We start from the raw sequence: 110,377 nt of genomic DNA on the forward strand, positions 1-110,377 counted from the left end.
CGGGCGGCCTGAAGGGCGCCGACACCATCGGCGAGGGCTGGACCACCATCGCCACGTTCGACACCGGCGCCAAGGGCGACAAGTCCGCTCAGCAGGGCGGCGCGATGGGCGGCTTCCTCGGCTCGCTCGGCGACCAGGTCTCCGGCGACTTCGGCAAGGGCACCGTCTTCTCCACCCGCCTGGTCAACGCCCTGATCACCGACGACGGCAAGGTCTACGCGGGCGCGGTCACCAAGGACGCCCTGGTCAAGGCGGCCGACGCGGACAAGTAGCCCGCCCGACACGCGAGGGGAACCGATGGAGCCGGCGTCCGCCACCGGGGAAGAGCCCGCGCCCGTCATCGCCACGCGCGGCCTCACCAAGCGGTACCGGGGCGGACAGCTCGCCGTGGACGGTCTGGACCTGACCGTCCCGGCGGGCAGCGTCTTCGGCTTCCTCGGCCCCAACGGCTCCGGCAAGACCACCACCATCCGCATGCTGATGGGCCTGATCGACCCGACCTCGGGCACCGCGCACGTCCTGGGCCGCCCCATGCCGGGCGCCACCCGTGCCGTACTCCCCGAGGTCGGCGCCCTCATCGAGGGCCCCGCGCTCTACGGCTTCCTCTCCGGCCGGGACAACCTGCTGCGCTACGACTCCGCCGACCCGGCCGCCGACCCCCGCACCCGGCGCGCCCGCACCGCCGCCGCGCTGGAACGGGTGGGGCTCGCCGCGGCCGGGGGCAAGAAGGCGCGGGCGTACTCGCTCGGCATGAAGCAGCGCCTCGGCCTGGCCGCCGCCCTGCTCCGCCCGCGCCGCCTGCTCGTGCTGGACGAGCCCACCAACGGGCTCGACCCGCAGGGCATGCGCGAGATCCGCGGCCTGATCCGGGAACTGGCCGCCGACGGCACCACCGTCTTCCTCTCCTCCCACCTCCTCGACGAGATCGAGCAGGTCTGCACCCACGCGGCGGTGATGACCCGCGGCCGGCTGGTGATCCAGGGCGCGGTGGCCGACCTGTCCGCCGGTGCGCGTGGCCGGCTCGCCGTGACCACCCCGGACCCGGCCGACGCGGCCCGCGTGCTGGGGGAGCAGGGCGTCACCGACCTCACCGTGGCCGGGGAGACGGTCACCGGGGAACCGCCCGACCGCGACCTCGCCGAGGTGAACGCCGCCCTGGTCGCGGCGGGCGTGCGGGTACGGGGGTTCACCCTGGAACGGGCCTCGCTGGAGGACGCGTTCGTGGCACTGACCGGAGAGGGCTTCGATGTCGCGGGCTGAGACCACGTACCCCACGGCGCCCCGGCCGCTGTGGACCTTCGGGCTGCTGCGCAGCGAGCTGGTCACCACCCTGCGCCGCTGGCGGACCCTGGTGCTGCTCGCGGTGCTGGCCGCGGTGCCGGTGCTGATCGGGATCGCGGTACGGGTCGAGACGGGCGGCGGCGGGGACCCGGACCGGGGCGGCGGGGGTCCCGCCTTCATCGCGCAGGTCACCAACAACGGGCTGTTCCTGGTCTTCACCGCGCTCGCGGCGACCCTGCCGTTCTTCCTGCCGATGGCGGTCGGGGTGATCGCCGGGGACGCGGTGGCGGGGGAGGCGGGCGCGGGCACGCTGCGCTATCTGCTGGTCGCCCCTGCGGGCCGTACCCGGCTGCTGCTGACCAAGTACGCGACCGTGCTGGCCTTCTGCCTGCTGGCCACCCTGGTCGTCGCGGTATCCGCGCTGGCCGTGGGCGCGCTGCTGTTCCCGCTGGGGGAGGTCACGACGATCTCCGGTACCCGGATCGGGTTCGGCGACGGGCTGCTCCGGGCGCTGCTGATCGCCTTGGCGGTGGCGGCCTCGCTGGTCGGGGTGGCGGCGCTCGGGCTGTTCGTCTCCACGCTGACCAACAGCGGGATCGCGGCGATGGCGACCACGGTGGGGCTGCTGATCACCGTCCAGATCCTCGACCAGATTCCGCAGCTCCACGCGATCCAGCCGTACCTGTTCTCCCACTACTGGCTGTCCTTCGCCGACCTCCTGCGCGACCCGGTCCTCTGGGACGACCTCCGCCGCAACCTGGTCCTCCAGGGGATCTACGCGGCGGTGTTCGGCACGGCGGCGTGGGCGCGGTTCACGGCGAAGGACATCACGGCCTAGCGGTTCGGGAACTGGGCCGGCGGGGTCTCGCCCGCGAAGAAGGTCTTCGCGCGGGCCAGTGCCTCGGTGTCGTTGCGTACGTCGCCGGGGCCGCTGCCGTTGCCCAGCAGCACTCCGCCGAAGCGCATCTTCAGGTACGCGGCGGAGTTGTTGAGGCTGCCGATCAGGGGCTCGGCGACCGAGGGGTTCCGGTCCGCGAGCGCCGTCACGCCCCAGAGGGTGCGGCCGGCCATCGCGTCCTTGAAGCCGACCTCGGGGATGCGGAGCCAGCCCGACCAGTGGTCCAGGTAGCGCTTGGTGAGGCTGGAGAGGGAGTACCAGTACAGCGGCGAGGCGATCACCACGTCCGTGGCGGCGAGCGTGGCGTCCAGCAGCATCCCGGCGGGGGTGTCCGAGGCGGGGCGTACGTGGTCGCTGTCGTGCCGCAGGTCCTCCGCTTCGGGCAGCGGCAGCCCGGCGAGCCTGATCCACTCCTGCTCGACCCCCTCTGGCAACTGCTCGGCGGCCGTGCGGGCCAGGAACTCGGTGTTGCCCTGGGTGCGGGCGCTGCCCAGGACGAAGAGGAATCTGCGGCTCATGGGGACCCCTGGGGCGAGAGAAGTTAAATCCGCATGCATCTTATGCACGTGCAACCATACTCCCGCAAGGGTGGCTGGTGCGAGGCTGTGACGTCGCGGTGACGCGCGGGGGCGCCGTGGGCGGCGAGACTGGACGCAGGAGGCGTACGACCGGGCGCGGCGCCGGGGGGAATGAGGGAAATCGATGTCTCGACTCAGCTTCGAGAAGCGGCGCGCGGACCGGCCGGTCCAGGTCCGCGTCTCGGCCACGGGCGCGTCGGTCGCCGACGCGCCCGTCCTCCGGACACCGGGCGACGACATCCACGACGCCGTCCTCAACCACCTCCGCGATCTGGCCATCTCCCACGGCGCCCCGATCCGGGCCACCATCCACGACGACGCCGCGGGCTGCCTGGTCCCGCTGGAGATCTCGCCGGACGGGACAACGCGGATGACGGGGGACCCGACGAGGCTGCCCGCGGCACCGGGGACGGTGCAGCCGCCTCGGGGGGTGTTCGGGCCGCCGCCGGTGATGGGGGGTGCGGAGGAGCCCATACCGGAGCGGAAGCCTCGGGCCGCTTCCGGCACGGTCAACTTCAGGAAGCTCAAGCCTGGGTCGGGACACAAGGCCGCCTCTGAGCCGGGGCCTGCGCTCGTCCTCGGTGCCGAACCGGCTCCCGGTCCGGTTCCCGAACTGATCCTGGGCCCCGAGCCTTCCCCCGGCCTGGGTCCCGAACTCGTCCCCGGTGCCAAGTCGGTCCCCGGCCCGGCCCCCGAACCGGTCCTCGGCGCCAAGTCCGTCCCCGAAGCCGACCCCGAGCCCATTCCGCCGAGTCGGTTCGATGCCATCGCGGAGGAGATGCTCGCGGAGGTGCCGGTGGGGGAGACGGTGGACGGGGCCGAGGTGTGGACGGTTGCGATGGCGCGCGTCGGGGATGCCGTACGGGACGGGGAGGTCGAGCGGGCGGCCGAGTTGGCGAGCCGGGCGGTGGCGAAGGCGTCAGGTGCGCTGGGGCCCCGGCACCCCGAGGTGCTGCACCTGCGTGAACTCTGCGCGTACATCGCCTACTTGACCGGCGACCCGGCCCGCGCCTTCGACCTCTCGCTGGACCTGGCCCGTAAGCGCGCCGAGTCGGGCGACCCGGCGGCGGCCTACGGCAACGTACGCAGCGCGGTGACCGCGTGGCGCGCGGTGGGCGACGCGGAGCAGGCCCTGCGGATGGGGCGCGAACTCATCGACGTATGGACGGCGTTGGCCGCCAAGCCGGGCCCCGCCGCGTCCGACCCGCGCCCCCTGGAGTCGGCCCACACGCGCATGACCCGTCTGACGGCACGCGCGGCGGCGGCCGAGGCGTGAGGTCGGCTCAGCCGCAGCTCTCCGCGACCCGTACGACCCCGAGCACGACCGGGTAGTCGGTGATCTGCTGGTTCGGTCCCGGCCGGGTCTCGCAGATCTTCCACTCGGCCGGATCGTTCACCGAACGCCCCTTCCCGCTCACGTCCTTGAAGGCCACGTCGGTATCGGGACCCATCTGCTCGGCCGCGCGGCCGGCGTTGCCACCGATGACGTCCATCATGACGGCGGTGACGGGCTGAGGACGCGCGCTCGCGGTGGCCGTAGCCGCAGGGTCAGAGTGCCCCGCCCCCGCACAAGCGCTGACCGAGCCCAGCAGAGCGACGGCGACGAGGGCTCCCCCTACTGAACGCAAAACTCGTTCCCCTCAGGATCAGCCAGTACGGTCCACGCCCCGGCAGGCTCACTCACCTCACGCAGCACAGTGGCCCCCAGCCCGATGAGCCGAGCCACCTCCTCGGCCCTCCGCTCCGGCCCGGCGTGCAGATCGAGATGCAGCCGGTTCTTCCCACTCTTCGCCTCCGGCACCCGCTGAAACAGCACCCGCCGCCCCAGCCCGGTCCCCGTCTCGGCGTCGTACGGATCATCGGGATGCCGCACCGCCACCAGATCCCGGAACGCCGGCCGCCCGTGATACTCCACCGTCGCCTCCCCACCCAACGCCCCGAACGACAACAACCGCTCGATCAACCCACTGTTGTCCTCCGGCTCATAGTGCAAAGCGGCCCCCCAAAAGTCCGCCTGCGCATGCGGATCAACCGCATCCACCACAACCTTCCAATGCAACGGCTCAACCCGCGAAGAAGAAGTCACCATGCAGCCCTTATAGCGCCGAAGCCCACCCCACATGGCGGGTTACGCCACATCCGCGCGCCTAGTTACGTAGCCCGACCACACGTACGTACCCCACACCCCGAGTAACCTCGCCGAGCCGGTACCCCGGAGGCAGCGGCGCCTGCGAGGTTGCCGTGAACGGCAGGTACCGGATCAGCCGGTCGGCACGCTGCTCAAGGCTCGGCACAGCGGCGTCCCCCACAACCAGCACGGACCGCGCACCCGTTTCCCCGAGCACCTTCAGCACGTGCCCGGCATCGCCTCCCAGCGGACGGTCCGGAACCCGGAACACCCCGGCCCCATGACTCCCCGGCCGCCCCTCCTCGACCAGGCCCCCGGCCCCCACCACGAGGTCGTGCGACTGCCGCAGCAGACCGACCTCGGCGGACAGGACCTCACTGTCGGGCCCTTGGACCCACGTGATGAACGGCCGCTCAAGGGTCAGTGAAGCCAGCCAAGGCCCAAGCACCAGCAGAGCCTCCTCCGCGAGCACCCCCTGCTCGACGTCCACCCCGGCCTGCCGCAGCAGCGCGGCGCCACCTTCCCCACGCGAGGTCGGGTCCATCACGGCGATGACGACACGAGCCACCCCCGCGTCGATCAACGCCTCCCGGCACGGCGGCGTACGCCCGTAGTGATTACACGGCTCCAGGGTGACCACAGCAGTCCCCCCGACCGCCCTGTCCCCAGCCGCAGCAAGCGCATTGACCTCGGCATGAGCCTCCCCCTTGCGCCGGTGATACCCCTCCCCGACCACCCGCCCACCCCGATCCAGAATCACGCACCCCACCGGCGGATTAGGACTCGCGGACCCCAACCCCCGAGCCGAAACAACAATCGCCCGCCGCATGGCCTCCAGCTCCCGCGCCTCCACCTCAGCGCACCCGCCCTTCCTCGAATCGCTCGAACAGGCTGGAAACGGCCCGTGAGTCGCACGCCACCCCGAGCGAATTGATCGCGGCTACCGCTTCGTTCAACGTGCGCTTCGAACCTGTCCCGTTCGCGATGTCCAGTGCTGCGCCCGCCGCTTCAGCGGCCTGATCGTATTGCCGTACACCCGCGTAGGCCATCGCCAGCCGAGCCTGCGCCAGTCCCCGGTCACGCTGGTAGGCGTCCGGCAGGCTGCTGAGCCCGGCCTCGAAGAGGGGCGCCGCCCGGTCCGGTCGGCCCAAGGTCAGCCAGCAGGTCGCCCGTTGGATCTCGATGTAGCTCGCCGTGCAGAAGTCCCCGTGCCCCGACCGCGCGTCCCCCTTGGTCTCGGGCGAGGCGGCGAACCCGTGCGCTGCATCGAGGCAACGCTGGCTGGCGACCTCGTCACCCCCCAACGCATGTCCGTGCGCCTCCTGTTGCAGAGCCGCCGCCCGCACGGGTGTGGGGTGAGCAGCCGCATCACGCTGGACAGCCCGAGCGAGGCCGACGGTCTGTGCTGCCTTCTTCATCGTCGTCGCCTGCTGGCTCCTGCGGAACAAGGTCCAGGTCGTCATGGTTTCTTCGCCGGACTCCACCGCCCACTCCATGGCCCGTCCTGTCCATGTGACGGCCTGCGGAATATCGGCCATGTCTTCGTGCAGCCACGCTGCGGATTCCGCGTATCGCGCCGCGAGTCTCAGTACCTCAAGCCGCTGTGCTCCCTTCGCGTGCTCGAGAAGGGATTCCAGAATGCCCAGTTGCTGATGTACGGAAGCGAGGGCGTGTCCGGGACCGAAGATGTTGTCGGCGCGGACCAGTGAATGCCACATCTCCCGCAGGTGCTCCACGGCAGCCTCGATACGGGTTCCGCCGAGCCTTGGGGTCCTGAACTCCCGCACCTGCGTATGCGGGAGTTCAGGGAGAACCGCCCCCACCGCTCCGGTGATCAAAGTGCGTCGACTGATGGGCACCACGTGCCTCCTGCCCTCGATCATCACCGTGACCAGCAGTACGTCAGAGGAATCAGCACCCTGTGGCACGTCGCTCAGCGGTGCCGGAGCACCCTCCCACGGGCGCGCCGGAAGCCCCAGCATCGCACCAGGAATTCCGAACGCGTCGGCCACGCGTTCCATGACTCCCTGTCCGCGAATGCCGCGCACTCCCCGGACGATGTCGCTCACCCGCGAAGTCGTCATCCTGCCGACGGCAGACGCGATCACCGCGTAACTGGTCAGGAATGGTCAGCGCATAGCCGTCACGCTGTGCCGAGCGGTCTTCCATGAATTCCCCTGCGGAGACGGAAGTGATCTCTTCATCACAGTAGCCATCACCCGCTGGCGGAGTTCCCCAAACGAGCAGATGGGGTTCCCCGTTCGTCATTCCCAGGTGTCCGTCTACTGGCGGAAGCTCTGCATCGAAGCGTTCCACGTGCCGGACCAACAGGAGGCTGACGCCAGTGACCGACGCTAAGACCGAAGTCCGTGCGGCAGGAGCCGACACCGACGCACGGCAGTGGGAGTACACGACGTACGCGCCGGCTGGGGAGATGTGTCCCGGCTGCGGGCAGCCGATCCAGAGCCTCGAAGTCTGCCGGCGGGGGATGCTCGCGCGCCGCGACACGCCTCCCCTGATCGCCTACTGGCACTTCGCCTGTGCCACGCAGAAGAGGCCGTGACCCCCTCTTCTCACATGGCGTTGCACGCGCCCGAAACCCGACGACGACGAAGACATGGTGTCCCATGGAAACCCGAGAACGTGCCCGGCTGGACGCTTATTTCTCCCGGATCGCGAAGGAGTTCAATCCCTCCGCGCCACCGGCCTCCCTGCTGATCACGCATCTGCTGCCCGAGCGGCCCGCGTTCGTGCGGGCGGTCGGCCTGGTCTCGCACCTCCGGGGTGTGCTCCCCAAGCCCAAGTCCGTGCACGTGGGCGCCAAACGCGAGGTGGAGCGCATGGTGGGGGTGGACGAGTTGTCGCGGGAGCGCTTCGCCGACCCCGACACCGCGCTGGCCTACCTGGAAAGCAGGGTGGCCGGGGAGCCGGTCGTGCTGCTGGACGTGGGCGGATACTTCGCCCCCGCGCTGGACGCCTTGTGCGAGGGGTTCAGCGGTACGGTGCTCGGCATCGTCGAGGACACGGAGAACGGCCACAAGCGGTATGCCGAGCGGGCCAAGCTGCCGTGCCCCGTCATCTCTGTTGCCCGGTCTCCCCTGAAGGAGCCGGAGGACTTTCTGGTGGGCCAGTCCGTCGTGTTCTCGACGGAGGCGCTGTTACGTGGCCGGGGCGACATCCTGCACGGCCGGCCCGCACTGGTCCTCGGCTTCGGCAAGCTCGGCAGCTCGATCGCCCGTCTGCTGCATGCCAAGGGGGTGCACGTCACGGTCTACGACATCGACCCCGTACGACGTGCGCAAGCCCTGTCGCAGGGATTCAGCGTTGCCCGGGACCGTGATGCCGCGTTGAAGTCGGCGGGGCTCGTTCTCTGTGCCACGGGTGCGCTGTCGCTGCGCGGTGAGGACTTCCCCGAACTGAAGAACGGGGCGTTTGTCGCCACCGTGACCAGCTCGGAAGACGAGTTGGAGTTGTCCGGGCTGCCGGACTACTACAGCAAAGCCGTCGCGGCGGAGCACATCACGCGCTACGAGACGACGGGCCACTACTTCTACCTGCTCAACGGAGGTGAAGCGGTCAACTTCCTGCACGGCGCGAGCGTCGGCCCGTTCATCTTCCTGGTGCAGGCCGAGCTCATCGCGGCCGTGCACGCCCTGGCGAACGGGGGACTCGATGCCACCATGCACGAGGTCTCCGCAGCGGACCGCAGCAGGATCGCTGCGACGTGGCTCCACTTCTACAACGAACGGTGACCGAATCATGCCGATCACTCCCGAACACATCCGCGCGACGGTGGGCGAGTATCTCGCCGCGCACCCCGCCGAGAAGGCCGCGCTGTCCGGCGTGCTGGAAGGGCTGGACCGAGGTGACGACCTCACCGGCCGCAGCACCGGCCCCTTGCATGTCACGGTGGGGGCGGTGCTGGTCGATGACATCGGCGACGTGCTGTTCATCCGGCACAACATCTTTCGTAAGTACCTCCTGCCCGGCGGGCACCTGGAGACCGAGGACGAGAGCCTGATGGACGCCGCCCGGCGCGAGCTGGGGGAGGAGACGGGCATTGAGGCGGGCGTCGCGTCACTGTCGTCCCGGCCCGTGCACATCGACGTGCACGACATCCCCGCGAACGAGGCCAAGGGCGAACCGGCGCACCAGCACGCGGACGTGCGCTACCTGTTCAGGACGACCGGCCCCGTCGAGGTGACGTTGCAGGAGGAAGAGGTGAGCGGGTGGGAGTGGCGCAGCCCGGACACCCTCGCGGACGCGACACTGCGGCAGCGGGTGCTCGCCGCGACCCACGCCTCAAGCTGACCGGTACACCCCGTCAGGACTCTCCCCCGCCCATGCCGCGTACTCCTCGAAGCCAAGGTTGCCCAGGGTCAGGTTGGCGTGGATGTCGGGGATGCCGGGCGGGGTGGTGCGGAAGGTGGGGCCGGACTCGGTCAGGCGGGCGTAGTCCTCGTCGTCCTCGCAGTCGTCGGGGGTCAGGGTGGTGAGCGCGAGGAGGGCGGGGGGAGCGGAGCGCATTGTGGTGGTGTCCGCGAGGAAGACGACGCTCAGGTCGTCGGCGTCGCGGGTCGCTGTCAGGACGTCTTCGGCGGACGCCCCGGACCACGAGGGGGCGTCGATGAGGTGGACGTGCTGGGGGAGCGTTGCCACCAAGGCCAGCCAGGCCCGCTCGTCGGCGTAGTCGGTCCGGATGACGACCGCGTCGAAGTCTCCCCGGCCGACCAACCCCTCAGACATCCACCGCATCCACCGCAGCCGCAGCAGGGTCCGTACGACGCGACATCGCCACCACCCGCGCCCGCCGCGCGGAGCGCATCGCGTCCCAGGTCAGCAACACCAGCGCCAGCCAGACCAGGGCGAAGCCGGCCCAGCGTTCCGGGGGCATGGCCTCGTGGAAGTAGAGGATGCCGAGGAGGAACTGGAAGACGGGGGCCAGGTATTGGAGGAGGCCGAGGGTGGAGAGGGGGACTCGGATGGCGGCGGCGCCGAAGCAGACCAGGGGGAGGGCGGTGACGATGCCGGTGGAGGCGAGGAGGACGGCGTGGCCGGGGCCCTCCGTGGCAAAGGTGAGGTCGTCCCGGGTGCTGAGCCAGATCAGGTAGGCGAGGGCGGGGAGGAACTGGATGGCCGTCTCGGCGGCCAGGGATTCCACACCGCCCAGGTTGACCTTCTTCTTCACCAGGCCGTACGTCGCGAAGCTGACCGCGAGGCAGAGGGAGATCCACGGGGGCTGGCCGTAGCCCACGGTCAGGACGACGACGGCGGAGAAACCGACGGCGACCGCCGCCCACTGCACCGGGCGGAGTCGTTCCTTCAGTAGGAGCACGCCCAGCGCGATCGTCATCAGGGGATTGATGAAGTACCCGAGCGACGCCTCCACCACGTGACCTGAGTTCACAGCCCAGATGTAGACGCCCCAGTTCACAGTGATGACAGCCGCCGCCACCGCGATCAGCGCGAGCCGCCGTGGCTGGCGCAACAGCTCGCCCGCCCACGCCCACCGCCGCGTGAACACCAGTGCCACGGCGACGAACACCAGGGACCACACCATCCGGTGCGCCAGGATCTCCATGGCCCCGGCCGGCTTCAGCAGCGGCCAGAAGAGGGGGACCAGCCCCCACATCCCGTACGCCGCGATGCCGTTCAGCAGCCCTATTCGGTGTTCACCCTTGGACGTCCCGGCCACGGGCTCCTCCTTCTCGCAATCCGCCACGCGAGAACGAAGGTAACGCCGCCCCACCCCGCCTGTCATGCCCGTATCGCCATACGGTCATGACCGGAGAGGTGGGGTGGGGCGCCAGGCCCGGTTCAGCCCTTCAGCCCCTCCTCCACCGCCACCGCCAGCGGCGTCGTCGGGCGGCCGATCAGCTTCGACAGCTCGCCGCCCGGCACCACCAGCTCGTCGCGTGCGATCGACGCGTCCACCCCGACCAGCATCTCCGCGAGTGCGTCCGGCAGCCCCGCGCCGGCCAGGATGCCCTTGAGGGTTTCTCCGGAGACGGACTGGTAGCTGATCGTCCGCCCGGTCCGTGCGCTCAGCTCGGCCGCGTACTCGGCGAAGCCCCACGCCACGTCGCCGCCCAGCTCGTACGTGGTGTTCTCGTGGCCCTCACCGGTCAGCACCGCGACCGCCGCGGCGGCGTAGTCGGCGCGCGCGGCGGAGGAGACGCGGCCCTCGCCCGCCGCCGTGACCACCGCGTCGTGGGCCAGCACGGGGGCCAGGTTCTCGGTGTAGTTCTCGTGGTACCAGCCGTTGCGCAGCAGCGAGTACGGCAGTCCGGACGCGAGCACCGCCTCCTCCGTGGCCCGGTGGTCGTCGGCCAGCGTCGCGGTCAGGGTGCCCGGCGCGCTGGTGTACGCGAGCAGCGCCACCCCCGCCGCCTTCGCCGCGTCGATGACGACCTGGTGCTGCGCCACCCGGCCCTTGTCGAACTCGTTGCCCGAGATCAGCAGCACCTTGTCGCCGGCCGAGAAGAGGCCGTCGAAGGTGTCGGGGGCGTTGTAGTCGGCGACGGCCAGCCGCACACCGCGCTCGGCGAACTCGGCGCCCTTGGCCTTGTCCCGCACGACGGCGGTGATCTCCTCGGCCGGAACCCGCTCCAGCAACTGGGCGATGACGTGGCGGCCGAGGTGTCCGGTGGCTCCGGTGACGACGATGCTCATGGGGTTTCTCCTAAGGGATGTCGGGGTGATGTCACTAACCCTAGGAGAGGCGCTAACCAAACGACAGTACCCACTTTCAAGTAAGGTACTGCCATGACGGTAAGTAAAGAGGTCAGCGACGCCCTGTGCCCGCAACGCCTGGTGCTGGAGCATGTGACGAGCCGCTGGGGCACGCTCGTCCTTATCGAGCTGCTGGACCGCTCCTACCGGTTCGGGGAGCTGCGGCGGGCGGTCGGCCGCTGGGGCGGGCGCGAGGTCAGCGAGAAGATGCTCACCCAGACCCTGCAGACCCTGGAGCGCGACGGCCTGGTCCACCGGGACGCCAAGCCGGTCATCCCGCCCCGCGTCGACTACTCCCTCACCGGCCTCGGCCGCGAGGCCGCCGAGCAGGTCAGAGCGCTGGCCCTGTGGACCGAGGACCGCCTGGACCAGGTGGAGAAGGCCCGCCGCGCATACGACGAGGCCCGGGAAGTGCGCTCCCGGGCCTCGTAAAAACTGACCTCAGCCGACGACCGTCCAGGTGTCCCCGCCCGCCAGCAGCGTCGCCAGATCCCCCTTGCCCTGCTGCTCGATCGCCGTGTCCAGTTGCTCGGACATCAGGCTGTCGTAGACCGGCCGGTCCACCGCCCGGAACACCCCGATCGGGGTGTGGTGCAGGGTGTCCGGGTCGGCCAGCCGGGACAGCGCGAAGGCGGTGGTGGGGGAGGCCGCGTGCGCGTCGTGGACGAGCAGGTCCGCCTCGTTGTCCGGGGTCACGGTGACCACCGTCAGCTCACCGGTCCGGTCCCGTACGACACCCCGCGAGCCGTCCGCGCCGAACCGCACCGGCTGCCCGTGCTCCAGCCGGATCAGCGCCTCCTCGGCCCGCTGCTTGTCCTTGAGGGCGTCGAAGGCACCGTCGTTGAAGATGTTGCAGTTCTGGTAGATCTCGATCAGCGCGGTGCCCGGATGGTCGGCGGCCGCCCGCAGCACCTCGGTCAGATGCTTGCGGTCGGAGTCGATGGTCCGGGCGACGAACGACGCCTCCGCGCCCAGCGCCAGCGACACCGGGTTGAACGGCGCGTCCAGCGACCCCATCGGCGTCGACTTGGTGATCTTGCCGAGTTCGGAGGTCGGGGAGTACTGGCCCTTGGTGAGGCCGTAGATCCGGTTGTTGAACAGCAGGATCTTGAGGTTCACATTGCGGCGCAGGGCGTGGATCAGATGGTTGCCGCCGATGGACAGGGCGTCCCCGTCGCCGGTGACCACCCACACCGACAGGTCCCGCCGCGAGGAGGCGAGCCCGGTCGCGATCGCCGGGGCGCGGCCGTGGATGGAGTGCATCCCGTAGGTGTTCATGTAGTACGGGAAGCGGGACGAGCAGCCGATGCCCGAGACGAAGACGATGTTCTCCCGCGCCAGCCCCAGCTCCGGCATGAACCCCTGCACGGCCGCGAGGATCGCGTAGTCCCCGCAGCCGGGGCACCAGCGGACCTCCTGGTCGGACTTGAAGTCCTTCATCGACTGCTTGCCCTCGGCCTTGGGGACAAGCTGGAGCAGCTCGCGTGCGGAGTCAGTCATCGATGGCCTCCTTGAGCGCGGTGGCGAGCTGTTCCGCCTTGAACGGCATGCCGTTGACCTGGTTGAACGAGCGGGCGTCGACCAGGTACTTCGCCCGGATCAGGGTGGCGAGCTGCCCCAGGTTCATCTCGGGGATCACGACCTTGTCGTAACCCTTCAGTACCTCGCCGAGGTTGGCGGGGAAGGGGTTGAGGTGCCGCAGATGCGCCTGCGCGATCGACTCGCCGGCCGTGCGCAGCCGCCGTACCGCCGCCGTGATCGGGCCGTACGTCGAGCCCCAGCCGAGCACCAGCGTGCGGGCGCCTTCGGGATCGTCCACCTCGATGTCGGGGACGTCGATGCCGTCGGTCTTGGCCTGGCGGGTGCGGACCATCAGGTCGTGGTTGGCCGGGTCGTAGGAGATGTTGCCCGTGCCGTCCTGCTTCTCGATGCCGCCGATGCGGTGCTCCAGGCCCGGCGTGCCCGGCACCGCCCAGGGGCGGGCCAGGGTGTGCGGGTCGCGTTTGTACGGCCAGAAGACCTCGGTGCCGTCCTCCAGGGTGTGATTCGGACCCTGGGCGAACTGGACCTGGAGATCCGGGAGTTCGTCGAGGTCCGGGATGCGCCACGGCTCGGAGCCGTTGGCCAGATAGCCGTCGGAGAGCAGGAACACCGGGGTGCGGTAGGTGACCGCGATCCGGGCCGCCTCCAGCGCCGCGTCGAAGCAGTCGGCCGGGGTGCGCGGGGCCACCACCGGGACCGGCGCCTCGCCGTTGCGCCCGTACATCGCCTGGAGCAGGTCGGCCTGCTCGGTCTTGGTCGGCAGACCCGTCGACGGGCCGCCGCGCTGGATGTCGATCACCAGCAGCGGCAGCTCCAGCGAGACCGCGAGCCCGATCGTCTCGCTCTTGAGCGCCACCCCCGGCCCCGAGGTCGTCGTCACCGCGAGCGAACCGCCGAACGCCGCGCCCAGCGCCGCGCCGATGCCCGCGATCTCGTCCTCGGCCTGGAAGGTCCGCACACCGAAGTTCTTGTGCTTCGACAGCTCGTGCAGGATGTCGGAGGCCGGGGTGATCGGGTACGAGCCCAGGAACAGCGGAAGATCGGCCTGCCGGGAGGCGGCGATCAGCCCGTAGGCCAGGGCGAGGTTGCCGGAGATGTTGCGGTAGACACCGGGCGGGAAGGCCCGTGCGGCCGGCGCCACCTCGTAGGAGACGGCGAAGTCCTCCGTCGTCTCGCCGAAGTTCCAGCCCGCCCGGAACGCGGCCACGTTGGCCGCCGCGATGTCCGGCTTCTTGGCGAACTTCGTGGTCAGGAACTTCTCGGTGGCCTCGGTCGGCCGGTGGTACATCCAGCTCAGCAGCCCCAGCGCGAACATGTTCTTGCTGCGCTCGGCCTCCTTGCGGGAGAGGTCGAACTCCTTCAGCGCCTCCACCGTGAGCGTGGTCAGCGGTACCGGGTGCAGGTGATAACCATCGAGCGAGCCGTCGTCCAGCGGGGAGTCGGCGTACCCCACCTTGGCCAGGGCCCGCTTGGTGAACTCGTCCGTGTTGACGATGATCTCGGCGCCGCGCGGCAGGTCGCCGACGTTGGCCTTCAGGGCGGCGGGGTTCATGGCGACCAGCACGTTCGGCGCGTCGCCCGGGGTGAGGATGTCGTGGTCGGCGAAGTGGAGCTGGAACGAGGAGACGCCGGGCAGGGTGCCGGCGGGCGCGCGGATCTCGGCGGGGAAGTTGGGAAGGGTGGAGAGGTCGTTGCCGAAGGACGCGGTCTCCGAGGTGAACCGGTCCCCGGTGAGCTGCATACCGTCACCGGAGTCCCCCGCGAACCGGATGATCACCCGGTTCAGGCGCCGTACGTCCTTCGCTCCGCCCGGTCTGCGCTGCTCGCCCGCGGCGTTCTCGTCGGCCTGCTCCGCCGGGCTGCTGACCTGACTGGTCACTGAACTGGACCTCCTTCGAGGCGGCCGTCCGGGGGCGGTCTTCCCCCGGACCAATCCCAGGGTCAACCCTACGTCGCTCAGGGTCGGCTTCCGAGGATCGCTTGGGTATCTCCCGTTATGTGGACTCGCCACAGTCTGGGTGCCGTCAGGAGTTCAGATAGGTCAGCACCGCCAGAACACGCCGGTGGTCTCCGTCGCTCGGGGTCAGGCCCAGCTTCATGAAGATGTTGCTGACGTGCTTCTCCACCGCCCCGTCGCTCACCACGAGCCGGCGGGCCACGGCCGAGTTGGTCCGCCCCTCCGCCATCAGCCCCAGCACCTCCCGCTCGCGCGGGGTCAGTGCGGCCAGCACGTCCTGCTTGCGGCTGCGGCCCAGCAACTGCGCCACCACCTCCGGGTCCAGCGCCGTACCACCCTGCGCGACCCGCTCCACGGCGGCGACGAACTCGCGCACGTCCGCCACCCGGTCCTTCAGCAGATAGCCGACGCCCCGGCTGGACCCGGCCAGCAGTTCGGTGGCGTACCGCTCCTCCACGTACTGCGACAGCACCAGCACCCCGAGGTCCGGGTGGCGGCCGCGCAGCTCCACGGCGGCCCGCACCCCTTCGTCGGTGTGCGTCGGCGGCATCCGGACGTCCGCCACCACCACGTCCGGCAGCTCGCCTTGGCCGGCCAGCTCCGCGATGGCGGCGAGCAGCGCCTTCGCGTCCGCGACCCCGGCCACCACCTCGTGGCCGAGGTCGGTCAGCAGCCGGGTCAGCCCCTCTCTGAGCAGCACCGAGTCCTCGGCGATGACCACACGCACCTTGTTCTCCACGATTCCCCGAGCCCCCATACGCCTGTCGACAAGGAGGCCCAGCATTCCAGCTCCGTCAGGCGCGCCAGGGCAGTTCCGCGGTCACGACGGTCGGTCCGCCGGGCGGGGAGTCCACCACCAGGACCCCGTCGACGGCGCCGAGCCGCTCGGCCAGGCCCGCGAGGCCGGTGCCCCGGCTGGCGTCGGCTCCGCCGATTCCGTCGTCGCGGATTTGGAGCATGAGGTGGTGGGGGGTGTGCCAGAGGTCGAGGGTGGCGGTGTGGGCGTGGCTGTGTTTGCTGATGTTCTGGAGGAGTTCGCTGGCGGTGTAGTAGGTGATGCCTTCGATGGCGGGTGCGGGTCGGGTGGGGAGGTCGACGGTGAGGGTGACGGGGACGGTGCAGCGGGCGGCGATGTGGGAGAGGGCTGCGTCGAGTCCTCGGTCGGTGAGGATGGCGGGGTGGATGCCTCGGGCGAGGTCGCGGAGTTCTTTGAGGGCGGTTTTGACTTCGCCGTGGGCTTCTTCGACCATGCGGGCGGCTGTTTCGGGGTCGTGGTGGAGTTTTTCCTTGGCGAGTCCGAGTCCCATGGCGAGGTTGACCAGCCGTGCCTGGGCGCCGTCGTGCAGGTCCCGCTCGATCCGGCGGAGGTCGGCGGCGGCGGTGTCGACCACGACACCCCGGTCCGACTCCAGCTCCTCCACGCGGGCCGTCAGCCGGGAGGGGCCGAGCAGCCCGCGCACCAGCAGCCCGTCCACCGTGGTCAGCGCCCGCAGCAGCCACGGGGTGAGCAGCGTGAACACCAGCCCGACCAGCGCGGTCGCGGTGATCTCGAAGGGGTTGTCCAGGTAGACGCTGTGGTGGTCGTCCCCGTAGAGCTGGATGCCGCCCTGCCCGGCCCACATCGGGAACACCCAGAACCACAGCGGATACGTCAGCAGCGCCCAGCCGTACGTCCAGAAGCTGATGGCCACCGAGAAGGAGAACACCGCCCACGGGAAGTGGACCAGCGCGTACACCAGGTGCCGCCAGGACGAGCCGCTCTTGAGCACCGCGCCGAGCCAGGGCAGCAGCCCCGGTCCGCTGGGCCTGAGCGGCTCCGGCGCGGCCACCCGCACCTTCAGCAGCGCCCCGGCCCGCGCCCGCTCCAGCGCCCCGAAGCCCCGGCAGCCGACCAGGGCCAGCGCGAGGACCGGTACCCCGACGAAGGTCACCAGCAGGCCGGCGCCGAGCGAGATCATCGTGACCGTCCAGACGAACAGGGCGACGGCCACCGGCAGTCCGGTCAGCGCGTATCCCAGCATCCGCCAGGTCCGCGCCTCCAGCGGCGCCCGCAGCGCGGCGGGGAGGCGGTGGCGGGCCGGCTCGTCCCGGTACGGCGTGTAGTGCGTGGCCATCGGTGGTGTCCCCGTTCTCCTCATGTGGGCTTGCCTGCTCAGACTGCTGCGTGCGGCCGGGTGCGGGCCATGGCGTGCGTCCCCGTCTTGAACAGGGGGTTTTCCCTACCGTCCGGCGCGGCGCTCGTCCTCACGGTCCCGCCAGGGCAGCTCGGCGGTGATGACCGTGGGTCCGCCGGGCGGGGAGTCCACGACGAACACTCCGTCCACCGCGCCGAGGCGTTCGGTGAGTCCGGCGAGTCCTGATCCATGGGCGGGGTCGGCTCCGCCTACGCCGTCGTCGCGGATTTGGAGCATGAGGTGGTGGGGGGTGTGCCAGAGGTCGAGGGTGGCGGTGTGGGCGTGGCTGTGTTTGCTGATGTTCTGGAGGAGTTCGCTGGCGGTGTAGTAGGTGATGCCTTCGATGGCGGGTGCGGGTCGGGTGGGGAGGTCGACGGTGAGGGTGACGGGGACGGTGCAGCGGGCGGCGATGTGGGAGAGGGCTGCGTCGAGTCCTCGGTCGGTGAGGATGGCGGGGTGGATGCCTCGGGCGAGGTCGCGGAGTTCTTTGAGGGCGGTTTTGACTTCGCCGTGGGCTTCTTCGACCATGCGGGCGGCTGTTTCGGGGTCGTGGTGGAGTTTTTCCTTGGCGAGTCCGAGTCCCATGGCGAGGTTGACCAGCCGTGCCTGGGCGCCGTCGTGGAGGTCGCGTTCGATCCGGCGGAGGTCGGCGGCGGCGGTGTCGACCACGACTCCCCGGTCCGACTCCAGCTCCGCTATCCGGCGCTCCAGCTCGTCCGACGGCGCCAGCAGCGCGCGGGCCAGCGCCCGGTCCACGTTCGCCAGACCCCGCGCCAGATAGCCCAGCACCGGCCACAGCACGAAGAACGCGACCATCATCGTGGTGAAGGTCAGCACGCCCCAGGGCAGCCGGATCAGGCAGTAGAGCAGCGACCGCCAGCCCACCGGGTCCCGCAGCGCCTGCCACAGCCGCCGCACCACCCCGCCGCTCCGGGCGAACAGCAGCGGCGACGGTTCCGGCACCCGCACCCCGAGCAGCACGCGCACCCGCGCCCGCTCCAGCCTGCCCAGCAGCCGGGCGCCCAGCAGGGAGCCCGCCAGCAGCGGCAGCCCGAGTACCGTGACGGTGAGGCCCCCGCTCACGGACAGCACGGTGACCGCGTACACGAAGCCCACCACCGCCAGCGGCAGGTTCAGCAGGAGATGCGCGATCTCCTTCCAGGTGTGCGCGTCGAAGGCGAGCCGGGCGGACGGCGGACGGCCGGGGTCGCCGGCCGGTCCGGCGGCGGGAGCGGGAGCGGTCATGGCGGCCAGCCTGCCGTGCCCGAAGGCCCGTACGCCATGCGGTGGACCGCCTTCCGGGCCCTGGGGAAAACCCCACCCCCGGCCTCGCTGGGCGTCACGGCCTGCTTACGGGCGCTTTATCAGGGCCTAGACTCCCGTGCGTACGCAAACCTCCGGCCGCATCCGTCACACGATGCGCGGAGGCCACGGAGGACACCCGGTCAGGGAGCGAGGGACGGACGGTGCGGGAGACGTTGGGGGTGACGACGGTCGCCGCGGGCGGCACCGGGTCGGACTACTTCGGGTCCTACTCGGTCGTGGGCCTGCTCGCCGTCGTCGGCGTGCTCTTCGTCGCGGCCGCCTTCGGCGCCGGCCGCCTGCTGCGGCCCGTCGTGCCGACCCCCGAGAAGCTCATGACCTACGAGTGCGGCGTCGACCCCGTCGGGGAGGGCTGGGCCCACACCCAGGTCCGGTACTACGTCTACGCCTTCCTGTACGTCATCTTCGCCGTCGACTCGATCTTCCTGTTCCCCTGGGCGACGGTCTTCGCCGCCCCCGGCTACGGCGCGGCCACCCTGGTGGAGATGTTTATCTTCCTGGGCTTCCTCGCCGTCGGCCTGCTGTACGCCTACAAGAAGGGCGTCCTGACATGGACGTGAATCCGGCCGCCCCCGAGCCGGTGCTGCTGCCCGAGCCGAAGCGTCTGGGCGCGCTCGCCCGGCTGGCCCCCGAGCCGATGAAGGTCGTCCTCAACTGGGGCCGCCGCTACTCGCTCTGGGTCTTCAACTTCGGCCTCGCCTGCTGCGCGATCGAGTTCATCGCCGCGTCGATGGCCCGCCACGACTTCATCCGGCTCGGCGTCATCCCCTTCGCGCCGGGCCCCCGCCAGGCCGACCTGATGGTCGTCTCCGGCACGGTCACCGACAAGATGGCGCCCGCCGTGAAGCGGCTGTACGAGCAGATGCCCGAGCCGAAGTACGTCATCTCCTTCGGCGCCTGCTCCAACTGCGGCGGGCCGTACTGGGACTCCTACTCCGTCACCAAGGGCGTCGACCAGATCATCCCGGTCGACGTGTACGTGCCGGGCTGCCCGCCGCGCCCCGAGGCGCTGCTCCAGGGCATCCTCAAGCTCCAGGAGAAGATCGCCCGCGAGTCGCTGGCCGAGCGGTACGGTTCCCGGCCGTCCGCCGCCGCGCTCCAGAGCGACCTGGTACGTCCGCCGGCCGTGCCCTCCGCGGAGGGGGGCGCGCGATGACCGCGCCCGGCTGGCTGCCCGCCCCGGTGGACGAACTCTTCGGCCCCGACGCCACCGCCGAGGAGTCGTACGACGTCCTCACCGTCGACGTGCCTCCCGCCGCGTGGCTCACCGCGCTTCAGACGGCCCGTACGACGCTGACCTGCACCTACTTCGACTGGCTGAGCGCGGTCGACGAACCCGGTACCGGCTTCCGGGTCTCCGCCCACGTCGTCGCCCTGCACCCGGTGCGCCGGCTGCTGGTGCGCACGACCGTCCCGCACGAGGCGCCGGTGCTGCCGAGCGCCGTCGGCGTGTACGCGGGCGCCGCCTGGCACGAGCGGGAGACCCACGAGATGTTCGGGGTCGACTTCACGGATCACCCGGGCCTGGACCACCTGCTCCTCCCGGAGAACTTCGAGGGCCACCCCCTCCGCAAGGACTTCGTCCTCGCCGCCCGCGTCGCCAAGGCGTGGCCGGGGGCGAAGGAGCCCGGCGAGTCGGAGCACGGCGGCCCCAAGCGCCGCCAGATGCTGCCGCCGGGGGTGCCTGATCCCAACGAGTGGGGCCCGCTGAAGGGGCAACTGCCGCCGGCGCCGTCGCGTCCCGCGAGGGGGGCGGCGGCCGGAGAGCGTCCGGCCCGGCGGGCTGGGGGTGCTGGAGCGGAGGAGACTGCTCGGCCGCGCCGGGCTCGCAGTGCGAGCGAGGGGTCGGCCAGTCAGGCGGCATCGGAGTCGGGGGCTGCTGCTGGGCCTCGGCGGATGCGGAGTGCGAGCGAGGGCTCGGCGAGTCAGGGTGTTTCGGAGTCGGGTGCGGCTGCTGGGCCTCGGCGGACGCGGAGTGCGAGCGAAGGCTCGGCCAGTCAGAGTGCGGGGGAGCCGGATGCTGGGGCTCCCGGTCGGCGGATGAGGGGTGCTGGCGACGGCTCTGCGAGTCAGGTGGCTCCGGAGTCGGGTCCGGCTGCTGGACCTCGGCGTACGCGGAGCGCGGACGAAGGCTCGGCCGCCCAGGGCGCGGGGGAGCCGGGCGCCGGGGCTTCGCCGCGCCGGATGCGGAGCGCTAGCGAGGGTTCGGTCAGTCAGGGTTCGGCGGAGCCCGGCGCCGAGGCGCCGCAGGGATCGCGCAGGTCGCGCAGCGCCGCGCAGGGATCGGCCTCGCAGCGGACCGGGACGCCCGAGCCTGCTGAGCCCTCAGCACCGGCAGAGCCGACCGAGCCTTCGGAACCGAGCGGAGCGAGTGGGCCGACTGAGCCTGTCGAGCCCGCGCAGCCGACCGAGCCGAAGAAGCCGGCCCAGCCAGCGCAGCGTCGCAGCGCGGACGCGCCCTGGCATCACGCCCGGCCGGCCTTCGAGGAGGCCGACGAGCCGCCGAAGACACCCCCTGCCCCCGAGCAAGAACCCACCGACACCCCCGACGACCCCGCAGGAGGCGCGCAGTGAACGACGTGCTGGACGTCGCCCTGCGACTCGTCGTCGTGTTCGTGGTGTTCCTGACGTTCCCGCTGGTCATCGGCCAGACCGAGCACAAGGTGATGGCCCACATGCAGGGCCGCCTCGGCCCGATGTACGCGGGCGGCTTCCACGGCTGGGCCCAACTGGTCGCGGACGGCGTGAAGTTCGCGCAGAAGGAGGACGTGGTCCCGGCGGGCGCCGACCGCCGCGTCTTCCAACTCGCCCCGGCAGTCGCCCTGCTGCCGTACCTCCTCGTACTGCTCGCCATCCCGATCGGCCCGAGCGCCGGTGCCGTAGGCCAAGTGCTGGACGCCGGCATCTTCTTCGTGCTCGCGGTGATGGGCGTGGGCGTCCTCGGCTCGCTGATGGCGGGCTGGGCCAGCGCGAACAAGTTCTCCCTGCTGGGCGGCCTGCGTACCGCCGCCCAGTTGCTCGCGTACGAACTCCCGATGCTGCTCGCCGCCGCCTCCGTGGCGATGGCGGCCGGCACGGTCTCGCTGCCCGGCATCGTGACCGCCTTCCACTGGTGGTGGCTGCCCTGGCAGCTCACCGGCGCGGTGGTGTTCTTCGTCGCCGGACTCGCCGAGCTGCAACGGCCGCCGTTCGACATGCCGGTGGCCGACTCGGAGATCATCTTCGGCGCGTACACCGAGTACACCGGCCTGCGCTTCGCCCTGTTCCTGCTCGCGGAGTACGCGGGGATCGTCGTCCTGTGCGGTCTGACCACCGTGCTCTTCCTGGGCGGCTGGCACGGCCCCTGGGGTGCCGACGGGCTCGGCTGGGTGTGGACCCTGGTGAAGACCGCGCTCCTCGCCTTCCTGGTGATCTGGCTCCGCGTCACCTACCCCCGGCTGCGCGAGGACCAGCTCCAGAAACTGTCCTGGACCGTCCTCGTCCCGCTCGCCCTCGCCCAGATCGCCCTCACCGGCGTCGTCAAGGTGGTGACCGCCTGATGTCCGTCCCCTTCTCCGGCCTGGCCAAGGGCCTCGCCGTCACCCTGCGCACGATGACGAAGAAGACGGTCACCGAGCAGTACCCCGACGTGCAGCCCGACCTCCCGCCCCGCACGCGCGGAGTGATCGGCCTGTTCGAGGAGAACTGCACGGTCTGCATGCTCTGCGCCCGTGAGTGCCCCGACTGGTGCATCTACATCGACTCCCACAAGGAGACCGTCCCGGCCGCCGCCCCCGGCGGCCGCGAGCGCAGCCGGAACGTCCTCGACCGGTTCGCCATCGACTTCTCCCTCTGCATGTACTGCGGCATCTGCATCGAGGTCTGCCCCTTCGACGCGCTGTTCTGGTCCCCGGAGTTCGAGTACGCCGAGACCGACATCCGCGAACTGACCCACGAGCGCGACAAGCTCCGCGAGTGGATGTGGACCGTCCCGGCCCCGCCCGCGCTGGACCCGCACGCGGAGGAGCCGAAGGAGATCGCCGCCGCCCGCAAGACCGCCGACAAACTGGCCGCCGCCCAGGCCGCCGAGCAAGCGGAACAGACCGCCGGACAGACCGACCAGACCCCGGACCAGGAGGGAGACCAGTGAGCCTCGCCGCCACCGCCCCGCACGGCTTCCTGTCCCCGACCGGCGTCGAGATCACGTTCCTCCTCGTCGGCCTGGTCACCCTCGGCGCCGCGCTGATCACCGTCACCACCCGCCAGTTGGTGCACGCCGCCCTGTGGCTGGTGGTCACCCTCGGCGGCCTGGCCGTCGAATACCTGCTGCTCACCGCCGAGTTCATCGCCTGGGTCCAGGTCCTCATCTACGTCGGCTCCGTCGTCGTCCTCCTCCTCTTCGGGCTGATGCTCACCCGCGCCCCCATCGGCCGCTCCCCGGACGCCGATTCGGGCAACCGGCTGCCCGCGCTCGTCGTCGCCGTGGGCGCGGCGGGCGCCCTGGTCTGGGTGGTGACGGACGCGTTCCGCGCCACCTGGATCGACCTGGACGGCCCGGCCGCCGGCACCACCCGCGTCACCGGCGAGAGCCTCTTCCGGCACTGGGTGCTGCCCTTCGAGGCGCTGTCCGTGCTGCTCCTCGCGGCCCTGGTCGGCGCGATCGTGCTGTCCCGCAAGAGCAAGGCGGAGGCGGCCGGCACCCCGAGCCTGGCCAAGACCCCCGGCGACAAGGAAGGCGCCCGCTGATGCACCTCGCCTATCCCGCCGTACTCGCCGCCCTCCTCTTCTGCACCGGCCTCTACGGCGTCCTCGCCCGTCGCAACGCCATCCTGGTCCTGATGTCGGTCGAGCTGATGCTCAACGCCGTCAACCTCAACCTCGTCGCCTTCGACGTCTGGCTCAGCCGGGCCGCGAAGGACACCCTGCACTCCGGCCAGGCGCTGACCCTGTTCACCATCGCCATCGCGGCCGCCGAGATCGGCATCGGCCTGGCGATCGTCCTCGCCGTCTACCGCGACCGGGGCACCGCCGACATCGACCGGCTCCGCGACACCGCCGAGACCCCCGGCGACGACCCCGACCACCCCGACGCCTTCGGGACCGAGAAGGCTGAGGCCACCGCGTGACCACGACCACCCTCGCCGCGCTCGTCCCCCTCCTGCCCTTCCTCGGCGCCGTCGCCGGACTCCTGCTGGGCCGCACCGCGCCCGGCTTCGTCCGCCCGCTCGCCGTGCTGCCACCGCTGGCCTCGCTCGTACTGGCCGCGCTGGTCGCGGTCCGCCAGGGCGGCGGCCGGGCCGTCGACGCGTCCACCCTGCTGACGCCCACCGGCTCGGTTCCGGTCGACCTGGCGCTGCACATCGACGGCTTCGCCGCGCTCGTCGCGATCCTGGTGGCCTTCGTGGCGGCCTGCGTGCAGATCTACTCCACCGGCTACCTGCGCGACGACCCCCGCTACCCCTCCTACGCGGCCCTCGTCTCCCTCTTCACCTCCGCGATGCTCCTCGTCGTCTACTCCGGCGACCTGATCGTGCTGCTGGTCGGCTGGGAAGTCATGGGCATCTGCTCCTACTTCCTGGTCGGCCACTACTGGGGCACCCCCGAGGCCCGCGCCGCCTCCCTCAAGGCGTTCCTGGTCACCAAGCTCGGTGACGTCCCGTTCCTGATCGGCCTGTTCGCGCTCGGCACGGATGCCGGGTCCTTCCGCATCACCCGCGTCCTCGGCGCCGTGGCGAGCGGCGGACTCGACCACCCCACCCTGATCGCGCTGCTGCTCCTCGCGGGCGTGGCGGGCAAGTCGGCGCAGTTCCCGCTGCACACCTGGCTCCCCGACGCGATGGCGGGCCCCACGCCCGTCTCCGCGCTGATCCACGCGGCCACGATGGTCGCCGCCGGTGTCTACTTCGTAGCCCGTCTCCTCCCCGTGTTCGAGGCGTCCGCCGCCGCGATGACGGTCCTCGCGGTGATGGCCGCCGTCACCATGCTGGGCTCCGGCCTCGCCGCCCTCGCCCAGGACGACATCAAGCGCGTCCTCGCCTACTCGACGATCGGCCAGCTCGGCTACATGACCGGTGCCCTCGCCGTCGGCGACCGCGGTGCCGCCGTCTTCCACCTCCTCTCCCACGGCGCCTTCAAGGCGCTGCTGTTCCTCGCCGCCGGAGCCGTCATCCACGCCGCCGGCACCAACTCGCTGGCCGCCATGTCCCGGATGAGCCACCTGCGCGACCGCGTCCCGGACGCCTTCTGGACGATGACCGTGGCCCTGCTCGCGCTGGCCGCGATCCCGCCGTTCAGCGGGTTCTTCTCCAAGGAGTCCGTCCTTGGCGCCGCCGAACGCCTCGCCACCGGCCACCCCGGCCCGGCACCGGGCGCCGCCGGCTGGATCGTGCTCGTCGCCGCGCTCGCCACGGCCCTGCTCACCGCCGCCTACGCCACCCGGCTCTGGCTGCTGGCCTTCCGCGGCCAGGGCGCCGAAGCCCCGGATCACGGCCGTCAGCCGCTCACCATGACCGTGGTGCTCTGGGTGCTGGCCGTGCCCTCGCTGGCGTTCGGCGCGCTCGCCTACCGCACGCTCCCCGGCTGGTTCGACGGCGGAAGCCTCGCGCCCACCCTGCTCACCTCCATCCTCGGCACCGGCCTCGCCGTGGTCGGCGGCCTGCTCGCCTACGGCGCCTGGCAGCGTGCCGCCGCCCGGGCGTCCCGCGTCCCGCTGGGCGCCGTCGCCGCCCATCCGGAGGGCGACGCGGGCCTGGTCGAGGCCGAGGCCATCGCCGCCCACGAACCGGCGTACGGCGACATCGCGGAGGCCCGCGACCCGGCCGACCCCGGCCGCCTGCTGCTCGGCCCGCTGTACGGGCCCGCCGCGTCGGGCTTCCACCTGGACGCCGTGTACTCGGCGCTGTTCGTCCGCCCGGTACTGGGCGCGGCGAGCCTGGTCCGCTTCCTGGACCGCGAGGTCGTCGACACCTACGTACGCGGCGCCGCCGCCCTGCCCCGGCTGCTCGGCGCGGCCGTACGGCGGGCGCAGACCGGCAATGTGCAGACCTATGTGAGCGCGCTGCTCGCCGGCACCGTCGTCCTGACGGTCGCCGTCCTCCTCGTCGCCTCGGGAGCGTGAGCGGGCGTGATCGGTATCAGCGAATCAGTGATGCAGTTCCTTCTGGCGTTCGTCGTCGCCGTACCGCTCCTCGGCGCGGCCGCTGCCCTCCTGCCGGCCCCGCCCGGACTGAAGGGCAGGTCGCCCGAGCAGGCCGTGCTCCGGCACGGTGTGACCGTGACCGGTGTGGTCCTCATCGCCGCGATCGTCCTGGCGCTCGGCTTCGACCACGACCACCCCTCGAAGATGCAGGCCACGACCGACATGAGCTGGATTCCCGCACTCCATGTGCGCATCCACCTCGGCATCGACGGCATCTCCCTCCCCCTTCTTCTCCTGACCGCGCTGCTGACCTTCCTCTGCGCGCTCCACTCCTACTTCAAGCCGCCCGCGGGGCCCTCCCCGAAGGCGTTCACCGCCCTGGTCCTGCTGCTCGAAGGGGGCACCCTCGCCTCCTTCGCCGTGCTCGACCTCGTCCTGTTCTTCCTGGCCTTCGAGACCGTGCTGATCCCGATGTACTTCCTCATCGCCCGCTGGGGCGGCGAGGGCCGGACCCGGGCCGCGTGGAAGTTCATCCTGTACACGCTGCTCGGCTCCGTGATCATGCTGCTCGGCCTGCTCCTGATCGGGACAGAAGCGGGCACATTCGACATGGTGGCACTCGCCACTGACAACGGCCGGTCGCTGACCACATCCGTGCAGGTCATCGCCGTTCTGGCGATCGGGATCGGCCTCGCCGTGAAGGCGCCGATGTGGCCCCTGCACAGTTGGCTGCCGGACGCCCACACCGCCGCCCCGACCGTCGGCTCGGTGCTGCTGGCCGGCGTCCTGCTGAAGATGGGCACGTACGGGTTCGTCCGCATCCTGCTCCCGGTCGCGCCCGACGGCTTCCGGGTCTTCGCGCCGTACCTCGCCGCGTTCGCCGTGGTCGGGATCATCTACGGGTCCCTGGCCTGCCTCTCGCTGGCCAGGCGGGGCGCGAAGGGCGATCTGAAGCGGCTGATCGCGTACTCCTCGGTCGGCCACATGGGCTTCGTGCTGCTCGGCATCTCGACCATGACCCCGACCGGCGTGAACGGCGCCCTGTTCGCCAACATCGCCCACGGCCTCATCACCGGCCTGCTGTTCTTCCTGGTCGGCGCGCTGAAGGACCGCACCGGCAGCACCGACCTCGACACCCTGGCCGCGCACAGCGGGGGCGCCCTCTACGGAAGGGCCCCGCGGCTCGGCGGGCTGCTCGCCTTCGGCGCCGTCGCCTCGCTCGGGCTGCCCGGACTCGCCGGGTTCTGGGGCGAGATGCTCGCCCTGTTCGGCGCGTTCCAGCCCGCCGCCGGCCTCAGCCGGGCCGCCTACCTGGTCTTCCTGGCGATCGGCGCCTTCGGCACCCTGCTGACCGCCGCGTACCTGCTGGTCGTGGTCCGCCGCGTCTGCATGGGCGACCCGCGCCAGGACCTGCCCGAACTCGCCGACGTGCGCGGCTACGAGTTCGCCGCCTGGACCCCGCTCGTCGTCCTCACCGTCCTCGCCGGACTCTGGCCCAGGGCCCTGCTCGGCCTCAGCGACCCGGCCGTGCAGCAGCTCCTCGCAGGAGGCACCCGATGACCGCCCTGGCCCAGTCCTTCGGCGGCCACGCGGCCGAGTACGCGCTGCACACGGCGTCCTCGGCCGCGGTGAAGCACCTGGCCGCACCCGCGGTGAACGCGCTGATCCAGTCCGTCGACTGGCTCGCCATCGCCCCGCCCGTCATCGTCGCCGTCACGGCCCTCGCCGTGCTCGTCACCGACCTGTTTCTGCCCGAGGCCCGCAAGCCGCTCCTCGGGTGGTTCTCCGTCGCCGGCCTGGCCGCCGCCGCGCTCATGCTGCTGCCGCTGCTGGACGGCGACCGTGCCACCTTCTGCCTGACCGGCTCCACGCGCGCGTGCAGCTACACCGCCGACCACTTCACGGTCGTCATCCAGTTCCTCGTCCTCGGCGGCGCCCTGCTCGCGGCCCTGCTGTCCGTGACCGGCGTCCAGGACGACCGGCGGCGCGTCCCGGCGGGGGAGTTCTGGTTCCTGCTGCTCTCCTCGGCGGCCGGCGCCGCCCTGCTGCCCGCCTCCCGCGACCTCGCCACCCTGATCGTCGCCCTGGAGGTCGCCTCCCTGCCCGCCTTCGCCCTGGTCGGCATCCGCCACGGCGAGGCCCGCTCGGCCGAGGCCGCCCTGAAGTTCTTCCTCTCCTCGGTCACCGCCACCGCCGTCAGCCTGATGGGCGTCAGCTTCGTCTACGCCGCCACCGGCACCGTGCACCTCACCGAGATCGCCCGCCGCCTGCCCGGCGTCGACGGCCAGCTCCACACCCTCGTCCAGACCGGCGTCGTCCTCACCCTGGTCGGCTTCGCCTTCAAGACCGCCGCCGTGCCCTTCCACTTCTGGGTGCCCGAGACCTATGTGGGCGCGCCGCTCCCGGTCGCCGCCTACCTCTCGGTCGTCGGCAAGGCGGTCGGCTTCTCCGGCCTGATCCTCGTCACCGTGGTCGCCTTCCCGTCGTACGCCGACGTCTGGGGCCCCGCCCTCGCCGTCCTGGCCGCGCTCACCATGACCGCGGGCAACGCCGGCGCGCTGCGGCAGCGCTCCACGCGCGCGTACAGCGCGGTACGGCTGCTCGCCTGGTCCTCCATCGGCCAGGCCGGCTACCTCCTGGTGCCGATCGCCGCCGCCGGGTACACGCGGGACGGCGAGAAGGCGATCGGCTCCACCGTCGCCTACGCCCTGATGTACGCCGCCGTGAACCTCGGCGCCTTCGCGGTGGCCGCCCTGGTGGGCCGTACGAAGCCGCTCAACCGGCTCGCCGACTACCGGGGCCTGTACGCCACCAACCCCGTCACCGCCGTCCTCCTGGCCTTCTTCCTGCTGTGCCTGGCCGGGCTCCCGCCGGGCGTGATCGGACTGTTCGCCAAGGTCACGGTGTTCTCGGCGGCCGTGGACGCCGGACTCGGCTGGCTCGCCGTGGTCATGGCCGTCAACGTGGTGATCGCGCTCTACTACTACCTCCGGTGGACGGCCCTGCTGTTCCGCGCCCCCGAGGGCGAGCCCGTACGGCACCGCGTCCCCGCCCCGCTCACCGTCGCGCTCGCCCTCACCGCGGCCGTCGGCGTGGCCCTCTCGGGCGCACCCCAGTTGGTGCTGCGCTTCGCCGCCACGACCCTCTTCTGACGGGCGCGGCGCACCTCGCTCACTCGTACGGGTGTCCGCGCCACCGCGCCCACCTGGGAACTCGTGGCCTTCGCCTGGCGTTGTCCTGATCGGGAGGGTCCACTGGACCGAAGGGTTCCCGCGCCGCACGATCGGGAGGGTCAGGGTGCACCGCCGGCACAACGGGCTCAGGACCGCAGTACTTCTCGGGGCGCTGTCGGCGATCATCATCGTCATCGGCAGCTTCTTCGGCCGTACGGGGCTGATCGTCGCGGTCCTGGTCGCGCTCGGCACGAACGCGTACGCGTACTGGAACAGCGACAAGCTGGCCCTGCGCGCGATGCGGGCGCGCCCGGTGAGCGAGTTCGAGGCGCCCGAGCTGTACCGGATCGTGCGCGAACTCTCCACGCAGGCCCGCCAGCCCATGCCCCGGCTGTACATCTCGCCCACGGAGGCGCCCAACGCCTTCGCCACCGGCCGCAACCCGCGCCACGCGGCCGTCTGCTGCACCGAGGGCATCCTGCGCCTGCTCGACCCCCGCGAGCTGCGCGGGGTCCTCGGCCATGAGCTGAGCCACGTCTACAACCGGGACATCCTCATCTCGTCCGTGGCCGGCGCCCTCGCCTCGGTGATCATGTTCCTGGTCAACTTCGCGTGGCTGATCCCGGTCGGCCGCTCGGACGACGACGAGGGCCCGGGCCTGATCGGCATGCTGCTGACCATGCTCCTCGGCCCGATCGCGGCCACCCTGATCCAGATGGCCGTCAGCCGCTCCCGCGAGTACGAGGCGGACGCGTCCGGCGCCCAGCTCACCGGCGACCCGCTGGCGCTGGCGTCGGCGCTGCGCAAGCTGGAGGGCGGCACGCAGCAGCTCCCGCTGCCCCCGGAGCCGCGTATCGAGACCGCGAGCCACATGATGATCGCCAACCCGTTCCGGCCCGGCCAGGGACTGTCGCGGATGTTCTCCACGCACCCGCCCATGGCCGAGCGGATCGCCCGACTGGAGAAGATGGCAGGTCGAAACCGGTGAAGACCCTTCTGAACATCATCTGGCTCGTCCTGAGCGGCTTCTGGCTGTTCCTCGGCTACGTGCTCGCCGGCGTGCTGCTGTGCGTCACGATCATCGGCATCCCCTTCGGGATCGCCGCCTTCCGCATCGCCGTCTACGCCCTGTGGCCCTTCGGGTACACCACCGTCGAGCGCCGGGACGCGGGCGCGCCGTCGTGCGTCGGTAATGTGCTCTGGCTGGTGCTGGCGGGGTGGTGGCTGGCCCTGGCCCACATCACCACGGGCATCGCGCTGTGCCTGACGATCATCGGCATCCCGTTCGGCATCGCCAACTTCAAGCTGATCCCGGTGTCGCTGCTCCCGCTGGGCCGCGAGATCGTCCGGACCGACGAGCCGTTCGGCGCGCGCGTCGCCTGAGGCAACCGGAACCCGCCCGCGCGGCGTCCTGGCAGGGGACAGGGCACACCGGCTTCTTACGGAGCGCGGGTGTGCGGACGCGGCGCCGAAGGGCAGGTTCCTGGCATGAGCATTCTCGGTTGGATCATCCTGGGCCTGCTGGCCGGAGCCATCGCCAAGCTGCTGCTGCCGGGCCGCGACCCGGGCGGCTTCCTCGGCACGACCCTGATCGGCATCGCCGGCGCGTTCCTCGGCGGCTGGATCTCGTCACGCTGGCTGGACCACCCGGTCTCCAAGCACTTCTACGACGGTGCGACCTGGGCGGCCGCGATCGGCGGCTCGCTGGTGCTGCTGATCCTGTACCGGGTGATCTTCGGCAACTCGCGGGACTAGCGCCTTTTACGGGTCAGTCCTCAGAGCGGCGCTCACTGCGATGCGTGCCGCGAGCCAGCTCCTGAAGGATCTCGTGCTCGGACCGCCGCGTCGTACGCGCCAGCGTGTGCAGCAGCGCCGCGCACAGCGCCGCCGTACCGTCCAGCAGCGTGTCCGTCGCCCCGGGTTCCTCCTGCTTCCGCTCCTTCAGATACTCCGTCAGGAGCTCCTCCCCGGAGACATAGGCAGTCATGAACTCGATACCGGTCCGCACACGGTCGTAGTCACTGCTCATGCCGGAACGATCGCACATACCGGGCCCCGCCGCCGGGGAAGCCGGGGCGGGGCGGGGTGCGCGGCCGGTACTACCGGTAGTTCACGAACTGGAGCGCGAAGTCGAAGTCCTTGCCCTTGAGCAGGGCGATGATGGCCTGGAGGTCGTCGCGGCTCTTGGAGCTGACGCGCAGCTCCTCACCCTGGACCTGCGCCTTGACGCCCTTGGGACCCTCGTCGCGGATGATCTTCGCCACCTTCTTGGCGTTGTCCTGGGAGATGCCCTCCTCGATGGACGCGAAGATCTTGTACTCCTTGCCGGACAACTGGGGCTCGCCCGCGTCCAGCGCCTTCAGCGAGATGCCACGCTTGATCAGCTTGGACTCGAAGACGTCGAGCACGGCCTTCACCCGGTCCTCGGAGTTGGCCTCCATGAGGATCTTCTCGCCGGACCACGAGATCGAGGCGCCCACGCCCTTGAAGTCGTAGCGCTGCGAGATCTCCTTGGCGGTCTGGTTGAGGGCGTTGTCGACCTCCTGCCGCTCGACCTTCGAGACGATGTCGAAACTGGAGTCGGCCATGTCCTGTGGCTCCTTGCATCGGGGGCGGAACGGGTGCGGACCGTGCGCCGGGGCGCCGGCCGCCGAGCCCGGCATCCAGCCGGACCGCATCCGCCCCAGCCTAGCCACCCCCGGCCCCCGGGGACGGCGATCAACCGGGTGGCGGAGCACCCCCGCGCATCAGGTATTGTTTACGTCGTTGCCAGGGAGCACCGCCAAGGCGGACCCCCTTCCAACACCCCCCGGCGGTGTGCCCGAGCGGCCAAAGGGAGCAGACTGTAAATCTGCCGGCTTCGCCTTCCCAGGTTCGAATCCTGGCGCCGCCACACGGGAAACTCAGGGCCCGTGACCTGCTATCACAGCAGGTCACGGGCCCTGAGTCGTTGATCGCCGTTGATGAAGTGTGCCGACGCGGGCGCGCGGAGACCTGGGCGTTGGCCGCGTCGTCTCCGTCCTCGAGGAACTTGGCGTAGCCCCGGAAAGCACGCCCGCGCTCTCTGTGTCCACCTGACTTCACACCGGAGCTGAGCCAGGTGGACCCAACAGGGCCGCGCCTGCGGCAGTGCGTGGGTGGCTGCATCAGAGCTTCCCTCGCGCCCGCCGCGCGCCGGGCGTTTTGTTCGCCAGCATTCGCCACCCTCGGACCACCGCGTGCGCTACCGGAGCGCGCGTTAGGTTGCGATGGGTCCGGAACATCTCTCTCCCTGTGCGCCCGCCTCACCTGGCGGGCCCCAACCCCGTTGGGAACATTGATAGATGGGAGCTCGGATCAGATGGAGCGATCGACACGGCGAAAGCGTTGCCAGGGGCGAAGCCAGTTACCGGACTGGATTCAAATGGCAGCGCTGGTCCTCACGGCGGTCACTGCCATTGCGGGGTGCGTGGAGCACTTCATGTAATGCGCCATAGGTGGTCCGGACGGCTGGTTGGGCGACAAGCGAGCCCGGCCGCTTGCTGTACGGCCGGACTCGCCTGAAGCCCCGCGCGTGGGCCTGGCTCCGGGATGCGACCTGGAGCCAGGCCCTGCGCGTGACGCGGAGCCTTTTCGGCTCTACGACGAGGAAACCCCAAACCAACCTGAGCATCAAGGGGCCGGGAAACTTTCATGATCCAAAAGGGTGGCGAAAGCCGTGGCGATCCGGGGTGCATTGCCATGGCGCGATGCAGTTTCAGCGAAGATCGTTTAAAACCTGCTGATCGGCGGCTTGCGCGGGGTGGCGAAATCTGGCGGATCGCGATGCCAGCTGTTGGGCGGGTCGGAAGGGTGCAGCCCCATACGCAAGTAACGGGGAAGGTAAGCAGTCACGGTGTGGCCCGCACGTGCGGTGACCGTCTGCGACGCCATCCCCTACCTGAGCCGGGCGGGCCGCGTGGCGTCATTAACTGGCATCTCACCGCATCAGCGGCCTGCAACCAGGCAGTGAGAGCCCGGCCGCAGGCCTTGATCCTGCGACAACTTGCTCAGGCCGGGTGGTCGCCCTGCTGCCAGAACGGTGTCATCCCAACTCGTACTTCCTGATCCGCTGGTGTGCGCTCGAAGGTGCTGGGGTGGGTGCGGTAGACGCAGTCGATGCCGTAGCGGTGGAGCAGAGCCAGATCCTGATCGGCCGGGCGGGTGGGGAACAGGGCCGTGAGCAGAGTGGCCGGCTCCGGCGTGTGGGGGGCGTAGTCGAGAAGCTGCGCGAGCGCCTCGCGTACGAATCGGCGCGTACTGGCTCGTTTCGCTTCCACGACCTCGCTGCCATCAGGCCTGGGCACGTGGAGATCGGTGATGCCGGCCGGCGTGCGAAGCCGCTGAGGCTGCTCGATGCCAAGTGACTTGGCGTACTCCTGCAGGAGGAGGGCCTCGGTCCGGTTGACCACGAGTTCGCGCTCCGCGAGCACGTATCGCGTTGTCGGAGTGTGCAGAGCTTCGCCGTCCACGATGGCTGTATGGGTCCGGAGTGCGCGAGCGGCCGGCTCCTGCAGCGCGCTGGCGTCTGCGATTTCCGCCTGTGTCTCGATCCCCAAGCCTTGGAGAATCGTTTCAGCCTTCTCTGAATCCAGTATGCGCAAGCCCATGAAGTTGTCCCCGGCGTTGAAGCCGGGCAGGGCCCACACCTCCTCATACGGGATCTCGCTGGAAGTGAAGGAGAGGAGGCTGTAAACGTTGTGCCAGCTGCCCTTTACTGGGTCCTCGGACCACATGCTGTTGGCGAATGACGCGTTGCGAAACAAGGCGCCTATTTCGCCTATGCCGCGTATGTGTTTCTTTCCAGTGAAAAGGACCACATCTCCTGGACGGAGGCGGTCCATCTTCGCGTCCTGAACCTGAGTCGCGCCCCAGAATCGCGCCGTGCCGCCAGGATGGAACTCATCGAGCTGCCTGCGCTGAGCCGACGTCAGAAGGTCCGCCCGTTGGTGAGTTCTGAAGTCGACGAGGCTGTCGAGAGTGTCCTTCCAGTGTCGGCGGGCGGCGGCATTGCCGTATGAGGGCTGGATGACGACGAGTGGCACGAAAACCCCCTGAGCGTGAATGGGGATCAAGCATGCCACTCAGTGCTGATGGAAAGACGCCGGGGTGGAGGGAGGCAGCAGTGCCTATTTTCGGAGGGTTTGGGAATTCCGGCCACCTCTGGTCGCAGACCTGTGGTCACGCCTCCAGATCCATCCGCAGGCGTTCCGCCAAGGCGGACAAGGGCTCCTCCGAGGACGGGATCACGGCTCGCAGGGTCAGCAGCACCGTGTGGAGTTCGTGGAGCTGGCCCGGGTTGGGGTGGGCGTGCAGGAAGGTGGTGAGGTGGGTCTCGGCGTCGGGCCAGGCGGACAGCAGGCAGTGGGTGAGGACCAGGTTGCCCAGGGCCGCGACCCGATGGCGGTCGTCGACGCCTGAGTCGGCGGAGCAGAGGTCGATCGAGCGACGGCACTCGGCCTCGTACGCCCGGTCACCGGACAGGAAGAGTGCCACTGCCCTCTCGTAGTGCGCCCAGCCGTCCTCCGGGTGGATCTCGATCGCGCGGGTGAGATCCGCCAGAGCCTCCTCGACGTGCCCCAGCAGCCGGTGGGTGACGCCACGGTTGGTGAGGGAGAAGAGACTCGTGGGGGCGAGTTCGACGGCTCGGTCGAAGTGGGCGAGTGCCTCGTCGTGCCGGCCTGAGAGGCGCAGGGCATAGCCGCGTTCCGCGTGGAGCATCGCACCGGTCGGGTCCAGGTCGATCGCCCGGGCAAGGTCCGCGATGGCCTCGTCCCATCGTCCGAGCGCGCGGTGCGAGCGGCTGCGGGAGAGGAAATACCACGCTTTGGGATTGAGCTCGATGACGCGCGTGTAATCGGCTATGGCGTCCTCGTAACACCCCATCGCATGCCGGCACTGGGCCCGATTGACGAGGGGCCAGGTGTCTTCCGGGCTGAGTTCGACGGCGCGACCGTAATCGGTCAACGCCTTCTCGTATTCCTTGAGATCCCGGTGCAGGTTCCCCCGGTTGGTCAGGGCCCATGCGTACGCGGGGTCGATCTCCAGGGCGCGCGTGTAGTCGGCCAGCGCCTCCTCGTGGCGCCCCGTCGCGTGGTACGTCTGGCCGCGGCTGACGTACGCCCACTTGTACTCCGGGTCGATCTCGATCGCGCGATGGTGGTCGGCCAGCGCCTCCTCGTACCGCTTCAGTTCCCGGTAGATGATTCCGCGATTCGTCACGGCCCACGCGTACGCCGGGTCGACCTCGATGGCGCGGGTGTAATCGGCCAGCGCCTCCTGGCTCCTTTCCAACTGCCGATACGTCTGGCCGCGGCTCGCCAGGGACCACGCGTCGTCGGGGTCGAGTTCGATGGCCCGGTCGAAATCGGCGAGCGCTTCCGTGTAGCGCTGGGCCATACGGAAGGTCTCACCGCGGTACTTGATGCTCCATTTGTTGCCGGGCTCGATCTCGATGGCGCGGTCGAAGTCGGCGAGCGCCGCCTCGTACCGGCCCATGGCCAGACAGGTCTGGCCGCGGCTGCGGATGGCCCAGGGCATCGTGGGATCGAGCTCGATGGCCCGGTCGAGGTCGGTGAGCGCCTCCTCGTACCGCCGCGCCCGGCGAAGGGCCTCGCCGCGCCCCCGGATGGCGCGGGGCGTCGGATCGAGCTCGATCGCCCGGGTGTACTCGGTGACCGACTGCTCGTACTCCCCGTCCCGGCGGCTCTCCCAGCCCCGGATCGTGTGCACGAGGCTCTGGCCCGAGGCGTCCAGGTTGGCTCGGGAGAGGAGCAGCGTCAGGACCGCCGCACCGGGGTGCGGCTCGTCCAGGGCGGCGGCGACGTCCTGGCCCCACTTCCGTACGAGCGGCGCGTCCGCGTCCTGGCCGGCCCGCGACAGGGTCTGGGCCCACCGGCGCAGGGTGGTGATGTCGTGGTCGTAGGCGTCGACCAGTTCGCGGAGTGCGGCGGGCAGGGCGGCGTGCTGGTCGGCGCAGAGCCGGTGGTAGGTCTCCTGGAGCTTGTGGCCCCGCCAGCGCTCGTCTTCCCACGGGTCGTCGGAGAGGTCCCTCTCCAGTTCGCGGCACCGCTGCCGGAACGCCTCCGCCAGGGCGCTGTGCTGCTCCTTCCAGCGCTGCGGGGACTGCTGACGCTGGAGGCGGAGCATCGCCGAGCGCACCACGTCGTGGTAGTGCCCGCGGCCGGCGCGGTGGATGAAGAAGGGGCGGGTGCGGAGCCAACTGAACTCCTCGCGCGCGTGCTCGTCCGCCACCACCGTGCGGTAGACGTCCTCGTCCACCTCCTGCGGCAGCGCACATGCCAGGGCGGCGGCCCGACGGGCCGGGTTCGTCTCCCACTTGAGGAATCGCTCCACGGCCGTGTCGCTGGGGTCGCCCACTTCCGTGACGCTGGAGGGATGGGCGTCCGCCAGGGTCGAGACCAGGACGGGCAGCCGCCCCGACAGCTCCAGGATCGCCTCGACCACCTTGTCGTCGGTGATCTCCTTGGCCGCCAGGAGCTGACGGGCCTCCGTGTCGGTGAACACCTCCAGCGGCAGGTCGGTGACCAGGTCGAGCCAGTCGCCCCAGCACTGGGCGTCCAGTTGGGGCTGCCCCGCCAGCACGACCAGCACGTTGGCGGGCATCTGCCCGTACCGCTCGGTCACCAGGATGTCGCGCAGCCACGCGTCCAGCAGTGGCCCGGTGCGTTCGTAGGTGTCGAAGAAGAGCACGAGCCACGGCCGTCGCGCGGCGGCCTCCGTCAGGCCCTTGAGGAAGACGGGGGTGAGTACCTGAAGGGGTGACAGGACGAGTTGGACGTCCTCGGGGCTGCGCAGGCGGTTGCTCAGCAGCGCCTTGAACCGGTCGGCCCCCGCGGCGACCTGGTTCGGGTCGACGGCACCGGTGAAGGCGCCCACGCCGGGGATCATGCCCAGCCCGACGAGCGCCAGTTGCGAGCCGATCACGCTGGACGGGGACGGCGCCGGCTGCTCGTTGCCCTGGCCGGGCTCCGCCGCGCCGGCGAGCATCTCGCCCGCGCTCGTACTCGCTTCGTGCCGGCGCTGACGATAGGTGGACAGGAGCTTGTCGAACGCCTTGAGTTCCCCGCCCTGTTGCGAGACCTGGGCGCTGATCGACTCCATGGCCTCGATGGCGTCGGCCACCGACTCGTCGACGTAGGCGGTGACGGCCGACGCCTCGCGAGCCGCCGACTCCAACTGCCTGACCAGGGTGGACTTCCCCACACCGGCCGGGCCGTGGATGTGGAAGAGGAAGTTGGCCGCCTCGTCGGGCGGCTGGCGCAGGGCCTCCTCGAAGGCGGCCTGCTCCTGCCGGCGCCCCACCAGGCTGCTCCGGCGGCGCCTCCGGATCAGCTCCTGCCGGGAAATCCCCCGCCCCGTCACCGGCAACCCCCTCGCAGTGGCCCGACGCGTCGTCCGTCCCATGCTCTCCCACGCCGGGCCCGCTGTCTCCGGGTCGGACCACGACGACAACCGGCGCGGACCCCCCAGAAGGGTCCGCGCCGGTCGTGGTGAGTCCGGGCCCGCCCGTCAGGGCGCCGGATCAGCGGCGGTGCTGACCCCGGCCGTCGTGGCCGCGGTTGTCGTCGTCGCGGTGGTTGCGCTCGCCCCACGTCACGGTGTCCACCACGCGGCGGGAGTCGTTGCGGAGGGTGGCGGTGTCGCGGCGGTTGTCCCAGACGTAGGTGCGGCGGTCCTGGAAGAGGTCGCGGGCGGTGTCGCGGCCGACGCCGGTGTGGACGCGGACGGTCTGGTGGGCGCCGAGGCTGAAGTGGCGGAAGGTGTAGGTGACCCCGCGCCGGTTCTCCGACAGCCTCCAGCCGTCGAGGTTCACGCGCTGACGGGAGTTGTTGGTGACCTCAACCCACTCGTTGTTGAGGGAGCGGTTGGAGCCGTTGTCCACGCCGGGGGAGTCGTACTGCACGCGGCTGATCTCGACGTTCTCGCGCTGAGAGCGGTCCGCGGCGGTGGCCGGCAGGGCCGCCGCTCCGACCAGCGCCCCGGCAGCGAGAGCGGCGGCGGCCAGGCGACGGGCGGTCACGGAAGACGAAGTCACAGGATCTCCTGCTAGGTGCGGGCACCCGCCCACGGGACGACCGGGGCGGAAAACGTGCGGTGTGCGGATGGCGACCTGCTGGCCGCGCAGACACCACTTTGGCCGGATGCGGAGGAGATGTGGTGGAAACGTGAACCGTGTTACCGATCGACCATGTTTCCGTGACTCTTGGCTGTAACGTCCATTCATAGGAAGAATGCACCAAGTTGACGCCCCGAAAGGGACAGAACCCTTGTGATCACTGGGCCGAGTCCTCACTTCGCCAGGTCACGCCACCCCGGCCATCCCGGAGGCGTCACCCGAAAGTGAGTAACAGCCCTGTCAGACCCGCGGGGCACACTGGTCCCATGGCCCCCATGTCGTCGCGCCGCAGAACCTGTCCCGTGTGCCACCGCGAGATCGCCGTCGTCGCCGGCCGCTTCGCGCGCCACGACCCGCCCGGCGCGCGGGAGAGCCAGGAGATGGTGTCCTGCGCGGGCTCCCGGCAGCACGCTCAGATCGGCGCGGCCCAGCCCACGCTGGACGGCTACGTCGTCCCCGACTTCCCCGGCCAGCTCCCGCTGTTCTGAGACAACCTGCGCCCCCCTCAGTTCCCCGCGACCGCCTTCACCGCGACCGCCACCGGCACCGACCCCTCGATCAGCTCGAGCGTCAGCCCCGCCGTCGACGACGACTCCACCAGGTCCGCCAGCACCGCCGCCACGTCGTCCCGCGCGACCTGTCCCCGCCCGGTGTGTGCCGCCAGCTTCACCAGGCCCGTGCCCGGCTCGTCCGTCAGCGAACCGGGGCGCAGAATCGTCCAGTCGAGGGCGTCCTGCGCGGTGACGTACGCGTCGGCCTCGCCCTTGGCCCGCTGGTACACGTCGAAGACCTCGGTACCGGTGTTGTCCGGGTCCGCGCCCATCGAGGACACCACCACGAACCGGCGCACCCCGGCCCGCACCGCCGCGTCGGCGAACAGCACCGCCGCGCCCTTGTCCACCGTCTCCTTGCGCTCGGTACCGCTGCCCGGACCGGCGCCCGCCGCGAACACGGCGGCGTCGGCGCCCCTGAGCGCCTCCGCGACCTCCTCCACCGACGCGGACTCCAGGTCCAGCAGGACCGGGTCGGCACCGGCCGCCCGCAGCTCCGCCGCCTGTTCCGGCTTGCGGATGATGCCCGCGACCTCGTCCCCGCGCGCCGAGAGCAGCCGCTCCAGCCGCAGCGCGATCTGACCATGACCTCCGGCGATGACAATGCGCATGACTACGACCGTACGCCCGCCGCGACCCATCCGCCCCACGAGCCCGCCCCGCCCGGAGAACGTCCCCCCTCAGGACCACGGCGCACGACGGCAACCGGGGGCGCACACGGCACCCACCCGTGCCACAAGTGGGCCAACTCCCCGTAGATAAAACGCTGTTACGACAGCCTCTTGCGGCCCTGCCGGGGCAGCCCCAGCTCCGCCTCGGCCGCCGAGTTGCAGTACTCCCGCACCGCGCTGGTCCGGGCCACCACCCGCCCCCGGTGCACGACGATCCTGCTGTACGCCAGCGACAGCGCCCCCGCCAGCTCCTCCCCGCGCACCGCCAGCAGCTCCGCCGGGAACCCCGCCTCCACCCGCACCTCCGGCAGCCCCAGCACCGCCCGCGCCGACGCGCTGACCGTGTCGTAGGCGTCGGCCGGGCGCATCCCGTGCACGGAGGCCAGGAGGTACGCCGCCTCCAGGGGGTCGCCCCGGCCCACCGGGTTGGCCAGGTCCCGCAGGGCGCCGCTGCCCGCCGCGACGCGCACCCCGGCCGCGCGCAGCAGCCGTACCGGCGCGGTGCCCCGGCGGTCGGTGCCGGCGCAGCCGCCCTGGGGGAGGCAGACCACCGCGATCCCGGCGGCCGCGAGCCGGTCCGCGACGCGGTGCGCGGTCTCGGCGGGCAGGTGGGCCAGCGCCGCGCACGGGCCGAGGGCCACGCCGGGACGCAGACCCCCCGCCATCGCCGCGAGCCGGGACAGCCGGGCCGAGTCCGCCGCGTCGGTGTGCAGATCGACCGGGCAGCCCTGCTCGGCGGCCACCTCCAGCACCGTCTCCACATAGCCGATGGGGTCGGGGTCCAGGTCGGGGCAGCCGCCCACCACGTCGGCGCCCATCTTCACCGCGTCCCGCAGCATCGCCAGGCCGTCCGCGCCGGCCACCCCGGTCAGCAGCCTCGGCATCGCCACCGTGGTCAGCTCCGCGAGCCCGCGCAGCGAACGGCGGGCCTGGAGCACCGCCTCCAGCGTGCCGAGCCCCTGTACGTCGCCGATCCGCACCTGCGCCCGTACCGCCGTCGCGCCGTGGCCGAGCTGGAGCAGGGTCGCCTCGGTCACTCTGCGTGCAATTTCCTCGGGGGTGGCCGAGGGCGGGCCGGGGGGTTCGGCGGTGAGGCAGGTGTCGCCGTGGGCGTGCGGCTCGGCGGGGGCGGGGAGCAGCAGGTAGCCGCGCAGATCCACGCGGGGGGCGCCGGCGCGGGCCGGGCCGCGGGCCAGGGTGCCCGCCGTGCCGACCGCCTCGATACGGCCGCCGCCCAGCCGTACGTCCACCGTCCGCCCGTCGGTGAGGCGCGCCCCGCACAGCACGAGGGCGCCCTGGTCGGGGGCGGGTTGCGGCTGTTGCTGACTGTCGGGCATCGGGCGCTCGGACTCCAGGAGGCGGGGGACACGGAGCAAGATCACGCAGAGTGTCCGAGCGTAGGGTCGGCGGCCGCGCGGACCGCGGAGGAGGGCAATAGTCGTACCGGCGTGGCACGGGGCTTCCGGGGGTGCCGGAGCGGCCTCAGGGGCGGGCGGGACGGCCCGCGATGGGCGCCCGGATACGGATTTGGGCGATCGGCGGCGGACCGTGTAATGTCTTCCTCGCTCGCCCCAATAGCTCAGTCGGCAGAGCGTCTCCATGGTAAGGAGAAGGTCAACGGTTCGATTCCGTTTTGGGGCTCTGGTGTGAGAGGTACCCGTCGCAAGACGGGTTCCGATCTCATCAAAGCGGTGTAGCTCAGTCGGTAGAGCAAGCGGCTCATAATCGCTGTGTCACCGGTTCAAGTCCGGTCACCGCTACTGACAGTAGCCGATTGCGGGGTCGGTCCTTCGATCGGCTACTCTTACATGCGTTGAACTAGCCCATCCGTTCGTCCTAGGAGCACTCACGTGGCTGCCACCGACGTCCGCCCGAAGATCACGCTGGCCTGCGTGGAGTGCAAGGAGCGGAACTACATCACCAAGAAGAACCGGCGTAACAACCCGGACCGTCTTGAGATGAAGAAGCACTGCCCGCGTTGCAATGCGCACACCGCGCACCGCGAAACGCGATAAATCAGGCTCGTACTTGAGGCCGCCCCCAGCAGTATGGGGGGCGGCCTCAAGTCGTTTTTCCCCTTGCACTCACTCCGCTAGACCAGGAGGTACCGGGCCCATGGCGCTCGACCAGTCCTTCGTGGGGCGTACCTACCCGCCCACCGAGCCCTACGAGGTGGGCCGGGAGAAGATCCGCGAGTTCGCCGAGGCCGTCGGCGACACCAACCCGGCGTACCGCGACCCGGAAGCCGCCAAGGCGTACGGGCACGCCGATGTGATCGCCCCGCCGACCTTCGTGTTCTCCATCACCTTCCGCGCCGCCGGACAGGTCGTCGAGGACCCCCAGCTCGGGCTGGACTACAGCCGCGTGGTGCACGGCGATCAGAAGTTCGCCTACACCCGCCCGGTGCGCGCCGGTGACCGGCTCACCGTCACCTCCACCATCGAGGCGATCAAGTCCATGGCGGGCAACGACATCCTGGACATCCGGGGTGAGGTGCACGACGCGTCCGGCGCACACGTGGTGACCGCCTGGACCAAGCTGGTGGCCCGCGCGGCCGAGGAGGTCTGAGCAGCGATGACCGCGAAGATCGCGTACGACGACGTCGAGGTCGGCACCGAACTCCCGGCGCAGACCTTCCCCGTGACCCGCGCCACCCTGGTGCGCTACGCGGGCGCCTCCGGGGACTTCAACCCCATCCACTACAACGAGCGGTTCGCCAAGGAGGTGGGCCTGCCGGACGTCATCGCACACGGCATGTTCACCATGGCCGAGGCGATCCGCGTCGTCACCGACTGGACCGGTGACCCGGCCGCCGTCGTGGAGTACGGCGTCCGCTTCACCAAGCCGGTCGTCGTGCCCGACGACGACAAGGGCGCGCTGATCGAGGTCTCGGCCAAGGTCGCGGCCAAGCTGGACGACAACACCGTCCGCGTCGACCTCACCGCGACCTGCGCCGGCCTGAAGGTGCTCGGCATGTCCCGGGCGGTCGTACGGCTGGCCTGACCCAAGGCGGCAGAAGTAAGGGGCGTCCGCAATGGCGGGCGCCCCTTACCGTTTCCCCCGACCCGTAGTCTTGCCTCCGTGCACGTACTCCACGACGCCCCCCTGGCCCCGCTGACCACCTTCCGGCTGGGCGGACCCGCGACCCGGCTGGTCACCGCCACCACCGACGCCGAGGTGATCGCCGCCGTCCGCGAGGCCGACGACAGCGGGACCCCGCTGCTGATCATCGGCGGCGGCTCCAACCTGGTCATCGGCGACAAGGGCTTCGACGGCACCGCCCTGCGCATCGCCACCCGAGGCGTCGAACTGCGCGACACCACCCTGGAACTGGCCGCCGGCGAGGTCTGGACCGACGCCGTCGCCCGCACCGTCGAGGCCGGGCTCGCCGGCATCGAGTGCCTGGCCGGCATCCCCGGCTCGGCCGGCGCCACCCCGATCCAGAACGTCGGCGCGTACGGCCAGGAGGTCTCCTCCACCATCACCGAGGTGACCGCCTACGACCGCCGCGCGGGCGAGACCGTCACGCTCACCGGCGAGGAGTGCGCCTTCTCCTACCGCCACAGCCGCTTCAAGGCCGACCCCGAGCGCTACGTCGTGCTCCGCGTCCGCTTCGAGCTTCAGGACGCGGCCGGCCTGTCGGCGCCGGTCCGGTACGCGGAGACCGCGCGCGTCCTCGGCGTCGAGCCCGGCGACCGGGTGCCGCTGGCCGACGCCCGCGAGACCGTGCTGCGGCTGCGCGCGGGCAAGGGCATGGTCCTGGACCCCGAGGACCACGACACCTGGTCCGCCGGGTCCTTCTTCACCAACCCGATCCTGGACGAGGAGCGCTTCGCCGCCTTCCAGGACCGGGTGCGCGAACACCTCGGCCCGGACGCCGTACCGCCCGCCTACCCGGCGGGGGAGGGGCGCACGAAGACCTCCGCGGCCTGGCTGATCGACAAGGCCGGCTTCACCAAGGGGTACGGCACCGGCCCCGCGCGCATCTCCACCAAGCACACCCTGGCCCTCACCAACCGGGGCGAGGCCACCACCGAGGACCTCCTCGCGCTGGCCCGCGAGGTCGTCGCCGGGGTCCAGGACGTCTTCGGCGTGACGCTGGTCAACGAGCCGGTGACGGTCGGCGTCAGCCTCTAGTACGTCTAGTACGCCACCCCGACGCCCTGCCGGACCGTCGCCGGATCGCCGATCGCCGCCAGCATCGCGTGTGCCACGTCCGCGCGGCCGATCGCCCGGCCGGCACGCGGGAAGCCGCCCACAACCGTGCGGTAGCGGCCGGTCAGGGGCCTCTCCAGCAGGCGCGGTGGGCGTACCGAGGTCCACTCGGCGGTGCTGCGGGCCAGTTCCGCCTCCGTCTCGCGCAGGTCGGCGTAGACGTCCTTGAGGACGGCCGACACCACGGACCGCAGCGCGCGGTCCAGCGGGCCGTCGTCCGCCGGGGCCGGGCCCACCGGGGCGGCGCTGACGATCACCAGCCGGCGCACGTCCTCCGCCGCCATCGCGGCCAGCACCGCGCGGGTCAGCCGGGCCGTCACCCCCGCCGCCTTGCGGGACCGCGCCCCCAGCCCCGACAGGACCGCGTCCCGGCCCGCGACGGCGCCGCGCAGCGCCTCCGGGTCGGACAGGTCGGCCCGCACCACGTGCAGCCGCTCGCCGGTGACGGTGAGCCGGGCGGGGTCCCGCACGACGGCCGTCACCTCGTGCCCGGCGTCCAGGGCCTGCCGGACGATCTCGCCGCCGACCCCGCCGGTGGCGCCGAACACGGTCAGCCTCATGCGCTCACCGGCTCGGTCAGCCACTGGTCGACGCCGGCCAGCAGACGTTCCTTCGTCTCCGTGGGCGCCGCCGAGCCGCGCACCGACTGGCGTGCCAGTTCGGCGAGTTCGGCATCGGTGAAGGCGTGGTGGTGGCGGGCGATCTCGTACTGGGCGGCCAGCCGGGAGCCGAAGAGGAGGGGGTCGTCGGCGCCGAGGGCCAGCGGGACACCGCTTTCGAACAGAGTGCGCAGGGGGACGTCCTCGGGCTTCTCGTAGACGCCGAGCGCCACGTTGGAGGCCGGGCAGACCTCGCAGGTGATGCCCCGGTCAGCCAGCCGCTTCAGCAGGCGCGGGTCCTCCGCCGCGCGCACCCCGTGCCCGATCCGGGTGGCGTGCAGGTCGTCCAGGCAGTCCCGCACCGACGCCGGGCCGGTCAGCTCACCGCCGTGCGGCGCCGACAGCAGGCCGCCCTCGCGGGCGATGTGGAAGGCCCGGTCGAAGTCGCGGGCCATGCCGCGCCGCTCGTCGTTGGAGAGGCCGAAGCCGACGATGCCCCGGTCCGCGTACCGCACCGCCAGCCGGGCCAGGGTGCGGGCGTCCAGCGGGTGCTTCATCCGGTTCGCGGCCACCAGCACCCGCATCCCGAGCCCGGTGTCGCGCGAGGCGGTGTCCACCGCGTCCAGGATGATCTCCAGCGCCGGGATCAGCCCGCCCAGCCGGGGGGCGTACGAGGTCGGGTCGACCTGGATCTCCAGCCAGCCCGAGCCGTCCCGGACGTCCTCCTCGGCGGCCTCCCGGACCAGCCGCTGGATGTCCTCGGGCTCCCGCACGCAACTGCGCGCCGCGTCGTACAGCCGCTGGAAGCGGAACCAGCCGCGCTCGTCGGTGGCCCGGAGTTTCGGCGGTTCGCCGCTGGTCAGGGCCTCGATCAGGGTCTCGGGCAGCCGTACGCCGTATTTGTCGGCCAGCTCCAGGACGGTGCCGGGGCGCATCGAGCCGGTGAAGTGCAGATGCAGATGGGCCTTGGGAAGCTCCGAGAGATCACGTACACGCTCCATCCAGAGATCCTGCCGCACCGGGAGGCCACACCGGTAGCCGGTTCCCCTTTCGTGGTCTTGCTCGCACACAGAAGCGGGGCCCAGCCCACTCTCAAGAGCAGTCTGGGCCCCGCTTCACCGGCGATCTCAGTCGCGGGCCTCCGCCAGCAGCTTCTGCATCCGGCTGACGCCCTCGATCAGGTCCTCGTCACCCAGCGCGTAGGACAGCCGCAGGTAGCCCGGCGTGCCGAACGCCTCACCGGGGACCACCGCGACCTCGGCCTCCTCCAGGATCAGCGCGGCCAGCTCGACCGTGGTCTGGGGCCGCTTGCCCCGGATCTCCTTGCCCAGGAGGTCCTTCACCGACGGGTAGACGTAGAAGGCGCCCTCGGGCTCCGGGCACAGCACGCCGTCGATCTCGTTCAGCATCCGCACGATCGTCCGGCGGCGCCGGTCGAACGCCTCGCGCATCTCCGCCACGGCCTTCAGGTCGCCGGAGACGGCGGCCAGCGCGGCGGCCTGCGCCACGTTGGAGACGTTGGAGGTGGCGTGCGACTGGAGGTTGGTCGCGGCCTTGACCACGTCCTTGGGGCCGATGACCCAGCCCACCCGCCAGCCGGTCATGGCGTACGTCTTGGCGACCCCGTTGACCACGATGCACTTGTCCCGCAGCTCGGGCAGGATCGCGGGGAGCGAGGTGAAGGTGGCGTCGCCGTAGACCAGGTGCTCGTAGATCTCGTCGGTCAGCACCCACAGGCCGTGCTCGACGGCCCAGCGGCCGATGGCCTCGGCCTCGGACTCGCTGTAGACCGCGCCGGTCGGGTTGGACGGCGAGACGAAGAGGACGACCTTCGTCTTCTCCGTGCGGGCCGCCTCAAGCTGCTCGACGGTGACGCGGTAGCCGGTGGTCTCGTCGGCCACGACCTCCACCGGGACACCGCCCGCGAGCCGGATCGACTCCGGGTACGTGGTCCAGTACGGGGCCGGGACGATGACCTCGTCGCCCGGGTCGAGGATCGCGGCGAACGCCTCGTAGATGGCCTGCTTGCCGCCGTTGGTCACCAGGATCTGCGAGGCGTCGACCTCGTAGCCCGAGTCCCGCAGGGTCTTGGCGGCGATGGCCGCCTTCAGCTCGGGCAGGCCGCCGGCCGGGGTGTAGCGGTGGAACTTCGGGTTCCGGCAAGCCTCTACGGCCGCCTCGACGATGTAGTCCGGGGTCGGGAAGTCGGGTTCACCGGCGCCGAAGCCGATCACCGGACGCCCGGCGGCCTTGAGGGCCTTGGCCTTGGCGTCCACGGCGAGGGTGGCGGACTCGGAGATCGCGCCGACTCGGGCGGAGACCCGGCGCTCGGTGGGAGGGGTTGCAGCGCTCATACGCCCATCGTTCCAGACCGGAAACACGGTGGGCACACGGGTTTCACAGACTGAACAGCAGCGGGCGGCCGGCGGAACAAGGGTCCGAATACGCGCTGCGGCCTGGACGATCTTCCACTCCGGGCGCCCGGCCGGGCACTTTCTGTTCGACGCCGGGCCGTGGAGCACGTACACTCATCCCTCGTTGGCCTCCAGCAGCCACCGCGTGAGCGCTCCAGACGGAGCGGTCGGGCGGATGCGGTAGGTTGGGGGACACCAAAGGGTCGTAGCTCAATTGGTAGAGCACCGGTCTCCAAAACCGGCGGTTGGGGGTTCAAGTCCCTCCGGCCCTGCTACACACACCGCCAGGATGTGTGCGCATGTACGTACAGCAATGCACCGCCGTGCGGCTCTGAATTCACCGGGCGCGGCACGGCCACGATTCCGGGATCAGGTGAGGACGCATGACGGACGCCGTGGGCTCCATCGACACGCCTGATGCCCAGGACGAGCTGTCGGATGCCAAGAAGCCCCGCAAGGGCGGCAAGCGTGCCAAGAAGGGCCCGCTGAAGCGTCTTGCCACTTTTTACCGCCAGATCATCGCGGAACTCCGCAAGGTCGTCTGGCCGACCCGCAATCAGTTGACGTCGTACACGACCGTCGTGATCGTCTTCGTCGTCATCATGATTGGCTTGGTCACCGTGATTGACTATGGCCTCAACCACGCGGCCAAGTACGTCTTCGGCTGAGCCAAGAGCGAAGGGCGCCGTGGTACCGGCGCCTTTTTTCGCATGTTCCACCCCTATGTATCCAGGAAGAAGCAGCCATCGTGTCTGACCCGAACCTGAACGACGCCACCGAGCCTCGCCGTGAAACCGCCGAGGCGGTGGACGCCGAGCTCGACACCGTCGAGGGCGCGGACGAGCAGGACGAGTTCGAGGCTGCCGAAGCGGTCACCGAGGCCGACGAGGACGTCGTCGAGACCGACGCCGCCGACGAGACGGACGAGGCCGGCGACGTCGTCGAGGCCGAGGAAGCCGTCGAGGTCGTCGAGGAGGAGCCGGCCGAGCCGGTCGACCCCATCGCCGCGCTCCGCGAGGAGCTGCGCACGCTGCCCGGCGAGTGGTACGTCATCCACACCTACGCGGGTTACGAGAACCGCGTGAAGACGAACCTGGAGCAGCGCGCCGTTTCGCTGAACGTCGAGGACTACATCTTCCAGGCCGAGGTGCCGCAGGAAGAGGTCGTCCAGATCAAGAACGGCGACCGCAAGACGATCAAGCAGAACAAGCTGCCGGGCTACGTCCTGGTCCGCATGGACCTGACGAACGAGTCCTGGGGCGTCGTCCGCAACACCCCCGGCGTCACCGGCTTCGTGGGCAACGCCTACGACCCGTACCCGCTGACCCTGGACGAGATCGTCAAGATGCTCGCCCCGGAGGCCGAGGAGAAGGCCGCCCGCGAGGCCGCCGAGGCCGAGGGCAAGCCCGCCCCGCAGCGCAAGGTCGAGGTCCAGGTGCTGGACTTCGAGGTCGGCGACTCGGTCACCGTCACCGACGGCCCCTTCGCCACCCTCCAGGCCACGATCAACGAGATCAACGCCGACTCGAAGAAGGTCAAGGGCCTTGTCGAGATCTTCGGCCGCGAGACCCCGGTCGAGCTGAGCTTCGACCAGATCCAGAAGAACTAGTTTTTCTGGTCACACGCTTCCGTGCAGGTCAGACGGGCTCTTAGAGCGCGTCTGACCTGCACGGTTTTTAGCCGCACATCTATACCCGCTATCGTTGTGCGGTATGCCTGCGTCCGGGTTGGTCCCCTTACGCGGGCAGGACCCGAATCGAAAGGACCCGGAGAGCTATGCCTCCCAAGAAGAAGAAGGTCACGGGGCTCATCAAGCTCCAGATCAACGCCGGTGCGGCGAACCCGGCTCCGCCGGTCGGCCCCGCGCTCGGTCAGCACGGCGTCAACATCATGGAGTTCTGCAAGGCCTACAACGCCGCGACCGAGTCGCAGCGTGGCTGGGTCATCCCGGTGGAGATCACGGTCTACGAGGACCGTTCCTTCACCTTCGTGACCAAGACTCCGCCGGCCGCGAAGATGATCCTCAAGGCCGCTGGTGTCGAGAAGGGCTCCGGCGAGCCGCACAAGACCAAGGTCGCGAAGATCACCGACGCGCAGGTCCGCGAGATCGCCACCACGAAGATGCCCGACCTCAACGCCAATGACCTGGACGCCGCGGCGAAGATCATCGCCGGTACCGCGCGTTCCATGGGCATCACGGTCGAGGGCTGAGCCCCACCTTCGTAGTTCCCTGCGGCTGCCGAACGGGCGGTCGCACGTGGTAGGGCCTGCTCGGCCCGTACACCACGACTCCTTTTCAGAACACACAGGAGCAAGTTGTGAGCAAGCGCAGCAAGGCTCTCCGCGCTGCGGACGCCAAGATCGACCGGGAGAAGCTGTACGCCCCGCTCGAGGCCGTCCGTCTCGCCAAGGAGACCTCCACGACCAAGTTCGACGGCACCGTCGAGGTCGCCTTCCGCCTGGGTGTCGACCCGCGCAAGGCCGACCAGATGGTCCGTGGCACCGTGAACCTCCCGCACGGCACTGGTAAGACCGCTCGGGTCCTGGTCTTCGCGACCGGTGACCGTGCCGAGGCCGCGCGTGCCGCCGGCGCCGACATCGTCGGTGCCGACGAGCTGATCGACGAGGTGGCGAAGGGCCGGCTGGACTTCGACGCCGTCGTCGCCACCCCGGACCTCATGGGCAAGGTCGGCCGCCTCGGCCGCGTCCTCGGCCCGCGTGGTCTGATGCCGAACCCGAAGACCGGCACCGTGACCCCGGACGTGGCCAAGGCCGTGACCGAGATCAAGGGCGGCAAGATCGAGTTCCGCGTCGACAAGCACTCGAACCTGCACTTCATCATCGGCAAGACGTCGTTCGACGACGACAAGCTGGTGGAGAACTACGGCGCCGCGCTGGAGGAGATCCTCCGCCTGAAGCCGTCCGCCGCCAAGGGCCGCTACATCAAGAAGGCCGCCATCAGCACCACGATGGGCCCCGGCATCCTGGTGGACCAGAACCGCACCCGCAACCTCCTCGTCGAGGAGGACCCGGCCGCCGTCTGAGCCTTCGCTCACCGGTAGCCGCGTCTGCGACGCGTGATGCAGGTCGAGGACCCCGCACCCCTTCCGGGTGCGGGGTCCTCCCCTTTTCCGCTTTTCCGCCTCTCCTCCCGGCCGGGCGCACCCCTGGGTTACGGTGCGGACAGGCGCGTACAGGGGTGGGGGACCGGATGAGGAGCACGAACGTCCGCCGGGCGGGGTTCGCGGCGATGGCGCTGGCGCTGTCCACCCCGGCCGCGTGCGGCGACGCCCACGACGACGGCAAGGCCCGCTCACTGACCGCCCTGCGCTCCGCCGAGCGCTCCACCGACCGCGCCGAGTCGGTCCGGGTGCGCTCCACGCTCAGCTATGGCACGGCCCTCTCCCTGTCCTCCGACGGCGCCCTGCGCTGGCACGACGGGGTCACCGGCCACCTCACCATCCGCTACACCGGCGGCGCCCTCGCGGCCGCGATGCGCAAGGCCGGCACCCCGTCCCTGAAGGCCCGCTATCTCCCGGACGCCTACTACGCGCGCATGAGCGACACCTTCGCCAAGCGGGCCGGCGGCCGGCACTGGATCAAGTACGGGTACGCCGACCTGGCGCGCGGCGGGGACGGCTTCGGGATGTATCTGAAGGACCAGATGCGCAACACCACCCCCAACCAGTCGGTGAAGATGCTGCTGGCCTCCGGGGACGTGCGCCGGGTCGGCACCGAGCGGGTCCAGGGCGTGACGGCCGCGCACTACCGGGGCCGGGTCCGGGTCGCCGACCTGGCGGGCCGGGACAGCGGGCTCAGCGCGCGCGAGCTGGCCGGGCTGAAGCGACAGCTCGACCAGGCCGGGGTGACGACGGAGACCGTCGACCTGTGGATCGACCACCGGAATCTGCTGGTCAAGAAGGTGGAGCGGGCGGACACCGCCCAGGGCAGCCTGGTCAGCACCGCCTACTACCGCGACTACGGCGTCCGTATCTCCGCCGAGGCGCCCCCGGCCTCCGACACCCGTGACTTCACCGAGCTGGCCCGCTCGCAGGGCGGCGCCGCAGGCCGCTGAGCACCGGATTTGCCCGTCGGTGCCCGAGTCACGTACTCTCCTCGAGAAGCCAAAGACCGCTGGTCGTTGCCGCACGCTCACCTGAGGGTGTGGTGGCCGAAGGACCTACTGCAAAGTGGGCGACCCGCGCAGGTGTCAGTGGAAGAACTCCCGGAGCAGACGCGCTCACGCGTAAGCGCCCGGTCGAGTCCGCCCCAAGCGCCTGCGCCGGGGCGTTTCGTTTTTCCCAGTCTCCTCCTTCGGGTCCGCGCGGTCAGAATCACCCGGAAGGAGGCCGAGGCTCTATGGCGAGGCCCGACAAGGCTGCCGCAGTGTCCGAGTTGACGGAAGCGTTCCGCAACTCCACCGCTGCCGTGCTTACCGAGTACCGCGGTCTCACCGTGGCGCAGGTCAAGACCCTGCGCCGGTCGCTCGGTGAGAACGCCAAGTACGCCGTGGTGAAGAACACGCTGACCAAGATTGCGGCCAACGAGGCCGGGATCACCACGCTGGACGACCTGTTCAACGGTCCGACGGCTGTCGCCTTCGTCACCGGTGACCCGGTGGAGTCGGCGAAGGGTCTCCGTGACTTCGCCAAGGACAACCCGAATCTCGTCATCAAGGGCGGTGTCCTTGACGGCAAGGCGCTGTCCGCCGACGAGATCAAGAAGCTTGCGGACCTCGAGTCCCGCGAGGTTCTGCTCAGCAAGCTGGCCGGTGCCTTCAAGGGCAAGCAGTCCCAGGCTGCTCAGCTCTTCCAGGCGCTGCCCTCGAAGCTCGTCCGCACCGTGGACGCGCTCCGTGCCAAGCAGGCCGAGCAGGGCGGTGCCGAGTAATTCGGCTCGCTTTCTGACCCTCGCCGCATGAGGCGGCCGGGGTCGCAGCGGGCCGACGTACGCCCGCCACATCCAGTACATACGGCACCCGCCGATCGAGTGGAAGGACCGCCATCATGGCGAAGCTCACCCAGGACGAGCTGCTTGCCCAGTTCGAGGAGATGACCCTCATCGAGCTCTCCGAGTTCGTGAAGGCCTTCGAGGAGAAGTTCGACGTCACCGCCGCCGCCGCGGTCGCCGTGGCCGGCCCGGCCGCCCCCGGCGCCCCGGCCGAGGCTGCCGAGGAGCAGGACGAGTTCGACGTCGTCCTCACCGGCGCCGGCGAGAAGAAGATCCAGGTCATCAAGGTCGTGCGCGAGCTGACCTCCCTGGGTCTGAAGGAGGCCAAGGACCTCGTCGACGGCACCCCGAAGCCGGTCCTCGAGAAGGTCACCAAGGAGGCCGCGGAGAAGGCTGCCGAGTCCCTCAAGGCCGCCGGCGCCTCCGTCGAGGTCAAGTAACACCTCACGGGGTTCCGCGAACCTCGCACGCGTGACCGCGGCCTTCTGAGGCTGTAACGCGAACGCACCGAAGAGCGATCATCCATCCGGGTGGTCGCTCTTCGGCGTATCCGCAGGGGGACCACGGTTGCCTTGCACTCGTCGTGGCGAGGGGTATGGTGATCTTCGTTGTGTCTCCGGAAGGCCCCGTTCCGGCTGGGGGGCCTTGACGAACCGCACGCAGCGCGCAATTCTCAGGACGCGTCGTCACAACGATCCGAATCCGAGGCATGGATCGACGGCGAAGAGGGCAGGATCATCCTGCGTCGAGGGCAACAGGCCGAGGGCGTCGAAGAACGAGGGCGTTGAGAAAAACGAGGGTCTCCGAAACCGGGACTGGACATCAGTGTGCCAAGTGGCTACACTGACCCTTTGCGCTGCCTGTTAGCTGTCCCCTGCCCGTCACCAGGGGTCTGCCCTCACTGAGAGAGGGACCGGTACGCGCGTAGTGAGTCCGAGCCCTCGGAAGGACCCCCTCTTGGCCGCCTCGCGCACTGCCTCGACCGCGAATACGAACAACGGCGCCAGCACCGCCCCGCTGCGCATCTCCTTTGCAAAGATCAAGGAGCCCCTCGAGGTTCCGAACCTTCTTGCGCTCCAGACCGAGAGCTTCGACTGGCTGCTCGGCAACGACGCCTGGAAGGCTCGCGTCGAGAAGGCTCTCGAGAACGGTCAGGACGTTCCCACCAAGTCCGGTCTGGAGGAGATCTTCGAGGAGATCTCCCCGATCGAGGACTTCTCCGGGTCGATGTCGCTGACGTTCCGCGACCACCGCTTCGAGCCGCCGAAGAACTCCATCGACGAGTGCAAGGACCGCGACTTCACGTACGCCGCGCCGCTCTTCGTCACCGCCGAGTTCACCAACAACGAGACCGGCGAGATCAAGTCCCAGACCGTCTTCATGGGCGACTTCCCGCTCATGACGAACAAGGGCACCTTCGTCATCAACGGCACCGAGCGTGTCGTGGTGTCGCAGCTCGTCCGCTCGCCGGGTGTCTACTTCGACTCCTCCATCGACAAGACGTCCGACAAGGACATCTTCTCCGCCAAGATCATCCCGTCCCGGGGTGCCTGGCTGGAGATGGAGATCGACAAGCGCGACATGGTCGGTGTCCGCATCGACCGCAAGCGCAAGCAGTCGGTCACCGTTCTGCTCAAGGCGCTCGGCTGGACGACCGAGCAGATCCTCGAGGAGTTCGGCGAGTACGAGTCCATGCGCGCCACCCTGGAGAAGGACCACACCCAGGGCCAGGACGACGCGCTGCTCGACATCTACCGCAAGCTGCGTCCGGGCGAGCCGCCGACCCGTGAGGCCGCGCAGACGCTGCTCGAGAACCTCTACTTCAACCCCAAGCGCTACGACCTCGCCAAGGTCGGCCGCTACAAGGTGAACAAGAAGCTCGGCGCCGACGCCCCGCTCAACGCGGGTGTGCTCACCACCGAGGACGTCATCTCGACGATCAAGTACCTGGTCAAGCTGCACGCCGGTGAGACCGAGACGGTCGGCGACAGCGGCCAGTCGATCGTCGTCGAGACCGACGACATCGACCACTTCGGCAACCGCCGCCTGCGCAGCGTCGGTGAGCTGATCCAGAACCAGGTCCGTACGGGTCTCGCCCGTATGGAGCGGGTCGTGCGCGAGCGCATGACCACTCAGGACGTCGAGGCGATCACGCCGCAGACCCTGATCAACATCCGGCCGGTCGTCGCCTCCATCAAGGAGTTCTTCGGCACCAGCCAGCTCTCGCAGTTCATGGACCAGAACAACCCGCTGTCGGGTCTCACCCACAAGCGCCGTCTGTCGGCTCTTGGTCCGGGTGGTCTCTCCCGTGAGCGGGCCGGCTTCGAGGTCCGTGACGTGCACCCCTCGCACTACGGCCGCATGTGCCCGATCGAGACGCCCGAAGGCCCGAACATCGGTCTGATCGGCTCGCTCGCCTCCTACGGCCGGGTCAACGCGTTCGGTTTCGTCGAGACCCCGTACCGCAAGGTCGTCGACGGCCAGGTCACCGACGAGGTGGACTACCTGACCGCCGACGAGGAGGACCGCTTCGTCATCGCGCAGGCCAACGCCACGCTCAACGACGACATGCGGTTCGAGGAGGCCCGCGTCCTGGTCCGCCGTCGTGGCGGAGAGGTCGACTACGTCCCCGGTGACGACGTCGACTACATGGACGTGTCGCCGCGCCAGATGGTGTCCGTCGCCACCGCGATGATCCCGTTCCTCGAGCACGACGACGCCAACCGTGCCCTCATGGGCGCGAACATGATGCGCCAGGCCGTGCCGCTCATCAAGAGCGAGGCCCCGCTCGTCGGCACCGGCATGGAGTACCGCTCCGCCGTCGACGCCGGCGACGTGGTCAAGGCCGAGAAGGCGGGTGTGGTCCAGGAGGTCTCCGCGGACTACGTCACCACCGCCAACGACGACGGCACGTACATCACGTACCGCCTGCACAAGTTCTCGCGCTCCAACCAGGGCACGTCGGTCAACCAGAAGGTCATCGTCAACGAGGGCGACCGGATCATCGAAGGCCAGGTCCTGGCCGACGGTCCGGCCACCGAGAACGGCGAGATGGCCCTGGGCAAGAACCTGCTCGTGGCGTTCATGCCGTGGGAGGGTCACAACTACGAGGACGCGATCATCCTGTCGCAGCGCCTCGTGCAGGACGACGTCCTCTCCTCGATCCACATCGAGGAGCACGAGGTCGACGCCCGTGACACCAAGCTCGGCCCCGAGGAGATCACCCGGGACATCCCGAACGTCTCCGAGGAGGTCCTGGCCGACCTCGACGAGCGCGGCATCATCCGCATCGGCGCCGAGGTCACCGCGGGCGACATCCTCGTCGGCAAGGTCACGCCCAAGGGTGAGACCGAGCTGACGCCGGAGGAGCGCCTGCTGCGCGCGATCTTCGGTGAGAAGGCCCGCGAGGTCCGCGACACCTCCCTGAAGGTGCCGCACGGCGAGACCGGCAAGATCATCGGTGTCCGCGTCTTCGACCGCGAGGAGGGCGACGAGCTGCCGCCGGGCGTCAACCAGCTCGTCCGCGTCTACGTCGCGCAGAAGCGCAAGATCACCGACGGTGACAAGCTCGCCGGCCGCCACGGCAACAAGGGCGTCATCTCCAAGATCCTGCCGATCGAGGACATGCCGTTCCTGGAGGACGGCACCCCGGTCGACATCATCCTCAACCCGCTGGGTGTCCCGTCCCGAATGAACCCGGGACAGGTCCTGGAGATCCACCTCGGCTGGCTCGCCAGCCGCGGCTGGGACGTCTCCGGCCTCGCGGAGGACTGGGCCGAGCGCCTGCAGGTGATCGGCGCCGACCAGGTCGACCCCGGCACCAACGTCGCCACCCCGGTGTTCGACGGCGCGCGCGAGGACGAGCTGGCGGGTCTGCTGCAGCACACCATCCCGAACCGGGACGGCGAGCGGATGGTGCAGCCGACCGGCAAGGCCCGGCTGTTCGACGGCCGCTCCGGTGAGCCGTTCCCGGACCCGATCTCCATCGGGTACATGTACATCCTCAAGCTCCACCACCTGGTCGACGACAAGCTGCACGCCCGCTCGACCGGTCCGTACTCGATGATCACCCAGCAGCCGCTGGGTGGTAAGGCCCAGTTCGGTGGCCAGCGCTTCGGTGAGATGGAGGTGTGGGCGCTGGAGGCTTACGGCGCCGCCTACGCCCTCCAGGAGCTGCTGACCATCAAGTCCGACGACGTGACCGGCCGCGTGAAGGTCTACGAGGCCATCGTCAAGGGCGAGAACATCCCCGAGCCCGGCATCCCCGAGTCCTTCAAGGTGCTCATCAAGGAGATGCAGTCGCTCTGCCTCAACGTGGAGGTGCTGTCCAGCGACGGCATGTCCATCGAGATGCGCGACACCGACGAGGACGTCTTCCGCGCTGCGGAGGAGCTCGGCATCGACCTGTCCCGGCGCGAGCCGAGCAGCGTCGAAGAGGTCTGACGGGAGTCCGGCGGGGTCCTCTCCCCGAGGACCCCGCCGACCCCCAGGCCCCCGTTTCAGACCACAGACTTACGACACTGAGAGGGATTGACGCATAGTGCTCGACGTCAACTTCTTCGACGAGCTCCGGATCGGCCTGGCCACCGCGGACGACATCCGCCAGTGGAGCCACGGCGAGGTCAAGAAGCCCGAGACCATCAACTACCGCACCCTCAAGCCCGAGAAGGACGGACTCTTCTGCGAGAAGATCTTCGGTCCGACCCGGGACTGGGAGTGCTACTGCGGCAAGTACAAGCGTGTCCGCTTCAAGGGCATCATCTGTGAGCGCTGTGGCGTCGAGGTCACGCGCGCCAAGGTGCGCCGTGAGCGGATGGGCCACATCGAGCTCGCCGCTCCCGTCACCCACATCTGGTACTTCAAGGGCGTTCCGTCGCGGCTGGGCTACCTGCTCGACCTCGCCCCGAAGGACCTCGAGAAGGTCATCTACTTCGCCGCGTACATGATCACGTACGTCGACGAGGAGCGCCGTCAGCGCGACCTGCCGTCGCTGGAGGCCCACGTCTCCGTCGAGCGTCAGCAGATCGAGAACCGCCGCGACTCCGACCTGGAGAACCGCGCCAAGAAGCTCGAGACCGACCTGGCCGAGCTGGAGGCCGAGGGCGCCAAGGCGGACGTGCGCCGCAAGGTGCGCGAGGGCGCCGAGCGCGAGATGAAGCAGCTCCGTGACCGCGCGCAGCGCGAGATCGACCGCCTCGACGAGGTGTGGAACCGCTTCAAGAACCTCAAGGTCCAGGACCTCGAGGGCGACGAGCTGCTCTACCGCGAGCTGCGTGACCGCTTCGGCACGTACTTCGACGGTTCGATGGGTGCCGCGGCGCTGCAGAAGCGCCTGGAGTCCTTCGACCTGGAGGAGGAGGCCGAGCGCCTCCGCGAGATCATCCGTACCGGCAAGGGCCAGAAGAAGACCCGTGCGCTCAAGCGCCTCAAGGTCGTCTCCGCGTTCCTGCAGACCTCCAACAGCCCCAAGGGCATGGTCCTGGACTGCGTCCCGGTCATCCCGCCGGACCTGCGTCCGATGGTGCAGCTCGACGGTGGCCGCTTCGCGACCTCCGACCTGAACGACCTGTACCGCCGTGTCATCAACCGCAACAACCGCCTGAAGCGGCTTCTCGACCTCGGCGCGCCCGAGATCATCGTGAACAACGAGAAGCGCATGCTCCAGGAGGCCGTGGACGCCCTCTTCGACAACGGTCGTCGTGGTCGCCCGGTCACCGGTCCCGGCAACCGCCCGCTGAAGTCCCTGAGCGACATGCTCAAGGGCAAGCAGGGTCGTTTCCGTCAGAACCTGCTCGGCAAGCGAGTCGACTACTCGGCGCGTTCCGTCATCGTCGTCGGCCCGCAGCTCAAGCTGCACCAGTGCGGTCTGCCCAAGGCGATGGCGCTGGAGCTGTTCAAGCCGTTCGTGATGAAGCGCCTGGTCGACCTGAACCACGCGCAGAACATCAAGAGCGCCAAGCGCATGGTGGAGCGCGGCCGCACGGTCGTGTACGACGTCCTCGAAGAGGTCATCGCCGAGCACCCGGTGCTGCTGAACCGTGCTCCCACCCTGCACCGCCTCGGCATCCAGGCCTTCGAGCCGCAGCTCGTCGAGGGCAAGGCCATCCAGATCCACCCGCTCGTCTGCACCGCGTTCAACGCGGACTTCGACGGTGACCAGATGGCCGTGCACCTGCCGCTCTCCGCGGAGGCGCAGGCCGAGGCCCGCATCCTGATGCTGTCCTCGAACAACATCCTCAAGCCCGCCGACGGCCGTCCGGTGACGATGCCGACCCAGGACATGGTCCTCGGTCTGTTCTTCCTCACCACCGACGGCGAACTCCGTGACACCAAGGGCGAGGGCCGCGCGTTCGGCTCCACGGCCGAGGCGACCATGGCGTTCGACGCCGGCGAGCTGGCCCTGCAGTCGCCGATCGACATCCGCTTCCCGGTGGGCACCATCCCGCCGCGTGGCTGGACGCCGCCGGCGCGCGAGGAGGGCGAGCCCGAGTGGCAGCAGGGGGACTCGTTCCGCCTGCGCACCACGCTGGGCCGCGCGCTCTTCAACGAGCTGCTGCCCGAGGACTACCCGTTCGTCGACTACTCGGTGGGCAAGAAGCAGCTCTCCGAGATCGTCAACGACCTGGCCGAGCGCTACCCCAAGGTCATCGTGGCGGCGACGCTCGACAACCTGAAGGCGGCGGGCTTCTACTGGGCGACCCGTTCCGGCGTCACCGTGGCCATCTCCGACGTCGTCGTTCCCGAGGCGAAGAAGGAGATCGTCAAGGGCTACGAGGCGCAGGACGAGAAGGTCCAGAAGCAGTACGAGCGCGGTCTGATCACCAAGGAAGAGCGCACGCAGGAACTCATCGCGATCTGGACCAAGGCGACCAACGAGGTCGCCGAGGCGATGAACGCGAACTTCCCCAAGACGAACCCCATCTTCATGATGGTTGACTCGGGTGCCCGAGGAAACATGATGCAGATGCGGCAGATCGCCGGTATGCGTGGTCTGGTGTCGAACGCCAAGAACGAGACCATCCCGCGTCCGATCAAGGCGTCCTTCCGTGAGGGCCTGTCCGTGCTGGAGTACTTCATCTCCACGCACGGTGCCCGTAAGGGTCTGGCGGACACCGCCCTGCGTACCGCCGACTCGGGTTACCTCACCCGTCGTCTGGTGGACGTCTCGCAGGACGTCATCATCCGCGAGGAGGACTGCGGCACCGAGCGCGGCCTCAAGCTGTCGATCGCCGAGCGCGGCGCCGACGGTGTGCTGCGCAAGGCGGACAACGTCGAGACGTCCGTGTACGCGCGCTGCCTCGCCGAGGACATCGTCGTCGACGGCAAGGTGCTGGCCCCGGCCGGCACCGACCTGGGCGACGTGCTCATCGACGAGCTGGTCAAGCACGGCGTCGAGGAGGTCAAGACCCGCTCGGTCCTGACCTGCGAGTCCGCCGTCGGCACCTGCGCGATGTGCTACGGCCGTTCGCTGGCCACCGGCAAGCTGGTCGACATCGGTGAGGCGGTCGGCATCATCGCCGCCCAGTCCATCGGTGAGCCCGGTACCCAGTTGACGATGCGTACCTTCCACACCGGTGGTGTGGCCGGTGACGACATCACCCAGGGTCTGCCCCGTGTGGTCGAGCTCTTCGAGGCCCGTACCCCGAAGGGTGTCGCCCCGATCTCCGAGGCTTCCGGCCGCGTGCGGATCGAGGAGACCGAGAAGACCAAGAAGCTCGTCGTGACCCCGGACGACGGCAGCGACGAGACGGCGTTCCCGATCTCCAAGCGCGCCAAGGTCCTGGTCCGCGAGGGCGAGCACGTCGAGGTGGGCCAGCAGCTCACCGTGGGTGCCACCAACCCGCACGACGTGCTGCGCATCCTGGGTCAGCGTGCCGTCCAGGTCCACCTGGTCGGCGAGGTCCAGAAGGTCTACAACTCGCAGGGTGTGTCGATCCACGACAAGCACATCGAGATCATCATCCGGCAGATGCTCCGCCGGGTGACGATCATCGAGTCCGGCGACGCCGAGCTGCTGCCCGGCGAGCTGGTCGAGCGCTCGAAGTTCGAGACCGAGAACCGTCGTGTGGTCCAGGAGAACGGACACCCGGCCTCCGGCCGTCCGCAGCTCATGGGTATCACCAAGGCGTCGCTGGCGACGGAGTCGTGGCTGTCCGCGGCCTCCTTCCAGGAGACGACCAGGGTCCTGACGGACGCGGCGATCAACGCCAAGTCCGACTCCCTGATCGGCCTCAAGGAGAACGTCATCATCGGTAAGCTCATCCCGGCCGGTACGGGTCTGTCCCGCTACCGCAACATCCGGGTCGAGCCGACCGAGGAGGCCAAGGCCGCGATGTACTCGGCCGTCGGCTACGACGACATCGACTACTCGCCGTTCGGCGCCGGCTCCGGCCAGGCCGTTCCGCTGGAGGACTACGACTACGGTCCGTACAACCAGTAGGCGAGCAGCCGCAAGGCACGCTTGAACTGAAGGGCGGCATCCTCACGGGGGTGCCGCCCTTCGGCGTTTCCCCCCGCACCGCGGACATTTGGGCGCATCATGGAAGAACCCCGGTCGGGGGTTCGGGAGGTGCTCCGTGTCGCAGCCGTCGTCGCAGCCGTCGTGGCAGCCGCCGCGCCCGCAGAACTGGCCCGTGGCTCCGCACCCCGTGTACTGGCCGGCGCCGCCCCAAGGGCCGGGCGGGGGAGCGGCGTTCATGCTGGCCTCGCACGCGGACCGGGAGCGGGCGGTGGACGTGCTGCGCGCCGGGTTCGCCGAAGGGCGGCTGGAGAAGGACGAGTTCGACCGGCGCGTGAGCCGGGTCTACGCGGCCCGTACGGTGGGGGAGCTGGCCCTGGTGGTGGCCGACCTGCCGCAGGGCCCGGCGCCGCATCCGGGGCCCGTGGCGGCCGTACCGCAGGTGTTCCTGGCCACACCGCGGCCGGCGCAGAACGGCAGGGCGGTCGGGTCCATGGTGTGCGGGCTGCTGTGCCTGCTGACCGCGGGGCTGACCGGAATCCCGGCCGTGGTGCTCGGGCACACCGCCCGCGCGGAGATCCGCCGCACCGGCGAGGACGGCGACGGACTGGCTCTGACCGGCCTCGTTCTGGGCTGGCTGTCCGTCGGCGGCTGGGCGCTGTTCTGGCTGCTGCTGATCGCGGTGGACGTGCTGGACTGACGGCGGGACGACGGCAGGGTGATGACAGAGATGTGGCGCGGTGTGTGCGCTACGTGAAATCGTAGATCGTTGACGGCGTTGGGACTTGACATGCCCTGTCCGTCACGGGGGGCCGCCTCGCATTTGTTTTGACCGAAGTCCGTGCGATAGGTACGCTCAGACCTTGTGCCTGGGGTGTGCCCTGGCTCCCGTGTGTGCCACTCACCGCACGGCGAGCCGTCAGCGGCCACCGAGATCCGCGCTCTTCCCTTTGCGGCGGGAGTCCGCGGGTTCGACACACCCGACCGCGTGGGTCGGAAGTCGTTCCAGGTTAGCTTCACCATTCGGCACACAGAAACCGGAGAAGTAGTGCCTACGATCCAGCAGCTGGTCCGTAAGGGCCGGCAGGACAAGGTCGAGAAGAACAAGACGCCCGCACTCGAGGGTTCGCCCCAGCGTCGTGGCGTCTGCACGCGTGTGTTCACGACCACCCCGAAGAAGCCGAACTCGGCCCTGCGTAAGGTCGCGCGTGTGCGTCTGACCAGCGGCATCGAGGTCACGGCCTACATCCCGGGTGAGGGACACAACCTGCAGGAGCACTCCATCGTGCTCGTGCGCGGCGGCCGTGTGAAGGACCTGCCGGGTGTTCGCTACAAGATCATCCGCGGTTCGCTCGACACCCAGGGTGTCAAGAACCGCAAGCAGGCCCGCAGCCGCTACGGCGCCAAGAAGGAGAAGTAAGAATGCCTCGTAAGGGCCCCGCCCCGAAGCGCCCGGTCATCATCGACCCGGTCTACGGTTCTCCTCTGGTGACCTCCCTCATCAACAAGGTGCTGCTGAACGGCAAGCGCTCCACCGCCGAGCGCATCGTCTACGGCGCCATGGAGGGTCTGCGTGAGAAGACGGGCAACGACCCGATCATCACGCTGAAGCGCGCGCTGGAGAACATCAAGCCGACCCTCGAGGTCAAGTCCCGCCGCGTCGGCGGTGCGACGTACCAGGTGCCGATCGAGGTCAAGCCCGGTCGCGCCAACACGCTCGCGCTGCGCTGGCTCGTCGGTTACTCCCGCGCCCGTCGCGAGAAGACGATGACCGAGCGTCTGCTCAACGAGCTTCTCGACGCTTCGAACGGCCTCGGTGCGGCCGTCAAGAAGCGCGAGGACACGCACAAGATGGCCGAGTCCAACAAGGCCTTCGCGCACTACCGCTGGTAGTCGCTACCCACATCGAGACCGAGAGAAGACCGAAGCCTTATGGCTACCACTTCACTTGACCTGGCCAAGGTCCGCAACATCGGGATCATGGCCCACATCGACGCGGGCAAGACGACCACCACCGAGCGGATCCTGTTCTACACCGGTGTGTCGTACAAGATCGGTGAGGTCCACGACGGCGCCGCCACGATGGACTGGATGGAGCAGGAGCAGGAGCGTGGCATCACGATCACGTCCGCTGCGACCACCTGCCACTGGCCCCTCGAGGGCAGTGACTACACCATCAACATCATCGACACCCCGGGTCACGTCGACTTCACCGTCGAGGTGGAGCGTTCGCTCCGCGTGCTCGACGGCGCCGTGACGGTGTTCGACGGTGTCGCCGGTGTGGAGCCGCAGTCCGAGACGGTGTGGCGTCAGGCCGACCGTTACGGCGTGCCGCGCATCTGCTTCGTCAACAAGCTGGACCGTACCGGCGCCGAGTTCCACCGCTGTGTGGACATGATCTCGGACCGCCTGGGCGCCCAGCCGCTCGTCATGCAGCTCCCGATCGGTGCCGAGGCGGACTTCAAGGGCGTCATCGACCTGGTCCGCATGAAGGCGCTCGTGTGGTCCGCCGAGGCCGCCAAGGGCGAGATGTACGACACCGTCGACATCCCGGCCACGCACACCGAGGCCGCCGAGGAATGGCGCGCCAAGCTGGTCGAGGCCGTCGCGGAGAACGACGAAGAGATCATGGAGCTGTACCTGGAGGGCGAGGAGCCCACCGAGGAGCAGCTCTACGCCGCGATCCGTCGTATCACCATCGCGTCCGGCAAGTCCGACGGCACCACGGTCACCCCGGTGTTCTGCGGTACCGCGTTCAAGAACAAGGGCGTCCAGCCCCTGCTCGACGCGGTCGTGCGCTACCTGCCGACCCCGCTCGACGTCGAGGCCATCGAGGGCCACGACGTCAAGGACCCCGAGGTCGTCGTCAAGCGCAAGCCGTCCGAGGACGAGCCGCTGTCCGCGCTCGCGTTCAAGATCATGAGCGACCCGCACCTGGGCAAGCTCACCTTCGTCCGGGTCTACTCGGGCCGCCTGGAGTCCGGCACCTCGGTGCTGAACTCCGTCAAGGGCAAGAAGGAGCGCATCGGCAAGATCTACCGCATGCACGCCAACAAGCGTGAGGAGATCGAGTCGGTGGGCGCCGGCGACATCGTCGCCGTCATGGGCCTGAAGCAGACCACCACCGGTGAGACGCTGTCCGACGACAAGAACCCGGTGATCCTGGAGTCCATGGACTTCCCGGCGCCGGTCATCCAGGTCGCCATCGAGCCCAAGTCCAAGGGTGACCAGGAGAAGCTGGGTGTCGCCATCCAGCGTCTCGCGGAGGAGGACCCCTCCTTCCAGGTCCACTCGGACGAGGAGACCGGCCAGACCATCATCGGCGGTATGGGCGAGCTGCACCTCGAGGTGCTGGTCGACCGCATGCGCCGTGAGTTCAAGGTCGAGGCCAACGTCGGCAAGCCGCAGGTCGCGTACCGCGAGACGATCCGCAAGGGCGTCGAGCGTCACGACTACACCCACAAGAAGCAGACCGGTGGTACCGGTCAGTTCGCGAAGGTGCAGATCGCGATCGAGCCCATCGAGGGCGGCGACGCGTCGTACGAGTTCGTGAACAAGGTCACCGGTGGCCGCATCCCGAAGGAGTACATCCCTTCGGTGGACGCCGGTGCGCAGGAGGCCATGCAGTTCGGCATCCTGGCCGGCTACGAGATGACGGGCGTCCGCGTCATTCTTCTCGACGGTGGCTACCACGAGGTCGACTCCTCCGAGCTCGCCTTCAAGATCGCCGGTTCGCAGGCCTTCAAGGAGGCCGCGCGCAAGGCTTCGCCCGTGCTCCTCGAGCCGATGATGGCCGTCGAGGTCACCACGCCCGAGGACTACATGGGTGAGGTCATCGGCGACATCAACTCCCGCCGTGGCCAGATCCAGGCCATGGAGGAGCGGGCCGGTGCCCGCGTCGTGAAGGGCCTCGTGCCCCTCTCGGAGATGTTCGGCTACGTCGGAGACCTCCGCAGCAAGACCTCGGGTCGCGCAAGCTACTCGATGCAGTTCGACTCCTACGCCGAGGTTCCCCGGAACGTCGCCGAGGAGATCATCGCGAAGGCCAAGGGCGAGTAACGCACCCCGTTTACACGCTTTAGGCTTGACACCGAACGCCGGGGTCGGACCACACGGAAAGACCCCGGCGGGCGGCATCCCAGCAAAGATCACCTGGCGCCGATGAGTAAGGCGTACCAGAACCACTCCACAGGAGGACCCAGTGGCGAAGGCGAAGTTCGAGCGGACTAAGCCGCACGTCAACATCGGCACCATCGGTCACATCGACCACGGTAAGACGACCCTCACGGCCGCCATTACCAAGGTGCTGCACGACGCGTACCCGGACCTGAACGAGGCCTCGGCCTTCGACCAGATCGACAAGGCTCCCGAGGAGCGCCAGCGCGGTATCACGATCTCGATCGCGCACGTCGAGTACCAGACCGAGACGCGTCACTACGCCCACGTCGACTGCCCCGGTCACGCGGACTACATCAAGAACATGATCACCGGTGCCGCGCAGATGGACGGCGCGATCCTCGTGGTCGCCGCCACCGACGGCCCGATGCCGCAGACCAAGGAGCACGTGCTCCTGGCCCGCCAGGTCGGCGTTCCGTACATCGTCGTCGCCCTGAACAAGGCCGACATGGTGGACGACGAGGAGATCCTGGAGCTCGTCGAGCTCGAGGTCCGTGAGCTCCTCTCCGAGTACGAGTTCCCGGGCGACGACCTGCCGGTCGTCAAGGTCTCGGCGCTCAAGGCGCTCGAGGGCGACAAGGAGTGGGGCAACACCGTCCTCGAGCTCATGAAGGCCGTGGACGAGAACATCCCGCAGCCCGAGCGTGACGTCGACAAGCCGTTCCTGATGCCGATCGAGGACGTCTTCACGATCACCGGTCGTGGCACCGTCGTCACCGGTCGTATCGAGCGTGGTGTCCTCAAGGTCAACGAGACCGTCGACATCGTGGGCATCAAGCCGGAGAAGACCACCACCACGGTCACCGGCATCGAGATGTTCCGCAAGCTGCTCGACGAGGGCCAGGCCGGTGAGAACGTCGGTCTGCTGCTCCGCGGCATCAAGCGCGAGGACGTCGAGCGCGGCCAGGTCATCATCAAGCCCGGTTCGGTCACCCCGCACACCGAGTTCGAGGCCCAGGCCTACATCCTGTCCAAGGACGAGGGTGGCCGCCACACGCCGTTCTTCAACAACTACCGCCCGCAGTTCTACTTCCGCACCACGGACGTGACCGGCGTCGTGACCCTCCCCGAGGGCACCGAGATGGTCATGCCGGGCGACAACACTGAGATGACCGTTTCGCTCATCCAGCCCGTCGCCATGGAAGAGGGCCTGAAGTTCGCCATCCGCGAGGGTGGCCGCACGGTGGGCGCCGGCCAGGTCACCAAGATCGTCAAGTAAGCACCCCTTGCTTGAGGGTCCTTGACCGACCCGAAGAGGCCCGCACGACATATGTCGTGCGGGCCTCTTTGCTGTTTCGGCGTGATGTTCGCCTCAGGCGATGAGCCCGATGGGTTTGACCTGCGTCACTCTCGGGGTAATCTACTCGGCTCGATTGGCCAGGGGGGTGGGCCATGTGGCAGACTGTCCGAGTTGCTCGGTCGAGTGTTGATGCTGCGCGCCTCCCGCCGGGAGGACCGGAAGCGAGTCCCACAGTACTCGTCAACCCCCTGGGGTTGGACGTACGGGAATCTTCCGGGAAGCGTGGGCGCAGCACCGACCAGGCGCCCGGTGGGCCTTCCGCCCCCGGCCCGCGGTACCGGCAGGGCCGTGTGCATTCCCTGAAGGGATGTTCCAGCGATGGGCATCTGTTTTAGCGGAAGTGCGACACGCCCGACCGCGTGGGTCGGAGAGAAGGCAGTGTGAAACTGCCGGGTTCCAGAGCGTGAGAGAAGACAGGACTACTGAGTAGCCATGGCGGGACAGAAGATCCGCATCCGGCTCAAGGCCTACGACCACGAGGTCATCGACTCCTCGGCGAAGAAGATCGTCGAGACGGTGACCCGCACTGGTGCGTCGGTCGCGGGCCCGGTGCCGCTGCCCACTGAGAAGAACGTGTACTGCGTCATCAAGTCGCCGCACAAGTACAAGGACTCGCGCGAGCACTTCGAGATGCGCACGCACAAGCGCCTGATCGACATCCTCGACCCGACGCCCAAGACCGTTGACTCCCTGATGCGACTCGACCTCCCGGCCGGTGTCGACATCGAGATCAAGCTCTAGGGATCGGTGATCTGAGAATGGCTAAGCAGATCAAGGGCATCCTGGGCGAGAAGCTCGGCATGACGCAGGTGTGGGACGAGAACAACCGTGTTGTTCCGGTCACCGTCGTCAAGGCCGGCCCCAACGTCGTCACCCAGGTCCGTACGAACGACGTCGACGGCTACGAGTCGGTCCAGATCGCCTTCGGCGAGATCGACCCGCGCAAGGTGAACAAGCCCCTCAAGGGCCACTTCGCCAAGGCCGACGTCACCCCGCGCCGCCACCTGGTGGAGCTCCGCACCTCCGACGCCAGCGACTACACGCTGGGCCAGGAGATCACTGCCGAGGTCTTCGAGTCGGGCGTCAAGGTCGACGTCACCGCGAAGAGCAAGGGCAAGGGCTTCGCCGGTGTCATGAAGCGCCACAACTTCAAGGGTGGCAAGGCGTCCCACGGTGCCCACCGTGTGCACCGCATGCCCGGTTCCATCGGTGGCTGTGCCACCCCCGGTCGTGTCTTCAAGGGCATGCGCATGGCGGGTCGCATGGGCAACGAGCGGGTCACCACCCAGAACCTGACCGTTCACGCCGTTGACGCGGAGAAGGGCCTGCTCCTCATCAAGGGCGCGGTTCCTGGTCCGAACGGCGGCCTCGTCCTGGTCCGCACCGCGGCCAAGGGGGCCTGAGGACTATGAGCACCATTGACATTCTGTCGCCCTCCGGCGACAACGCCGGGACCGTAGAGCTCCCGGCCGAGATCTTCGACGTCGAGAAGATCAGCGTTCCGCTGCTTCACCAGGTCGTCGTCGCGCAGCTTGCCGCCGCCCGTCAGGGCACGCACAAGGTCAAGCGTCGTGGCGAGGTCCGCGGTGGTGGCCGCAAGCCGTACCGCCAGAAGGGCACCGGCCGCGCGCGCCAGGGTTCGACCCGTGCGCCGCAGTTCGCCGGCGGTGGCGTCGTCCACGGCCCCACGCCGCGTGACTACTCGCAGCGGACCCCCAAGAAGATGAAGGCCGCGGCCCTGCGCCACGCCCTCACCGACCGGGCCCGCAACGCTCGTATCCACGTCATCACCGGCGTGGTCGAGGGCGACACCCCCTCCACCAAGGCCGCGAAGAGCTTCCTCGGCAAGGTCAGCGAGCGCAAGAACGTGCTCCTGGTCATCGAGCGCTCCGACGAGGCCGCGCTGCTTTCCGCGCGCAACCTGCCCCAGGTCCACATCCTGGAGCCGGGCCAGCTGAACACGTACGACGTTCTCGTCTCGGACGACGTGGTCTTCACCCAGGCCGCTTTCGAGTCCTTCGTGTCCGGCCCGAAGGCCAATGACACCGAAGGGAGCGAAGCCTGATGGCTACGCGCCACCCGAGCATCGCCTCGAAGGCCGCCAAGGCCGCCAAGGCCGCGCGCGTCGCCAAGGCGAAGCGTCACGCCACCGAGGGCAAGAACACCGTCGAGACCCCGCTGAGCAAGTCCTTCACGGACCCCCGTGACGTGCTGCTCAAGCCGGTCGTCTCGGAGAAGAGCTACGCGCTCCTCGACGAGGGCAAGTACACGTTCATCGTCGCCCCGAACGCCAACAAGACCCAGATCAAGCAGGCCGTCCAGGCGGTCTTCGACGTCAAGGTCACCGGGGTCAACACGATCAACCGCCAGGGCAAGCGCAAGCGCACGAAGACCGGTTTCGGTCAGCGTGCCGGCAGCAAGCGTGCGATCGTGACCCTCGCCGAGGGCGACCGTATCGACATCTTCGGCGGTCCGACCGCCTGACGGCGGTCTGGATCGTCCGATATCGGACGAGGACTGAGAAATGGGAATCCGCAAGTACAAGCCGACTACGCCGGGCCGTCGTGGCGCCAGCGTCGCCGACTTCGTCGAGGTCACGCGGTCCACGCCGGAGAAGTCGCTGGTCCGCCCGCTGCACAGCAAGGGCGGCCGTAACAACGCCGGTCGTGTGACCGTTCGCCACCAGGGTGGCGGACACAAGCGCGCCTACCGAGTGATCGACTTCCGTCGTCACGACAAGGACGGCGTGCCGGCGAAGGTCGCGCACATCGAGTACGACCCCAACCGCACCGCGCGCATCGCGCTGCTGCACTACGCGGACGGCGAGAAGCGCTACATCCTCGCCCCGCGCAACCTGCAGCAGGGCGACCGCGTCGAGAACGGTCCGGGCGCCGACATCAAGCCGGGCAACAACCTGGCGCTCCGCAACATCCCGGTCGGTACCACGATCCACGCGATCGAGCTCCGTCCCGGTGGCGGTGCCAAGTTCGCCCGCTCCGCCGGTGCGTCCGTGCAGCTCCTTGCGAAGGAGGGCTCCATGGCCCACCTCCGCATGCCGTCCGGCGAGATCCGTCTCGTCGACGTGCGCTGCCGCGCCACCGTCGGTGAGGTCGGCAACGCCGAGCAGAGCAACATCAACTGGGGTAAGGCCGGCCGTAAGCGGTGGCTGGGCGTTCGCCCGACCGTCCGTGGTGTGGTCATGAACCCGGTCGACCACCCGCACGGTGGTGGTGAGGGCCGGACCTCCGGTGGTCGCCACCCTGTGTCCCCGTGGGGCAAGAAGGAAGGCCGTACTCGTTCGCCCAAGAAGGCGTCGAACAAGTACATCGTCCGCCGCCGCAAGACGAACAAGAAGCGCTAAGGACGGGTTGAGATGCCTCGTAGCTTGAAGAAGGGGCCCTTCGTCGACGACCACCTGATCAAGAAGGTGGACGTCCAGAACGAAGCCGGCACCAAGAACGTCATCAAGACCTGGTCCCGTCGCTCGATGATCGTCCCGGCGATGCTGGGCCACACGATCGCGGTGCACAACGGCAAGACCCACATCCCGGTGTTCGTCACCGAGTCGATGGTCGGCCACAAGCTCGGCGAGTTCTCGCCGACCCGCACCTTCCGCGGCCACGTCAAGGACGACCGGAAGTCGAAGCGCCGCTAGTAGCGGATCGCATTCAGACACGTAAGTAACTGAGAGGGACAACCATGGAAGCCAGGGCCCAGGCGCGGTACATCCGCGTTACGCCCATGAAGGCCCGCCGCGTGGTGGACCTTATCCGTGGCATGGATGCCACGGAGGCTCAGGCTGTTCTGCGATTCGCTCCGCAGGCAGCCTCCGTGCCGGTCGGCAAGGTGCTCGACAGCGCCATCGCCAACGCCGCGCACAACTACGACCACACCGACGCCGACAGCCTCTTCATTTCCGAGGCCTACGTCGACGAGGGCCCGACCCTGAAGCGGTTCCGGCCGCGCGCCCAGGGCCGTGCCTACCGGATCCGCAAGCGGACCAGCCACATCACCGTGGTCGTCAGCAGCAAGGAAGGAACCCGGTAATGGGCCAGAAGGTAAACCCGCACGGGTTCCGGCTCGGTGTCACGACCGACTTCAAGTCGCGTTGGTACGCCGACAAGCTCTACAAGGACTACGTCAAGGAAGACGTGGCCATCCGTCGCATGCTGACGCAGGGCATGGAGCGCGCGGGCATCTCCAAGGTGGAGATCGAGCGCACCCGTGACCGTGTCCGCGTCGACATCCACACCGCGCGTCCGGGCATCGTCATCGGCCGCCGCGGTGCGGAGGCCGACAAGATCCGCGGTCAGCTCGAGAAGCTGACGGGCAAGCAGGTCCAGCTCAACATCCTCGAGGTCAAGAACCCCGAGACGGATGCTCAGCTCGTGGCCCAGGCCGTCGCCGAGCAGCTTTCCTCGCGTGTCTCCTTCCGCCGTGCCATGCGCAAGAGCATGCAGTCGGCGATGAAGGCCGGCGCCAAGGGCATCAAGATCCAGTGCGGTGGCCGCCTCGGTGGCGCCGAGATGTCCCGCTCGGAGTTCTACCGCGAGGGCCGTGTGCCCCTGCACACGCTCCGCGCGAACGTGGACTACGGCTTCTTCGAGGCCAAGACGACCTTCGGCCGCATCGGCGTGAAGGTCTGGATCTACAAGGGCGACGTCAAGAACATCGCCGAGGTCCGCGCCGAGAACGCTGCGGCCCGTGCGGGTAACCGCCCGGCCCGTGGCGGCGCCGACCGCCCGGCCCGTGGTGGCCGTGGTGGCGAGCGTGGTGGGCGCGGTCGCAAGCCGCAGCAGGCTGCCGGCGCCGAGGCCCCCAAGGCCGAGGCTCCCGCTGCCGCCGCTCCGGCTGAGAGCACCGGAACGGAGGCCTGACCGTCATGCTGATCCCCCGTAGGGTCAAGCACCGCAAGCAGCACCACCCGAAGCGCAGTGGTATGGCCAAGGGTGGCACGCAGGTCGCGTTCGGCGAGTACGGCATCCAGGCGCTGACCCCGGCGTATGTGACGAACCGTCAGATCGAAGCGGCTCGTATCGCCATGACCCGCCACATCAAGCGTGGCGGCAAGGTCTGGATCAACATCTACCCGGACCGTCCCCTCACCAAGAAGCCTGCCGAGACCCGCATGGGTTCCGGTAAGGGTTCCCCGGAGTGGTGGATCGCCAACGTCAAGCCCGGACGCGTCATGTTCGAGCTGTCGTACCCCAACGAGAAGATTGCGCGTGAGGCCCTCACTCGTGCGGCCCACAAGCTGCCGATGAAGTGCCGGATCGTCAAGCGCGAGGCAGGTGAAGCGTGATGTCGGCCGGTACCAAGGCGTCCGAGCTGCGCGAGCTGGGCAACGAGGAGCTTCTTGCGAAGCTCCGCGAGGCCAAGGAAGAGCTGTTCAATCTCCGCTTCCAGGCGGCGACTGGTCAGCTCGAGAACCACGGCCGTCTGAAGGCGGTCCGCAAGGACATCGCGCGGATCTACACCCTGATGCGCGAGCGTGAGCTGGGCATCGAGACGGTGGAGAACGCATGAGCGAGAAGAACGTGACTGAGAACGCAGAGGCCCGCGGCTTCCGCAAGACCCGTGAGGGTCTCGTCGTCAGCGACAAGATGGACAAGACCGTCGTCGTCGCCGTCGAGGACCGCGTGAAGCACGCGCTGTACGGCAAGGTCATCCGCCGTACGAACAAGCTCAAGGCCCACGACGAGCAGAACGCCGCCGGCGTCGGCGACCGTGTCCTCCTCGCGGAGACCCGGCCGCTGTCCTCGACGAAGCGCTGGCGCATCGTCGAGATCCTCGAGAAGGCCAAGTAATTCCTGCGGGGCAAATCCCGCAGGACAGTTCCGCCAGGCTCGGTCGGGGTTCCCGTTCTTCGTAGGAACGAGACCCCGGCCGGGAACCGGCAGACAAACAGGAGATAGACGTGATCCAGCAGGAGTCGCGGCTGCGTGTCGCCGACAACACTGGTGCGAAGGAGATCCTTTGCATCCGTGTGCTCGGTGGCTCCGGTCGCCGCTACGCGGGCATCGGTGACGTCATCGTCGCCACCGTCAAGGACGCGATCCCCGGCGGCAACGTGAAGAAGGGTGACGTCATCAAGGCGGTCATCGTTCGCACCGTCAAGGAGCGCCGCCGTCCCGACGGCTCGTACATCCGCTTCGACGAGAACGCCGCTGTCATTCTCAAGAACGACGGCGACCCTCGCGGCACCCGTATCTTCGGCCCCGTCGGCCGTGAGCTGCGCGAGAAGAAGTTCATGAAGATCATCTCGCTCGCGCCGGAGGTGCTGTAAGCATGAAGATCAAGAAGGGCGACCTGGTCCAGGTCATCACCGGTAAGGACAAGGGCAAGCAGGGCAAGGTCATTGCCGCTTACCCGCGCGACGAGCGTGTCCTGGTCGAGGGTGTCAACCGGGTCAAGAAGCACACCAAGGCCGGCCCCACCGCCAGCGGTTCGCAGGCGGGCGGCATCGTCACGACCGAGGCGCCCATCCACGTCTCCAACGTCCAGTTGGTCGTTGAGAAGGATGGCAACAAGGTCGTCACGCGTGTCGGCTACCGCTTCGACGACGAAGGCAACAAGATCCGCGTTGCCAAGCGGACGGGTGAGGACATCTGATGGCTACCACCACCACTCCGCGTCTGAAGACGAAGTACCGCGAGGAGATCGCGGGCAAGCTGCGTGACGAGTTCAAGTACGAGAACGTCATGCAGATCCCCGGCCTCGTCAAGATCGTGGTCAACATGGGTGTGGGCGACGCCGCCCGCGACTCCAAGCTGATCGAGGGCGCCATCCGCGACCTCACCACGATCACCGGTCAGAAGCCGGCCGTCACCAAGGCCCGCAAGTCCATCGCGCAGTTCAAGCTGCGCGAGGGTCAGCCGATCGGTGCCCACGTCACGCTCCGTGGCGACCGCATGTGGGAGTTCCTGGACCGCACCCTGTCGCTGGCGCTTCCGCGCATCCGCGACTTCCGCGGCCTGTCCCCCAAGCAGTTCGACGGCCGTGGCAACTACACCTTCGGTCTCACGGAGCAGGTCATGTTCCACGAGATCGACCAGGACAAGATCGACCGCGTCCGGGGTATGGACATCACCGTGGTCACCACGGCGACCAACGACGCTGAGGGCCGCGCGCTCCTTCGTCACCTCGGCTTCCCGTTCAAGGAGGCGTGAGCGAGATGGCGAAGAAGGCTCTTATCGCTAAGGCTGCTCGCAAGCCCAAGTTCGGTGTGCGTGGCTACACGCGCTGCCAGCGCTGCGGCCGTCCGCACTCCGTGTACCGCAAGTTCGGCCTCTGCCGCGTGTGCCTTCGTGAGATGGCTCACCGTGGCGAGCTGCCGGGCGTGACCAAGAGCTCCTGGTAATCCCCTTAAACAGGGATTCCTGAAGCTCTCGGTAAGCAACTGGGCCGACAGGGGCCCGCCCCCACATGCCGTAGGCTTGCGGGGTCGGGCGTCTGTCGCGCCCGTACGACTTACTACGCCGTAGGTCCACCGCGCCGCACCCGTCCCGTCCCGGATCGGGGAGAGGGATGGCGCACCAGGAAACCCCGGCGAGAGAGGCCGAAGGCCAATTCATGACCATGACTGATCCGATCGCAGACATGCTTACGCGTCTGCGGAACGCGAACTCGGCATACCACGACTCCGTGACGATGCCGTCCTCGAAGATCAAGTCTCACATCGCGGAGATCCTCCAGCAGGAGGGCTTCATCACGGGCTGGAAGGTCGAGGACGCCGAGGTCGGCAAGAACCTCGTCCTGGAGCTGAAGTTCGGCCCCAACCGTGAGCGCTCCATCGCGGGGATCAAGCGCATCTCCAAGCCCGGTCTCCGGGTTTACGCGAAGTCCACCAACCTGCCGAAGGTGCTCGGCGGCCTGGGCGTGGCGATCATCTCCACGTCGCACGGTCTCCTCACCGACAAGCAGGCCGGCAAGAAGGGCGTGGGTGGGGAAGTCCTCGCCTACGTCTGGTAACGGAAGGGAACGGAGGAAACAGCTATGTCGCGTATTGGCAAGCTCCCCATCACGGTTCCCGCCGGCGTGGACGTCACCATCGACGGCCGTACGGTCGCGGTCAAGGGCCCCAAGGGCTCGCTGACCCACACCGTCGTCGCGCCGATCGACATCGTCAGGGATGAGGACGGCACCCTCGCGGTGACCCGTCCCAACGACGAGCGTCAGAACAAGGCCCTGCACGGCCTGTCCCGCACGCTGGTGGCGAACATGATCACCGGCGTGACCCAGGGTTACGTGAAGAAGCTCGAGATCAGCGGTGTCGGTTACCGCGTCACGGCCAAGGGCTCGAACCTCGAGTTCGCGCTCGGCTACAGCCACCCGATCGTCGTCGAGGCGCCCGAGGGCATCACCTTCAAGGTGGAGAGCCCGACCCGCTTCCAGGTCGAGGGCATCGACAAGCAGAAGGTCGGCGAGGTTGCGGCCAACATCCGCAAGCTGCGCAAGCCCGACCCGTACAAGGCCAAGGGTGTCAAGTACGAGGGCGAAGTCATCCGCCGCAAGGTCGGAAAGGCGGGTAAGTAAGCCATGGCATACGGACAGAAGATCCTCAAGGGCGACGCCTACAAGCGCGCCGCGATCAAGCGCCGCCACATCCGGATTCGCAAGAACATCTCCGGTACGGCGGAGCGTCCGCGTCTGGTCGTGACCCGCTCCAACCGTCACATCGTGGCGCAGGTGATCGACGACCTCAAGGGCCACACCCTGGCCTCCGCGTCCACGCTGGACGCGTCGGTCCGGAGCGGCGAGGGCGACAAGTCCGCGCAGGCCAAGCAGGTCGGCGCCCTGGTCGCCGAGCGTGCCAAGGCCGCCGGCGTCGAGGCTGTCGTGTTCGACCGTGGTGGCAACCAGTACGCCGGGCGCATCGCCGCCCTGGCGGACGCCGCCCGCGAAGCCGGACTGAAGTTCTGATCCGGTTCCGTAGCTAGCGGAAACAGAGAGAGGTAATTCCAATGGCTGGACCCCAGCGCCGCGGTGGCGGTGCCGGTGGCGGCGAGCGGCGGGACCGGAAGGGCCGTGACGGCGGCGCAGCCGCCGCCGAGAAGACCGCTTACGTTGAGCGCGTTGTCGCGATCAACCGTGTCGCCAAGGTTGTGAAGGGTGGTCGTCGCTTCAGCTTCACCGCGCTGGTCGTGGTGGGCGACGGTGACGGCACCGTGGGTGTCGGTTACGGCAAGGCCAAGGAGGTGCCGGCCGCCATCGCCAAGGGTGTTGAGGAGGCCAAGAAGCACTTCTTCAAGGTCCCCCGTATCCAGGGCACCATCCCGCACCCCATCCAGGGTGAGAAGGCTGCCGGCGTCGTGCTGCTCAAGCCCGCGTCCCCGGGTACCGGTGTTATCGCCGGTGGTCCGGTGCGTGCCGTGCTCGAGTGCGCCGGTATCCACGACATCCTGTCGAAGTCCCTGGGCTCCGACAACGCGATCAACATCGTGCACGCCACCGTGGCGGCCCTCAAGGGCCTGCAGCGTCCCGAGGAGGTCGCGGCCCGCCGCGGTCTGCCGCTCGAGGACGTCGCCCCCGCGGCTCTGCTGCGTGCGCGTGCCGGGGCTGGTGCGTAATGGCGCAGCTCAAGATCACGCAGGTCAAGTCCTACATCGGCAGCAAGCAGAACCACCGTGACACCCTGCGTTCCCTTGGTCTCAAGGGGATCAACACGCAGGTCGTCAAGGAGGACCGCCCCGAGTTCCGCGGCATGGTGCACACCGTCCGCCACCTCGTGACGGTCGAGGAGGTCGACTGATCATGGCGGAGCAGAACCCGCTCAAGATCCACAACCTCCGTCCGGCCCCCGGCGCCAAGACCGCGAAGACCCGTGTCGGTCGTGGTGAGGCGTCGAAGGGTAAGACGGCCGGTCGTGGTACCAAGGGCACGAAGGCCCGTTACCAGGTTCCGGAGCGCTTCGAGGGTGGCCAGATGCCCCTCCACATGCGTCTCCCGAAGCTCAAGGGCTTCAAGAACCCGTTCAAGACCGAGTTCCAGGTCGTGAACCTCGAGAAGCTGGCCGCGCTCTACCCCGAGGGTGGCGAGGTCACCGTCGAGGGTCTGGTGGCCAAGGGTGCCGTTCGCAAGAACAGCCTCGTCAAGGTCCTGGGCCAGGGCGAGATCTCCGTGGCGCTGCAGGTGACGGTCGACGCCGTCTCCGGTTCCGCCAAGGAGAAGATCACCGCTGCCGGCGGTACGGTCACCGAGCTGGTCTGAGGCCCTCACGGGTCCCTCAAGGTCACTCGATGACGTAGACGATCCCGACCGGGGATACCCCACAATGGGGTATCCCCGGTTGGTCGTTCCTAGGGGGGCGGTGTCGCCGGTAAGGTGGCCAGCGCTGTTCCCTTCCACTTATTCGTCGAACCTCTAGACCGTCACCCTTGACGCAGTTGCGCGGGGGTCGCAGGAGGCACCGTGCTCACCGCGTTCGCCCGGGCGTTCAGGACGCCCGACCTGCGCAAGAAGCTGCTCTTCACGCTGGGCATCATCGTGGTCTACCGGGTCGGTACCCACATCCCGATCCCCGGCGTCAATTACAAGGCCGTCCAGACCTGCGTGACCGAGGCCTCCGGCAACCAGGGCCTGTTCGGTCTGGTCAACATGTTCAGTGGTGGAGCGCTGCTCCAGATCACGATCTTCGCCCTCGGCATCATGCCGTACATCACGGCGAGCATCATCCTTCAGCTCCTCACCGTGGTGATCCCGCGGCTGGAGGCCCTCAAGAAGGAGGGTCAGTCCGGCACCGCGAAGATCACGCAGTACACCCGCTATCTGACCGTGGCGCTCGCCATCCTGCAGGGCACCGGCCTGGTGGCCACCGCCCGCAGCGGCGCGCTGTTCAGCGGCTGCACGGTCGCCGGGAACATCGTCCCGGACCAGGCGATCTTCACCACGATCACCATGGTGATCTGCATGACCGCCGGTACGGCGCTGGTGATGTGGCTCGGTGAGCTGATCACCGACCGCGGCATCGGCAACGGCATGTCGATCCTGATGTTCATCTCGATCGCCGCGACCTTCCCGTCCGCGCTGTGGGCCATCAAGAAGCAGGGCACGCTGGCCGGCGGCTGGATCGAGTTCGGCACCGTCATCCTGGTCGGCCTGGTCATGGTCGCGCTCGTCGTCTTCGTGGAGCAGGCCCAGCGCCGCATCCCGGTGCAGTACGCGAAGCGCATGATCGGCCGCCGGTCCTACGGGGGTACGTCGACGTACATCCCGCTGAAGGTCAACCAGGCCGGTGTGATCCCGGTCATCTTCGCCTCGTCGCTGCTCTACATCCCGGCGCTGATCGCGCAGTTCGCCGGCGGCGACTCGGGCTGGAAGCGCTGGATCACGGCGAACCTGACCAAGGGCGACCACCCGATCTACATCTCGCTGTACTTCCTTCTCATCGTGTTCTTCGCGTTCTTCTACGTGGCGATCTCCTTCAACCCCGAGGAAGTCGCCGACAACATGAAGAAGTATGGTGGCTTCATTCCGGGTATCCGGGCAGGCCGGCCGACCGCTGAGTACCTGAGTTACGTACTCAACCGGATCACCTGGCCGGGCTCGCTGTATCTGGGTCTGATCGCTCTCGTACCGACGATGGCGTTGGTGGGCTTCGGAGCAAGTCAGAACTTCCCCTTCGGCGGGACCAGCATCCTGATCATCGTGGGTGTCGGTCTTGAGACGGTGAAGCAGATCGAGAGCCAGCTCCAGCAGCGCAATTACGAAGGGTTCCTCCGCTGATGCGTATCGTCCTCGTCGGGCCGCCGGGTGCCGGTAAGGGAACGCAAGCCGTCCGTCTCGCCGAGAAGCTGGGCGTACCGCACATCTCCACGGGCGACCTGTTCCGCGCCAACATCTCTCGGCAGACGGAGCTGGGCAAGCTGGCCAAGTCCTACATGGACGCGGGGAACCTCGTCCCGGACGAGGTCACCATCGCCATGGCCAAGGACCGCATGGAGCAGCCGGACGCCGAGAACGGCTTCCTGCTCGACGGCTTCCCGCGCAACGTCTCCCAGGCCGAGGCGCTGGACGAGCTGCTGCAGGGCGAGGGCATCAAGCTGGACGCCGTCCTGGACCTGGAGGTCCCGGAGGAAGAGGTCGTCAAGCGGATCGCCGGCCGGCGCATCTGCCGCAACGACTCCTCGCACGTCTTCCACGTGACGTACAGCCCGCCGAAGAAGGAGGGCGTCTGCGACGTCTGCGGCGGCGAGCTGTACCAGCGCGACGACGACTCCGAGGACACCGTCCGCAAGCGGCTCGAGGTCTACCACACGCAGACCGAGCCGATCATCGACTACTACAAGGCGCAGGGGCTCGTCGTGACGATCTCCTCGCTGGGCCCGGTGGACGAGATCACCAAGCGGGCGCTGGAGGCTCTCAAGCGCGAGAAGGCCGGCAGCGAGTAAGACCCCCGGTCCTTCCCGGCCGCGGTGCCCGACCAGGGCGCCGCGGCCGTAGTGTTGTGCAGGTAACCCAGTCGGTGACGAGTGACGGAGAGCGCAGGCCCCCCATGGTGCAGATCAAGACCCCCGAGCAGATCGCGAAGATGCGGGCGGCGGGCCTGGTCGTCGCCGCGATCCACGCGGCCACCCGCGAGGCGGCGGTGCCCGGCGCGACCACCAAGGACCTGGACGACGTGGCGCGCAAGGTGCTGGACGAGCACGGCGCGAAGTCGAACTTCCTCGGGTACGGCGGGTTCCCCGCGACCATCTGCACGTCGGTCAACGACGTGGTGGTGCACGGCATCCCCTCCGAGAAAGTCGTCCTGAACGACGGCGACATCATCTCCATCGACTGCGGCGCGATCGTGGACGGCTGGCACGGGGACGCGGCCTACACCGCGTTCGTCGGCTCGGGGCACGCCCCGGAGCTGGTCGAGCTGTCGCGGGTGACCGAGGAGTCGATGTGGGCGGGGATCGCCGCGATGAAGCTGGGCAACCGGCTGGTCGACATCTCCCGCGCGATCGAGACGTACATCCGCCGGCAGCCGAAGCCGGGCGGCGGCAAGTACGGCATCGTCGAGGACTACGGCGGCCACGGCATCGGCACCGAGATGCACATGGACCCGCACCTGCTGAACTACGTCGAGCGGCGCCGCGGCAAGGGCCCCAAGCTGGTCCCCGGCTTCTGCCTCGCCATCGAGCCCATGGTCTCCCTCGGCACCCCCCGCACGAAGGTCCTCGAGGACGACTGGACCGTCATCACCACGGACGGCACCTGGTCCTCCCACTGGGAACACTCGGTAGCCCTCACCGACCAGGGCCCCTTGGTCCTGACGGCCCCGGACGGCGGCAAGGCCAAGCTGGCGGAGTACGGCGTGACGGCCGCTCCTGATCCGCTGGCATAACTGCCCGCATAACGATCAGTGGTATGGGGCAGAATTCTTCGATTCGTTTTTCCGGGTGGGCTGACGTAGACTGACTCGTCGGCTCTCGTGCACCCGCATGTCCGCATGCGCCCGTAAGGGATCGCGGGGGAGTCGATCAAGGTAGTCGATTCGAAGGGCGAAGCGTGGCCAAGAAGCAAGGTGCCATCGAGATCGAGGGCACTGTCGTCGAGTCTCTGCCGAACGCCATGTTCAAGGTCGAGCTCCAGAACGGCCACCAGGTCCTGGCACACATCAGCGGCAAGATGCGTATGCACTACATCCGTATCCTCCCTGACGACCGGGTCGTGGTGGAGCTGTCTCCGTACGACCTGACGCGTGGCCGGATCGTCTACCGGTACAAGTAGATCTTGCCCGAGTCCCGGTTTCCGCCGGGGCGATGGCACTGACCCGGAGAACCTCACCCCATGAAGGTCAAGCCGAGCGTCAAGAAGATCTGCGACAAGTGCAGGGTGATCCGCCGTCACGGCCGGGTCATGGTCATCTGCGACAACCCGCGCCACAAGCAGCGCCAGGGCTGACGCACGGCCGAACCCTCTGCACTCCTCGCAGAGTTTCGCGCGACGCAAGCTGAATTTGTTCATACGCAGAGCCCGAGCCAACCAGCTCGACACCCTCGGTCGGAGGCCGAGGACCCGGTTCGTACCTCGTACGGCGGCCGGGACCCGGCTCTGTGGAAGACCTCCGAAGAATCACCAGGAGCCATTGAATGGCACGCGTTTCCGGTGTTGACATCCCGCGCGAAAAGCGCGTGGAGGTCGCCCTCACCTACGTGTTCGGCATCGGCCGGACCCTCTCCCAGGAGACGCTGGCTGCGACCGGCGTCGACCCGAACACCCGCGTCCGCGACCTGAGCGAAGAGCAGCTCGTCGCGATCCGCGAGTACGTGGACAACAACATCAAGACCGAGGGTGACCTCCGTCGCGAGATCCAGGCCGACATCCGCCGCAAGGTCGAGATCGGTTGCTACCAGGGTCTCCGTCACCGTCGCGGCCTGCCCGTCCGCGGTCAGCGCACCAGCACCAACGCCCGCACCCGCAAGGGCCCGCGTCGCGCCATCGCCGGCAAGAAGAAGCCGGGCAAGAAGTAGTCCTCAGCGGACAACGCTTCATCAGCGGTCTTCGCCTGTAGGACCGACCACCTCCCCGTAGGAGTTTGTAGATGCCCCCCAAGGGTCGTCAGGGCGCTGCCAAGAAGGTGCGCCGCAAGGAAAAGAAGAACGTCGCTCACGGCCACGCGCACATCAAGAGCACGTTCAACAACACGATCGTCTCGATCACGGACCCGTCCGGCAACGTGATCTCCTGGGCCTCCGCCGGCCACGTCGGCTTCAAGGGTTCCCGGAAGTCGACGCCGTTCGCCGCGCAGATGGCCGCCGAGTCGGCTGCCCGCCGCGCCCAGGAGCACGGCATGCGCAAGGTCGACGTGTTCGTCAAGGGTCCGGGTTCCGGTCGTGAGACCGCCATCCGCTCCCTGCAGGCCACGGGCCTCGAGGTCGGCTCCATCCAGGACGTCACCCCGACCCCGCACAACGGCTGCCGCCCGCCGAAGCGCCGCCGCGTCTGACGCACAGCGCTCCGCTGCTGGTCTAGCGGTTCCGGGCGGTACGGCTCTTTCGGGCCGTGCCGCCCGTACCCTTGCAGTACCAAGTCGGGCGTCAAATAGCGGGCGCCCCTGACTGAAGGATTCACACATGCTGATCGCTCAGCGTCCCTCGTTGACCGAAGAGGTCGTCGACGAGTTCCGCTCCCGGTTCGTGATCGAGCCGCTGGAGCCGGGCTTCGGTTACACCCTCGGCAACTCCCTCCGCCGTACCCTCCTCTCCTCGATCCCCGGTGCCGCTGTCACCAGCATCCGGATCGACGGTGTCCTGCACGAGTTCACCACCGTGCCGGGCGTCAAGGAGGACGTCACCGACCTGATCCTCAACATCAAGCAGTTGGTCGTCTCCTCGGAGCACGACGAGCCGGTCGTGATGTACCTGCGCAAGCAGGGCCCGGGTCTGGTCACCGCCGCCGACATCGCGCCCCCGGCCGGTGTCGAGGTGCACAACCCCGACCTCGTCCTCGCCACGCTCAACGGCAAGGGCAAGCTGGAGATGGAGCTGACCGTCGAGCGCGGTCGCGGCTACGTCTCCGCCGTGCAGAACAAGCAGGTGGGCCAGGAGATCGGCCGTATCCCGGTCGACTCCATCTACTCGCCGGTTCTCAAGGTCACGTACAAGGTCGAGGCCACGCGTGTCGAGCAGCGCACCGACTTCGACAAGCTGATCGTCGACGTCGAGACCAAGCAGGCGATGCGTCCGCGTGACGCCATGGCCTCCGCCGGTAAGACGCTGGTCGAGCTGTTCGGTCTCGCGCGCGAGCTGAACATCGACGCCGAGGGCATCGACATGGGTCCGTCCCCGACGGACGCTGCGCTGGCGGCGGACCTGGCTCTTCCCATCGAGGAGCTCGAGCTGACCGTTCGGTCGTACAACTGCCTCAAGCGTGAGGGCATCCACTCCGTGGGTGAGCTGGTCGCCCGCTCCGAGGCCGATCTGCTCGACATCCGTAACTTCGGTGCGAAGTCGATCGACGAGGTCAAGGCGAAGCTGGCCGGTATGGGTCTGGCGCTCAAGGACTCGCCTCCCGGGTTCGACCCGACCGCCGCCGCCGACGCGTTCGGTGCCGATGACGACGCTGACGCCGGTTTCGTGGAGACCGAGCAGTACTGATTCGGCTACCGGTCCGTCGTGGCTGGTCGCGCAGTTCCCCGCGCCCCTTTGGGGCGCGGACCACTCCGAGCATCTGAAAAGTTGCCCGGATCTCCGACAGGCGACCGCCTGCTCGGATACTGACTCCGGTACCTGACACGGCCGGGGCAGACACTTAGGAGAAACATCATGCCGAAGCCCTCCAAGGGTGCCCGTCTGGGCGGCAGCGCCGCGCACGAGAAGCTGCTGCTCGCGAACCTCGCGAAGAGCCTCTTCGAGCACGGCCGTATCACCACCACCGAGGCGAAGGCGCGCCGGCTGCGCCCGTACGCCGAGCGTCTGGTCACCAAGGCGAAGAAGGGCGACCTTCACAACCGCCGTCAGGTGCTCCAGGTGATCACGGACAAGAGCGTCGTCCACACGCTCTTCGCCGAGATCGGCCCGCGCTACGAGAACCGCCCCGGTGGTTACACCCGCATCACCAAGATCGGTAACCGCCGTGGCGACAACGCGCCCATGGCTGTCATCGAGCTGGTCGAGGCGCTGACCGTCGCGCAGCAGGCCACCGGTGAGGCCGAGGCCGCCACCAAGCGTGCGGTCAAGGAGTCCGAGGAGGCGAAGGTCGAGCAGACCGAGGCCACCGAGGCTCCCGCCGAGGAGTCCAAGGACGCCTGAGGCTGACGCCCAAGAAGCGGGTCCGTCCCTACGGGGGCGGGCCCGCTTCCGCGTTTTTTACCAGCACGACGGCCTGAGAGGATTCCCGCGTGAGTGACGAAGCACAGCCCGGCCATGTCCGTATCCGCCTCGACCTGTCCTACGACGGCACCGACTTCCACGGCTGGGCCAAGCAGGCCGGCGGCCGTCGGACCGTGCAGGGCGAGATCGAGGACGCCCTGCGCACGGTGACCCGGTCCAAGGAGACGTACGAGCTGACGGTGGCCGGGCGGACGGACGCCGGGGTGCACGCGCGCGGCCAGGTCGCCCATGTCGACCTGCCGGAGCCGGTGTGGGCCGAGCACCGGGAGAAGCTGCTGAAGCGGCTCGCGGGCCGGCTGTCCAAGGACGTACGGGTCTGGTCCCTGGCCGAGGCCCCGCCCGGCTTCAACGCCCGTTTCTCCGCCGTCTGGCGGCGCTACGCGTACCGCGTCACCGACAACCCCGGCGGGGTGGACCCGCTGCTGCGCAACCATGTCCTGTGGCACGACTGGCCGTTGGACGTGGACGCGATGAACGAGGCGGCCCGCGCCCTGCTGGGCGAGCACGACTTCGCGGCGTACTGCAAGAAGCGCGAGGGCGCCACCACCATCCGCACCCTCCAGGAACTGAGCCTGGTGCGCGGGGTGGACGGTGTGATCACTGCCACCGTGCGCGCGGACGCCTTCTGCCACAACATGGTGCGCTCGCTGATCGGCGCCCTGCTGTTCACCGGTGACGGGCACCGGGGCCCCGAGTGGCCCGGGAAGGTGCTGGCGGCCGGGGTGCGGGACTCCGCGGTGCATGTGGTGCGGCCGCACGGGCTGACGCTGGAGGAGGTCGGCTACCCCGCCGACGAGCTGCTGGCCGCCCGGAACAAGGAGGCGCGCAACCGGCGCTCGCTGCCGTCGGCGGGCTGCTGCTGAGCGAGCGGGGGAGCGCGGGCGGCCGCTACTGGTTGGCGGCCGCCGACGCCTGCGCCTCGCCGCGCCGCCGGATCTGGCGGAAGGAGAACTGGGCCAGGTCGTTGCCGGCCGCGAACACCTTGGTGTCCTTGGTCGTCACGTCCTTGCCGCTGGTGAACCCGGCGATGGTGAAGTAGGCGTACCGGCCGAGGGTGTTGGTGGTGGAGCGGCAGATCGCGGAGTCGCAGAACGCCTTGACGCCCTTGCCGGGCAGCGCGGCGACGATGCTCTTCTTGTCGGCGCGGTCCTTGAAGCGCTGGGCGTCGGTGTCGTTGTCGAAGACGGCGACGCCCACGGTGACGGCCACGCCGTCCTTCACATAGCTGACCCGCATCAGGCGGGTGCACTTCCCCGCGGCGAGCGCCGTGGCCAGGGTGCCGCCGGCGCCGGACGCGCAGTTCTTGCTGTCGCTGGTGGCGCCCTTCTTGTACACCGTCTCGCCCATGGTGAGCTGGGTGCCGGGGAACAGGGTCTCCGGGCTCAGCGGGGCGGTGTCCTTGTTGGCGCTGGCGATGAAGTCCTTCGGGTCCAGCGGCGGGGGCGCGCTGGTGGGGGCGAAGGAGGGGGCCGTGGTCGCCGTGCCGCCCGGCAGGGAGGCGGTCGCGGGCAGGCTGGAGGGACCGCCCGCCCGGCTGTCGCCGCCCGCGTTCGACACGGCCATGGCGACGGCGGTGCCTATCGCGCCCGTGGCGAGCACGCCGCCCGCGACGAGCAGCACCTTGCGACGCTTCTTACGGTTCTCCGAGGCGTCCGCGAGCGCGGCCCAGTCCGGGGTTCCGTCGTCGTCGCCGCTCTTCCACGGCTGCTGGGATTGAGGTGTCCAAGGGTCCCACTGAGACTGGGGACCCCCCTGCCCGTAACTCATGGGGCGCATCTTAGAGGGGGCCGCGAGGTCCCGGCGCGCCCGAGGGGAGCGGGCCCGGAGGCGATACGGGGACCTTCGGCGCACGGGGGAACATTGCGGCCGGGAGGATTTCCGGCAAGCTCGTTTTGACCCGTCCGGGGGCGGCCCGGTAACCTAGCTCCTCGTTGTGTATTGGCTTGCTCATTCTCACGGGACGGGCCCTTACACCGGTCCACCGGGCCGATGACCAGCGATCAGCACGCGGTTGCGTCACCGCAGTGCGATCGAGGCTGTCGTGATCGTTTCGGTGACCTGTTCAGGACCATTCACTCGAAGCGAAGGCTACGAACCGTGCGTACGTACAGCCCCAAGCCCGGCGATGTGACGCGCCAGTGGTACGTCATCGACGCTCAGGACATCGTCCTGGGCCGTCTCGCCACCACCGCCGCGACCCTTCTCCGGGGCAAGCACAAGCCGATCTACGCGCCGCATGTCGACACCGGTGACTTCGTCATCGTCGTCAACGCCGACAAGGTGCACCTGTCCGGCAACAAGCGGACCCAGAAGATGGCTTACCGCCACTCCGGCTACCCGGGTGGTCTGCGCTCCGTCCGTTACGACGAGCTGCTGGACAAGAACCCCGAGAAGGCCGTCGAGAAGGCCGTCAAGGGCATGCTCCCCAAGAACTCCCTTGGCCGTCAGATGCTCTCGAAGCTGAAGGTCTACAAGGGTGACCAGCACCCGCACGCTGCCCAGCAGCCGGTGCCGTTCGAGATCACCCAGGTCGCGCAGTAATTCCGGCCACCCTTTAAGACTGAAGAGAATCTGAGGAGAATCGTGGCCGAGACCACCCCCGAGCAGCCGGTCGAAGAGACTGAGCTGGTCGACATCGAGAGCTACACCACCGAGACCGAGCTCCCCGTCGAGGGCGAGTACACGTCGGAGTCCCTCGCGTCCCGCTTCGGTGAGCCCCAGCCGGCCGCCGGCCTGGGCCGTCGCAAGAACGCCATCGCCCGCGTCCGGATCGTTCCGGGCACCGGCAAGTGGAAGATCAACGGTCGCACCCTCGAGGACTACTTCCCGAACAAGGTGCACCAGCAGGAAGTCAACGAGCCCTTCAAGGTGCTCGAGCTCGAAGGCCGCTACGACGTTGTCGCCCGCATCGCGGGTGGCGGTGTCTCCGGTCAGGCCGGTGCGCTCCGTCTCGGTGTCGCCCGTGCGCTGAACGAGGCGGACGTCGACAACAACCGCGGCGCCCTGAAGAAGGCCGGGTTCCTCAAGCGCGACGACCGTGCGGTCGAGCGCAAGAAGGCCGGTCTCAAGAAGGCCCGCAAGGCTCCGCAGTACAGCAAGCGCTAAACAGCGGCGCTTCGCGCGTACTCCGAACGCCCCGGCGGCACGCCCTGTGTGCCGCCGGGGCGTTCGTTTATCTCCGCCAAGGGCGTATAACGACACAAGACGCTCAAAGTCTTGTGTGATCGGATGCTCGGGCGCATGCCATGATTCCTGGCAGCAGTGACGCTTCCTCGGGAGGACAAGTGGGACGACTCTTCGGTACCGACGGCGTGCGTGGCGTCGCCAACGCGGACCTGACGGCCGAGATGGCGCTCGGCCTGTCCGTCGCGGCGGCGCACGTGCTGGCCGAGGCGGGCACGTTCGAGGGCCATCGGCCGACTGCCGTGGTGGGCCGTGACCCGCGCGCGTCCGGGGAGTTCCTGGAGGCCGCCGTCGTCGCGGGCCTCGCCAGCGCGGGCGTGGACGTGCTCCGCGTCGGTGTGCTGCCCACGCCCGCCGTCGCCCACCTGACCGGCGCGCTCGGCGCCGACCTCGGCGTGATGCTGTCCGCCAGCCACAACGCGATGCCGGACAACGGCATCAAGTTCTTCGCCCGCGGCGGCCACAAGCTCGCGGACGAGCTGGAGGGCCGTATCGAGGCCGTCTACGACGCGCACCGCCACGGCGAGCCCTGGCAGCGCCCCACCGGCGCCGGGGTCGGCCGGGTCCGCGACTACGAGGCGGGCTTCGAGACCTATGTCACCCACCTGCTGTCGGTGCTGCCCAACCGGCTCGACGGGCTGAAGATCGTCCTGGACGAGGCGCACGGCGCGGCCGCCGGTGTCTCCCCGGAGGCGTTCTCCCGCGCCGGTGCGACCCTCGTCACCATCGGCGCCGAGCCGGACGGCCTCAACATCAACGACGGCTGCGGCTCGACCCACCTGGACCTGCTGAAGGCCGCCGTGCTGGAGCACGGCGCCGACCTCGGCATCGCGCACGACGGTGACGCCGACCGCTGCCTGGCCGTGGACCACACCGGCGAGGAGGTCGACGGCGACCAGATCCTCGCCGTGCTGGCGCTGGCGATGCGGGAGCGCTCGGCGCTGTCCGCCGACACCGTCGTGGCTACCGTCATGTCCAACCTGGGCTTCAAGCTCGCCATGGAGCAGGCCGGCATCCGCCTGGTGCAGACGGCCGTGGGCGACCGGTACGTGCTGGAGGAGATGAAGGAGCACGGCTACGCCCTCGGCGGCGAGCAGTCCGGGCACGTCATCATCCTGGACCACGCCACCACCGGTGACGGCACGCTGACCGGCCTGCTGCTGGCGGCGCGGGTCGCCGAGACCGGCCGGGCGCTGCGTGAGCTGGCGTCGGTGATGGACCGGCTGCCGCAGGTGCTGGTCAACGTCCCGGACGTGGACCGCTCGCGGGTGGGCACCTCGGCCGACCTCGCGGCCGCCGTGGGCGAGGCCGAGCGTGAACTCGGGCAGACCGGGCGGGTGTTGCTGCGTCCCTCGGGCACCGAGCCGCTGGTACGCGTCATGGTCGAGGCCGCCGACATCGACCAGGCCCGCACGGTCGCCGGGCGGCTGGCGGACGCGGTCAAGTCGGCGCTGGGCTAAGCCGCTTCGGGCTTCGTGCCCGTCCCGCTCTTCGGGCCCTTCCTGCCCTTCCGGTCCTTCCTGGCCCAGAACGCCTTCTGGGCCAGGAGGGTCAGTACGCCCGCGACCACGATGCCGAACAGGTTCAGCAGCAGTTGCTCGCTGGAGCCGACGGTCTGTGTGGTGTCCCCGTAGGCGAAGGCCACGGCCGCGTTCGCGGCGGCCGGGACGGTGGTGACCGAGATGGCCACGCCGACCAGGGCGCCGGACTTGGCCGAGGTCAGCGAGAGCGTCCCCGCCACGCCCGCGAGCAGCGCCACCACGAACGAGAACGCGTCCGGCGCGTACACGAACCCGGTGTTGGGCCGGTCGCCCTCCAGCTTGGCCGCGCTGAACAGCCCGGCGGCGTCCATCAGCACGCTGAAGCCGACGGTGAGCGCCATGGCGACGGCGAAGCCGACGACCAGCGCCAGCAGCGAGCGGGACGCCAGCTTGGGCTTCCTGCGCACCAGAGCCGTACTGATCCCGGCCAGCGGACCGAACTCCGGGCCCACCGCCATCGCGCCCACGATCAGCACCGCGTTGTCCAGCACCACACCGCAGGCCGCGATCATCGTGGCGATGGCGAGGAAGGCGACGTAGGTCACCGACAGCGTCGACTCCTCGTGGGTCTCCTCGACCAGGTGCTGCCACAGCACGGCGTCCGCGGCCTCGCCGGGCGCGTCCTTCTCGGCCTGGTCGGCGCGCCGGGACAGCGTCAGACCGGTCTCGTCCGCGGCGATGGCGCCCGAGTGGTCGATGCCCAGCCGCTGGAGCCCGGAGAGCAGGCCCTCGCCCGCCTCCCGTGCCACGTCGCACATCACCACGTCCCCGGCCGGATCGCGGGCGGCGCCGGGCAGCACCACGAGATGGGTGGCGCCGACCGTGGACTCGATCAGGCGCACCACCTCGTCCGTACGGTCGGCCGGGACGATCAGACGCAAGTGCAGCATGCGCCCATCCAACCGTGTCCCCGCTACAGCTTGCGCAGGCGCAGCCGCTGCACGGTGTGGTCGGGTCCCTTGCGGAGCTGGAGGGTGGCCCGGCCGCGGGTGGGGGCGATGTTCTCGGTCAGGTTGGGCTTGTTGATGGTCCGCCACAGCATGCGCGCGTAGTCCACCGCCTCCTCCTCGGAGACCTGGGTGTACTTGCGGAAGTACGAGGACGGGTTCTGGAACGCCGTGTGGCGCAGCTTCTTGAACCGCTCCAGGTACCAGCGCTCGATGTCCTCGCCGCTCGCGTCGACGTACACGCTGAAGTCGAAGTAGTCGGCGAGGCCGACGCGGGTGCGGCCGTCGCTGCCGGGGAGGGCGGGCTGGAGGACGTTGAGGCCCTCGACGATGAGGATGTCCGGGCGGCGCACGGTGAGGCGCTCGCCGGGGACGATGTCGTAGATCAGGTGGGAGTAGACCGGTGCGGTGACCTCGTCCTTGCCGGCCTTGATGTCGGCGACGAAGCGGGTCAGGGCGCGGCGGTCGTAGGACTCCGGGAAGCCCTTCCTCGACATCAGCCCGCGGGCCTGCAGCTCCTTGGTGGGCAGCAGGAAGCCGTCCGTCGTGACCAGCTCCACGCGGGGGTGCTCGGGCCAGCGGGAGAGCAGGGCCTGGAGCAGGCGGGCCACGGTGGACTTGCCGACGGCCACGGAGCCGGCCACGCCTATGACGAAGGGGGTGCCGGACTGGGAGCCCTTCTCGCCCAGGAAGGTGTTCAGCGCGCCTCTGAGGCCGTCGGTGGCGCCCACGTAGAGGTTGAGCAGCCGGGAGAGCGGGAGGTAGATGTCCCGTACCTCGTCCAGGTCGATGACGTCGCCGAGGCCGCGCAGCTTCTCCACCTCCTCGGCGGTGAGCGGCTGCGGCGTCTTGTCGCGCAGCGCGCTCCATTCGGCGCGGGTGAGATCGACGTAGGGAGTCGCCTCCGGCCTGTGCCGGTGGGCGCTCCGGGGCATCGCGGAGACCGGTGAGATCACATTCCATTGTTAACGCTGTTTGAACGGAGTCGGGCGTGGGGTGCGTCACGCGGGCCATGGCCAAGCTGGGGTGAGCGGTGAGGGAGTTGTTCTGAGACGGCAGCACAACTTTTCTCCCGCCCACGTGTCGTGTGAACGTAAGTTCGCACAGCACGTACGCAGAGCCCGGCACTGAAACGGTGGATGGATGACCCAGAGGGATGACACGGCCGTGGCCGTCACGGCCGATGAGCGACACATGGAGGAGGCCGTCACCGTCCACGTTCCGGTGTCACAGGCACCGTCGGAGCCGAAGGAGGCCGCGCCCAGTACGCGGGGCAAGGGGCAGCGGCTGGCCGCGCTGGACGGACTGCGGTTCCTGGCCGCCGTCGCGGTGGTGGTCTTCCACTTCACCGGGCAGACCCCGGACACGATGGAGCACATCTGGGGGCGCCCGTACCAGGCGATCTTCCCGGACTCGCACCGCTATCTCGCCTTCGGCCGGCTCGGTGTCGACCTGTTCTTCCTGATCAGCGGCTTCGTGATCTGCATGAGCGCCTGGGGGCGGTCGCCGCGGGACTTCTTCATCTCCCGCGTGACCCGGCTGTACCCGATGTACTGGATCGGCGTGCTGGTGTCGACGGCCGTCATCTACCTCTTCGACACCCCGATGGGGCACCCGAACCCGCGGGTGATCTTCGCCAACCTCACCATGCTGCAGAAGCCGCTCGGCGTGGACGACCTGGACTCGGTGTACTGGACGCTCTGGCCGGAGCTCTGCTTCTACCTGACGTTCTCCATCGTGGTGTGGAAGGGCCTCACCTACACCCGTGTCGCCGTCTTCGCCGGTATCTGGACGGTCGCCGCGGTGCTGGCCCCGGCCGCGCATCTGCCGCTGCTGACGGTGCTGGTCAACCCGGTCTCCGCGCCGTTCTTCATCGCGGGCATGGCGTTCTACCTGATGTACCGGTTCCGGGCGACCCCGCTGCTGTGGGGGATCGTGCTGATGTCGTGGCTGCTGGCGATGCACTTCATCCTGACCCCGCACGGCGGCCGGCTCGACTGGGACACCTGGCACCCGTGGCGCGGCTGGCTGGTGCTGACGATCACCGGCTTCTTCGCGCTGATCGCGGCCATCGCGCTCGGCTGGACCAGCCGCATCCAGTGGCGCTGGCTGAGCGTGGCGGGAACGATGACCTTCCCGCTGTACCTGCTGCACGACGTGATCGGCCTGACCGTCGCTCACCACTTCGGTGACCGGATGGACCCCCGCCTGCTGGTGGTGTGCACGGTGGCCGCGCTGGTCCTGCTCGCCTACGTGGTGCACCGGCTGGTGGAGCGCCCGATCGCGAAGTACATGCGCCGCTGGCTCAACAGCGCCTCCTTCGGCCTGGAGGCCCCGGCGGTACGCCGAGGCTGAGCGCTCGTTTCTGTCGGCTCGGCGGTCCGTACGCGAGTGAAAATTTCCGAATCCGGGCACGCGGAAGCGGTTTTCGATCGCTGACGGACCGTAGGCTGCGGCACATGTGCGGAATCGTGGGATACGTAGGGGCGCAGTCGGCGCTCGATGTCGTGATGGCCGGGCTGAAGCGGCTGGAGTACCGGGGCTACGACTCGGCCGGTGTCGCGGTGCTCGCGGACGGCGGGCTGGCCACGGCGAAGCGGGCCGGGAAGCTGGTCAACCTGGAGAAGGAGCTGGGCGAACACCCGCTCCCGGCCGGCACCACCGGCATCGGGCACACCCGCTGGGCCACCCACGGCGGCCCGACGGACGCCAACGCCCACCCGCACCTGGACAACGCGGGCCGGGTCGCGGTCGTGCACAACGGCATCATCGAGAACTTCGCCGTACTGCGCGCCGAACTCGCCGAGCGCGGCCATGACTTGGCCTCCGAGACGGACACCGAGGTGGTCGCGCACCTGCTGGCGGAGGAGTTCTCCGCGAGCGCCGACCTCGCGGAGGCGATGCGGCTGGTGTGCCGCCGCCTGGAGGGCGCGTTCACCCTGGTCGCCGTGCACGCCGACGAGCCGGACGTGGTCGTGGGCGCCCGCCGCAACTCCCCGCTGGTGGTGGGCGTCGGCGAGGGCGAGACGTTCCTCGCCTCCGACGTGGCCGCGTTCATCGCGCACACCCGCGAGGCCGTCGAGCTGGGCCAGGACCAGGTGGTCGAGCTGCGCCGCGACGGCGTCACGGTGACCGGCTTCGACGGCAGCCCCGCCGACGTCCGCGCCTACCACGTCGACTGGGACGCCTCGGCCGCCGAGAAGGGCGGCTACGACTACTTCATGCTCAAGGAGATCGCCGAGCAGCCCAAGGCCGTCGCGGACACCCTCCTCGGCCGCATCGACCCGTCCGGCTCGCTCACCCTGGACGAGGTCCGGATCGGCGCCGCCGAGCTGCGCGAGGTGGACAAGGTCGTCATCGTCGCCTGCGGTACCGCCTTCCACGCCGGGCTGATCGCCAAGTACGCCATCGAGCACTGGACCCGCATCCCCTGCGAGGTCGAGCTGGCCAGCGAGTTCCGCTACCGGGACCCGATCCTGGACGGGCGTTCGCTGGTCATCGCCATCTCCCAGTCCGGCGAGACCATGGACACCCTGATGGCCCTCAGGCACGCCCGCGAGCAGGGCTCCAAGGTGCTGGCGATCTGCAACACCAACGGCTCGACCATCCCGCGCGAGTCCGACGCCGTGCTCTACACGCACGCCGGCCCCGAGGTCGCCGTCGCCTCCACCAAGGCGTTCCTGACCCAGTTGGTCGCCTGCTACCTCGTCGCCCTCTACCTGGGCCAGGTGCGCGGCACCAAGTGGGGCGACGAGATCCGGGACGTCATCCGCGACCTCTCCCGGATCTCCGGCGCGGTCGACCGGGTCCTGGAGACCATGGAGCCGGTACGGGAACTCGCCCGCTCGCTGGCGGAGAAGAACACGGTGCTCTTCCTCGGCCGCCATGTGGGCTACCCCGTCGCCCTGGAGGGCGCCCTCAAGCTCAAGGAACTCGCCTACATGCACGCCGAGGGCTTCGCGGCGGGCGAGCTGAAGCACGGCCCGATCGCGCTGATCGAGCAGGACGTGCCGGTCGTCGTCATCGTGCCCTCCCCGCGCGGCCGTTCGGTCCTGCACGACAAGATCGTCTCCAACATCCAGGAGATCCGTGCCCGCGGCGCCCGCACCATCGTCATCGCCGAGGAGGGCGACGAGGCGGTCGTCCCGTACGCCGACCACCTGATCCGCATCCCGGCGACGCCCACCCTGCTCCAGCCGATGGTCTCCGCCGTGCCGCTCCAGGTGTTCGCCTGCGAACTGGCCACCGCACGCGGCAACGAGGTGGACCAGCCGAGGAACCTGGCGAAGTCGGTGACGGTGGAGTAGGGGGACGCCCGTAGGCTCCCGGCATGAGCATCATCGGGGTCGGGATCGACGTGGCCGAGATCGACCGGTTCCGGGCGGCGCTGGAGCGCACGCCCAACCTGGCGGCCCGGCTGTTCGTCGCGGGGGAGCTGACGCTGCCGGGCGGGGAGCGGCGCGGGATCGCCTCGCTGGCCGCCCGCTTCGCGGCCAAGGAGGCCCTCGCCAAGGCGCTGGGCGCCCCCGCCGGGCTGCTCTGGACCGACGCCGAGGTGTACGTCGAGGCCAGCGGACAGCCCCGGCTGCGGGTCAAGGGCACCGTCGCGGCCCGCGCGGCCGAGCTGGGGGTGCGCTCCTGGCACGTCTCGCTCAGCCACGACGCGGGCGTCGCCTCCGCCGTGGTGATCGCCGAGGGGTGAACCATCCGGGTGCGAGGGCCCGCGATTCGGGGGCAGACTCGGACCCATGCGACTTGCGTACAGCGTGGAGACGGTACGGGCCGCCGAGCGCGCCCTGATGGCCCGGCTGCCCGAGGGCGCCCTGATGCAGCGGGCGGCCGCCGGACTGGCCGCCGCCTCGGCCGAGTTCCTCGGGCGGGTGTACGGCAGCCGGGTGGTGCTGCTCGTCGGCAGCGGCGACAACGGCGGCGACGCGCTGTACGCCGGGGCCCGGCTGCGCCGGCGCGGCGCCGGGGTCACCGCCGTGCTCCTTTCCCCCGACCGTGCCCACGAGGGCGGCCTCGCCGCGCTGCGCCAGGCGGGCGGCGCCGTCGTCGGCCCCGAGCGGGCGCTCGGCGCGATCGAGCGGGCCGACCTCGTGGTGGACGGCGTCGTCGGCATCGGCGGCAAGGGGGGCCTCAGGCCCGAGGCCGCCCGCCTCGCCTCGGCCGCCGAGCGGGCGCGGGCCGCGATCGTCGCCGTGGACCTGCCCAGCGGGGTCGACGCGGACACCGGCGAGGTGTCCGGCGCCGCCGTACGCGCCGACCTCACCGTCACCTTCGGCGCCTACAAGCCCGGCCTGCTGATCGACCCCGGCCGGGAGTACGCCGGGACGGTACGGCTGATCGAGATCGGCCTCGAACTGCCCCCGGACCCGGTGCTTCAGGCCCTCCAGCACGAGGACGTGGCCCGGCTGCTGCCCCGGCCCGGCGCCGAGAGCGACAAGTACCGGCGCGGGGTGCTCGGCATCGCCGCCGGCTCCGCGCGCTACCCCGGCGCCGCCGTCCTCGCTGTCTCCGGCGCGCTGCGCGGCGGCGCGGGCGCCGTACGGTACGTCGGTCCCGCCGGGGACGCGGTGATCGCCCGCTTCCCCGAGACCCTCGTCTCCGACCAGGGCCCCGACCACGCGGGCCGGGTGCAGGCGTGGGCGGTGGGACCGGGCGCCGGGGACGACGCGGCGACCGTGGCCAAGGTGCTCGGCGCCGACGTACCCGTGCTGCTGGACGCCGACGGGCTGCGGCTGGCCGACCGCGACCTCGTACGGGCGCGCACCGCACCGACCCTGATGACCCCTCACGCGGGCGAGGCCGCCGCCCTGCTGGGGGTGCGCCGCGAGGAGGTCGAGGCGGCCCGCCTGACCTCGGTGCGCGAACTGGCCACGGCCTACCGGGCGACGGTGCTGCTGAAGGGCTCCACCACCCTGGTAGCCGACCCCGGCGGCGGCCCGGTCCGGGTCAACTCCACCGGCACCGGCTGGCTGGCCACGGCCGGCAGCGGTGACGTGCTGTCAGGGCTCACCGGGTCGCTGCTCGCCTCCCACCTGTCCGCCCTGGACGCGGCCAGCGTCGCCGCCTACCTCCACGGCCTCGCCGGGCGCCTGGCCTCGCGCGGCGCCCCCATCGCCGCGCTGGACATCACCGAGCACCTCCCCGACGCCTGGCGGGACGTCGTACGGGACTGAGCGCGGCGGATCGCCGAGGAGTGCGGCCGGGGGCCGCCGACGCCCTCTGAGAGACTGGGGGCGCCATGAACGAGACTTCCGCTGTGCCGACCGCGCCCCTGCGCGCCCGCGCCGAGATCGATCTGGGTGCCCTGCGCGCCAACGTCCGGGCGCTGCGCGCCCGTGCCGAGGGCGCGCACCTGATGGCCGTCGTCAAGTCGGACGCGTACGGCCACGGCGCCGTGCCCTGCGCCCGCGCCGCCCTGGAGGCCGGGGCGACCTGGCTGGGCACGGCCACCCCGGAGGAGGCCCTCGCGCTGCGCGCGGCCGGGCTGCCGGGCCGGATCATGTGCTGGCTCTGGGTGCCCGGCGGGCCCTGGCGGCAGGCGATCGAGGCGGACCTCGATGTCGCGGTGAGCGGCATGTGGGCGCTGCGCGAGGTCACCGAGGCCGCGCGTGAGGCGGGCCGTACCGCGCGGGTGCAGCTCAAGGCGGACACCGGGCTCGGCCGCAACGGCTGCCAGCCCGAGGACTGGCCCGAGCTGGTCGGCGCCGCCTTGGAGGCCGAGGCCGCCGGGCTGATCAAGGTCACCGGACTGTGGTCCCACTTCGCTTGCGCCGACGAGCCCGGCCATCCCTCCATCGCCGCCCAGCTCACCCGGTTCCGCGAGATGGTGGCGTACGCGGAGGAGCGGGGCGTGGCGCCCGAGGTGCGGCACATCGCCAACTCCCCGGCCACGCTGACCCTTCCGGAGACCCACTTCGACCTGGTCCGCACCGGCATCGCGATGTACGGCATCTCGCCCAGCCCCGAGCTGGGCACCCCGGCCGACTTCGGGCTGCGCCCGGTGATGACGCTGAGCGCGTCGCTGGCGCTGGTCAAGCGGGTGCCGGGCGGCCACGGCGTCAGCTACGGCCACCACTACGTCACCCCCGGCGAGACCACCCTCGGCCTGGTGCCGCTGGGCTACGCCGACGGCATCCCCCGGCACGCCTCGGGCGGCGGCCCGGTGCTGATCGACGGCAAGCTGCGGACGGTCGCGGGGCGCGTCGCGATGGACCAGTTCGTGGTCGACCTCGGCGGCGACGAGCCCGAACCGGGCACGCGTGCCGTGCTGTTCGGGCCCGGCGACGGGGGCGAGCCCACCGCCGAGGACTGGGCGCAGGTGTGCGGCACGATCGCGTACGAGATCGTCACCCGGATCGGCACCCGCGTGCCCCGCGTCCATGTGAACGGATGACCCCCGCGGGTACCGGGCACGCTACTGTCCGGTAGCTCCGGGGCGCACCGGCCCGGCGGACGGCATGACGGCGAGGAGGGGAACGGCACGTGAGCGAGAGCAGTGCGGAGGCCGTGGTGGACGCGGTGGCCGCGACGGCCGCGTCCGGCGGCTGGCGCAAGGCGACCGGTCTCGCCGGCGCCGCGATAGGCGTCCTCGCCGCGGGCGCGGCGGCCGGGGTCGCCATAGAGCGGATGACGGTCGGCCGCGGCATGCGCCGCAAGGCCGCCCTGGCGCTGGACTCCACCGGCCCCTACGGCACCCTGCGCGGCACCCCGGACAAGGCGGTCGCCGACGACGGCACCGAGCTGTACTACGAGGTCGACGACGTCGAGCCCGACCCCGGCCCGCACGTCTCCCCGCGCCGCCGCAGGCTCTTCGGCCGCAAAGCGCCCGCCCCGGTGACCGTCGTCTTCTGCCACGGCTACTGCCTCGGCCAGGACTCCTGGCACTTCCAGCGGGCCGCCCTGCGCGGCGTCGTCCGCACCGTCCACTGGGACCAGCGCAGCCACGGGGAGTCCGGGCGAGGCGTGGCCCAGACCCGCGACGGGCTGCCCGTCACCATCGACCAGCTCGGCCGGGACCTGAAGGCGGTGCTGGACGCCGCCGTGCCCGAGGGGCCCGTGGTGCTGGTGGGGCATTCGATGGGCGGGATGACGGTCATGGCGCTGGCCGCGCAGTTCCCGGAGTACATCCGGGACCGCGTCGTCGCCACCGCGTTCGTCGGCACCTCCTCCGGCCGGCTCGGCGAGGTCAACTTCGGGCTGCCGGTGGCCGGGGTGAACGCGGTGCGCCGAGTATTGCCGGGCGTGCTGAAGGCGCTGGGGCAGCAGGCGGAGCTGGTGGAGAAGGGGCGCCGGGCCACCGCGGAGCTGTTCGCCGGGGTGATCAAGCGGTACTCGTTCGCGGGGCGGGACATCGACCCGGCCATCGCGCGGTTCGCGGAGCGGATGATCGAGTCCACCCCGATCGACGTGGTCGCGGAGTTCTACCCGGCCTTCACCGACCACGACAAGACCGAGGCGCTGGCCTGCTTCACGGACATGCCGGTGCTGGTGCTGGCCGGGGTGCGGGACCTGGTCACGCCGAGCGAGCACAGCGAGGCCATCGCGGACCTGCTGCCCGACGCCGAGCTGGTGCTCGTGCCGGACGCCGGGCATCTGGTGATGCTGGAGCACCCCGAGGTCGTCACCGACCGCCTCGCGGACCTGCTGACCCGCGCGGGAGCCGTCCCGGCAGGGGCTACCGTAAGCGGTTATGGACGAGGCAGTAACACCGCACAACCCGGCTGAGACCCGGCTCACCGTCAGCTCCCCCGAACAGATGCGGGAGCTGGGCCTCAAACTGGCCGGCCTGCTGCGCGCGGGCGACCTGGTGATGCTCACCGGCGAGCTGGGCGCGGGCAAGACGACGCTGACCCGGGGGCTCGGCGAGGGGCTCGGGGTGCGCGGCGCGGTCACCTCGCCGACCTTCGTCATCGCGCGGGTCCACCCCTCGCTGGTCGACGGACCGCCGCTGGTCCACGTCGACGCCTACCGGCTCTCCGGGGGTCTTGACGACATGGAGGACCTGGATCTCGACGTGTCCCTGCCCGAGTCGGTCATCGTCGTGGAGTGGGGCGAGGGCAAGGTCGAGGAACTGACCGACGACCGGCTGCAGATCCTCATCCACCGCGCGGTCGGCGACACCACCGACGAGGTCCGCCACGTCACCCTGACCGGGCTCGGGGACCGCTGGGCGAAGGCCGATCTGGACGCGCTGGCGGGCTGAGGGCACCGATATCCCGACAGGCTGTCGGAAACGTATTGCGCGGGACGTACCGGGCGTGGTCACATGGTACCCAGCCCGCGGTTAGGCATACCTAACCCCGACCGCCCCCGCAGCTCAGGAGGCGCCCCATGCCCGCTCCGCACCGCCCCGAGCCGACCCCCCAGGTCCCCATGCGCGCCCTGCTGGCGTCCTGCGCGGCGGCCAAGGCCATCTCCACCCCACCCCCGGCCCCGGACCCGGTCGAACACGCGCCGGCCCAGCGCAAGGCGGCCTGAGCCGCCCGCTCACCCGCGTCAGCGGATCACCACCACCGGCACCCCGATCGTGGCGAACTGCCACATCGCCTCGCCGTCGGGGCGGGTCTCGCGGATGGCGCCGGTGCGAGGAGAGCCGGGTTCGGCGGCCTGGTTGCGGGTGGCGGCGCTGAAGCCGACCGTGACGCCCTTGACCTGGGTGAAGCGGACGACGTGCTCGACCGGGAGGCCGTCGCTGCCGGTGATGGCGTTGGAGCGGGAGGTCACCCAGTAGGAACCGGGCGCCGGGTCGACACCGCCGGGGCGGACGCCGAAGGTACGGGTGACGCGGCCGTGGTCGTTCACCAGCCAGACGCGGTCGTCGTCCACCGAGTAGACGACCCGCTCGCCCTTGCCCGAGTTCGCCGGCAGGGCCGTGGGGTGACGGCGGTCGCGCGGGGCCTTGGTGACGGCCACCGAGGGGGAGGCGCTCGCCGAGGGGGCGCGCAGGCTCGCCGGTACGGTCGCGTCGGCCTGGTAGGCGAGGAGGCCGACGGTGCCGACGGACACCGCGACGAGTCCGGCCACGATCCCCGAGCTGGTCCCTGCCACGTGCGCCACCTCTGCCTCGTACTCGTGCCGACCCGTTACGGTTCGCGCGATATGTCGTACTTCATACAGACCGTAGCAGTCAGTGACGGTCCGACCGGGACGGGCGTGCGCGAGCCGTCGGCGCCGTAGGCTGTTCGCGTGCTTCTGCTCGCTCTGGATACCGCCACCCCCGCCGTCACCGTCGCCCTGCACGACGGGACGGACGTCGTCGCCTCGTCGAGCCAGGTGGACGCCCGCCGCCACGGCGAGCTGCTGCTGCCCGCCGTGGACCGCGTGCTCGCCGCCGCCGGGGTCAAGCTGGACGCCGTGACCGGCATCGTCGTCGGCACCGGGCCCGGCCCGTACACCGGGCTGCGGGTCGGTCTGATGACCGCCGACACCTTCGGGCTCGCCCTCGGCGTCCCCGTGCACGGCGTGTGCACCCTGGACGGTCTGGCGTACGCGGCCGACATCGCCAAGGGCCCCTTCGTCGTGGCGACCGACGCCCGGCGCAAGGAGGTCTACTGGGCGACGTACGCCGACTCCCGCACCCGGCTCACCGGCCCGGCCGTGGACCGCCCGGCCGACATCGCCGAGCGCGTCGCGGGGCTGCCCGCCGTGGGCGCGGGCGCGCTGCTCTACCCGGACACCTTCCCCGACGTGCACGAGCCGGAGCACGTCTCCGCCGCCGCGCTCGCGTCGCTGGCCGCCGCGAAGCTGGCCGCCGGTGAGGAGCTGGACGAGCCCCGCCCGCTGTACCTGCGCAGGCCCGACGCCCAGGTGCCGAAGAACTACAAGGTGGTCACCCCCAAGTGACCGCGAAGCTGCGCGAGATGCGCTGGTGGGACATCGACCGGGTCCTTGAGCTGGAGAAGGACCTGTTCCCCGAGGACGCCTGGTCGCGGGGCATGTTCTGGTCCGAGCTGGCCCACGCGCGCGGGGACGGCGCCACCCGCCGCTACCTCGTCGCGGAGGACGGCGGCCGGCTCGTCGGATACGCCGGGCTCGCCTCCTCCGGCGACCTCGGCGACGTGCAGACCATCGCCGTCGCCCGCGACCAGCAGGGCACCGGCCTCGGCGCCCGGCTGCTGACCGAGCTGCTGCGGGCCGCGACCGCCTTCGAGTGCGCCGAGGTGATGCTGGAGTGCCGGGTGGACAACACCCGCGCCCAGAAGCTCTACGAGCGCTTCGGCTTCGCCCCCATCGGCTTCCGGCGCGGCTACTACCAGCCGGGCAACGTGGACGCCCTGGTGATGCGCCTGACCGACCCCTCTTCCTCCCTGGAAGACGTACAAGGAACCGAGATCAATGGCTGACGAACCTCTCGTCCTCGGCATCGAGACCTCCTGCGACGAGACCGGCGTCGGCATCGTGCGCGGCACCACCCTGCTCGCCGACGCGGTCGCCTCCAGCGTCGACGAGCACGCCCGCTTCGGCGGTGTCGTGCCCGAGGTGGCGTCCCGCGCGCACCTGGAGGCGATGGTCCCGACCATCGACCGCGCCCTGAAGGAGGCGGGCATCACCGCCCGCGACCTCGACGGCATCGCGGTCACCGCCGGCCCCGGCCTCGCGGGCGCCCTCCTGGTCGGCGTCTCGGCAGCCAAGGCGTACGCCTACGCCCTCGGCAAGCCGCTGTACGGCGTGAACCACCTCGCCTCGCACATCTGCGTGGACCAGTTGGAGCACGGCCCGCTGCCCGAACCGACCATGGCGCTGCTGGTCTCCGGCGGGCACTCCTCGCTGCTGCTCTCCTCGGACATCACCTCCGACGTCCGGCCGATGGGCGCGACCATCGACGACGCGGCCGGCGAGGCGTTCGACAAGATCGCCCGCGTGCTGAACCTGGGCTTCCCCGGCGGCCCGGTCATCGACCGCTACGCCCGCGAGGGCGACCCGACCGCCATCGCCTTCCCGCGCGGCCTGACCGGCCCCCGCGACCCGGCGTACGACTTCTCCTTCTCCGGCCTGAAGACCGCCGTGGCCCGCTGGATCGAGGCCAGGCGGGCGGCCGGCGAGGAGGTGCCGGTGCGGGACGTGGCCGCGTCCTTCCAGGAGGCCGTGGTGGACGTGCTGACCCGCAAGGCGGTGCGCGCCTGCAAGGACGAGGGCGTGGACCACCTGATGATCGGCGGCGGTGTCGCGGCCAACTCCCGGCTGCGGGCGCTGGCCCAGGAGCGCTGCGAGGCGGCCGGCATCCGGCTGCGCGTGCCGCGTCCCAAGCTGTGCACGGACAACGGCGCGATGGTGGCCGCGCTCGGCGCCGAGATGGTCGCCCGCAACCGGTCCGCCTCCGACTGGGACCTGTCCGCCGACTCCTCCCTGCCGGTGACCGACCCGCACGTGCCGGGCAACGGGCACAGCCACGACCACGACCATGTGCACGAGGTCAGCAAGGAGAACCTGTACTCGTGAGCGTCGCCCTGATGTGGGAGGCGAAGGCCGCCGAGGGCCGGGGCGGGGACCTCCTCGCCTGGGCCCGCGCGCAGCGGCTGGACGGCAGCCCGCTGCGCCGCGAGACCTTCCGCGCGCCGGGCGACCGGGTACTGGTCATCACCTGGTGGGACGCGGCCTACGACGCGGACGTGCCGGAACTCCCGGCGCCGGACGCGGAGCTGGTGTCCCGGCCGGTGCACCGGTGGCGGTTCGAGCCGGTCGAAAACTGAGCGCCTGAGGGCCTCATCCGGCTCGGGTGGCGCACCTCCGCGATCACGCGCTATGATCATCACACAGCGAACGGCCGGAACAACCCCGGTACGAACGCCGCGCGTTGGTGGTCCAAGTCAAGACGCCCCGCTTCCTGCGGGGAAATGCAGGTGCAATCCCTGCCCAGCGCTCCAGCACGAAGGCCGCTCCGGTTCAACCGGGGCGGCCTTCGCCGTTCCCGGCCTACTCCACCGGTGTCACCGAGGTCCCGCACCGCAGCGCCCGGTCCGGCCCGGCCTCCCGTACCGGCCCGGTCAGCCGCAGCCGGGTGGTGTGCCGGACCTCCGCGCTGGACGGGCCGAGCCGCAGCTCCAGCAGCCCCGGCTCGACCACTCGTACGCCCGAGACCCCGGTGAAGGACGCCAGGTCGGCGTGGAAGGCGAAGGTGACGCGGCGGGCCTCGCCGGGCGCCAGCCCGACCCGCCGGTAGCCGACCAGCCGGACGTCCGGCCGGGTCACCGAGGCCACCGGGTCGTGCAGATAGAGCTGGACCACCTCCGCGCCCGCCCGGTCCCCGGTGTTGCGCACGGTCACCGTCACCTCGTAAGAGCCGTCCGTGCCGGTCTCCGCCTCCGGCGGGCCGAAGTCCGTCCAGGCGAAGGCGGTGTACGACAGGCCGTGGCCGAAGGGGTGCAGCGGGGTCGGGTCAAGGCTGCTGACCTCGCTCGCCAGGCCCAGCGGCGGCTGGAGGTAGGTCCACGGCTGGCCGCCCGGCGTACGCGGCACGCTCACCGGCAGGCGCCCGGAGGGGTTCACCCGGCCCGCCAGGACCCCGGCCAGCGCCGGGCCGCCCTCCTCGCCGGGGAAGAACGCCTGCACCACCGCGCCGAGCCGCCCCGCCCAGCGGCCCAGCGCGTAGGGGCGCCCGGTGAGCAGCACCAGCACCACCGGCGTACCGGTCGCCACCAGCGCGTCCAGCAGCTCGCCCTGGACGCCGGGCAGTGAGAGGTCGGCCGCGTCGCAGCCCTCGCCGGAGGTGCCGCGCCCGAACAGCCCGGCCCGGTCGCCGAGCACCGCCACGCACACGTCGGCCTCCGCCGCGCGGGCCACCGCCCCGGCGAACCCGGAGGAGTCCGGGTCCGACACCCCGCACCCTTGCGTGAACGTGACCTCGGCGTCCGGGAGTTCGGCCCGCAGCGCCTCCAGCACGGTCGGGATCTCGATGCCCGGCGCGACACCGGGGTGGTGGGGGAGGACGTGGGCCGGGAAGGAGTAGCAGCCGAGCATGGCCAGCGGGTCGGCGGCGCGCGGGCCGACCACCGCGATGCGGGCGCCGGGGCTCAGCGGGAGCAGCTCCGCCGGGTTCTCCAGCAGGATCACCGACTCCTCCGCCAGCCTCCGGGCCAGCGCCCGCCCCTCGGGGGAGTCCAGGACGACGGGACCGGCCGGCTCCGGGTCCCAGTCGGGGTTCAGCAGGCCCAGCGCGCACTTCTGGAGCAGCACCCGGCGGGCCGCCCGGTTCACCAGGGCCTCCGGGACGCGGCCCGCCTCGACGGCGTCGGTCAGCGAAGTGCCGTAGCAGTCCACGGTGGGCAGCTCCACGTCCACGCCCGCCTCCAGCGCCAGGTGGGCGGCCCCGGCGCGGTCCTCCGCGAGCCGGTGCTGGGTGCGCAGGAAGCCGACGCCGAAGTAGTCCGCGACCACCGTGCCGGTGAACCCCCACTCCTCGCGCAGCACCCCGGTCAGCAGCCGGGCGTCGGCCGAGGCGGGCACCCCGTCCGTCTCGGTGTACGCGGCCATCACCGACCGGGCCCCGCCCTCGCGCAGCGCCAGCTCGAACGGGGGCAGCGTCACATCGGCCAGCTCCCGCGCGCCCGCCCGCACCGGCGCGAGATTGCGGGCGCCCGCCGAGGCCGCGTACCCGGCGAAGTGCTTCAGGGTGGCCACGATTCCGGCCGACTCCAGCCCGCGTACGTAGGCGGCGCCGACCGTGCCGACCAGGTACGGGTCCTCGCCGATCGTCTCCTCCACCCGGCCCCAGCGTGCGTCGCGGACCACGTCCAGCACCGGGGCGAGGCCCTGGTGGACGCCGGCCGCGCGCAGGTCACCGCCGATGCGGGCGCTCACCTCGGCCACCAGCTCCGGGTCGAAGGAGGCGCCCCAGGCGAGCGGCACCGGGTAGGCGGTGGCGCCCCAGGCGGTGAACCCGGCCAGGCACTCCTCGTGGGCGAGGGCGGGGATGCCGAAGCGGTTGGCCGCGGCGATCCGGCGCTGGGCGGCGGCGAGGGCACGGGCGCCCTGCCCGGCCTCGACCGGGGCGGTGCCGAAGGAGCGGGTGAGCTGGCCCAGGCCGTGCGTGATCAGCTCGTCCCAGTCCGGCACCGCGCTCATCTCGCTCTGCAGCGGGGCAACTTCGCCGCCGTCCGGGCCGGCGCCCACCCAGACGCCGTACAACTGGGCGGTCTTCTCGCGCAGCGTCATCCGGGACAGCAGGTCCTCGACGCGTTCGGCGGCGGGCAGGGCGGGGTCGCGCCAGGCGGCGGAGGTCATGGAACTCCTGTCGTAGGACGTGGGGAAGCCGGTCACTTGCCGCCCGCGCCCATCAGGCCGCCGACCAGGGTGCGCCGGGCCACCAGGTAGACGGCGAACACGGGGACGCCGGAGAGGACGACCGAGGCGAGCAGGGCGGGGATGTCCACGCCGAACTGGCTGACGTAGGTGAACAGACCGAGGGTCAGCATCCGGCTGTCCTCGGACTGGGTGAAGATCAGCGGGAAGAGGAAGCCGTTCCACGCCTGGAGGGACGCGTAGACCACCACGGTGCCGATGCCGCCCCGGGCCAGCGGCACGACCAGCCGGAACAGCATCCGGGCCGGGGAGGCGCCGTCCAGGGCCATCGCCTCGTACAGCTCCTCGGGGATGTCCCGCAGGGTGCCGGTGAGGACCAGCACCGAGACCGGCATGGCGAAGGCGGCGGTCGGCAGGGCGACGGCGAGCAGGCTGTCGTAGAGGTTCAGCTTGGTGATCATCAGGTAGAGCGGGATCACCACCGCCTGCGCGGGGACGGCCACGCCGAGCAGGAACAGCCGGAAGGCGCCGCCCGACCAGAAGCCGCGGGTGCGCACGGTGACGTACGCCAGCGGGACGCACAGCACCAGGACGATCCCCACCACGAGGGCCGCGACCAGCACGGTGTTGGCCAGGAAGTGGCCGAAGCCGTTGTCCAGGACGGTGCCGTAGTTGGCCAGGGTGGGGTGGCGCGGCGGGCGGAGGGCGTTGGCGCCGAGCGCCTCGTCCTGGCGGGTCAGGGAGACCGAGACCATGACGTAGACCGGGACGAGGACGACGGTGAGCCAGATCACCGCGCCCAGGCCCGCGAGCGGGTTGGCCGGGCGCCTCACGGCGTCACATCCCTTCCCGGGTGCTGCGCATGGCGCCGAAGCCGGTCACCCGGACCAGCAGCAGCGACAGCGCGGTGGCGGCCACGACGAGGAAGGACGCGATGGCGCTCGCGTAGCCGAAGTCGTAACTCTTGAAGCCCGCCTCGTACATCAGGTACGGCAGGATCGCGGTGTCGGTGCCGGGGCCGCCCTGGGTGAGGATCAGCACGGTCTCGAAGTAGGTCAGCGAGCCGACCACCATCAGCACCAGCGAGGTCGCCGCGGTGTTGCGGAGCTGGGGGAGCGTGATGGAGCGGAACCGGCGCAGGCGTCCGGCGCCGTCGATCGCGGCCGCCTGGTAGAGCACCTCGGGGATCTGCCGGGCGCCGCCCTGGTAGATCAGGGTGTGGAACGGGATGAACTGCCAGCCGCCGACGAAGACCAGGGCGAGGAACGCCCCGGAGGTGGTGCCGAGGGTGTCGCCGGGCACGATGCCGAAGTTGGGGTCGAGGAGGGCGTAGAACAGCAGCGAGACGGCGGTCGAGGAGAGCAGGAACGGGACGAAGAAGACCGCCGAGAGCACTGCCCGGTTGCGCTGCGGGCCCGCCGCCCAGACGCCGAGGAGCAGGGCGGCGGTCGTCTGGAAGGCGCAGCTCACCACGGTCAGCGCGACGGTGACGGCCAGCGAGCGGGTCAGCCGGCCGTCGGTCAGCAGGGCGTGCCAGTTGGCGAGTCCGGCCGGGCGGGGCTCGCCCAGGCCGTTCCAGGAGGTGAAGGACAGCCCGAACGCCAGGGCCATCGGGACCAGGGCGAAGAAGCCGAAGAACAGCACGGCGGGCAGCGCCCAGGAGGGGTGCGGGCGTCCGGCGCCTCGCTGGTGGCTCACTTCAGCTCCTTCAGCGCCGCCACGAATCGCTCCGGCGACGACTTGCCGACGAACAGCTTGTTGACCTCGGTGAGCATCGGGGTGGCCGCGTCCGGGTCGACCGCCTGGTCCCAGCTCAGCGTGAAGGCGGGGGCCTCGCGGACCATCCGGTACTGGAAGCGGGCGAAGTCGGGGCTGGGGGAGGCGTCCAGGAGCTTGTCGGCACCGGCGGTGGCGGGCACGTCGCCGTTGGCGATCAGCTCGCGGGCGTAGGTGTCCGAGGCGCAGGTCCGCAGGAAGGCGAGCGCGGCGTCCTTGTTGCGGGTACGGGTGTTCACGGACCAGTAGTTGGTGGGGTTGCCGACCACGTTGCGGATGTCCCCGGCACCGCCGTCGAACTCCGGGAACGCGCACCAGCCCAGGTGCTTCCGGGCGAAGTCGGGGAACTTGCCGAGCTGGGTGGAGTACTCCCAGGACCCCATCAGATGCATCGCCGCCTTGCCCTTGGCGAGCGCCGCCGGGGCCCCGCCGTTGGTGTACGCGACCGAGCTGAAACCCTTGCCGAAGGCGCCGTCGTCGACGAGTTCGCGTACCGTCCGGGCGGCCTTCAGCACGGCGGGGTCGCCCCAGCCGGCCGGGTCGCCGTTCTTGACCCGGTCGAAGACCTCCGGGCCGCCGATCCGGTCCACCAGGTACTCCAGCCACATGAGTTCGGGCCAGATGTCGGCGCCGCCGAGGGCGAACGGGGTGATCCCGGCCTTCTTGAGCCTGGCGTTGTTGTCGAGGAGCTGGTCCCAGGTGGCGGGCGGCTTCAGGCCGTGCTCGGCGAACAGGGTCTTGTTGTAGAAGAGGACCACCGGCTGCATGCCGCGCATCGGGATGCCGTACTTCCGGCCGCCGAGCGCGCCGGCATCGAGGACCGAGGGCAGGAAGCCGTCCTTCAGCACCGGGTCACCGGCGATGGTGCCGGTGAGGTCGAGGATCTGGCCGGCCTCCCGGTACGCCTTGATGGAGCCGCCGCCCCAGTTGAAGAACACGTCCGGGGCGTTGGGGGAGCCCATCGCGGTGCGCAGCTTGGCCGGGTACTCCGCGCCGGGCACCTTCTCCAGCTTCAGGCTGCCCTTGGTCTCGCGGGCCGCCGCCGAGGAGTTGAACCGGGAGACCGCCTTCGCCTGCACCTTCGCCGCGTCGTCGCCGTACACGAACGCGGTGAGGGTGCCGTCCGAGCCGCCGGAGCCGCCCGAGCCGCAGGCGGTGAGCCCGGCGGCCGAGACGAGGGCGGTGGTGCCCGCGCCGAGGAACCAGCGTCTGCTGTAGGTCTCCATGTGCCGGGCACCCCTCACGATCGCGATCGAAAGTTTCGAGCGACAACTCGAATGTTCCGGGAACGTAAGGCCGTCCTGAGGGTTCGTCAAGGGGTCGCGCAGGGCTACGATCACGGCCATGGAACCGCCGAAGACCGCAGCGAAGCGGAGCGCCACGCTCGCCGAGATCGCCCGAGAGGCCGGGGTGTCGGCTCCGACTGTTTCGAAGGTGCTGAACGGCCGGGCCGACGTGGCCGCGGCCACCCGTACCCGCGTCGAGGAGCTGCTGCGCACCCACGGCTACCGGCGCAGGCGGGCCGAGGTGACCCGCTCCCCGCTGATCGACCTGGTCTTCCACGAACTGGAGAGCGCCTGGGCGATGGAGGTCATCCGGGGCGTGGAGAACGTGGCCCGCGACGCCGGGCTGAGCGTGGTCCTCTCCGAGAGCGCCGGGCGCCTCACACCGGGGCGGACCTGGGCCGACCAGGTGGCCGGACGCCGGCCGCACGGGGTGATCCTGGTGCTGTCCGGGCTCGACGCGGCCCAGCAGGCCCTGCTGACCAGCCGTTCCGTACCGTTCGTGGTGATGGACCCGGCGGGCGATCCGGGGGCCGACGTGCCCTCGGTCGGCGCCACCAACTGGCAGGGCGGGCTCGCCGCCACCCGGCATCTGATCGACCTCGGCCACACCCGGATCGGCGCGATCGGCGGGCCCTCGCGCATGATGTGCGCCCGCGCCCGCCTCGACGGCTACCGGGCCGCGCTGGAGACCGCCGGGCTGCCCGCCGACCCGGCGCTGATCCGGGAGGGCGACTTCCACCACGAGTCCGGCCACCGCCTCGGCCTCGACCTGCTCGGCCGCCCCGACCGGCCCACGGCCGTCTTCGCGGGCAACGACCTCCAGGCGCTCGGCCTGTACGAGGCCGCCCGCGAACTCGGGCTGCGGGTACCGGAGGACGTGAGCGTCGTCGGCTTCGACGACCTGCCCGTCGCCCGCTGGGTGGGGCCGCCGCTCACCACCGTGCGCCAGCCGCTGACCGAGATGGCCGAGGCGGCGGCGCGGCTGGTGCTGGAGCTGGGACGAGGAGAGCGGGAGCGCACGGCGACCCGGCTGGAGCTGGCGACCAGCCTGGTGGTCCGGTCGAGCACGGCGGCACCCTGACGGCGTTTCGAAACTTTCGGAGCGGCTAGGCCGGGTGCCCGATCAGCATGGTCGGCGCGCCCGCCACGCGGGTCATGAACACGGTCGCGGCATTGGGCCCCTGCGGCTTGACCTTCCGCCGCAGCTCCTCCGGCTCCACCGCCGAGCCGCGCTTCTTCACGGTCAGATTGCCGACCCCGCGCTCCCGCAGCAGCGCCTTCAGCTTCTTGACGTTGAACGGCATCCGGTCGGTGATCTCGTAGGCGGTGGCGTACGGGGTCGGGCGGAGTTCGTCGGCGGTGATGTAGGCGATCGTCTCGTCCAGCAGGCCGCCGTCCAGCTCCTCGGCGACCTCCGCGACCAGATGGGCCCGGATCACCGCGCCGTCCGGCTCGTACAGGTACCGGCCGGGCGTGCGGACCGCCGGGTCGGGCAGGCCCCAGCCCTGAAGGGTGCGCGGGCCGGGGAGCAGGGTGGCGCGGACACCGCCCGGTGCTCCGGTGCCGAACCAGAGCACGGCCTCCTTCACGTCACCCCCGTCCGAGATCCACTCCGCCTCGGCCTCGGCGGGCACCGCCTCGTGCGGGATGCCGGGCGCGATCTTCAGGGCGGCGCGGGGCGCGGCGAGCGCGGTCGCCACGGCCCAGGACAGGGGCGGTGAGTACGCCTCCGGGTCGAAGATCCGGCCGCGTCCGCCACGCCGGGCGGGGTCCACGAACACCGCGTCGTATCCGGCGGTGCCGACCTCGGTGACGTCGGCCTCGCGCACCTCGATCAGGTCGCCGAGGCCCAGCACTTCGGCGTTGGCCCGCGCGACGGCCGCGGTCAGCGGGTCCCGGTCCACCGCGAGGACCCGGATGCCCGCGCGGGCCAGGGCGAGGGCGTCGCCGCCGATCCCGCAGCACAGGTCGGCCACCGAGGTGACCCCGAGCGCCCGCATCCGCTCCGCGCGGTACGCGGCCACGCTCGCCCGCGTCGACTGCTCGACCCCGTTGGGCGTGAAGAACATCGCCTGCGCGTCCTCCGCACCGAACTTGGCCTCCGCCCGCTGCCGCAGCCGGGCCTGGCCGAGCGCGGCCGAGACCAGCCCCGCCGGGTGGGTGCGGCGCAGCCGGGTGGCCACGGCGAGTTCGTCGGCCGGCGCGGTGCCGCGCACCTCGTCGAGGAGGGCCCGGCCCTCGTCGGTGCGCAGCGCGTGGAATCCCTGGAGGGCGGAGAGCTGGTCGTTCACCGGCTCATTGTGGGCCAGTCGGTGGACCGTACGCCTCCGGCGGCGGTGTCGGGCCGGGATCGGGGCGGGGTCCTGCCAAGATCCGGCACCATGCGACATGTAGGACAAAATGACAAATTCCGGGCCAGTTCCCGGTCCCTGGCCGTGCGCTGCTCGGTCGCCGCGCTGGCCACCGCCGCCGTACTCACCGGCTGCTCGGACGCCGGCTCCTCCGGCTCCGCCCCCGCCGGGCAGGGTGGCCCCGCCAAGGCCCCCGACGCCGCCTCGGCCCGCCTCGCGGAGCAGCGCCGCATGGTGGCCGCGGCCCGCAAGTGGCGGCTCGACCAGGTGCCGCTGGCGGCTCCGGCCCCGCCGAAGGTCAAGCCGAGGATCACCGCGCGCGCGGGCTTCGAGGTGGACCACCAGGAGGACGAGAACCTCCCCCCGGTCTTCACCACCGTCCCCACCGACAAGAAGATCGTCTTCCTCACCATTGACGACGGCGCCGAGAAGGACCCCCGGTTCCTTCAGATGATGCGGGAGCTGAAGGTCCCGTACACCGCCTTCCTCAGCGACTACCTGGTGAAGGACGACTACGGCTACTTCCGCAAGAGCCAGGCGTACGGCAACACGCTCGACAACCACACCCTGACGCACCCGTACCTGCCCGGCCTCTCGTACGAGCAGCAGCGCCAGGAGATCTGCGGCATGCAGGACATCATGGAGAAGCAGTACGGCAAGCGCCCCGAGGTGCTGCGCCCGCCCTACGGCGACTACAACCAGGACACCCTGCGCGCGGCCAAGTCCTGCGGCATCAAGTACGCGCCGATCTGGAACGAGGAGGTCTTCGTCGACCACTGGGAGTACCGCGAGGACGACAAGCAACTGCGCAAGGGCGACATCGTCCTCACCCACTTCCGGGGCACCGACGAGTGGGACGGCACGATGGTCGACGACATGCGCCGCTTCCTCAACAAGGTCACCCGCGAGGGATACGCCGTGGCTCGTCTGGAGGACTACCTGTGAGGCGCGGGGCGCGGCCGGCCCACCGTGCGGCACGGGCCCTCGCGCTCGCCTCGGCCGCACTGCTGCTCACCGGCTGCGCCCAGTCGGTCGACCCCATCGAACGCCTCGGCAAAAAGGCCGCGCAGACCGTCCGCCACTCGGCCCGCCCCCTCTCGGTCCGCACAGGGACGCGCGCGGTGGACCACGTGGCCACGACCGACCGGGTCGTCTTCCTGACCTACGACGAGGAAGCCGTACGCGACCGAAGACTGGCCACCCTGATCGGCGAACTCCACCTCCCGGTCACCGTCTTCACCCACGCCGAAGCCCCCGCCCACTGGCGCGCCAGAACCACCCGCCACGGCCTCGCCTACCGGGGCACCCCCGAACACCTGACCCCCGGCGACATCATCCGCATCACCCCGGACGGCGAGGGCGGCCTGGCCGGGCGCACGGCGCGAGTGCTGAAGGAGGCCCGGGAACGGGGCCTGACGCCGGGAAAGCTGACCGACTACCTCTAGGCACTCCAGCCCGTCCGGCGCTTGAGGACGAGGCCCGTCCAGGGCCGAAGCGGGGGGCCCGGGGGCGGCAGCCCCCTGGACGGCACGCGGTCCAACGGCACAGTGAAGCCAAGCAAAACAGGCACCCATCCCCGACGCGCCGCACGGCAATTGGCACTCCGCTTGACCGAGTGCTAACCCCGGTCATAGTCTCGGCACTGGCACTCGGCACGCGAGAGTGCCAACAAAGCGACGGGCAGGTCCGGCACCCGCGACGACGGATCGACCTGGTCGCCACCTCAGACAGTCAACCCCGTGAATTCTCAGAAGGGGGAGGTCGGATCGTGACGACCGCCAGCTCCAAGGTTGCCATCAAGCCGCTCGAGGACCGCATCGTGGTCCAGCCGCT

At 69.9% G+C, this 110,377-nt stretch carries 122 protein-coding genes and 4 tRNA genes (2 of these 126 running past the window's edge); 94 read left to right on the top strand and 32 right to left on the bottom strand.

Going from position 1 to position 110,377, the window contains the following annotated elements; all coding sequences use genetic code 11:
* The 3 genes in view from E5083_RS00550 to E5083_RS00560 are tightly spaced (at most 25 nt apart) and all read left to right on the top strand, a layout consistent with a single transcriptional unit that may run on beyond the window.
* Positions 1–272: the end of a LolA family protein gene (locus tag E5083_RS00550; protein WP_135783639.1), read on the top strand. It extends 907 nt beyond the left edge of the window; the window shows 272 of its 1,179 coding nt (coding positions 908–1,179); its start codon lies off the left edge, out of view; its stop codon occupies positions 270–272.
* Between the two features lie 25 nt (positions 273–297).
* Positions 298–1,260, top strand: coding sequence for an ABC transporter ATP-binding protein (locus E5083_RS00555; protein ID WP_135783640.1), 963 nt, complete (start codon positions 298–300; stop codon positions 1,258–1,260).
* Positions 1,247–2,119 carry an ABC transporter permease gene (locus E5083_RS00560; protein WP_135783641.1) on the top strand — a complete coding sequence of 291 codons (873 nt, stop codon included), beginning with the start codon at positions 1,247–1,249 and terminating at the stop codon, positions 2,117–2,119. The genes E5083_RS00555 and E5083_RS00560 overlap by 14 nt, the downstream gene beginning before the upstream one ends.
* On the opposite strand, the gene E5083_RS00565 is transcribed toward E5083_RS00560, so the two are convergent.
* Positions 2,116–2,697 carry a flavodoxin family protein gene (locus tag E5083_RS00565; protein WP_135783642.1) on the bottom strand — a complete coding sequence of 194 codons (582 nt, stop codon included), beginning with the start codon at positions 2,695–2,697 and terminating at the stop codon, positions 2,116–2,118. The two genes, E5083_RS00560 and E5083_RS00565, sit on opposite strands and share 4 nt — an antisense overlap.
* Positions 2,698–2,881: 184 nt before the next feature.
* On the opposite strand from E5083_RS00565, the gene E5083_RS00570 reads away from it, so the two are divergent.
* Positions 2,882–4,033: a tetratricopeptide repeat protein gene (locus tag E5083_RS00570; protein WP_135783643.1), complete on the top strand. Its 1,152-nt coding sequence runs from the start codon at positions 2,882–2,884 to the stop codon at positions 4,031–4,033.
* A gap of 7 nt (positions 4,034–4,040) precedes the next feature.
* Here the strand turns inward: E5083_RS00570 and E5083_RS00575 are convergent, their stop codons facing one another.
* The 4 genes from E5083_RS00575 to E5083_RS00590 form a co-directional block, all read right to left on the bottom strand.
* Positions 4,041–4,253, bottom strand: a complete 213-nt coding sequence (locus E5083_RS00575; protein ID WP_135783644.1) for a hypothetical protein — start codon at positions 4,251–4,253, stop codon at positions 4,041–4,043.
* Between the two features lie 119 nt (positions 4,254–4,372).
* On the bottom strand, positions 4,373–4,846 hold the full coding sequence (locus tag E5083_RS00580) for a VOC family protein (protein WP_135783645.1): 474 nt from the start codon (positions 4,844–4,846) through the stop codon (positions 4,373–4,375).
* A gap of 58 nt (positions 4,847–4,904) precedes the next feature.
* On the bottom strand, positions 4,905–5,714 hold the full coding sequence (gene ribD, locus E5083_RS32185; protein ID WP_135784373.1) for a bifunctional diaminohydroxyphosphoribosylaminopyrimidine deaminase/5-amino-6-(5-phosphoribosylamino)uracil reductase RibD: 810 nt from the start codon (positions 5,712–5,714) through the stop codon (positions 4,905–4,907).
* Positions 5,715–5,739: 25 nt separating this feature from the next.
* Complete coding sequence (locus tag E5083_RS00590; RefSeq protein WP_483025176.1) at positions 5,740–6,969, bottom strand: NsdA family TPR-like regulatory protein; 1,230 nt, start codon at positions 6,967–6,969, stop codon at positions 5,740–5,742.
* A gap of 260 nt (positions 6,970–7,229) precedes the next feature.
* Between E5083_RS00590 and E5083_RS00595 the strand changes: the two genes are divergently transcribed.
* The 3 genes from E5083_RS00595 (at position 7,230) to E5083_RS00605 (ending at position 9,196) form a co-directional block, all read left to right on the top strand.
* A complete protein-coding gene (locus E5083_RS00595) occupies positions 7,230–7,448 on the top strand; it encodes a hypothetical protein (RefSeq protein WP_135783647.1) in 219 nt (72 codons plus the stop codon).
* A 64-nt stretch (positions 7,449–7,512) separates the two neighbouring features.
* Positions 7,513–8,637 carry an adenosylhomocysteinase gene (locus tag E5083_RS00600; RefSeq protein ID WP_135783648.1) on the top strand — a complete coding sequence of 375 codons (1,125 nt, stop codon included), beginning with the start codon at positions 7,513–7,515 and terminating at the stop codon, positions 8,635–8,637.
* A 7-nt stretch (positions 8,638–8,644) separates the two neighbouring features.
* Positions 8,645–9,196: an NUDIX hydrolase gene (locus E5083_RS00605; protein ID WP_135783649.1), complete on the top strand. Its 552-nt coding sequence runs from the start codon at positions 8,645–8,647 to the stop codon at positions 9,194–9,196.
* Here E5083_RS00605 and E5083_RS00610 read toward each other — a convergent pair.
* From E5083_RS00610 to E5083_RS00620, 3 genes are all read right to left on the bottom strand, one after another.
* Positions 9,188–9,631 carry a DUF6924 domain-containing protein gene (locus E5083_RS00610; RefSeq protein WP_244317344.1) on the bottom strand — a complete coding sequence of 148 codons (444 nt, stop codon included), beginning with the start codon at positions 9,629–9,631 and terminating at the stop codon, positions 9,188–9,190. The genes E5083_RS00605 and E5083_RS00610 overlap by 9 nt on opposite strands.
* A complete protein-coding gene (gene rarD / locus E5083_RS00615) occupies positions 9,624–10,580 on the bottom strand; it encodes an EamA family transporter RarD (RefSeq protein WP_135783651.1) in 957 nt (318 codons plus the stop codon). The genes E5083_RS00610 and rarD overlap by 8 nt, the downstream gene beginning before the upstream one ends.
* Before the next feature lie 122 nt (positions 10,581–10,702).
* Positions 10,703–11,557 carry an SDR family oxidoreductase gene (locus E5083_RS00620; RefSeq protein ID WP_135783652.1) on the bottom strand — a complete coding sequence of 285 codons (855 nt, stop codon included), beginning with the start codon at positions 11,555–11,557 and terminating at the stop codon, positions 10,703–10,705.
* Positions 11,558–11,650: 93 nt separating this feature from the next.
* On the opposite strand from E5083_RS00620, the gene E5083_RS00625 reads away from it, so the two are divergent.
* Positions 11,651–12,049, top strand: coding sequence for a winged helix-turn-helix transcriptional regulator (locus E5083_RS00625; protein ID WP_135783653.1), 399 nt, complete (start codon positions 11,651–11,653; stop codon positions 12,047–12,049).
* A gap of 9 nt (positions 12,050–12,058) precedes the next feature.
* On the opposite strand, the gene E5083_RS00630 is transcribed toward E5083_RS00625, so the two are convergent.
* The 5 genes from E5083_RS00630 to E5083_RS00650 form a co-directional block, all read right to left on the bottom strand.
* On the bottom strand, positions 12,059–13,117 hold the full coding sequence (locus E5083_RS00630; protein ID WP_135783654.1) for a 2-oxoacid:ferredoxin oxidoreductase subunit beta: 1,059 nt from the start codon (positions 13,115–13,117) through the stop codon (positions 12,059–12,061).
* The gene (locus tag E5083_RS00635) at positions 13,110–15,038 is read right to left on the bottom strand and encodes a 2-oxoacid:acceptor oxidoreductase subunit alpha (RefSeq protein ID WP_135783655.1); all 1,929 of its coding nucleotides are present in this window, start codon (positions 15,036–15,038) and stop codon (positions 13,110–13,112) included. The genes E5083_RS00630 and E5083_RS00635 overlap by 8 nt, the downstream gene beginning before the upstream one ends.
* Before the next feature lie 145 nt (positions 15,039–15,183).
* Positions 15,184–15,843: a response regulator transcription factor gene (locus E5083_RS00640; RefSeq protein WP_135784374.1), complete on the bottom strand. Its 660-nt coding sequence runs from the start codon at positions 15,841–15,843 to the stop codon at positions 15,184–15,186.
* A 67-nt stretch (positions 15,844–15,910) separates the two neighbouring features.
* The gene (locus tag E5083_RS00645; protein WP_135783656.1) at positions 15,911–17,230 is read right to left on the bottom strand and encodes a sensor histidine kinase; all 1,320 of its coding nucleotides are present in this window, start codon (positions 17,228–17,230) and stop codon (positions 15,911–15,913) included.
* A gap of 105 nt (positions 17,231–17,335) precedes the next feature.
* Positions 17,336–18,535: a sensor histidine kinase gene (locus tag E5083_RS00650; RefSeq protein WP_135783657.1), complete on the bottom strand. Its 1,200-nt coding sequence runs from the start codon at positions 18,533–18,535 to the stop codon at positions 17,336–17,338.
* Positions 18,536–18,756: 221 nt separating this feature from the next.
* Between E5083_RS00650 and E5083_RS00655 the strand changes: the two genes are divergently transcribed.
* The 13 genes from E5083_RS00655 (at position 18,757) to E5083_RS00715 (ending at position 30,658) form a co-directional block, all read left to right on the top strand.
* The gene (locus tag E5083_RS00655) at positions 18,757–19,173 is read left to right on the top strand and encodes an NADH-quinone oxidoreductase subunit A (protein ID WP_135783658.1); all 417 of its coding nucleotides are present in this window, start codon (positions 18,757–18,759) and stop codon (positions 19,171–19,173) included.
* Positions 19,164–19,769 carry an NADH-quinone oxidoreductase subunit B gene (locus tag E5083_RS00660; RefSeq protein WP_135783659.1) on the top strand — a complete coding sequence of 202 codons (606 nt, stop codon included), beginning with the start codon at positions 19,164–19,166 and terminating at the stop codon, positions 19,767–19,769. The genes E5083_RS00655 and E5083_RS00660 overlap by 10 nt, the downstream gene beginning before the upstream one ends.
* A complete protein-coding gene (locus tag E5083_RS00665) occupies positions 19,766–21,187 on the top strand; it encodes an NADH-quinone oxidoreductase subunit C (protein WP_135783660.1) in 1,422 nt (473 codons plus the stop codon). Before E5083_RS00660 ends, E5083_RS00665 begins: the two co-directional genes overlap by 4 nt.
* A complete protein-coding gene (locus E5083_RS00670) occupies positions 21,184–22,152 on the top strand; it encodes a complex I subunit 1/NuoH family protein (protein WP_135783661.1) in 969 nt (322 codons plus the stop codon). The genes E5083_RS00665 and E5083_RS00670 overlap by 4 nt, the downstream gene beginning before the upstream one ends.
* Complete coding sequence (locus E5083_RS00675; RefSeq protein WP_425276680.1) at positions 22,152–22,742, top strand: NuoI/complex I 23 kDa subunit family protein; 591 nt, start codon at positions 22,152–22,154, stop codon at positions 22,740–22,742. Before E5083_RS00670 ends, E5083_RS00675 begins: the two co-directional genes overlap by 1 nt.
* A complete protein-coding gene (locus E5083_RS00680) occupies positions 22,739–23,338 on the top strand; it encodes an NADH-quinone oxidoreductase subunit J family protein (protein ID WP_135783662.1) in 600 nt (199 codons plus the stop codon). The genes E5083_RS00675 and E5083_RS00680 overlap by 4 nt, the downstream gene beginning before the upstream one ends.
* A complete protein-coding gene (gene nuoK, locus E5083_RS00685; protein WP_135783663.1) occupies positions 23,338–23,718 on the top strand; it encodes an NADH-quinone oxidoreductase subunit NuoK in 381 nt (126 codons plus the stop codon). The genes E5083_RS00680 and nuoK overlap by 1 nt, the downstream gene beginning before the upstream one ends.
* Positions 23,715–25,709 carry an NADH-quinone oxidoreductase subunit 5 family protein gene (locus E5083_RS00690; RefSeq protein WP_135783664.1) on the top strand — a complete coding sequence of 665 codons (1,995 nt, stop codon included), beginning with the start codon at positions 23,715–23,717 and terminating at the stop codon, positions 25,707–25,709. Before nuoK ends, E5083_RS00690 begins: the two co-directional genes overlap by 4 nt.
* A 6-nt stretch (positions 25,710–25,715) precedes the next feature.
* Positions 25,716–27,290, top strand: a complete 1,575-nt coding sequence (locus E5083_RS00695) for a complex I subunit 4 family protein (protein ID WP_135783665.1) — start codon at positions 25,716–25,718, stop codon at positions 27,288–27,290.
* Positions 27,291–27,382: 92 nt separating this feature from the next.
* Positions 27,383–28,882, top strand: a complete 1,500-nt coding sequence (locus E5083_RS00700; protein WP_244317375.1) for an NADH-quinone oxidoreductase subunit N — start codon at positions 27,383–27,385, stop codon at positions 28,880–28,882.
* A gap of 145 nt (positions 28,883–29,027) precedes the next feature.
* On the top strand, positions 29,028–29,891 hold the full coding sequence (htpX, locus tag E5083_RS00705; RefSeq protein ID WP_135783667.1) for a zinc metalloprotease HtpX: 864 nt from the start codon (positions 29,028–29,030) through the stop codon (positions 29,889–29,891).
* Positions 29,888–30,286 carry a YccF domain-containing protein gene (locus E5083_RS00710; protein WP_135783668.1) on the top strand — a complete coding sequence of 133 codons (399 nt, stop codon included), beginning with the start codon at positions 29,888–29,890 and terminating at the stop codon, positions 30,284–30,286. Before htpX ends, E5083_RS00710 begins: the two co-directional genes overlap by 4 nt.
* Positions 30,287–30,391: 105 nt before the next feature.
* The gene (locus E5083_RS00715) at positions 30,392–30,658 is read left to right on the top strand and encodes a GlsB/YeaQ/YmgE family stress response membrane protein (protein ID WP_031180890.1); all 267 of its coding nucleotides are present in this window, start codon (positions 30,392–30,394) and stop codon (positions 30,656–30,658) included.
* A gap of 13 nt (positions 30,659–30,671) precedes the next feature.
* Here the strand turns inward: E5083_RS00715 and E5083_RS00720 are convergent, their stop codons facing one another.
* Both E5083_RS00720 and E5083_RS00725 read right to left on the bottom strand, forming a co-directional pair.
* The gene (locus E5083_RS00720) at positions 30,672–30,932 is read right to left on the bottom strand and encodes a hypothetical protein (protein ID WP_135783669.1); all 261 of its coding nucleotides are present in this window, start codon (positions 30,930–30,932) and stop codon (positions 30,672–30,674) included.
* Positions 30,933–31,002: 70 nt separating this feature from the next.
* A complete protein-coding gene (locus E5083_RS00725; RefSeq protein ID WP_135783670.1) occupies positions 31,003–31,491 on the bottom strand; it encodes a YajQ family cyclic di-GMP-binding protein in 489 nt (162 codons plus the stop codon).
* A gap of 223 nt (positions 31,492–31,714) precedes the next feature.
* On the opposite strand from E5083_RS00725, the gene E5083_RS00730 reads away from it, so the two are divergent.
* Positions 31,715–31,796 (top strand) — tRNA-Tyr (locus E5083_RS00730).
* A 1,135-nt stretch (positions 31,797–32,931) separates the two neighbouring features.
* Here the strand turns inward: E5083_RS00730 and E5083_RS31445 are convergent.
* From E5083_RS31445 to E5083_RS00745, 3 genes are all read right to left on the bottom strand, one after another.
* Positions 32,932–33,966 carry a hypothetical protein gene (locus E5083_RS31445; RefSeq protein ID WP_208753899.1) on the bottom strand — a complete coding sequence of 345 codons (1,035 nt, stop codon included), beginning with the start codon at positions 33,964–33,966 and terminating at the stop codon, positions 32,932–32,934.
* Positions 33,967–34,102: 136 nt separating this feature from the next.
* Entirely contained in the window at positions 34,103–37,246 is a 3,144-nt protein-coding gene (locus E5083_RS00740) for an ATP-binding protein (RefSeq protein WP_167513425.1), read from the bottom strand.
* Between the two features lie 220 nt (positions 37,247–37,466).
* Positions 37,467–37,964 (bottom strand): lamin tail domain-containing protein, encoded by a 498-nt coding sequence (locus E5083_RS00745; RefSeq protein ID WP_425276689.1) that lies wholly within the window; start codon positions 37,962–37,964, stop codon positions 37,467–37,469.
* Between the two features lie 371 nt (positions 37,965–38,335).
* Between E5083_RS00745 and E5083_RS00750 the strand changes: the two genes are divergently transcribed.
* Entirely contained in the window at positions 38,336–38,548 is a 213-nt protein-coding gene (locus E5083_RS00750) for a hypothetical protein (protein ID WP_130331399.1), read from the top strand.
* Between the two features lie 17 nt (positions 38,549–38,565).
* Here the strand turns inward: E5083_RS00750 and E5083_RS00755 are convergent, their stop codons facing one another.
* Together E5083_RS00755 and E5083_RS00760 are read right to left on the bottom strand one after the other, a co-directional pair.
* Positions 38,566–39,222: an SDR family oxidoreductase gene (locus tag E5083_RS00755; protein ID WP_135783673.1), complete on the bottom strand. Its 657-nt coding sequence runs from the start codon at positions 39,220–39,222 to the stop codon at positions 38,566–38,568.
* Positions 39,223–39,380: 158 nt separating this feature from the next.
* Positions 39,381–40,619 carry an amidohydrolase family protein gene (locus E5083_RS00760; protein ID WP_135784376.1) on the bottom strand — a complete coding sequence of 413 codons (1,239 nt, stop codon included), beginning with the start codon at positions 40,617–40,619 and terminating at the stop codon, positions 39,381–39,383.
* 231 nt (positions 40,620–40,850) lie between these two features.
* Here E5083_RS00760 and E5083_RS00765 point away from each other — a divergent pair.
* The 6 genes from E5083_RS00765 (at position 40,851) to E5083_RS00790 (ending at position 43,419) form a co-directional block, all read left to right on the top strand.
* Positions 40,851–40,923: transfer RNA gene (locus tag E5083_RS00765), tRNA-Thr, on the top strand.
* A 46-nt stretch (positions 40,924–40,969) separates the two neighbouring features.
* A tRNA-Met gene (locus E5083_RS00770) sits at positions 40,970–41,042 on the top strand.
* Positions 41,043–41,132: 90 nt separating this feature from the next.
* Positions 41,133–41,297 (top strand): 50S ribosomal protein L33, encoded by a 165-nt coding sequence (gene rpmG / locus E5083_RS00775; RefSeq protein ID WP_003948671.1) that lies wholly within the window; start codon positions 41,133–41,135, stop codon positions 41,295–41,297.
* Positions 41,298–41,397: 100 nt separating this feature from the next.
* Positions 41,398–41,850 (top strand): MaoC family dehydratase N-terminal domain-containing protein, encoded by a 453-nt coding sequence (locus E5083_RS00780; protein ID WP_135783674.1) that lies wholly within the window; start codon positions 41,398–41,400, stop codon positions 41,848–41,850.
* Positions 41,851–41,856: 6 nt separating this feature from the next.
* Positions 41,857–42,285 carry a MaoC family dehydratase gene (locus tag E5083_RS00785; protein WP_135783675.1) on the top strand — a complete coding sequence of 143 codons (429 nt, stop codon included), beginning with the start codon at positions 41,857–41,859 and terminating at the stop codon, positions 42,283–42,285.
* A gap of 78 nt (positions 42,286–42,363) precedes the next feature.
* On the top strand, positions 42,364–43,419 hold the full coding sequence (locus E5083_RS00790) for a UDP-N-acetylmuramate dehydrogenase (RefSeq protein ID WP_135783676.1): 1,056 nt from the start codon (positions 42,364–42,366) through the stop codon (positions 43,417–43,419).
* Positions 43,420–43,424: 5 nt separating this feature from the next.
* Here E5083_RS00790 and E5083_RS00795 read toward each other — a convergent pair whose 3' ends face one another.
* The 3 genes from E5083_RS00795 to E5083_RS00805 form a co-directional block, all read right to left on the bottom strand.
* On the bottom strand, positions 43,425–44,057 hold the full coding sequence (locus E5083_RS00795) for an NAD(P)-dependent oxidoreductase (RefSeq protein WP_135783677.1): 633 nt from the start codon (positions 44,055–44,057) through the stop codon (positions 43,425–43,427).
* Positions 44,054–45,097, bottom strand: coding sequence for an adenosine deaminase (locus E5083_RS00800; protein ID WP_135783678.1), 1,044 nt, complete (start codon positions 45,095–45,097; stop codon positions 44,054–44,056). The genes E5083_RS00795 and E5083_RS00800 overlap by 4 nt, the downstream gene beginning before the upstream one ends.
* Positions 45,098–45,223: 126 nt before the next feature.
* Complete coding sequence (locus tag E5083_RS00805) at positions 45,224–46,450, bottom strand: pyridoxal phosphate-dependent aminotransferase (RefSeq protein WP_135783679.1); 1,227 nt, start codon at positions 46,448–46,450, stop codon at positions 45,224–45,226.
* Between the two features lie 259 nt (positions 46,451–46,709).
* On the opposite strand from E5083_RS00805, the gene E5083_RS00810 reads away from it, so the two are divergent.
* From E5083_RS00810 to truA, 46 genes are all read left to right on the top strand, one after another.
* Positions 46,710–46,782: transfer RNA gene (locus E5083_RS00810), tRNA-Trp, on the top strand.
* 111 nt (positions 46,783–46,893) lie between these two features.
* The gene (gene secE, locus E5083_RS00815) at positions 46,894–47,178 is read left to right on the top strand and encodes a preprotein translocase subunit SecE (protein ID WP_030811625.1); all 285 of its coding nucleotides are present in this window, start codon (positions 46,894–46,896) and stop codon (positions 47,176–47,178) included.
* An 80-nt stretch (positions 47,179–47,258) separates the two neighbouring features.
* Complete coding sequence (gene nusG, locus E5083_RS00820) at positions 47,259–48,119, top strand: transcription termination/antitermination protein NusG (protein WP_135783680.1); 861 nt, start codon at positions 47,259–47,261, stop codon at positions 48,117–48,119.
* A gap of 167 nt (positions 48,120–48,286) precedes the next feature.
* Positions 48,287–48,721, top strand: a complete 435-nt coding sequence (gene rplK / locus E5083_RS00825) for a 50S ribosomal protein L11 (RefSeq protein ID WP_030811629.1) — start codon at positions 48,287–48,289, stop codon at positions 48,719–48,721.
* 107 nt (positions 48,722–48,828) lie between these two features.
* Complete coding sequence (rplA, locus tag E5083_RS00830; protein WP_031180875.1) at positions 48,829–49,554, top strand: 50S ribosomal protein L1; 726 nt, start codon at positions 48,829–48,831, stop codon at positions 49,552–49,554.
* Between the two features lie 167 nt (positions 49,555–49,721).
* Positions 49,722–50,585 (top strand): SCO4651 family lipoprotein, encoded by an 864-nt coding sequence (locus tag E5083_RS00835; protein ID WP_135783681.1) that lies wholly within the window; start codon positions 49,722–49,724, stop codon positions 50,583–50,585.
* Between the two features lie 284 nt (positions 50,586–50,869).
* Positions 50,870–51,400, top strand: coding sequence for a 50S ribosomal protein L10 (gene rplJ / locus E5083_RS00840; RefSeq protein ID WP_086689993.1), 531 nt, complete (start codon positions 50,870–50,872; stop codon positions 51,398–51,400).
* Positions 51,401–51,516: 116 nt separating this feature from the next.
* Positions 51,517–51,900: a 50S ribosomal protein L7/L12 gene (gene rplL, locus E5083_RS00845; protein ID WP_031180872.1), complete on the top strand. Its 384-nt coding sequence runs from the start codon at positions 51,517–51,519 to the stop codon at positions 51,898–51,900.
* Between the two features lie 517 nt (positions 51,901–52,417).
* Positions 52,418–55,903: a DNA-directed RNA polymerase subunit beta gene (gene rpoB / locus E5083_RS00850; RefSeq protein WP_135783682.1), complete on the top strand. Its 3,486-nt coding sequence runs from the start codon at positions 52,418–52,420 to the stop codon at positions 55,901–55,903.
* A 97-nt stretch (positions 55,904–56,000) separates the two neighbouring features.
* Positions 56,001–59,900: a DNA-directed RNA polymerase subunit beta' gene (locus E5083_RS00855; protein WP_135783683.1), complete on the top strand. Its 3,900-nt coding sequence runs from the start codon at positions 56,001–56,003 to the stop codon at positions 59,898–59,900.
* A 256-nt stretch (positions 59,901–60,156) separates the two neighbouring features.
* Positions 60,157–60,618 (top strand): DUF1707 and DUF4190 domain-containing protein, encoded by a 462-nt coding sequence (locus tag E5083_RS00860; protein ID WP_135783684.1) that lies wholly within the window; start codon positions 60,157–60,159, stop codon positions 60,616–60,618.
* 348 nt (positions 60,619–60,966) lie between these two features.
* On the top strand, positions 60,967–61,338 hold the full coding sequence (rpsL, locus tag E5083_RS00865; RefSeq protein ID WP_003948652.1) for a 30S ribosomal protein S12: 372 nt from the start codon (positions 60,967–60,969) through the stop codon (positions 61,336–61,338).
* Positions 61,339–61,340: 2 nt separating this feature from the next.
* Positions 61,341–61,811, top strand: coding sequence for a 30S ribosomal protein S7 (gene rpsG, locus E5083_RS00870; protein ID WP_003992340.1), 471 nt, complete (start codon positions 61,341–61,343; stop codon positions 61,809–61,811).
* A 39-nt stretch (positions 61,812–61,850) separates the two neighbouring features.
* Positions 61,851–63,977 (top strand): elongation factor G, encoded by a 2,127-nt coding sequence (gene fusA / locus E5083_RS00875; protein WP_135783685.1) that lies wholly within the window; start codon positions 61,851–61,853, stop codon positions 63,975–63,977.
* Positions 63,978–64,119: 142 nt separating this feature from the next.
* Positions 64,120–65,313 carry an elongation factor Tu gene (gene tuf / locus E5083_RS00880; protein ID WP_030811655.1) on the top strand — a complete coding sequence of 398 codons (1,194 nt, stop codon included), beginning with the start codon at positions 64,120–64,122 and terminating at the stop codon, positions 65,311–65,313.
* 513 nt (positions 65,314–65,826) lie between these two features.
* Positions 65,827–66,135: a 30S ribosomal protein S10 gene (gene rpsJ / locus E5083_RS00885; RefSeq protein WP_003948644.1), complete on the top strand. Its 309-nt coding sequence runs from the start codon at positions 65,827–65,829 to the stop codon at positions 66,133–66,135.
* A gap of 17 nt (positions 66,136–66,152) precedes the next feature.
* Positions 66,153–66,797, top strand: coding sequence for a 50S ribosomal protein L3 (gene rplC, locus E5083_RS00890; protein WP_030811658.1), 645 nt, complete (start codon positions 66,153–66,155; stop codon positions 66,795–66,797).
* Between the two features lie 5 nt (positions 66,798–66,802).
* Complete coding sequence (rplD, locus tag E5083_RS00895) at positions 66,803–67,459, top strand: 50S ribosomal protein L4 (protein WP_030811662.1); 657 nt, start codon at positions 66,803–66,805, stop codon at positions 67,457–67,459.
* The gene (gene rplW, locus E5083_RS00900) at positions 67,459–67,878 is read left to right on the top strand and encodes a 50S ribosomal protein L23 (RefSeq protein ID WP_030811665.1); all 420 of its coding nucleotides are present in this window, start codon (positions 67,459–67,461) and stop codon (positions 67,876–67,878) included. Before rplD ends, rplW begins: the two co-directional genes overlap by 1 nt.
* A 40-nt stretch (positions 67,879–67,918) precedes the next feature.
* The gene (gene rplB, locus E5083_RS00905) at positions 67,919–68,755 is read left to right on the top strand and encodes a 50S ribosomal protein L2 (RefSeq protein WP_030811669.1); all 837 of its coding nucleotides are present in this window, start codon (positions 67,919–67,921) and stop codon (positions 68,753–68,755) included.
* Positions 68,756–68,767: 12 nt separating this feature from the next.
* Positions 68,768–69,049, top strand: coding sequence for a 30S ribosomal protein S19 (rpsS, locus tag E5083_RS00910; protein WP_003948639.1), 282 nt, complete (start codon positions 68,768–68,770; stop codon positions 69,047–69,049).
* 44 nt (positions 69,050–69,093) lie between these two features.
* Positions 69,094–69,441 carry a 50S ribosomal protein L22 gene (rplV, locus tag E5083_RS00915; RefSeq protein WP_003974262.1) on the top strand — a complete coding sequence of 116 codons (348 nt, stop codon included), beginning with the start codon at positions 69,094–69,096 and terminating at the stop codon, positions 69,439–69,441.
* Positions 69,441–70,271 carry a 30S ribosomal protein S3 gene (gene rpsC, locus E5083_RS00920; protein ID WP_030811675.1) on the top strand — a complete coding sequence of 277 codons (831 nt, stop codon included), beginning with the start codon at positions 69,441–69,443 and terminating at the stop codon, positions 70,269–70,271. Before rplV ends, rpsC begins: the two co-directional genes overlap by 1 nt.
* Positions 70,272–70,276: 5 nt before the next feature.
* Positions 70,277–70,696: a 50S ribosomal protein L16 gene (gene rplP, locus E5083_RS00925; protein ID WP_030811678.1), complete on the top strand. Its 420-nt coding sequence runs from the start codon at positions 70,277–70,279 to the stop codon at positions 70,694–70,696.
* Positions 70,696–70,920 carry a 50S ribosomal protein L29 gene (gene rpmC / locus E5083_RS00930; protein ID WP_007494763.1) on the top strand — a complete coding sequence of 75 codons (225 nt, stop codon included), beginning with the start codon at positions 70,696–70,698 and terminating at the stop codon, positions 70,918–70,920. The genes rplP and rpmC overlap by 1 nt, the downstream gene beginning before the upstream one ends.
* Positions 70,917–71,201, top strand: coding sequence for a 30S ribosomal protein S17 (gene rpsQ / locus E5083_RS00935; RefSeq protein WP_030811683.1), 285 nt, complete (start codon positions 70,917–70,919; stop codon positions 71,199–71,201). Before rpmC ends, rpsQ begins: the two co-directional genes overlap by 4 nt.
* Positions 71,202–71,311: 110 nt before the next feature.
* Positions 71,312–71,680 carry a 50S ribosomal protein L14 gene (gene rplN, locus E5083_RS00940; protein WP_003992364.1) on the top strand — a complete coding sequence of 123 codons (369 nt, stop codon included), beginning with the start codon at positions 71,312–71,314 and terminating at the stop codon, positions 71,678–71,680.
* 2 nt (positions 71,681–71,682) lie between these two features.
* Positions 71,683–72,006, top strand: coding sequence for a 50S ribosomal protein L24 (gene rplX / locus E5083_RS00945; protein ID WP_018543913.1), 324 nt, complete (start codon positions 71,683–71,685; stop codon positions 72,004–72,006).
* Positions 72,006–72,563 carry a 50S ribosomal protein L5 gene (gene rplE / locus E5083_RS00950; protein ID WP_007494758.1) on the top strand — a complete coding sequence of 186 codons (558 nt, stop codon included), beginning with the start codon at positions 72,006–72,008 and terminating at the stop codon, positions 72,561–72,563. The genes rplX and rplE overlap by 1 nt, the downstream gene beginning before the upstream one ends.
* A gap of 5 nt (positions 72,564–72,568) precedes the next feature.
* Positions 72,569–72,754 (top strand): type Z 30S ribosomal protein S14, encoded by a 186-nt coding sequence (locus E5083_RS00955; protein WP_003948630.1) that lies wholly within the window; start codon positions 72,569–72,571, stop codon positions 72,752–72,754.
* Positions 72,755–72,966: 212 nt separating this feature from the next.
* Positions 72,967–73,365 (top strand): 30S ribosomal protein S8, encoded by a 399-nt coding sequence (gene rpsH, locus E5083_RS00965; protein WP_030811690.1) that lies wholly within the window; start codon positions 72,967–72,969, stop codon positions 73,363–73,365.
* 24 nt (positions 73,366–73,389) lie between these two features.
* On the top strand, positions 73,390–73,929 hold the full coding sequence (rplF, locus tag E5083_RS00970) for a 50S ribosomal protein L6 (RefSeq protein ID WP_030811694.1): 540 nt from the start codon (positions 73,390–73,392) through the stop codon (positions 73,927–73,929).
* A gap of 3 nt (positions 73,930–73,932) precedes the next feature.
* A complete protein-coding gene (gene rplR / locus E5083_RS00975) occupies positions 73,933–74,316 on the top strand; it encodes a 50S ribosomal protein L18 (RefSeq protein WP_030811697.1) in 384 nt (127 codons plus the stop codon).
* Between the two features lie 41 nt (positions 74,317–74,357).
* Entirely contained in the window at positions 74,358–74,963 is a 606-nt protein-coding gene (rpsE, locus tag E5083_RS00980; protein WP_007494753.1) for a 30S ribosomal protein S5, read from the top strand.
* Complete coding sequence (rpmD, locus tag E5083_RS00985; RefSeq protein WP_003974250.1) at positions 74,963–75,145, top strand: 50S ribosomal protein L30; 183 nt, start codon at positions 74,963–74,965, stop codon at positions 75,143–75,145. The genes rpsE and rpmD overlap by 1 nt, the downstream gene beginning before the upstream one ends.
* Before the next feature lie 2 nt (positions 75,146–75,147).
* Complete coding sequence (rplO, locus tag E5083_RS00990) at positions 75,148–75,603, top strand: 50S ribosomal protein L15 (RefSeq protein ID WP_031180865.1); 456 nt, start codon at positions 75,148–75,150, stop codon at positions 75,601–75,603.
* A 201-nt stretch (positions 75,604–75,804) separates the two neighbouring features.
* Positions 75,805–77,118, top strand: coding sequence for a preprotein translocase subunit SecY (gene secY / locus E5083_RS00995; protein WP_135783686.1), 1,314 nt, complete (start codon positions 75,805–75,807; stop codon positions 77,116–77,118).
* Entirely contained in the window at positions 77,118–77,783 is a 666-nt protein-coding gene (locus E5083_RS01000; protein WP_135783687.1) for an adenylate kinase, read from the top strand. Before secY ends, E5083_RS01000 begins: the two co-directional genes overlap by 1 nt.
* Before the next feature lie 104 nt (positions 77,784–77,887).
* A complete protein-coding gene (gene map / locus E5083_RS01005; RefSeq protein ID WP_135783688.1) occupies positions 77,888–78,724 on the top strand; it encodes a type I methionyl aminopeptidase in 837 nt (278 codons plus the stop codon).
* Positions 78,725–78,888: 164 nt separating this feature from the next.
* Positions 78,889–79,110, top strand: a complete 222-nt coding sequence (infA, locus tag E5083_RS01010; RefSeq protein ID WP_003948620.1) for a translation initiation factor IF-1 — start codon at positions 78,889–78,891, stop codon at positions 79,108–79,110.
* A gap of 60 nt (positions 79,111–79,170) precedes the next feature.
* Positions 79,171–79,284 carry a 50S ribosomal protein L36 gene (rpmJ, locus tag E5083_RS01015; RefSeq protein WP_003974245.1) on the top strand — a complete coding sequence of 38 codons (114 nt, stop codon included), beginning with the start codon at positions 79,171–79,173 and terminating at the stop codon, positions 79,282–79,284.
* Positions 79,285–79,472: 188 nt separating this feature from the next.
* Positions 79,473–79,853, top strand: a complete 381-nt coding sequence (gene rpsM, locus E5083_RS01020; RefSeq protein WP_030811707.1) for a 30S ribosomal protein S13 — start codon at positions 79,473–79,475, stop codon at positions 79,851–79,853.
* Between the two features lie 71 nt (positions 79,854–79,924).
* Positions 79,925–80,329: a 30S ribosomal protein S11 gene (gene rpsK, locus E5083_RS01025; protein ID WP_003956432.1), complete on the top strand. Its 405-nt coding sequence runs from the start codon at positions 79,925–79,927 to the stop codon at positions 80,327–80,329.
* A 127-nt stretch (positions 80,330–80,456) separates the two neighbouring features.
* A complete protein-coding gene (locus tag E5083_RS01030; protein WP_003966937.1) occupies positions 80,457–81,479 on the top strand; it encodes a DNA-directed RNA polymerase subunit alpha in 1,023 nt (340 codons plus the stop codon).
* 168 nt (positions 81,480–81,647) lie between these two features.
* Positions 81,648–82,133, top strand: a complete 486-nt coding sequence (rplQ, locus tag E5083_RS01035; protein ID WP_030811710.1) for a 50S ribosomal protein L17 — start codon at positions 81,648–81,650, stop codon at positions 82,131–82,133.
* An 89-nt stretch (positions 82,134–82,222) separates the two neighbouring features.
* Positions 82,223–83,077 carry a tRNA pseudouridine(38-40) synthase TruA gene (gene truA / locus E5083_RS01040; RefSeq protein ID WP_135783689.1) on the top strand — a complete coding sequence of 285 codons (855 nt, stop codon included), beginning with the start codon at positions 82,223–82,225 and terminating at the stop codon, positions 83,075–83,077.
* Between the two features lie 25 nt (positions 83,078–83,102).
* On the opposite strand, the gene E5083_RS01045 is transcribed toward truA, so the two are convergent.
* Positions 83,103–83,981: a hypothetical protein gene (locus E5083_RS01045; protein ID WP_135783690.1), complete on the bottom strand. Its 879-nt coding sequence runs from the start codon at positions 83,979–83,981 to the stop codon at positions 83,103–83,105.
* Positions 83,982–84,311: 330 nt separating this feature from the next.
* Here E5083_RS01045 and rplM point away from each other — a divergent pair, with 330 nt between their 5' ends.
* From rplM to glmM, 3 genes are all read left to right on the top strand, one after another.
* Positions 84,312–84,755: a 50S ribosomal protein L13 gene (gene rplM, locus E5083_RS01050; RefSeq protein WP_030811719.1), complete on the top strand. Its 444-nt coding sequence runs from the start codon at positions 84,312–84,314 to the stop codon at positions 84,753–84,755.
* A gap of 42 nt (positions 84,756–84,797) precedes the next feature.
* Positions 84,798–85,319: a 30S ribosomal protein S9 gene (gene rpsI / locus E5083_RS01055; protein WP_135783691.1), complete on the top strand. Its 522-nt coding sequence runs from the start codon at positions 84,798–84,800 to the stop codon at positions 85,317–85,319.
* 179 nt (positions 85,320–85,498) lie between these two features.
* Positions 85,499–86,857 (top strand): phosphoglucosamine mutase, encoded by a 1,359-nt coding sequence (gene glmM / locus E5083_RS01060; protein WP_135783692.1) that lies wholly within the window; start codon positions 85,499–85,501, stop codon positions 86,855–86,857.
* On the opposite strand, the gene E5083_RS01065 is transcribed toward glmM, so the two are convergent.
* Positions 86,854–87,828, bottom strand: coding sequence for a DUF389 domain-containing protein (locus E5083_RS01065; RefSeq protein WP_135783693.1), 975 nt, complete (start codon positions 87,826–87,828; stop codon positions 86,854–86,856). The genes glmM and E5083_RS01065 overlap by 4 nt on opposite strands.
* 23 nt (positions 87,829–87,851) lie before the next feature.
* Entirely contained in the window at positions 87,852–88,820 is a 969-nt protein-coding gene (gene coaA / locus E5083_RS01070) for a type I pantothenate kinase (RefSeq protein ID WP_167513458.1), read from the bottom strand.
* A 208-nt stretch (positions 88,821–89,028) separates the two neighbouring features.
* On the opposite strand from coaA, the gene E5083_RS01075 reads away from it, so the two are divergent.
* From E5083_RS01075 to E5083_RS31055, 8 genes are all read left to right on the top strand, one after another.
* Positions 89,029–90,240 (top strand): acyltransferase family protein, encoded by a 1,212-nt coding sequence (locus tag E5083_RS01075; protein ID WP_135783695.1) that lies wholly within the window; start codon positions 89,029–89,031, stop codon positions 90,238–90,240.
* A 104-nt stretch (positions 90,241–90,344) separates the two neighbouring features.
* The gene (gene glmS, locus E5083_RS01080) at positions 90,345–92,192 is read left to right on the top strand and encodes a glutamine--fructose-6-phosphate transaminase (isomerizing) (protein ID WP_135783696.1); all 1,848 of its coding nucleotides are present in this window, start codon (positions 90,345–90,347) and stop codon (positions 92,190–92,192) included.
* A 23-nt stretch (positions 92,193–92,215) separates the two neighbouring features.
* Positions 92,216–92,587, top strand: coding sequence for a holo-ACP synthase (locus tag E5083_RS01085; protein WP_086692735.1), 372 nt, complete (start codon positions 92,216–92,218; stop codon positions 92,585–92,587).
* 46 nt (positions 92,588–92,633) lie between these two features.
* Complete coding sequence (locus tag E5083_RS01090; RefSeq protein WP_208753902.1) at positions 92,634–94,067, top strand: NAD(P)H-hydrate dehydratase; 1,434 nt, start codon at positions 92,634–92,636, stop codon at positions 94,065–94,067.
* Between the two features lie 65 nt (positions 94,068–94,132).
* Positions 94,133–95,287 (top strand): alanine racemase, encoded by a 1,155-nt coding sequence (alr, locus tag E5083_RS01095; protein WP_135783697.1) that lies wholly within the window; start codon positions 94,133–94,135, stop codon positions 95,285–95,287.
* A gap of 89 nt (positions 95,288–95,376) precedes the next feature.
* Positions 95,377–96,618 (top strand): alpha/beta fold hydrolase, encoded by a 1,242-nt coding sequence (locus tag E5083_RS01100; RefSeq protein ID WP_135783698.1) that lies wholly within the window; start codon positions 95,377–95,379, stop codon positions 96,616–96,618.
* Positions 96,584–97,096 (top strand): tRNA (adenosine(37)-N6)-threonylcarbamoyltransferase complex ATPase subunit type 1 TsaE, encoded by a 513-nt coding sequence (gene tsaE, locus E5083_RS01105; RefSeq protein WP_135783699.1) that lies wholly within the window; start codon positions 96,584–96,586, stop codon positions 97,094–97,096. Before E5083_RS01100 ends, tsaE begins: the two co-directional genes overlap by 35 nt.
* Before the next feature lie 128 nt (positions 97,097–97,224).
* On the top strand, positions 97,225–97,371 hold the full coding sequence (locus E5083_RS31055) for a hypothetical protein (protein WP_167513426.1): 147 nt from the start codon (positions 97,225–97,227) through the stop codon (positions 97,369–97,371).
* An 18-nt stretch (positions 97,372–97,389) separates the two neighbouring features.
* Here E5083_RS31055 and E5083_RS01110 read toward each other — a convergent pair whose 3' ends face one another.
* On the bottom strand, positions 97,390–97,941 hold the full coding sequence (locus E5083_RS01110) for a hypothetical protein (RefSeq protein ID WP_135783700.1): 552 nt from the start codon (positions 97,939–97,941) through the stop codon (positions 97,390–97,392).
* 138 nt (positions 97,942–98,079) lie between these two features.
* Between E5083_RS01110 and tsaB the strand changes: the two genes are divergently transcribed.
* The 4 genes from tsaB to E5083_RS01130 are packed head-to-tail and all read left to right on the top strand — an operon-like array spanning position 98,080 to position 100,583.
* On the top strand, positions 98,080–98,736 hold the full coding sequence (gene tsaB / locus E5083_RS01115) for a tRNA (adenosine(37)-N6)-threonylcarbamoyltransferase complex dimerization subunit type 1 TsaB (protein ID WP_135783701.1): 657 nt from the start codon (positions 98,080–98,082) through the stop codon (positions 98,734–98,736).
* 17 nt (positions 98,737–98,753) lie between these two features.
* Positions 98,754–99,236 (top strand): ribosomal protein S18-alanine N-acetyltransferase, encoded by a 483-nt coding sequence (gene rimI, locus E5083_RS01120; protein ID WP_030811764.1) that lies wholly within the window; start codon positions 98,754–98,756, stop codon positions 99,234–99,236.
* Positions 99,229–100,332 carry a tRNA (adenosine(37)-N6)-threonylcarbamoyltransferase complex transferase subunit TsaD gene (gene tsaD, locus E5083_RS01125; RefSeq protein WP_135783702.1) on the top strand — a complete coding sequence of 368 codons (1,104 nt, stop codon included), beginning with the start codon at positions 99,229–99,231 and terminating at the stop codon, positions 100,330–100,332. Before rimI ends, tsaD begins: the two co-directional genes overlap by 8 nt.
* Positions 100,329–100,583, top strand: a complete 255-nt coding sequence (locus E5083_RS01130; protein ID WP_135783703.1) for a hypothetical protein — start codon at positions 100,329–100,331, stop codon at positions 100,581–100,583. Before tsaD ends, E5083_RS01130 begins: the two co-directional genes overlap by 4 nt.
* 223 nt (positions 100,584–100,806) lie before the next feature.
* Here E5083_RS01130 and E5083_RS01135 read toward each other — a convergent pair whose 3' ends face one another.
* The 4 genes from E5083_RS01135 to E5083_RS01150 are packed head-to-tail and all read right to left on the bottom strand — an operon-like array spanning position 100,807 to position 106,133.
* On the bottom strand, positions 100,807–103,113 hold the full coding sequence (locus tag E5083_RS01135) for a beta-xylosidase/alpha-l-arabinosidase (RefSeq protein ID WP_135783704.1): 2,307 nt from the start codon (positions 103,111–103,113) through the stop codon (positions 100,807–100,809).
* A 32-nt stretch (positions 103,114–103,145) separates the two neighbouring features.
* The gene (locus E5083_RS01140; RefSeq protein WP_135783705.1) at positions 103,146–103,964 is read right to left on the bottom strand and encodes a carbohydrate ABC transporter permease; all 819 of its coding nucleotides are present in this window, start codon (positions 103,962–103,964) and stop codon (positions 103,146–103,148) included.
* Between the two features lie 4 nt (positions 103,965–103,968).
* Entirely contained in the window at positions 103,969–104,829 is an 861-nt protein-coding gene (locus tag E5083_RS01145; RefSeq protein WP_244317346.1) for a carbohydrate ABC transporter permease, read from the bottom strand.
* Complete coding sequence (locus E5083_RS01150; RefSeq protein ID WP_135783706.1) at positions 104,826–106,133, bottom strand: ABC transporter substrate-binding protein; 1,308 nt, start codon at positions 106,131–106,133, stop codon at positions 104,826–104,828. Before E5083_RS01150 ends, E5083_RS01145 begins: the two co-directional genes overlap by 4 nt.
* A 118-nt stretch (positions 106,134–106,251) precedes the next feature.
* Between E5083_RS01150 and E5083_RS01155 the strand changes: the two genes are divergently transcribed.
* Positions 106,252–107,274 carry a LacI family DNA-binding transcriptional regulator gene (locus E5083_RS01155; RefSeq protein ID WP_167513427.1) on the top strand — a complete coding sequence of 341 codons (1,023 nt, stop codon included), beginning with the start codon at positions 106,252–106,254 and terminating at the stop codon, positions 107,272–107,274.
* Between the two features lie 25 nt (positions 107,275–107,299).
* On the opposite strand, the gene E5083_RS01160 is transcribed toward E5083_RS01155, so the two are convergent.
* A complete protein-coding gene (locus E5083_RS01160; RefSeq protein WP_425276681.1) occupies positions 107,300–108,484 on the bottom strand; it encodes a class I SAM-dependent methyltransferase in 1,185 nt (394 codons plus the stop codon).
* A 90-nt stretch (positions 108,485–108,574) separates the two neighbouring features.
* On the opposite strand from E5083_RS01160, the gene E5083_RS01165 reads away from it, so the two are divergent.
* The 3 genes from E5083_RS01165 to groES all read left to right on the top strand — a co-directional run.
* On the top strand, positions 108,575–109,489 hold the full coding sequence (locus E5083_RS01165) for a polysaccharide deacetylase family protein (protein ID WP_135783709.1): 915 nt from the start codon (positions 108,575–108,577) through the stop codon (positions 109,487–109,489).
* The gene (locus tag E5083_RS01170) at positions 109,486–109,989 is read left to right on the top strand and encodes a hypothetical protein (RefSeq protein ID WP_135783710.1); all 504 of its coding nucleotides are present in this window, start codon (positions 109,486–109,488) and stop codon (positions 109,987–109,989) included. The genes E5083_RS01165 and E5083_RS01170 overlap by 4 nt, the downstream gene beginning before the upstream one ends.
* Before the next feature lie 323 nt (positions 109,990–110,312).
* Positions 110,313–110,377, top strand: the 5' end (the start) of a protein-coding gene (gene groES / locus E5083_RS01175; RefSeq protein ID WP_135783711.1) for a co-chaperone GroES. 244 nt of this gene lie beyond the right edge of the window; the window shows 65 of its 309 coding nt (coding positions 1–65); the start codon lies at positions 110,313–110,315; the stop codon falls past the right edge of the window.

This window comes from Streptomyces bauhiniae (genome assembly GCF_004784475.1).
Taxonomy (GTDB): Bacteria; Actinomycetota; Actinomycetes; order Streptomycetales; family Streptomycetaceae; genus Streptomyces; species Streptomyces seoulensis.

Excerpts from the sequence above, each read along its gene's own strand:
- E5083_RS00555 (WP_135783640.1), top strand. The coding sequence starts at position 298 with ATGGAGCCGGCGTCCGCCACCGGGGAAGAGCCCGCGCCCGTCATCGCC.
- E5083_RS00560 (WP_135783641.1), top strand. The coding sequence starts at position 1,247 with ATGTCGCGGGCTGAGACCACGTACCCCACGGCGCCCCGGCCGCTGTGG.
- E5083_RS00565 (WP_135783642.1), bottom strand. The coding sequence starts at position 2,697 with ATGAGCCGCAGATTCCTCTTCGTCCTGGGCAGCGCCCGCACCCAGGGC.
- E5083_RS00570 (WP_135783643.1), top strand. The coding sequence starts at position 2,882 with ATGTCTCGACTCAGCTTCGAGAAGCGGCGCGCGGACCGGCCGGTCCAG.
- E5083_RS00575 (WP_135783644.1), bottom strand. The coding sequence starts at position 4,253 with ATGATGGACGTCATCGGTGGCAACGCCGGCCGCGCGGCCGAGCAGATG.
- E5083_RS00580 (WP_135783645.1), bottom strand. The coding sequence starts at position 4,846 with ATGGTGACTTCTTCTTCGCGGGTTGAGCCGTTGCATTGGAAGGTTGTG.
- ribD (WP_135784373.1), bottom strand. The coding sequence starts at position 5,714 with ATGCGGCGGGCGATTGTTGTTTCGGCTCGGGGGTTGGGGTCCGCGAGT.
- E5083_RS00590 (WP_483025176.1), bottom strand. The coding sequence starts at position 6,969 with ATGACGACTTCGCGGGTGAGCGACATCGTCCGGGGAGTGCGCGGCATT.
- E5083_RS00600 (WP_135783648.1), top strand. The coding sequence starts at position 7,513 with ATGGAAACCCGAGAACGTGCCCGGCTGGACGCTTATTTCTCCCGGATC.
- E5083_RS00605 (WP_135783649.1), top strand. The coding sequence starts at position 8,645 with ATGCCGATCACTCCCGAACACATCCGCGCGACGGTGGGCGAGTATCTC.
- E5083_RS00610 (WP_244317344.1), bottom strand. The coding sequence starts at position 9,631 with ATGTCTGAGGGGTTGGTCGGCCGGGGAGACTTCGACGCGGTCGTCATC.
- E5083_RS00620 (WP_135783652.1), bottom strand. The coding sequence starts at position 11,557 with ATGAGCATCGTCGTCACCGGAGCCACCGGACACCTCGGCCGCCACGTC.
- E5083_RS00625 (WP_135783653.1), top strand. The coding sequence starts at position 11,651 with ATGACGGTAAGTAAAGAGGTCAGCGACGCCCTGTGCCCGCAACGCCTG.
- E5083_RS00630 (WP_135783654.1), bottom strand. The coding sequence starts at position 13,117 with ATGACTGACTCCGCACGCGAGCTGCTCCAGCTTGTCCCCAAGGCCGAG.
- E5083_RS00645 (WP_135783656.1), bottom strand. The coding sequence starts at position 17,230 with ATGGCCACGCACTACACGCCGTACCGGGACGAGCCGGCCCGCCACCGC.
- E5083_RS00650 (WP_135783657.1), bottom strand. The coding sequence starts at position 18,535 with ATGACCGCTCCCGCTCCCGCCGCCGGACCGGCCGGCGACCCCGGCCGT.
- E5083_RS00660 (WP_135783659.1), top strand. The coding sequence starts at position 19,164 with ATGGACGTGAATCCGGCCGCCCCCGAGCCGGTGCTGCTGCCCGAGCCG.
- E5083_RS00665 (WP_135783660.1), top strand. The coding sequence starts at position 19,766 with ATGACCGCGCCCGGCTGGCTGCCCGCCCCGGTGGACGAACTCTTCGGC.
- E5083_RS00675 (WP_425276680.1), top strand. The coding sequence starts at position 22,152 with ATGTCCGTCCCCTTCTCCGGCCTGGCCAAGGGCCTCGCCGTCACCCTG.
- nuoK (WP_135783663.1), top strand. The coding sequence starts at position 23,338 with ATGCACCTCGCCTATCCCGCCGTACTCGCCGCCCTCCTCTTCTGCACC.
- E5083_RS00715 (WP_031180890.1), top strand. The coding sequence starts at position 30,392 with ATGAGCATTCTCGGTTGGATCATCCTGGGCCTGCTGGCCGGAGCCATC.
- E5083_RS00720 (WP_135783669.1), bottom strand. The coding sequence starts at position 30,932 with ATGAGCAGTGACTACGACCGTGTGCGGACCGGTATCGAGTTCATGACT.
- E5083_RS00725 (WP_135783670.1), bottom strand. The coding sequence starts at position 31,491 with ATGGCCGACTCCAGTTTCGACATCGTCTCGAAGGTCGAGCGGCAGGAG.
- E5083_RS00750 (WP_130331399.1), top strand. The coding sequence starts at position 38,336 with ATGTCGTCGCGCCGCAGAACCTGTCCCGTGTGCCACCGCGAGATCGCC.
- E5083_RS00755 (WP_135783673.1), bottom strand. The coding sequence starts at position 39,222 with ATGCGCATTGTCATCGCCGGAGGTCATGGTCAGATCGCGCTGCGGCTG.
- E5083_RS00760 (WP_135784376.1), bottom strand. The coding sequence starts at position 40,619 with ATGCCCGACAGTCAGCAACAGCCGCAACCCGCCCCCGACCAGGGCGCC.
- E5083_RS00780 (WP_135783674.1), top strand. The coding sequence starts at position 41,398 with ATGGCGCTCGACCAGTCCTTCGTGGGGCGTACCTACCCGCCCACCGAG.
- E5083_RS00785 (WP_135783675.1), top strand. The coding sequence starts at position 41,857 with ATGACCGCGAAGATCGCGTACGACGACGTCGAGGTCGGCACCGAACTC.
- E5083_RS00795 (WP_135783677.1), bottom strand. The coding sequence starts at position 44,057 with ATGAGGCTGACCGTGTTCGGCGCCACCGGCGGGGTCGGCGGCGAGATC.
- E5083_RS00800 (WP_135783678.1), bottom strand. The coding sequence starts at position 45,097 with ATGGAGCGTGTACGTGATCTCTCGGAGCTTCCCAAGGCCCATCTGCAT.
- E5083_RS00805 (WP_135783679.1), bottom strand. The coding sequence starts at position 46,450 with ATGAGCGCTGCAACCCCTCCCACCGAGCGCCGGGTCTCCGCCCGAGTC.
- secE (WP_030811625.1), top strand. The coding sequence starts at position 46,894 with ATGACGGACGCCGTGGGCTCCATCGACACGCCTGATGCCCAGGACGAG.
- rplK (WP_030811629.1), top strand. The coding sequence starts at position 48,287 with ATGCCTCCCAAGAAGAAGAAGGTCACGGGGCTCATCAAGCTCCAGATC.
- E5083_RS00835 (WP_135783681.1), top strand. The coding sequence starts at position 49,722 with ATGAGGAGCACGAACGTCCGCCGGGCGGGGTTCGCGGCGATGGCGCTG.
- rplJ (WP_086689993.1), top strand. The coding sequence starts at position 50,870 with ATGGCGAGGCCCGACAAGGCTGCCGCAGTGTCCGAGTTGACGGAAGCG.
- rplL (WP_031180872.1), top strand. The coding sequence starts at position 51,517 with ATGGCGAAGCTCACCCAGGACGAGCTGCTTGCCCAGTTCGAGGAGATG.
- E5083_RS00860 (WP_135783684.1), top strand. The coding sequence starts at position 60,157 with ATGCTGGCCTCGCACGCGGACCGGGAGCGGGCGGTGGACGTGCTGCGC.
- rpsG (WP_003992340.1), top strand. The coding sequence starts at position 61,341 with ATGCCTCGTAAGGGCCCCGCCCCGAAGCGCCCGGTCATCATCGACCCG.
- fusA (WP_135783685.1), top strand. The coding sequence starts at position 61,851 with ATGGCTACCACTTCACTTGACCTGGCCAAGGTCCGCAACATCGGGATC.
- rpsJ (WP_003948644.1), top strand. The coding sequence starts at position 65,827 with ATGGCGGGACAGAAGATCCGCATCCGGCTCAAGGCCTACGACCACGAG.
- rplC (WP_030811658.1), top strand. The coding sequence starts at position 66,153 with ATGGCTAAGCAGATCAAGGGCATCCTGGGCGAGAAGCTCGGCATGACG.
- rplD (WP_030811662.1), top strand. The coding sequence starts at position 66,803 with ATGAGCACCATTGACATTCTGTCGCCCTCCGGCGACAACGCCGGGACC.
- rplW (WP_030811665.1), top strand. The coding sequence starts at position 67,459 with ATGGCTACGCGCCACCCGAGCATCGCCTCGAAGGCCGCCAAGGCCGCC.
- rplB (WP_030811669.1), top strand. The coding sequence starts at position 67,919 with ATGGGAATCCGCAAGTACAAGCCGACTACGCCGGGCCGTCGTGGCGCC.
- rpsS (WP_003948639.1), top strand. The coding sequence starts at position 68,768 with ATGCCTCGTAGCTTGAAGAAGGGGCCCTTCGTCGACGACCACCTGATC.
- rplV (WP_003974262.1), top strand. The coding sequence starts at position 69,094 with ATGGAAGCCAGGGCCCAGGCGCGGTACATCCGCGTTACGCCCATGAAG.
- rpsC (WP_030811675.1), top strand. The coding sequence starts at position 69,441 with ATGGGCCAGAAGGTAAACCCGCACGGGTTCCGGCTCGGTGTCACGACC.
- rplP (WP_030811678.1), top strand. The coding sequence starts at position 70,277 with ATGCTGATCCCCCGTAGGGTCAAGCACCGCAAGCAGCACCACCCGAAG.
- rpmC (WP_007494763.1), top strand. The coding sequence starts at position 70,696 with ATGTCGGCCGGTACCAAGGCGTCCGAGCTGCGCGAGCTGGGCAACGAG.
- rpsQ (WP_030811683.1), top strand. The coding sequence starts at position 70,917 with ATGAGCGAGAAGAACGTGACTGAGAACGCAGAGGCCCGCGGCTTCCGC.
- rplX (WP_018543913.1), top strand. The coding sequence starts at position 71,683 with ATGAAGATCAAGAAGGGCGACCTGGTCCAGGTCATCACCGGTAAGGAC.
- rplE (WP_007494758.1), top strand. The coding sequence starts at position 72,006 with ATGGCTACCACCACCACTCCGCGTCTGAAGACGAAGTACCGCGAGGAG.
- E5083_RS00955 (WP_003948630.1), top strand. The coding sequence starts at position 72,569 with ATGGCGAAGAAGGCTCTTATCGCTAAGGCTGCTCGCAAGCCCAAGTTC.
- rpsH (WP_030811690.1), top strand. The coding sequence starts at position 72,967 with ATGACCATGACTGATCCGATCGCAGACATGCTTACGCGTCTGCGGAAC.
- rplF (WP_030811694.1), top strand. The coding sequence starts at position 73,390 with ATGTCGCGTATTGGCAAGCTCCCCATCACGGTTCCCGCCGGCGTGGAC.
- rplR (WP_030811697.1), top strand. The coding sequence starts at position 73,933 with ATGGCATACGGACAGAAGATCCTCAAGGGCGACGCCTACAAGCGCGCC.
- rpsE (WP_007494753.1), top strand. The coding sequence starts at position 74,358 with ATGGCTGGACCCCAGCGCCGCGGTGGCGGTGCCGGTGGCGGCGAGCGG.
- rpmD (WP_003974250.1), top strand. The coding sequence starts at position 74,963 with ATGGCGCAGCTCAAGATCACGCAGGTCAAGTCCTACATCGGCAGCAAG.
- rplO (WP_031180865.1), top strand. The coding sequence starts at position 75,148 with ATGGCGGAGCAGAACCCGCTCAAGATCCACAACCTCCGTCCGGCCCCC.
- E5083_RS01000 (WP_135783687.1), top strand. The coding sequence starts at position 77,118 with ATGCGTATCGTCCTCGTCGGGCCGCCGGGTGCCGGTAAGGGAACGCAA.
- map (WP_135783688.1), top strand. The coding sequence starts at position 77,888 with ATGGTGCAGATCAAGACCCCCGAGCAGATCGCGAAGATGCGGGCGGCG.
- rpmJ (WP_003974245.1), top strand. The coding sequence starts at position 79,171 with ATGAAGGTCAAGCCGAGCGTCAAGAAGATCTGCGACAAGTGCAGGGTG.
- rpsM (WP_030811707.1), top strand. The coding sequence starts at position 79,473 with ATGGCACGCGTTTCCGGTGTTGACATCCCGCGCGAAAAGCGCGTGGAG.
- rpsK (WP_003956432.1), top strand. The coding sequence starts at position 79,925 with ATGCCCCCCAAGGGTCGTCAGGGCGCTGCCAAGAAGGTGCGCCGCAAG.
- E5083_RS01030 (WP_003966937.1), top strand. The coding sequence starts at position 80,457 with ATGCTGATCGCTCAGCGTCCCTCGTTGACCGAAGAGGTCGTCGACGAG.
- rplQ (WP_030811710.1), top strand. The coding sequence starts at position 81,648 with ATGCCGAAGCCCTCCAAGGGTGCCCGTCTGGGCGGCAGCGCCGCGCAC.
- E5083_RS01045 (WP_135783690.1), bottom strand. The coding sequence starts at position 83,981 with ATGAGTTACGGGCAGGGGGGTCCCCAGTCTCAGTGGGACCCTTGGACA.
- E5083_RS01065 (WP_135783693.1), bottom strand. The coding sequence starts at position 87,828 with ATGCTGCACTTGCGTCTGATCGTCCCGGCCGACCGTACGGACGAGGTG.
- coaA (WP_167513458.1), bottom strand. The coding sequence starts at position 88,820 with ATGCCCCGGAGCGCCCACCGGCACAGGCCGGAGGCGACTCCCTACGTC.
- E5083_RS01075 (WP_135783695.1), top strand. The coding sequence starts at position 89,029 with ATGACCCAGAGGGATGACACGGCCGTGGCCGTCACGGCCGATGAGCGA.
- glmS (WP_135783696.1), top strand. The coding sequence starts at position 90,345 with ATGTGCGGAATCGTGGGATACGTAGGGGCGCAGTCGGCGCTCGATGTC.
- E5083_RS01085 (WP_086692735.1), top strand. The coding sequence starts at position 92,216 with ATGAGCATCATCGGGGTCGGGATCGACGTGGCCGAGATCGACCGGTTC.
- E5083_RS01090 (WP_208753902.1), top strand. The coding sequence starts at position 92,634 with ATGCGACTTGCGTACAGCGTGGAGACGGTACGGGCCGCCGAGCGCGCC.
- alr (WP_135783697.1), top strand. The coding sequence starts at position 94,133 with ATGAACGAGACTTCCGCTGTGCCGACCGCGCCCCTGCGCGCCCGCGCC.
- tsaE (WP_135783699.1), top strand. The coding sequence starts at position 96,584 with ATGGACGAGGCAGTAACACCGCACAACCCGGCTGAGACCCGGCTCACC.
- E5083_RS31055 (WP_167513426.1), top strand. The coding sequence starts at position 97,225 with ATGCCCGCTCCGCACCGCCCCGAGCCGACCCCCCAGGTCCCCATGCGC.
- rimI (WP_030811764.1), top strand. The coding sequence starts at position 98,754 with ATGCGCTGGTGGGACATCGACCGGGTCCTTGAGCTGGAGAAGGACCTG.
- tsaD (WP_135783702.1), top strand. The coding sequence starts at position 99,229 with ATGGCTGACGAACCTCTCGTCCTCGGCATCGAGACCTCCTGCGACGAG.
- E5083_RS01135 (WP_135783704.1), bottom strand. The coding sequence starts at position 103,113 with ATGACCTCCGCCGCCTGGCGCGACCCCGCCCTGCCCGCCGCCGAACGC.
- E5083_RS01150 (WP_135783706.1), bottom strand. The coding sequence starts at position 106,133 with ATGGAGACCTACAGCAGACGCTGGTTCCTCGGCGCGGGCACCACCGCC.
- E5083_RS01155 (WP_167513427.1), top strand. The coding sequence starts at position 106,252 with ATGGAACCGCCGAAGACCGCAGCGAAGCGGAGCGCCACGCTCGCCGAG.
- E5083_RS01165 (WP_135783709.1), top strand. The coding sequence starts at position 108,575 with ATGCGACATGTAGGACAAAATGACAAATTCCGGGCCAGTTCCCGGTCC.